The organism is Psychrobacter sp. NPDC077938 (assembly GCF_044542635.1).
GTDB lineage: Bacteria > Pseudomonadota > Gammaproteobacteria > Pseudomonadales > Moraxellaceae > Psychrobacter.
The window spans coordinates 1-115343 of the sequence record NZ_JBITUW010000004.1 but is presented as its reverse complement, the minus strand read 5'-3'; the positions used below and the strand labels follow the sequence as shown (position 1 = coordinate 115343).

The window sequence follows — 115343 nt, the reverse complement described above, 5'->3', positions numbered from 1 at the left end:
TCAAGACCAGCATCAAGGTTAATGACTACGCGGTTGCTATTGTTTGGGTTGTTCATAAGTTTGCCCTAAAAGTTATCACGATCAATTATTTGTTTATTGTTAATGGATTTATAGGTTGTCATCTGGCTACGAACGACATGATTCTTAATTTTGACCTATTTTAGCATAATTCAAGTCATGCTCAGCCCTTACCCTATTAGACTATCGTCAAAATTGATCTGTTTAAAAAATCACTCGATGATTTGAGAAAGTTTTGCTTAAGGTTTAGACACAAAATTCTGACCTGTTACTTGTCATACTTCGCCTACTCTACCAAGACTTATTCGATAAATACTTATTAGGAATCCGTTATGTCATTATTATCTAAGCAATATAAGAAAATTAGCAGCATAAGTGTGGCTGTTTTATTAACGACGACTATATTGGTGACGGGTTGCACTACGACGCAAGAGTTTAGACCGACTGCTAGCGTTATGGTTGGTGCTCAAACCTCTTTGTAACGCTATCTATCACTATGATTAGCATCTAATTCTTCTATTATTATTTTATATAAGTAGACCATACCATGCCATTGTCTTTACCTCTAGCAGCTGCGCCATTACGCGTTGCTTGTGCCTTAGCAGTAGCAACGTCACTTGCTGCATGTCAAACCAATACGATGCCTACTCACTCTGCAACTGCGATAAGCTCAATCACAACCGATAGCTTGGCTCAAAATATATCAAATGAAAATAAAACGAGCAAAGACACTCAGCCGTCTGAGTTGACAATGGACATGTCCGGTCGACATGAATATCAGTTAGAAAATGGTCTAAAAGTCGTCATAAAAGAAGACCACCGTGCCCCAGTCGCTATGACACAAATCTGGTACCGAGTGGGCTCGGCAGATGAGCCTCTTGATAAAGGTGGTATCTCTCACTTACTCGAGCACATGATGTTTAAGGGCACCACCAATGTTTCTAGTGATGATTATGAGCGGCTAATTGCTAAGTTTGGCGGCGTCAACAATGCCTTTACCAGCTATGACTATACCGGATACTATGAGCTATTCCCTGCCAATCGTATGCCGTTAGCGCTAGAGCTTGAAGCAGATCGCATGAAAAACCTTATATTCGATGACAAAGAATTTGCCAAAGAGCATCAAGTGGTTATGGAAGAGCGTCGCCAACGTACTGATGACAATCCGCTTGCCAAAGCGTATGAATCATTTCGTCTGCTAGCCTTACCTGACAGTCCAAAGGGTGAGTCTGTTATTGGGCCTATGAACGAGCTAGAATCGATTAAACTTTCAGATTTAAAGGACTGGTATAAGACATGGTATGCACCAAATAATGCAACGTTAGTCATCGTCGGCGACGTGCAACCACAGGAAGTACTCACTCAAGTCAAACGTTACTTCGGTGATTTAGAAAAAAGCAACCTACCCAAACGTACTTCTGTGACTCAAAAAGGCTTCCATGGTTATCAAAAAGTAGACTCTGAGCAAGCCGTACAAGTGCCCGTTCTACTGATGGGTTACAACGTGCCAAGCCTTGCCACAGCAGGTACCAACAATGAAAAACAAGCTTATGCCCTGTCACTTGCGCAAGATGTGCTCGATGGCGGCTTATCTGCACGCTTAGAGAGTCGACTAATACGTGAGCAAGGTCTTCTAACCACGGTTGGTACTTCTTACGACTTACTAGATCGCGGAGATGGGCTGTTTTTGATTCAAGCAACACCTCGTGAAGGCGTCAGCTTAGAGCAAGCACAACAAGCCATAACTTCGGAAATAGAAAAGCTAAAAACCGATCCTATTGCCAATGATGAAATCAGTCGCGCCAAGACCAATACGGTTACTGGTTTGATTTATGCGCAAGATAGCATGGAAGGACAGGCACGTATGATTGGCTCGTTACAATCTATCGGTCTAGATGACAGATTACTTGCTAAACTGCCAACTAAGCTCGATGGTATCAGTGTGGCTGATATTCAGGCTGCTAGTAAACAGTATTTGGTCAAGGACAACTTAACGGTGATGCATGTCGTGCCACCTAAAGACAATAAAACCTCAGCGAAATAGTAGCTGCCTATTATCAAACTTCTCATAGAAATGACCATAACACCGTATTCTTAATAAGAAGAAACTCATGATTCATAATAAATACGACTATCAAGTAAGACAAAAATCTTTTAAGACTGCTTCATCTTCTGTAAGCAGCACTATCGCATCTAAAAAGCGAACCTACCTCAGTGCTAGCGTAATTCTTGCTTTTAGCGTCTTGGCTACTACTGCTCAAGCTGATACAACAGCTGCTGAAGATTACCGCGCACCTGCTGCAGTCGATACAAGTGCACCAATTGCTGCCTTATCTAAGCTAACCAGCTTAGACGATGACAAACCTTTAAAAGTCACCGTACCGACCATTCAACAGTTTGAGACCAAGTCTGGCGTACCTGTTATGTTTGTACAAACGACCACCTTGCCAATCGTCGATGTGGATTTGCGTTTTAATGCTGGTAGCGCGCGTGATGGTAGTATCAAAAAGGATGGTTTTGGTATTGCTAATATGACAGCGACGATGCTCGAACAGGGCTCCAAAAGTCTAGATGAAAACGCATTTACACGTGCAGTGGAAACGTTGGGCATCAATCTAAGCAGTAGCGCCTATAAGGATATGTTTATCGTTTCACTGCGTAGCTTATCTGATGATAAGCATCTCCTGCCAGCCATTGATTTAATGACACAGATGGTAAGTGAGCCTACGTTTGACGAGCAAGTTCTAGCTCGCAATAAAGCAAGACTGTTGGTAGGCCTGCAGCAACAAAAACAAGATCCTAATAGCTTAGCAAGTATCGCTTTCAACGATGCTTTGTACGGTACTCACCCTTACGCGCATCCATCAGTCGGCACACTAGAAAGCGTTCCTACGATTGAAGAGCAACAACTGATAGACTTTAAAAACAAATATCTGGTAGCAGCAAACGCGTCTGTTGCTATGACCGGCAACCTGACATTAGAACAAGCCAAAAAACTGGCAGAAGATATCACTGCTAAATTACCTACTGGCCAAGCTGCCACTGACTTACCTGAGCCAAAACCGCTGACTAAAGCGCAGCACGTTCATATTCCATTTCCAAGCACTCAAACCACTGTCCTTATGGGACAGCTGGGTAGCAAACGAGCTACCGACCCAATAGCACAGCAGCAGCAGACCAACTTTGCTGTTGGAAACGAAGTCATGGCAGGCAGTGATTTTAATGCGCGGCTAATGACGGAGGTGAGACAAAATCTTGGCTATACTTATGGAATCTCGGGCTCAATGAATCCGATGCTCTCTCGAGGTCCCTACCAGATTGGTTTTTCGACACGTAATGACAAGGCGCGTGCGGCCATTGATGCAAGCTTAGCGGTTATCAACGAAACGCTGGACAAAGGTATCACTAATGATGAGATGCGCTTAACTACAGATAATCTGAAAAATAGCTTCCCGATGGGATTTGCGAGCAATGCTGGTATTAACGGCTTACTCGGAATGATGAACTTTTACCAATTACCGAATAATTATTTAGCTGACTATACCAATCGCATTGATCAAGTCACCCTTTCAGAGGTCAATCAAACCATGCGAGATACGCTAAAGCCTGATAACTTTTTGATAGTTACGGTTGGGCAAGAAGACCCTTGGAAAGACAAGAAAACTGTAAAGAAAACCAGTAAGAAATAAATCGCTAGGAAGCCATTTTAGAAATAAGCGTTATCAATCCAATGGACGTATTATGAGTGGTAAAGAATACTGCTTATAATATGTCCATTAATATTTGAACGGCTATAATCTTTAAATAAGAAGTAACATATTAGGAATGCTTAGTATTAAGAATACTTGGCATCAGAAATTTTTAGCGTAACATCATAGACAAAATGCTCAGGCTTATGGCTGGCCCCGTTATAGCTCAAACGGATAACGTGCTTATCATAAGACGTCACTTTATAATTACCATTAGCAAAATTATGTAGCGTCGGCACAATTAATAGCGCTTCTATTTGACGGTTATCTACTTTAACATTGAGGCGCTGACCTTCTCGCGGATATAAGAAATAATCACAGTAGTCATTTACCATGACCTCTGATATACGTTCAATAACCTGATTACCTGTTTCTTCTTGAATTAATTTTGGACAGACATCAGAGCGCTTAGAGGCCAAACGAGCATAAGAGTTCTTGATACTATCTTCTATCTCTTTAGAGCTTTGTATATGTCTATCAGCCTTATCCGTCACTATCATATTGTTTTCAGAGGACATCTCTGTACTACACGCACTAATCAGCAATACCGACATAAGTGCAGAAGTAAACAAAGCACCATACATATAGTTAGAGTGCAAAAAACTTTGTTTCTCGTTATTTAATTTATGATAGCTTTTCATTGTCGAGCGCTGATTTTTCATAGTTTTCGCTTAAAGTAAATTTGGTGGTTTTCTTTATAAGCCATGAAAATATAAAGGCGATTGATAACACATATTATTAAAGCATAGTTTTTAAAGACCAAACAAATTTTTAATGAACTCATGCGTCTAGCCTATAAATCCTACCAAATAATTACAAAATTATTATTTTTAGTAAACACCGGAATAGTATATATAAAAATGAATATATATCTAGCGTTATCTCGGCTAACTTTATATTTATTCGAACTTTCGATTCTTGACAAGTCAATTAATAACGGCAAGAAGAAGAACTACTAGCGTGATTGAATCCCCATTTGCGATAACCATCAGTATCTAAATGAATAGCCCCTGTCGCATATAATCCTAAGCCAAAGTTATAAGGCTGTCCTTGATACTGCCAAAACTGACATAATCCATCATGCATGGTACTCAAGCGCCATAAATTGTCTTCGTACTCAGGCACCCAGATATCCATAGCACTTGCATTCATATGCTTACTACCGTCTGCCCCGCCTGCACAGTCATTCAAACCTGGGTTACGATATACCGAACGTATCTCACTGCTGAGTGGTAAAATACCTTGGTTTTTCAACTCACTATAAAGGCGCAATGTTGGTACAATGTTAGACCATAACTCCTGAGGCGGCAATTGATACGGCTCATATCCGCATTTACTCCAACTACGGGCAGTCGTCAGCAGTTGAGACAATGGCGGTACATTCTGCGACCCGACTCTTGCACTGAGATAGCGTTCGTACTCTGCTACTTGTCTAGCACGATAGCTATTGCTATTTAACCACGCGTTAAAGTCCATATTCATAGAATCGTTATAAGCACCATTATAGGTGTTGTTTGCTGTACTATAAGTACCGCGTCTCACTACATTCACACGTTTGTTTTCTTCAATGGACAACCTAGCATCAATATCGAAATCACGCTGTTTTTGTACAATCAAGTTTTGCATACTGTCGCCATTTGATGCATTCGCACCACTCAACATGGTGACACCAGGACGCTGATTTGAGCTGTTAGTAGATGGCGTTATATACGCATTACTGTTATTGCTTGTACCACTACTTTGACGTATTTGAATACGGTGTTCACTATCGTCACTGATAATAACGGCATGAGCACCGACACTGCCAACACATAGGATAAGGGTGATAATAGGTTGGCAAATTTGCCTATACGCATGGGTTTTTGATTTTATCATTGCAAGAAACTACCGCTAAAAACGTTTTATCGATACTATCAAATTTTCAACAAGCAGGCTAAACTATCGCTTCTAATTTGAAGTCCAATATTGATAATTAACACTTATCCTTACAACTTTTATAATTGAGTGACTTTATTATTATTTGTGAATGATATAGCCATCGCATAATTGTATTAAAGTCGGTACTTTTTAGTACGATTCTCATCATTATTTACAATGAGATAATTTAGTTAGTACTTCCCTCCTACACCAATTGTTAGCCAAATTCTGCCTATGTCTTCTAACCCGCAATATCGTTTTTCACGTCAAAGCCATCATTTGGGTCAAGGTCATGCACCGACACTATGGCAACGTATTCATATCGACCCATGGCTAACTTTACTGTTATTGACGGTTTGTTGCATTGGTCTGACGATTCTATACAGCGCCGCCAGCCAAGATATTGGTATGGTCATTCGCCAAATGGTCAGCTATGGGGTGGCATTTGCTGTAATGTTTACCATGGCGCAGATACCGCCCAGTCTCTATCGTACTTTTACGCCCATATTTTATGTCTTAGGGCTTATATTATTGGTATTGGTAGATATTATCGGTGAAGTACGTATGGGTGCTCAGCGCTGGATCAATTTGCCTGGGTTCGGTAGTGTGCAGCCTTCAGAGTTTATGAAGCTGGGTATGCCAATGATGTGTGCTTGGTTTTTATCTAAGCGTGATTTGCCACCGTCAGCGTCTAGCATTGCTATTACCTTGGCATTAATCATTGTACCGGTGCTATTGATTGCTAAAGAGCCAGATCTTGGTACATCACTACTGGTCGCTGCTAGTGGCATATTTGTGCTTTTCTTAGCGGGCCTTTCATGGCGATTGATTTCTGCTGCTGTAATTTTAGCTGTACCATTTATTGCTTTTGCTTGGAACTTTTTACTCCACGACTATCAGCGTACACGGGTATTGACACTCCTTAATCCTGAAGCAGATGTACAAGGCGCTGGATGGAACATCATTCAATCGAAGACAGCCATTGGTTCTGGTGGTCTCACTGGAAAAGGCTATCTAGAAGGCACACAATCACACCTACATTTTCTGCCAGAAGGCCATACTGATTTTATTATTGCCGCCTTCTCCGAGGAGTTTGGTTTACTCGGTGTAATGCTACTGATGTTCATTTACTTCTGCCTTTTGTCACGCGCCCTATATATCGCTTTCACCCATCCTGACGTTTACAGCAGATTGTTGGCTGGTGCTATTGCTATGTCTTTCTTTGTTTATATATTCGTCAATGTCGGCATGGTTGGCGGTATTTTGCCTGTCGTAGGTGTTCCACTACCATTCATTAGTTATGGTGGTACGGCTATCGTGACTCTGATGGCAGGATTTGGCTTACTCATGTCTATCCATACACATAAATCTGGCTAACTGGGATAAGGTATTTTCTGTATAAATAATCTTTCGAGTAAGTCCTTGTAATAATTGTGGTAGTACCATTGAGATAAATTGTTTTGTACTACTAATGATTTGATAAAAGACAATGAGCCATAATGCGAAGAAGAGTTTTATTCTTAGCGCTATGGCTTTTTTATTTTAATGATCTTCATATAATTTATGTTCGTATAGATAATAATAGTTACAAATCTGAAATAATTGTTCGTTTTAGCGCCCATTATTTTTACTAGAAAATTGACGTAATTTCCGATATTAGTTAACCACCTATAAGTTCAGAAAGATTTTATTCCTTGTTTTTTACAAAAAATTGCGTTAACCTCGTTTTACTGTACTCTGATACATAACCCGTACATAGCTACTAATAAACTTTGCATTTAAATATATTTAGGTTGTAGCGTAGCCGTATAGTTAGCATCTTGTAGATTCCAGACTTTCAAATACACTACTTAATTAACGGTTTGATAACAAAGCGATACGCGATGTCCTCTGAACCTTTTATTAACGTAGCATTCTAAAGAAGTTTGTATATCACACATCATGTAAATACGACATATAGTGACATTGTCACTCAGTCCTGATTTTGGACTTTGTATTCAATGCTTATCGCTAACTATCATTTAAGCGTATCGTCAGTCACTTTAGCTCTATTTCTGCTGAACACTGATGATAATGAAATGAAAAATTACCATATATTAATATCTATAAGAGCCACGTATTAATCAATATGAAAACAATAGATTAATGCCATGCTCAATCTAAAATATTTAGAGTTAGGTTTTGATGTATAAGTTATAGAGGTATTTATGAACAAGCGTTTATCTGGTTTACTTACAATGTCAGCAATGTTATTTGCTGGCTCTGCAGTCGCTACCAATGCAAATGCTGTAGAAGCAAAGACCACACTTGCTATGATTTCGCAAGATAACGCCTCCCACATTGACCGTGTACTTGGTGAATTAAGCCGTCAACATGATGGTGCATCAAGTTTGGTAAAGTCAGCTCGTCAGCCGACTTCATTGGCACTTAGCAGCTCATTGTTAGCCAATGATACGACACAAGTCACCAATGATGAAGACGTACTAGAGCGCTTAACAGCTGTTGCCTCTAACTCTGTCAGCAAATTTAAGCAAACTGGCCTTGCGTCTTGGTATGGTCGTAAGTTTCATGGTCGCAAGACTGCTAGTGGCGAAACTTTTGATATGAACGGCTTAACTGCAGCGCATCGCTCATTACCATTGAACTGTTATGTCAAAGTTACTAACAAGACCAATGGCAAAAGTGTCGTGGTAAAAGTGAACGATCGTGGCCCATTCCATGGTAACCGTGTTTTAGATTTATCTTATGGTGCTGCTAAAAAACTCGGTATTACGAGTAAAGGCGTGGGTAACGTTGCTATTGAGCGTGTTGCAGGACCTTAATTTTATGTATCGGTTTTAGAGACCAATAATATTGCTAGCCCATATAGCAAAAAAAGCCTAACTAATAATTAGTTAGGCTTTTTTTATGGTTTATATTTATCGCTCTAGGCTAATAGTAGCGACTAAGCTACTCAAAACGAAGTACTATTAGTTCTATATACCTTATAACTCAAATGCGCTTTCGATAGCATCATCAAGTCGTTCAACAGCAATCACATTGATACCCTTAAACTGAGGCGCATCCTTAGCAGGTGCATTGGCCTTTGGAATGATGGCATGCTTAAACCCATGCTTCATCGCTTCCTTCAGGCGCTCTTGTCCATTAGGTACTGGGCGTATCTCGCCCGATAGACCAACTTCGCCGAATACGGCTAATGAAGATGGTAATGCTCTCTCTTTAATACTTGAAGCACAGGCCAACAGTACGGCCAAATCAGACCCTGTCTCTATGACTTTGACACCACCAACGACGTTGACATAGACATCTTGTCCACTGGTATGTATTCCGCCGTGACGATGCATCACTGCTAGTAACATGGATAAACGTTGGAAATCTAGACCCAACGCCATCCTTCTAGGCGAACCTTGTGAATCATCGACCAAGGCTTGCACTTCTACTAACAATGGCCTTGTACCTTCACGACTGACCATCACCACAGATCCAGCAACAGGTTTATCGTAACGACTTAAAAATATCGCTGATGGATTAGCGACTTCTTTGAGCCCCATATCAGTCATACCAAAGATGCCCAGTTCATTAACCGCACCAAAGCGATTCTTGACCGCACGAATCATACGAAAACGCGAGTCAGACTGGCCTTCAAAATAAAGTACGGTATCAACCATATGCTCCAATACTCGCGGACCTGCTAACGTACCTTCTTTGGTTACATGTCCTACTAAAAACAGCGCTGTCCCTGTTTGCTTAGCATAGCGAGTCAAAATCGCAGCAGACTCTCTAATCTGACTGACACCACCTGGTGCAGAGTTAATAGCGTCCGTATAGATAGTCTGAATAGAATCAATAATAGCAATGGCTGGCTGCTCTTGCGTTAATGCAGCACAGATAGTTTCTACGTTAGTTTCGGCCAGTACACGCAGTCTATCAGCAGGCAAGTCTAAACGTTTGGCTCGCATGGCCACCTGTGCAAGTGACTCTTCACCCGTCACGTATAACGCACTACCTGCTAGTGAATCAGCACGTGCCATATTTGTCGCTGTTTGCAGCAAGATCGTTGATTTACCAATACCTGGATCACCACCGATTAACACCACAGAACCTGCCACTAGTCCACCGCCGAGTACGCGATCGAACTCACTGATACCGGTTGGTAGGCGCGTGTCGAGCGTCACACTTACTGCATTAAGCGGCATGACAGCACTGTGAGTACCAGAGTAGTTACCAGCTGGCGCACTGGTACCACGAGTAGCAGCTCGTGCGTTATTGGGCTTCGCGGTGCTTTTATTGTGATGTGGCATGCTGACATTTGGGGCTTCAACCAAGCTATTCCATTCCCCGCAATCCGTACACTGCCCAGCCCATTTACCAAAATGCGCACCGCAATGCTGACAGACATAGCTGCTTTTATTTTTTGCCATAGCTTATAAGCCTTATTCAGAGGATCAATCGAGAATAATGAAGAAAGTATTGTCACGCTTTATAAGCGCTGATTCAAAAATATTTGTTATGATAAGTCAGCCATTGGTTTTGCAAGCTGTACTTGAAAGAGGATGATGTTAATTGTAGAGATATTAATTGTAGATATAAATAGTAACTGGCTTACAGGCTCTATATAGAATAGTGTTAACCAGATCTATTAGTTAATCAGAAAATACAAAACTGTTGGTATAAATTTTACGCAGCGTTTGGAAAGCAGAGTGCATAGAAAGTAAGGAAAATCCATACCAGCATAACTCTACTTTAACGGCACCTTTTTGTTTTGAGCGCACTATATAAAATAGAGTATGAGATAAGCAACTTAACGTTCTAACTTATACTTGGAAGTCTTTACCTAGATAAACAGATTTTACTAAATCATTTTCTAACACTTCAGCCGAAGTGCCTTCTGCAATGATAGCGCCTTCTGATACGATATAAGCCTTTTCGCAAATAGCTAATGTATCTCGAACATTATGATCAGTGATTAAAACACCAATGCCGCGATTTTTTAACGTCAAAATAACGTCTTTGATATCGCCGACAGAGATAGGATCTACCCCCGCAAAAGGTTCATCCAATAAGATAAACTTAGGATCAGCGGCCAATGCTCGCGCGATCTCACAGCGTCGACGCTCACCGCCTGACACGCTCATACCCTGAGACTTGCGCACATGTTCTAAATGGAACTCGCCAATCAACTTTTCAAGTTCTTGCTGCTGTTCAGCTTTACTTAATTCTGTGCGAGTCTGTAAAATAGCTAAGATATTGTCTTCAATAGATAATTTACGAAAGATTGATGCCTCTTGCGGTAGATAGCCGATACCTGCACGCGCTCGCTCGTGCATTGCGTATTTAGATAAATCCATTTTACCTAGCGTAACACGGCCTTTATCCATATTGACCAGTCCCACCACCATATAGAAGCTAGTCGTTTTACCAGCACCATTAGGCCCCAACAGTCCAACGACTTGACCCTGTTCGACAGAAAACGACACGTCTTTGACCACCCAACGCTTTCCATAGCGCTTGCCTAAATTCTGCATAGTCAATCGAGCGACAGGCGCCGTATTGGTGTTTGATGCCGATAGGTCTAGATTTTTATCATCGCTCATAACTTACTCTTACTTTCACAAAATTTAAGCATTGCTAAAGGCAGACTTATTTACTCATAGCCTGTTTATTTAGATTAACGTACGCCACTTTGGTTTGTACCATTGTTAGGCGGGAATACCAGTTCAACGCGCTGATTGCCACCAGCAGTCGCTTCAACATCACCTGCTTTTAGGCTATAACGGATAACATTACCAGCGAAGCTTGCACCATTTTGAACCAGTTTTGCATTGCCAGTTAGCGTAATAATCCCAGACACTGCGTTGTAGTCAATCTTATTAGCCTGCCCTTTTGCCAAGCCCTTTTCTTGCGTGACTACTTGCTGCATAGTCGCTGGACGGCCAGTTGCTACCGCTGAGTTAATGCTACGCTGCTGAGATAGATTGACCGTGATGTTATCGGCCGTCATCTTAAACGTACCTTGAGTAATAATGACATTACCTGCATAACTGGTCACGCCAGTACGCTCACTATAAGTGGCTTTATCCGCTAGTAATTTGATCTGCTGATTAGAATCTGATGGCAGTGCGTGACTATATAGCGGTAGCGCCAATAACATCACCATTGGCAGTGCGCGCAATTTGTGCAAGCAGAGTGATGATGCGCGTAAAGTAGGCAAAAATTTAAGTTTCATATAAATAACTCATTTCATAATAGGTGGTAGGATTTGCAAACTTTATGCTAGCTGCTATTTTTTAACACAGTAAATAAGAAAGACTTTGACTAAAATAATGCTTTATCTTGGCGTTCAGATGGAGAAAAGGCAACAGCAACTTGGCCAAATTCGTACTCACCCGTTTCAAGATTGGCAGTCATACTAGAGGCTTCAAATCGATTCATGCCTTGTTCGATTTTCACAGGCGCATCACTGTATACTTTGCCTGATTTCGTATTACCTTTTAGCGTACTACCAGTCACTTTTATCGGTTCGATATCAGGGGTACTCTTATTGCCTTCGCTCACCAGTGTAAATCCACCTGATAAACTAAGCTCCCCTGTCTGTTGACTAATGGCTGCACTTCCCGCTTGAATACGATAGCGTTGCTCTGCAGATGGCTCCCAATTCATGGTAATGCCTGACATTTCATCCTGATTGGTCTCAGGATTATGTGTCAAAGATTCAGCAGTAAGCTCGTATTCGGTTTCGCCTTGCTCATTGGTCTGTACGGCTTTAATATCGGTGGCTTCGTAATCGACATCTGTCGTTTCAATGTTGACTGGCGGCGTTACGTCGCCTTGCTGCTGAAAAAACCAACCCGCGATACCGGCAATAATTAAGGCTAATACAATTAAGAAACGTGTATTCACGACTGTTTATCCTGAGTTTGCGCCTCATCAAGCGTGTAATGCGCGATAAAGTCTTGATAATGTCCATGACCTTTTAAGATAAGATCACATATCTCGCGCACTGCACCAGTACCGCCAGCACGAGTCGTTACCATATCGCTACGCTTGATAACTTCAGCATGCGCATTAGGTACGGTTGCTGCAAATCCTACTGTTTGCATCGCCTTAATGTCTGGTAAATCATCGCCCATATAGGCACAGTCGGCAGCAGTAATATTCAAAGCAGGATCTAGAGACGATAGTAGCTCGTTTAGCGCAACAAGCTTATCATCACGGCCTTGCACCACATGTTTGACGCCCATTTCTGCTGCGCGCTTATTCACCATTGCACTACTACGACCGGTAATAATGGCTGTCAAAATACCGTAACGGGCTAAAGACTTAACACCCACACCATCCTGTACTGAGAACGCTTTGGTCTCAACACTATTGGCATCATAGATAATTTGACCATTGGATAAAATACCATCGACATCCATGACCAATAGTTTTACTTGTCCGGCTTTCTGTATCAAGTCCTGCATTATTTGTCTCTTTTTAATATTTATTTTCGAAGCGTTATTCTATATAGCTTAACTATTTCAACGGCAACTCACAAACCTTATTTGACCCCAGCTTGTAGCAAATCATGCACGGTAATAATAGCTTCTAAACGATCTTCATCATCGATAATCAATAACTGGCTAATACCACTTTCATTCATGACACTTAGCGCATCTGACGCACGAATCGTTTTACTGATATGGCGTGGATTGCTAACCATTACTTCATGCATTGGCGTTTGTAGGTCGATGCCTTTTTCTAACCCTCGGCGCAAGTCACCATCTGTGAATACCCCGACGACCTTATTGTCATCATCAGTCACTACTGTCATGCCCAATCGTCCGGCAGACATAGTAAACAAAGCTTGTTGCAATGGGGCTTGCTGATGAATCAAAGGCAAGTCTTCTGAGTTGGTATGCATCAAATCTTCAACACGCGTTAATAGCTGACGACCCAGGGCACCAGCAGGATGCGATAATGCAAAATCTTCAGAAGTAAAATTACGTGCATGTACTAAAGCAACCGCTAACGCATCTCCAAGCGCTAAAGTAGCCGTCGTACTGGAGGTAGGCGCTAGATTAAGTGGACAAGCCTCCTGCGACTGACCAAGCGTTAATACAATGTCAGCTGCTCGTGGCAACATACCGCGCTTATCACGACTGATACTGATGAGAGGGATATTTAGATGTTTGACAACTGGCAGTAGCATCTTGATTTCATCTGACTCACCTGAGTTTGAAATAGCAAGCAGCACATCACCCTTTACCAGCATACCCAAGTCGCCATGCCCTGCTTCACCAGGATGCATAAAAAAAGCAGGCGTACCAGTTGAGGCAAAGGTCGCTGCAATCTTGCGTCCAATTAGCCCTGACTTACCCATGCCCGTGACTACCACTCGACCCTTACAAGTCAAAATGATGTCACATGCTTGTGCAAATCTGTCGTCAATCTGCTCTGTTAGCAGTGCTAACGCAGATATCTCTGTGTTAATGGCCTCGATAGCAGTGGTAATAAATTGCTCATGGGTTAAGTTGTTTTTGGTATCACTCATGAATCCGCTCTATTTTTATAATGAATCAATACGCTATTTTACTACACTATGTTTCATATTAGTAATGGTCTACAAAATCTACACTAATATAGTGCTTTATACTGAATAAAGAGCTTGCTGCTATTTATACAAAAAAAACCCACTATTATCAGCAGGTTTTAAACGAATAAATCATGTCTTAATGTTTTTTCAGACAACAAGCTCGATTAATTCAATACGTTAGCTATTGCTATCATTAGAACCGTCGTTTGGCTTATCTTCAAAGCCTGCATTATCTGCCGTGGCATCAAACCCACGATCTTGGCCGAAGCCACCACGCTCAAACCCGCGCTCTTGACCTTGACCGAAACTACCTCGTTCAAAACCACGATCCTGACCTTGGCTAAAACCACCACGATTAAATCCACTACGACTCGATGCAAATCCGCGCTCTTCAAAGCCGCCAGCAGCAGGGTTGCTACCACGTTCAAAGCCACCGCCTTGATATCCAGTCGGTGCTGCGCTCTGAGGCTGAGCACTTGTACCTGTCGTTGTGCTACTACGTGGGTTACGTGCTGGCACGACTGTTGAAATGGCATGCTTATATACCATTTGGCTCACTGTGTTTTTTAAGAGAACGACATATTGATCAAATGATTCAATTTGGCCTTGTAATTTAATACCATTTACCAAAAAAATAGAGACAGGAATGCGGTCTTTGCGCAGCGAGTTCAAGAACGGATCTTGTAAAGTTTGTCCTTTTGACATGAAATCTCTCCTAAATATTATATAGTTATGTTTTGAGTGCCAATTATTTTAAGTGTTAATTTAATTATAATGGCTAAAAGGTAGATACAATAAGGTGTTTTCTTTATAAAACGTATCTAAATAAATATTCGTTGCTCTTAAGTGATTCCACTTTATCGCGAATACGTTATTATTGTAAATAATTAAGTAACTAGTTGTTTCGTTAATGATTTCTGCCTACAAAAGTTCATAAACCAGACAACATAACAGTGCTCAACGCACTGAGCTAAATTATAACAGCTATCTATGTCAATTTTTGAAACTAATTGTGTTAGCTATCATTGCGCCTTAAGACAAGTACTCTCGTGCTTCGGCCATGGTTTCAAACGTTTGTAATATCATACGACTGCTAGCATCAGTCCCACTCTCAGGTTCTGCTATGCCATTTGATGATGCGCTAGGCAATTGCATTACCTTTCTTAGCCATGTGTACTGACGTTTTGCTAGCTGCCTTGTAGCATATAATGCCTTATTTTGCATTTCCTGACAAGCAAGCGCCTTGGTCTCTTGGTTAGCCATGTTTGGTTGAGCAGCTGACTGAGCAACATTATCTGAGATTTCTTTTTCTCCGTTGACAGCTGTATGCTTTCCAAAAGCTTCATAAAATTGAGCTTTATCTAGATGAGTCTCATCAAATATCGGATGATCAATATGCACCAAGTATTCTAGTACTTGCCTGTAGCCTACACAGCGCATCGAAGGCATATTAGGCGTGAGCGGATACTTTTTTAGTAAGTCTATGACTTCAGTCACTAGCCCTTCATTCCACATGATATCTAGACGTTGTTCGATACGATTATGTAGCCATGGGCGATCTGGCATTACCGATAGCGCATGCCATTGCTGATTCGGATTATGTGCCAATGCTTGCTTTGGCTTGCGCTGCCAGTCACTTATTGGAATATTTGTTTGTAGATAAACTTCAACTGCTCGCGTGATACGCTGAGTATCAGTAGCATTCAAACGCTCATGACTTATAGGGTCTATACTCTCTAAATAATCATATAGAGCGCTAATACCTTTCTCTTGACGCCACTGCTCTACGCGCGCCCGTACGCTGTCATCGCTATCGGGCACAGGAGACAACCCATCGAGTAGCGCCATGTAATACATCATGGTGCCGCCTACTAATAATGGTATCTTGCCATTTCTATGACATTCGTCAATAAGACGGGCAACGTCACTGACAAACTCAGCCACGCTATAGCTTTGCATAGGATCAATGATATCGACCAAATGATGTGGATAACGCGCCAACTCAGCCGCTGTTGGCTTGGCTGTGCCAATGTTCATGTCACGATATATCAGCGCTGAGTCCACAGAAATTAATTCAAAACGACCTGTATCGTATAGCTCGTACGCCAGTGACGTCTTGCCGCTAGCAGTTGGTGCCATAAGACAAACCACGCTATTATCCGCCAGCTTGTGAGAGATGCTATCAGACGAATGTTGCATAAAGTGGCCTTTCATAATATATGGATAACTCAGATATCGATTGGTTTAATTGCTTTAAGATGTTGTAATTATTTTCAGATATTCAGGATAGCATTAGCTTTACTAAGTAGTGACTGTCTATCGCTTTAATAGCATTGTTCATAATTATTTCAGTAAGATCATTCACGAAAACCATTGAATCTTGCGCAGACATTTGCGCATTGACCGTTGTAAGTTGCTGATTAACCTCAGTAGCACTATTTGGCAATCTATCTTTTTTGAATACTTGCTGACTAGAGGTAAGTGATTCAAATAACTGGCTTAGTTTAAGCTGCCAGTCTTTAGCACTTATCAATACACACTGCCCTTGGTGATAAAATAATAGCCAAGGTAGACTTCTATCATCTGTGCTTGAGTCAATACCAACAGCTTCTAAATCGTTAATAATATCTAAGCAAATTAGTAAAGAGACAGAAGTAGCTGCTACAACGGAATAATGTGACGAGCTGTTGTTACTTTGGTCTGACCGCTCATTGATATGAGATTGCACTGACTCTTGCAATAAAGGATTATTTGAAGATGATTGGTTTGCAGTAGTCTGATAAGACTGTCTAGTAGATTCTACTTGATTATTCTGCCTTCGGTTATTGCTAGACTGACTACTCGAGATGGGTATTTCAGACAAACGACTTATAGGAACATCATTACTTGCCCGTTCCGCAGATTTGTATTGGCTGTCAGCGTCTATCGTAGGTATAAATGTAGACTCAGACCCAAACTTAGCTACATCAATCGTTTTCAACTGCGTACGAACTGTATGGCCTAAGTGCGCCATAATATTATTCAATGGACTGATTTTGATACGTTGTTTAGATGGATGTACATTGATATTCAACCATTGCGTTGGTAAATCAAAATACAGTGCATACCCCATACCTGCTAGCTGCGCACCTTGTGCCAGTTGACGTATCTGATTGCTAATCAATGCTTCTTTTACCAGTCTGCCATTTACATAAATCAGTTTGGGTAAGTCAGATTTGTCATGATGTAGCGGCCATAACCAACCACTAATCGCTGCCTGATTAACATTGCTATCATCGTACCATACAGACGACTGCACCAGACTCGACAAATCTATCGATATTGCTAATGCATTGTCTGTCAATGCCATACCCGTTGCTTGCTCCAACCGCGGCAGTGGCAAGCGACTGTTATTATTGTCATTGTTACCACTAATACTCGTAGCACTTGCAGATAATGATAGACGTTGCTTATTGTCATGAAAAAGTGTCAAAGCAACATCGGCACGCGCCAGTGCGACTTCTCGAACGATGGTTTCGATATGACCGAACTCAGTAGCAATAGATTTTAGGTTGCCACGGCGGGCAGGCACGTTAAAATACAAATCTTTTACGACAATCGTGGTACCGCGGTTATGGACAACTGGCAACAGTTTCGGTGTATCATCTAATACGCCAGCGACCTGTAATTGACGGCCAATACCACTCTCATCATGACTACTGGTTAAGGTCAAACGTGAGACAGCAGCCATCGCTGCTAACGCTTCACCGCGAAAACCCAATGTCGTAATACCATGCAAGTTAGCAACGTCAGCAACCTTACTGGTCGCATGTCGGGTAATGGCCATGATCATGTCATCAGGATGAATGCCGACCCCATTATCAACCACTTCAATCAGGCCCATACCGCCTTGAGTGATGCGCACTTCAATATTGGTCGCACCAGCATCGATGGCATTTTCAAGCAGCTCCTTGACCACTGCTGCTGGACGTGTCACCACCTCACCTGCTGCTAATTGATTGATTAGCAGCGGCGATAGTTTTTTAATACGGGTATTAGGATGATTATCTGGCATGGATAGATGTCATATTTTTGGAAAGTAGCGATTGGTGTAATTTAGATATCCGTTTAGATGATAAGTTGCGATAGATCTAAACCCTGCGCTTGACCTGCCTTTGACAACCTCAACTGCACTTGGCGAGCTTCAGTGTCGTTATCATCGCTTACACTTTGAGTCATATCGATGAATAACGTAGGCGGCGGAAGATAGCTATCAGCGCGGCTAGCCCATTCAATAATAACTAACGCTTCAGGCTCATCGAGATACTCGTCAAATCCAATAAAAGACAGTTCTTCTGGATCTTGCAGACGATATAAATCTGCATGATAAACTGGCTTGATCGAACCATCATTTCGTTGAATACTGTAGGGCTCAACCAAGGTATAAGTTGGACTTTTCACTGCACCTGTATGACCAAGCGCTTGTAACCAATAACGCGTTAGTGTCGTTTTACCAGCGCCCAAGTCACCTGCCAGCCACACGCTACCTGTCAGCGGCAGTGTCGCTAACTGCTCAGCCAATGATTGAGTGTCTTGCTCAGAATTGAGTATCAGAGTCTTTAAGTATTTGCTATTTTCTATAGATTGACTATCATACATCAGACTGAACCTGCTCTGTCTGTACCTGCATGGTTACAATTGGATTGGTAAAGCTTTCACCGCGTATCAGCTTGGCATATAGCTCAGAGTCAGTCCACTCAGCACGAACCTGCTCACTGAATTCAAAATCTTCTAGAACTAGTTTACCCATTTGATCGTTTGCAACATCGTCGGCAAAACACTGCGCATACCCTGTCGCCGTCTCGTGAGCAATTACTGAGTACACACTGACATCTGCTTCACCGTTTTGCATTTGTGTCTGACGTAGTATTTCTTGTGCCCAAAAAAATATCACTCGTGAAAACTGCTCTGCCGATGGCGAAACTGGTAGGCTGATCCAACGTGCGCTAAATTTCTTACACGCTGCGACATATTCAGGATCATCTTTGTTCCAAAAACAAATGGCATGATCAAAGCTATCAATAATGTCTTTGATGGAAGATTTTAGCAAACCAAAATCATAAACCATTTGCCCATGGTCTAAACGAGTGGCCTCAAGGATCAGCTCAATCTGATAGCTGTGGCCATGAATCGAGTGCTTACAACGCTCAGAACTACAGTTACGAACGATGTGAGCATTTTCAAATTTGAACAGTTTACGAATACGCATAATAATTTGACCAAAACAGTAAGCACTATGGTGCTAAATGTTAATAAATAAGAGTTTGCCGCGTTTATGAATCGGTTTATGGTTCATTATAGCAAATCGCCATGTATCCGTAAGTAAGCACTTATTAATACAATGATTGATTGAACGAATCAATTGATAGATTAGGACTAACCGTATTGGAGTTTCTCGTCATTCTGCGCAGAGAACACTTAGCGAAAACCATAAACGATTTGAATGATACTTGAATCGTAGACGAATTGTGCAAGCGCTATCTATTACTAAAGCTTAAGCCTATACTCTATTCAATAAACAGCTATGTTAGCTGTATTCACACTGTCTTGAATTCGCTTAACTTGGCGTAATGAGTAGTGTGCTGTAAAAAAGGAAACGATGATGAGCAAAGGTCAAGACAGCAAGAAGAACGTTAAGAAAAAGCCCCTTTTGACTGCTAAAGAAAAGAAAGCTGCCAAACAAGCCAAGAAAGACGACAACGGTAGCATCTTAGGCAAACATTAATAATAAATACATCAATATGCCAATCTGACCTAACCGTTTGATTGGTATTTTTTTGGTTCGTCATTGACTTTTAGCTAAGCACTGTCTTTAATTAAGCTTAGGTTTTTATTAAGCTCCGCGCGGCGCAAACATAATAATCGCCATTCCTAATAGTGCAACTATCGAACCCACTATGTCCCACATAGTTGGCCTTATACCATTGACCGTCCACAACCATAAAATCGCCATACATATATAAACACCACCATATGCAGCATAAACCCTGCCTGCAGCAGTCGGATGTAATGACAGCAGCCAAACAAATGCGACCAAACTCAGCGCACCAGGTATCAGTAGCCAGATTGACTTGCCTTCTCGCAGCCATAGATAAGGCAGATAACATCCTGTAATCTCAGCCAATGCAGTAAGCGCAAATAGCCCAACCGTCTTTAATTCTGTCAAAAATCACTACTCCTCGTCTAATACTCTTCTAACCCGATAAAACCAGTCAGGTATTGTACGGCATTCCCCAAAATAATCACTCTATCTCTGTCACCTCTTATAAAAGGCTATTTTGTCTAACATTACAGTCAAAATCACAGTAAAATCTATCATAACAAACAAACCTCTTAGATAACCATCTATCGAGGCCATACCGACATTGTCAATAGGAAGTTAGCATCATGATGCGTATTGGATTATTTTTATTAACCAACTTAGCAGTGATTGTGGTATTTAGCATTGTGTTTGGTATTTTATCGAGGTTTTTTGGAATCGGTGGTGTACATACTGCAGGCGGGCTTAATTATATTAGCCTTGCCATTATGTGTGGTATCTACGGTATGGTCGGCTCGATAGTGTCGCTATTTATATCAAAGTGGATGGCTAAAAGATCCACTGGTACGGTAGTCATAGAATCGCCATGCACCGCTACTGAGCAATGGTTAGTTGATACAGTCGCCAAACAAGCACGAGCCGTAAATATCGGTATGCCTGAGGTTGGTATTTTTAATAATTCGCAGCCAAATGCCTTTGCGACTGGTTGGAATAAAAATAAAGCACTGGTAGCGGTTTCGTCTGGTCTACTACAAAGTATGAATCAAGATGAAGTCGAAGCCGTATTGGCACATGAGATTGGCCATGTGGCGAACGGTGATATGGTAACCCTCGCCCTCATTCAAGGCGTGGTCAACGCGTTTGTGATGTTCTTTGCACGTATTGTTGGTAGTTTCGTTGACCGTACTGTGTTTAAAAATACCAGTGATCGTCCAGGTATTGGGTACTTTATCACCAGTATTATGATGGATATCTTGCTTGGGTTTTTGGCGTCTGCCATCGTGATGTGGTTCTCACGCTTACGTGAGTTTCGTGCGGATCAAATGGGCGCAAAACTTGCCAGCCGCGAAAAAATGATCAGTGCGCTTGACGCATTGCGTCCTTCTGCACAGCGACCAGATCAAATGCCTGAGAGTATGAAAGCGTTTGCGATCTCATCAGGACAAACTCAAGGCTTTAGTATTGCCAATCTATTCCGCTCACACCCTACGCTTGATGACCGTATTGCAGCGTTGAGAAATTATAATCCTAATGAAGCATAATAGAAAAATCTTCAAATATTGCAGACATAATCTTTAGATTGAATGGGATATTTATAAATTTTGGTTTAACACAGTCAAAATTGCGGTTTGAAGAATTTAGGTCTGATATAGTTGTTAGACTTAAATGGTACTTAGAACGTACCCTACTAAGTTGTATCACCAACTATTAAAAGGTATTTTTGATACGCTAATATCAACTCCTTCCATACCTTCATTCATTAATAGTTGCTCTATAGATTTTAAACATCTATGAGAATTAGGATTAGGGCCAATACAAATTTGTTTTATTATGTCTGGATACTCTTTAATTACAGGTAATACTAAAAACGGCACAATATGAGACTTTGATACTCGGTACTCAATATTTCTGGAAGGATTTCTAGAGACTAAGCGCCATTCTGACTCTTCATAGAAACTAGAATGCTTAATTAATGGTGCGCAGTCATTGATTTTTTCACATAGGTTACTTAACGCCTTTTCTGTTCTTAACTTACTTTCTCCACTTAGAACATTTTTACGTTGAGGAAAATCAAATTCTACTTTTTCTTTGGATGAAAGTTCATTGTACTCACTACGCATTAAAGCTCGCTTCGGAAATTGATTTAGGCATTCGTTAGTCGCATCCAGAATCATCTTTTTTTGATCTTCCTCATTATATATACACTGCTCTAGTTTGAAGCCGTTTTCTTCACAGTATTCTTTTAACAACTTTTGATCAAAACCTATTGAAACACCCGCACCTTGAGGGCAGTAACCTCGCCATTGGCTTAAGAGATCGTTCTTCTCACTGAAGCTAGATACAAACACCTTATGCTTAATCATATTTTCTAGAGAGTCTCTTATAACCCATCCAAATCCTGCAAGATAGTCATCTTCCATGTAAATATGACTTGAGTAATTCTTTGCAAAAGATAATGCATGGATGAACTCACTGGAATCGTTTAAAAACTCGCAATGACTGGCCCAAATAGATTTACCAGTAATCATACCAATCAAGCCCTGCAAACTAGTGTAGTGATAAAGAGTGCTCACTTTTATAGATTCTCCATAATAATATTAGAACAGATAAGAGTAGCCGTAGTCCGCCAAGCGCACCAAGAAAGCATATATAAACGTAATAGATAGTAACAAGAACGCGATGACACCGCTAGCCCTGGCAGTAGCTGCTAGGTTGTAAAGATTTGCCGAGTAAGGGTGGCCTAATAGCAGCAATCTGTCTCGATATTAGCTGCTGCCCTAGCAAATTGGTAGACAATAATGGTTAGCAGAACCCCTCCTACTTCTTCATCAAATTACAGTAAAAACCCAGACGTAAAAAAGCCTGTCTCTAGTAGACAGGCTTTTCTAAATCAAACTCGCTAATTAAATATCAAACTCAAGCGCTCTATCACCTTCGCTATCTTTGATACGCGTTGGCAGACCAATCTTATTTAATAGATTGATAAATGGCTTAGCATCTAGCTCTTCGACGTTGACCATCTTGCCTGCATCCCATTCGCCAGTCGCGACTAGTATCGCAGCAGCAACGGGTGGCACGCCTGCGGTATACGAGATACCTTGGCTACCAACTTCATTGTAAGCATCTTTATGATCTGAGACGTTATAGATAAACACTTCAGTCTCAACACCATTAATCTTGCCTTTAACTTTATCACCGATACAGGTCTTGCCTGTATAGTTCGGTGCAAGTGAGCTTGGATCTGGTAGTACTGCTTTAACGACTTTTAGTGGTACAACTTCTTGACCTTCAGCAGTCATTACTGGCTGCTCAGACAATAAACCTAAGCTCTGTAGGACAGTGAAGACATTGATGTAGTGCTCACCAAAGCCCATCCAAAAGCGAATGTTTGGTACATCTAGATTGGCTGACAATGAATGCACTTCATCATGACCGCTTAGATAGCTGTTTTGTACACCCACAACTGGCAAATCGTCCGTACGTTTGACTTCAAACATTTTGTTAGACTGCCACTTGCTGTCTTGCCAAGAGTAAACCGTACCGGTGAACTCACGGAAGTTAATCTCTGGGTCAAAGTTGGTCGCAAAGTATTTGCCATGGCTGCCCGCATTGATATCAATAATATCGATATCCGTCACAGATCCTGCATCCATCATGTCATAGCCAAGACGCGCGTAGGCATTGACCATACCGGGATCAAATCCTGCACCTAAAATGGCCGTAACATTGTTGTCTGCACAGCGCTCTTTACGTTGCCACTCATAGTTGTTGTACCACGGCGGTGTCTCACAAATCTTACGTGGATCTTCATGAATAGCCGTATCTATGTAGGCAGTACCTGTCTCAATGCAGGCTTCTAGTACGGTCATATTGATAAATGCCGAACCAACATTGATGACTATTTGTATTCCAGTGTCTTGTATCAGCTGCACGAGTGCTTGGCTATCCATCGCATCGACTTGATGCGTATGCAAGACCGCAGCCTGCTTAAAGCTGTCTTTTTCTTTTACACTTTGGGCGATGGCATCGCATTTGTCTTTTGTACGTGAGGCGATATGAATCTCACCCAGTACATCATTGTGCATCGCACATTTATGCGCGACCACTTGAGCGACACCGCCTGCTCCGATGATCAGTACGTCTTTTTTGTTGGGCTTAGCTTGTTGGTTTGTGTTCAATGAACAATCCTCCTTTGTGTCCCTGTCGATACCATTGATAGCGGCTATGCAAAACAGAAACGAGTGAATGATATGCGTGAATTAAAAAGGAAGACCGAGGAAAACCCACGCACCCGTCGGGCAAATAATACTCCATTATTTGCCCGACGCGATTATAACAATTTTTATTCCCTTATCGGTAAAAAATAATGTATCAATAGCAGATACCTTAAAATCACCCATTATTAAGACTAAGCCTTTGTTTTCTAATGTAGAAAAGTCTTGAAAATATCGCGTTAAGACAAGCTGGCTTTATAATCTTGATAATCAAACTCACGCTGGATATCGATACTGCCATCTAATCGGCGGATGACTATCGCTGGCATGTTGACACCATTGAACCAGTTTTTCTTAACCATCGTATAACCAGCAGCATTACCAAAGGCAATCTGATCGCCTATCTGAAGATTACTCGGTAATGCATATTCACCAAAGATATCACCTGCCAAACAAGAACGACCATAAATAATGGTATGGTCTGCCGATTCGGCATTTGCTTCAGACGGTGCAGCTTCTGCTGGATTACCAGTAGGTGCAATATTGATAGCAGTATTATTGATCGCAGCAATCGGTGCTGACTCACGATAAATCAGTAAATCAAGCATATGCGCTTCAATAGAAGCATCAACGACTGCTAGGTTTTTTTCGTTATGCATGGTATCTAGCACAGTAGTCACCAACGTACCTGCACCATGGATACTTGCCTCACCTGGCTCAAGATACACTTGCACGCCATAGTTTTCGCTAAAGGCTTTCAAACGTGCAGCTAGCTTCTCTAATGGATAATCAGGCGCGATAAAGTGGATACCGCCGCCTAAGCTTACCCACTCTAATTGCTCAAGGATATCGCCAAATCTGTTTTCAATATCTGCCAGACTTTCGCTAAAGGCTTCAAAACTGTCATTCTCGCAATTGTTGTGAATCATAACGCCAGTGATATCACCAAGTACCGCTGCGATTTTATCTTTATCATGCTCACCAAGACGGCTAAATGGACGGGCAGGATCAGCGATCAAAAAAGATGAGTTGCTGGTCTTTGGATTGAGTCGTAGACCTACGGGTATATTTTGCACGGCGGCTTGCGATTTAAAAGCGTTGAGCTGTGAGATTGAGTTAAAAATTATTTTATCCGCATAATTCAGTACTTCAGGGATTTCGTCTGCACTATAGGCGACGCTATAAGCATGCGTTTCTTTTTTATCTTGGCTACTGGCATCATCGTTATTACCAAAGGTCTCATAGCCCAATCTGACTTCGTTAAGTGAAGACGAAGTCGTACCATGAAGATAAGGCTGCATTACATCAAAAACACCCCATGTGGCAAAGCATTTTAGTGCTAACAATGCTTTTGCACCAGACAGCTCACATAGTCTTGCGATGATTTTCATATTGGCGACGATGGCCGCTTCATCAAGCACGTAGTAAGGCGTTAGTGGCAATGTCGCGTTGATAGAATTCTCTAGATTTTTTGCATTCATAATAGATTACCTAATAGACACTCTGCTGTTGCTATCTTGACAGACAGATATAAATATTTGCGCTATAGTAGACTAAATTCATCATAATTAGAATATCTTATGGCACTCTCAACCGATTATTCCACCTCAGCCAGTCGATCCCATTCATCACAATTGGATCCGAAAAACATAGATTTGACTTATCTAGATCCTGATGCGCGTGCCGTGTTGGATTTTTGGTTTGATAAAAACAATGAAGCTTACTGGTTTGAACGAAACGATCGTTTTGATAAGCAGATACAAGATAAGTTTGGCGACATTTGGCATGCAGCAAAGCAAGGCGAATGTGTCACTTGGCGTATCGCAGAGTCTTCATTAGATGGTAATAGCTCAATAACGGCATTGGCAGGACGCTTGGCAGAAATTATTGTGCTGGATCAGTTTTCACGCAATTTATGTCGCGGACAAGCAAGTGCATTTGCGCAAGACGGTATGGCGTTAGCACTCGCCCAAGAAGCCATTCAACAACCTTATTTTGATACTCTACCGATGCAATGGCGTAGGTTTATTATCATACCGTTTATGCACTCTGAATCGGCCATGATTCATAAGCGTTATCTACCGCTATTTGAACAATTAGATGATGCAAACACATTAGATTTTGAACATCGTCACAAACAAATCATCGATCAATTCGGGCGATACCCACATCGCAACGAGGTACTAAAGCGCGACTCAACCGAAGATGAAAAAAACTTTTTAAAACAGCCTAATTCATCGTTTTAGGCCACATTCCTAGTATTGCACGAAGATAATTAAAGTTATTACACAAAAAATTATCACATAAAAGGAAGGTCTGAATCATATCACTGGTTCAGACCTTATTTTTTACGACAAATATTTAGAGAGTATTAAATACTTGTTAGTAATTTACCTTACCAGTAGTAAACGTAAATGACTGCTGCTCTAATACTTTATCGTCAATCAAAATATCAAAGCTGACCTTATATTCGCTATTACCATAAAGTCCACAATTACCACCTTTATTACTACCTGATTCACAGCTCTTGAGCGCATCCGTTAATGGCAAAATAAATGCTTCATTCGCTGGCAATGCATAATTCGTACCTTTGTACGGATCATTGTCAGAATCAAGCAGTTGAATCGGCAAATCTATATTACGCTGCACATCTCGGAATTTAACGTTACTCACTTTAACTTTATCAGCGGATGGCATGTTGATATAAACCGGCTGTCCGATAGGATCAGTACGCAAATTGCGCCCAGAGCCTCTGACTGGATTTGGGGTTTCGTTATAAAGTGCAGTGACTGTCCCCGTCACATCTTGACATGGGTACGTAAAAACACCTTCAAGCGTTTTATTTGTCGTGGTTTTTGTTCCTGCAGCATTGCTTACCAAAACATAGCCTTTGTTGTTAGCAGCATTTTTACCACTAGGCGTATAGGTAACCATTCCTGTTCCTACTACGCCTGAGGTTGGCAACATTAAAGAGCGTAGATGATAAGGCGCTGACAACAACGACTTTGCCATAGAACTTGCCACGGCTTCTGTACTCAAAAAATTGCCTGCCGAACTGTAATAGACAGACTGGGCAATGTTTTCAGTGACACCATATTGAGAGTTGCCATAGTCTGCATTGATCAATCGATCTGCCATATCTAACCCACTGAAAAAAGGATTATTAGAACCTGTCACACTAGCAATATCACTGATTTCATTTTCAAAATGCGCGTTAAAGCTGGTCGGCGAGCTATTGGCAAATACATGTTTAATATAATTTGCGTGCTGAATAGCAATATCATCTAGTTCTGTATCAACGGATAGACCATTTAGACCACAACTAGTTCTTGCCAAACTAAACTGATTATTCGCACTTAATGCTGCTTGTACATTATTATCAGCTGACCCACTGCCATCAACGTTAGGAGTACCATCGCTTGGCTCGTCACCTTGTTCAGTTGGTGTCGCTATAATCGGAGCGGAAATAATAGGTTCCGACGTTGTTGGCTGGGCTGTTTCATCGTTTTGGGAATTGTCTGGTGTATTAGCAGATGTAGAACTGCTGTCAGAATCACCGCCTCCGCCGCAAGCGCTGAGAAATATGGTTAAAAATAGCACTGCCGCAAGATTTTTCTGAGAAGTATAAGAGGTCATCGCTCATCCTATAAAATAATAACCTGTTTGTGAAAAGCAATGAGAGTCAAAATCAGTTACAGGGTAGTTAGTGATTGATTTAACAGTGTTTTATTTCAATATAATGTCTATTGTATTACAAGTTATGAACTTTTGCTCATTATTTTGTAAAAAAACCTGCTACTCGCTGATCGCAAGTAACAGGTTTCTTTTTAGGACTATAAATCAACACTATGCTTAGGCTATTATTAAGGCAAAGATATCATCTATGCAGTACGATTCTTTTGTATCCGCTATACAGTCACTTGTTTATAATCACTGTATTTCTAGCGCTTTTCTCACTGGTGCAAAACTACGTCTATGCGTTGGCAAGACACCATATTTTTCGATTGCTTCGATGTGCGCGCGCGTTGGATATCCTTTGTGTTTGGCAATACTGTATTCCGGATATTGAGTATCGAGTGCATACATCGATTCATCACGACTTACTTTTGCCAATATACTGGCCGCTGCAATACTAGTATGGCGTGCATCGCCTTTTACCCATGCTTGACAATCAATCGCAGATGGCGCTACCTCTAACTTTTTAAAACTATCATAGTTCAAATCAGGGCAACGATTTCCATCAAATAGCGCTTCGATCTTTAATTGATTGAGCGACGTGTTTTTAACATTTCCAGTAGTCGAGAATGTTTCAAAAATCACTTCTAGCAATGATTCAGTACATAAGCGCATACCAAGCATCGTTGCTTGCAAGATGTTCACTTGGTCGATCACTGCTGCTGGTATATCAGCGATGATATAACCGATAGCATGCTGCTGAACCAATGGATAAAGGATATCGCGCTTTTTTTCACTCAGTTGTTTGGAGTCTGTCAGTATCGACAACGGCGTGTCTTTGAGCGGTTGTTCCTCAATCAATCCTGACCAAATCGCAGGTAATATTGCCGCGGCAATATTGACGCTGCCTAGTAATGGCCCACGTCCTGCTTCATCAACGCCGATTTGTAGTATTGACTGATCTGTCCCTTGGTTACCATAACTGAGATATTGAGTAAGCAACTCAGCGGTATTCAATTGCCCATATAAACGTATGGGCGCTGCTAACTGAATATATTGTCCTTTGACATCAATGTGCTCAATATTGATGTCAATTATTTGAACTGAGCTTTCTGTATGTTGGTTGATATGCATAATATTAGGAGGACTTTCTCGTTTAATTAGGATTGACGGTATTGGTATTTTGGATAAACCACTGTTCAATCACGCTGTTTGCAGGCTCATGGTTACTTTGCTGTTGTAGCGACTGCTTTGTCACTAGTAAGTCGTGTAATTGCTCGGCATAAGCGCGTGGTTGCAGCAATCGCATCACGGTGCGGCAAATATTATCACCGCTCGCTTGCTCTTGAATAAGCTCAGGTACGATTGGCGCATTAGCCAATATATTAGGCAATGCCACATATGGTACTTTTACCAGACGCTTGGCAATTTGGTAAGTCAGCTGATTTAATTGATAGACCACTACCATCGGCCGTTCAAGCAGCATTGCCTCCAGCGTTGCTGTCCCAGATGCTAGCATCACGATATCTGACGCCGCCATGGCATGTTGGCTAAATTCTGGCTGGGTATCATCGTAGACCACCACAATTGCTGCACGCAGCTGCTCTGAGCGTTGGTCGATTACCTCTTGCACGATATATTGATGGTTTTGATCGACCGTTGGAATAATAAAGCATAGCTTAGGATCTAATAGGATTAACTTTTGGATGCCATCAAGCATCAATGGCAGAATAGCTGTAATTTCACCGCGCCTAGAGCCTGGCATCACACAAATAAGCTGACTCACATCATCGAAGCGTTCGATGAAGAACTGCTGCAGCCCATCATTGTCCCAAACGAGCTCACTGCGACGTTGGTTGATTGGCGTATCGATCAGATTCTGATCAATGGTTCGTAGTAATGGATGGCCCACACAGATAGCCGGATGGTTATGTCGCTCATAAACTGGTAACTCAAACGGGAATAGGCATAGCACCAAATTGGTCGCCGCTTTAATATTATGGATACGCGACTCGCGCCACGCCCAAATAGAAGGACTAACGTACTGCACACAGAACACGCCTTGGGGCTTTAGTTTTTTGGATACTCGCAAATTAAAATCAGGCGCATCAATACCGACGAACCAATCAATACTGGCAGCCTTAAATGCGTTCAGTAGCTCGCGGCGCGCTTTAAGCAAATCTGGTAGCTGCGACATGACCTCAACCAGACCCATCACTGCCAAGCGCTCTAACGGGAAAATACTCTGTAGCCCTTGCGCTTGCATTTTCGTACCGCCTACGCCTACCCAGACAATATCATCACGTAGATTATTCATCTGCCGCATAAAATCTGCGCCTAAGCTGTCACCAGATACCTCACCTGCGACGATGCCTATCACTAGCGGTGTAGCATTTATATTTGCTACTTGATAATCCGTCTCGGCTTGATGAATGAGGTCAGTATGGTGATGAGACGTAGCAGAATCTGTCATGACAAGCTCTCGATATTAGGAATACACAAAATAAAATAAACCGTTATTATAAAATATAACGTAATAAATCAGCGATATGGCTTTATGAATAATATGAGTACTCATCCGTACTGTTTTAATGCCACAGTTTGGGCCACCCATCGCTAATGTTGCTATCATACTTGACGATGATACAAATAGCGAAATTCACGCATAAAATCTGAGCGTTATGCACCAAAAACTCAATCAACTCTTATTAATAGATAGAAAAACCAAATGCTAAACGTGCATTTAGAACATCAAATATCACGCTAAGTCTCTATAAGTATAACTAAGTTTTAGTTTTCTCATTCCAGTTATCAGTCAATTAACTGCTCGACTACCCTTGTCAACCAACACTTTTGTCCGCATAATGAATGTTCCTATAAATCAGCTAGACGATATATAACCATGACAACATCAGTTACCCATAATGCAGATATTGACGACGTGAATATTGAAAAATTTATTCCTTTGATTACCCCCGCCGAGCTAAAAGCCGAGCTGCCTCTGTCAGACGACGCGTATAACACCGTACTAAAAGGTCGTAATACTATTCAAGATATCTTGGATGGTAAAGACAAGCGTTTGTTTGTGGTCATTGGCCCTTGCTCTATTCACGATATCAAAGCCGCTCACGAATATGCCGATCGTTTAGCCGTATTGGCAAAAGAAATCGAAGACAGTGTATTTGTGGTCATGCGTGTTTATTTTGAAAAACCTCGTACGACGGTTGGCTGGAAAGGCATGATCAACGACCCTGACATGAATGACAGCTTTGATATAGAAAAAGGCTTGCGCACGGCTCGTAAATTGCTACTTGATCTGAATGAAAAGGGTCTACCTTGCGCGACTGAAGCACTTGATCCAAATACACCGCAGTACATACAAGATCTAATCAGCTGGTCAGCCATTGGTGCACGTACCACTGAGAGCCAAACGCATCGCGAAATGAGCTCTGGTTTATCATGCCCAGTTGGCTTTAAGAACGGTACTGATGGCGGCATGACAGTTGCTGTAAATGCCATGCAAGCGGTTAAAGAAGGTCATAGCTTCTTAGGTCTATCGTCAGATGGTAAAGTCTCTATCATCAAATCTAAAGGTAACCCTTACGCGCACGTGGTACTTCGCGGTGGTAACGGTAAACCTAACTATGATGAAACTGCGGTAGCCCAAGTTGAAAATGAGCTGGCAAAAGGTAAAACCAATAGCAAGATTATGATTGACTCAAGTCATGCTAACTCAGGTAAAGACCCTTACCTACAACCGATGGTTATCAAAAATGTTGCCGAACAAATTCAAAATGGCAATAAATCAATTATCGGTATGATGATTGAGAGTCACTTGAAAGGCGGCAATCAAAAATTGACTGCGGATTTAAGCCAGCTTGAGTACGGCAAATCGATCACCGATGGTTGCCTAGATTGGGATAGCACTGTCACAGCATTACGTGACTTACGTGATATGGTAAAAGATGTGCTACCAAATCGCTAATAGCTATCCGCGATAATTTATCGTCGAGCAAACAATAAAAAGCCCCTTTCGCACTGATGTGAAAGGGGCTTTTTACTTATAAAGATTCTATAAGAAACGCTCTATTCTAAAACTTAATTAGCAATGACCAACAGCGATACATGTTTCATTAATTGGTCATTGCTAACCCTATTCTAGAAATAGTATTTTCATAAAATTGATATTACACTTCGATACATGTTGCACTGCTCTCAATTAACTATTTGCAGCACCTAACACGCTCTCTAAGCTTTCAAGCACATGCTTAGATGAAACGTTCTTGCGCAAGTCTGTTAGTTGCTCATGCGCCATCTGACGACGTGGCTCAGCCAACGTATTCCAGCGAGCCAGTACTTGCAGTAAGCGCGATGCTAACACAGGGTTGGCATCATCTAATTTCTGAATCACGCCTGTATACATCTCTAGACCTTCTGTCGTCCATAATACCATTGGCTGCGAGCTAAAAGCACTGATGACCGAACGGACACGGTTAGGCGTATTCCAATCAAAGTCCGTGTGCGTCAGTAGCGACTTGACCATATCAGGCGTCACATCGTCAGCGGCAGCTTGGACACTGAACCACAAATCGACAACCAGATCATTTGCTTGGAAACGATCATAGAAGTCTGCTAAGTACTTATCTGCATCTACCAGCTGATGATTGACCATGGCCTTCAATGCACCAAAGCGCTCAGTCATACAGCTCGCATTGTCATACTGCTGCTGTGCCCAGTCTGCTGCATCATCTACATTCGCCGTCAATGCCATATCGAGTACGACATTACGCAGCGCACGAATGCCTCGAGCTTCAGCGCTATCCTCATAAGACTGCATTGGCAGATTATTGTACAGCTCAGCCCATTGGCCTTTTAACTTATCAGCCACTTGCTTGTATAGCCCATCACGCTGCTCTTTAACCAACACTGGATCGTAGTCTTTAGAAATAGCAGAAGCCAGCTCTTGCGCTGATGGAATATCAAGCAATCGTGCCGCTAGCATCGCATCATCAGCTGCTAAGACAGGCAGTGTCTGCGCTAATGCTTCTAGGTATACATCAGGGCTGCTCTTCGTACCTTGGCCTTGCAGTAAAATACGATTTACCAGCATTTGAGTAACTTGCCAGCGGTTAAATCCATTGGTTTCATGCTTAAGCAAAAATGCTAAGTCTGCATCTTGGTAGTCATAGTTGAGCTGTACTGGCGCGCTAAAATCACGTAGTAATGATACGACAGGCTCGCTCGCGACGTCCTCAAAGACAAACGTTTGCGTCGCTTCGTCAAGCAATAACATACGCTCAGCAACAATAGCGCCTGAGTCTTTGTCAAATAAGGCGGTTGCTACAGGTATCGGCAATGGTTTTGGTGCATCAAAACCTTTAACATGGCGTGTTTGCTGATTCAACGTAATGGTCAGCGTCTGTGCGGCGCTATCATAGGTTTGAGAACCCGATACCACTGGCGTACCTGGCTGACGATACCAATCAATAAAATTCTCGATTTTGTCATCAGTGATACTCAGCGCTGATAAAAAGTCCTCAACCGTTACCGCTTGTCCATCATAACGACGGAAATACTCATCTGTTCCTTTGCGGAAGTCATCTGGCCCTAACGTATTGGCAATCATACGCACAATTTCAGCGCCTTTCTCATAGACAGTCGTCGTATAAAAATTATTAATCTCCACAAAGCTCTCAGGACGTACTGGATGTGCTAATGGGCCTGCATCTTCGCTAAATTGATGGGCTCGCAAGGTCGCCACGTCATCAATACGCTGCACCGCACTTGACTGCTGATCTGCTGAAAATGACTGATCACGGTAAACGGTAAAGCCTTCTTTCAAGCACAGCTGAAACCAATCACGGCAAGTAATACGGTTACCTGTCCAGTTATGAAAATACTCATGAGCAATAATGGCTTTTACGCTGAAACTACGGGCATCGGTGGTCGTTTCAGGGCTAGATAACACACAAGCAGTGTTAAAAATATTCAAACCCTTATTTTCCATTGCACCCATATTGAATTGGCTGACCGCCACAATCATGTAACGATCTAGATCGTAGGCTCGTCCATAATTGACCTCATCCCACTTCATGGCATCTTTTAGGGCTTGCATACCGACATCGCATTTATCGATATCAGCAGACTTGGCATACAACTCAAGCAATACTTCTCGACCTTCGCTAGTCGTATAAGAATCTGTCAATACATCTAAATCGGCTACCACACAGGCAAATAGATAGCTTGGCTTATTGGTTGGATCGTGCCAGATGGCATAATGACGGTCTGGAGCGTCGGCCACTTCGCCTGCTTCGACTAAGTTACCATTGGCCAATAACGTCGGATAGCGCTTATCTGCTTCAAGTCGCGTGGTAAATATCGCTAGCACATCAGGGCGATCAGGATAAAAAGTAATCTTACGGAAACCTTCTGGCTCGCACTGAGTCACAAACATCGTGTCCTCACCGCTACCGGCCATATATAAGCCTTCAAGCGCCGTATTGGTCTGTGGGCAGATACGCACTTGAATATCTAAAGTAGCTCGCTCAGGAGCATTATGAATCGTCAGCTTACCCGCTTCCTGCTGATAATCCTCAGTGCTCAGTGCCTTACCATTCATCGTAATCGTTAGCAGCTCTAATGACTCACCAAATAAAACAATATCCCCTGCCGTTTGGCGTACCATCTCAAGCGTACTGTCTACCTGCGCGTAGTCTTCAAACAGTTTGATATCTAAATGTACTGTCTCGACATCAAAACTTGGTTTGATGTAGTCTTTTAGATTAATCTTGCTTGGCACATGGGGCGGCACATCTGGCATTTCAGGATTGATGATTTGTGCATCAGTTTCAGCAGTAGACATATGGTGTCCTATTATTATCGGTGGTTTGGTTATAAGGTAGTTTTACTAGGGATAAGTAATATAATAATGAGTAGTATCATTTCGCTATTTGCAAAAGGCACTAGTGTCAAGAAAGACTTTATCTTTAGGCTAACTAATCAGCTAAGCACATAGACAAGCTTTGCAATGATTAAGCTAACTTTTATACTAAATTGATTTTCTCATCAAGCTTATAGCTAGATTGACCTAAATCGCTAAATTTCAAGTATGTATAGTAAGATATCGTCGGTTCAAGATGATTTAAATATGAAACATACGTTATCAATTGGATAATGTCGTTGAAAATGATTTAATAGTCATACTGATGACCAATCATTTAACTAACGGCTTATTATATGACAAAAAATACGGTGAAACGCGCAGACATTACCCTACCTTTGCTTATAGAGTATGTTGACGCGCTACTACCCTCATTGACGGCTCAGACAGAACAGTCACCTGAGCATAACAAAGATAATAGTGAAGCATTATGGGTAACACATAACCATGCGGATTTATTGGCACTACAAGCACAACTTGACGATACTACATCTACTAATAAGAACACTGAAGCGAAGCTGAACGCACAAAAATTATCAACGTTATCAGATCTTGCTAAACAGCATGTACCTGATCGTTATGAGCTTGCTTGCTTTTGGCTGCCTACCTTGTCAGAAGAGCTGACTCAACACTATGTGCCGCTACTGATGCGCTACCGTGACCTGTATGCCGCGCATTTGCTTATTGCATTGGACAGCTCGATAGATTTGAAACCTTATGGCTTTACGCCATTTGATATATTGAGTGAGCCATCTCTAAATATTGATGATATTCAATCTATTACCTCATCAACCGTTACTGCGACGCTTTGGCAATTTAATCTATATGACTACAAACAACTACCAAATTGGCTCAATGCTGATTACTGGGCCAACCCTGAAAACTGGGGCAAGCACCGCTGGTAATACACTCAATTTTATCTATCGTAATTTACAGTAAAAATACTTACATAAATTAACATTTAGTATATTATAGATAGAGATTGCCTAAGTTTTATCGGAAGCAGTTTAAAAAAACAAATTTAATTAAAATTTTAGGAGCTCGTCATGTCAATCAGTTTTTCTAAGATCGCTGTTCTTGCTGTACTGTCAAGCGCCGTTGCATTAACCACCGGTTGTGCGACCAAGCGTTCTACCTCAGAAGTTGTCGTTGCCCCGCTAGGTATTCCAGGTGGACAAGTTGGCTACAATGGTGCGGTTATCGTTGATAACTCAAACGCTGTCATTACTGGCGCTGAGAATATTCAAGCAGTGGTCTACTTTGCCTTTGATAGCAGCGAAATTACTGCTCAATCAGCGCGCGTCCTTAACCAACACGTAAGCCTGCTAAATTCAAACCCAGCAGCGACTGTCGTTATCGCAGGTCACACTGATGAGCGCGGTAGCCGTGAATACAACATGGCACTAGGTGAGCGACGCGCACAAGCTGCCCGTAACTACCTTGCTGCTCAAGGTGTCACTGCAAACAACATCCGTGTCATTAGCTATGGCGAAGAGCGCCCTGCAGCAGCTGGTAACACTGAAGACGCGTATGCACAAAACCGTCGTGCTGAGCTGTCTTACTAAATTGTGATTTAGCGTTATTTATAGCGTTCGATAATTTAATAAAAGCCCAGCAATAGTATATTGCTGGGCTTTTGATATTTTTAGTAGGTTAATTAGATATAAACTATTTAAATATAGCTATTGTATGACTATCTATGTATCAAATACATAGCGTTCAGACTTACTCAATTCTATGATAATCGTTTTTGACGACTAGTAATATATGCTGACTTCTAAGCTTACCCAGATACAGTACACTCAACTCGACACCACGACATGGTGTGTGACGGCTCAAGTAAGCGAGTCAGTGAGTCATTTAGTCACTGAAAGCTTGTGGAAAAAATCATTATGGTTTTCATCATGTAATACGTCGTATGAAGACATTATCAAGTTTGATAGCCTAAATTGGTACTATCAGGTGGCGACAGCAGTGCCTAAACACTCAGTACCTGCTCTAGCACGTAAACAGCGTCAGCAGCAGCGACAAGGCGTCAGGCAACTATTGCAAGAGCTGCTTAAGAAGTTAGAAATAGATGACACCTTAGATGAGTCAAGCTTTCCCTATCGGCTCGTTAATAGTCAACATTACGTATGCTTTAGCCATACAGGAGCTAGTAGTTCAAAGCAAACTACAGAATCGAATCAGACAAATTTTACGCATTTACACAGCACAATAGCGGTTGTTATCAGTCGTCAGCGTCCTGCTGGTATCGATATAGAGACCAATAATATTGCATGGCATGTAGTCAAGCGTTTCTACTCAGAGAGCGAGTTAGCCATTTTACAGGAGCTATCTACAGATCAGCGAGAACGCACTGCCAAACTGTTATGGCAAATAAAAGAAAGCTTTATCAAAATTAACCAATACACATTGGCTCAAGGCTTAGGTATGGATTACTCTCACCTTATTCCTAGGTTAATTGAGAATGGTAAAGAGATTAACTCTGCCTCTGTACTCAATGATAGTGAGGATACGGATTACCAATCTGTTTATCGTATTGCCGTATTACAATCCCAACAGACTGTCATCGTTTTCTGAGCAAAGTTCAAACCCGAGTTTTAGAATATCTTTCACTACTTTATTTTAAGCACAAAAAAACGACCCCAAAAAGGATCGTTTTTTTATTTTCTACTAATGACAGTCTTTAAACTGTGATTAGATTAGAAACGGTAAGTTGCACCAACTTTAACAATTGGGAACCACTCTAACCAATCTTTATCTTCTAGCTCTTGCTCAGCAGCTTGTGCAGCAGCAGTTGCTTCAGGAGTATTACCTGAAGCAGTTACGTTAGCATCTGTTTTACCCATATAAGCTGCACCAACTTCACCAAATACACCGAAGTTATTTGTGATGTTTGGACGGAAGCCAACAGTAGCATAAGGAGCTAGCTTGTTACGATGCTCAATAGTACCTTGTAGAGTACCTACATCGTCTGCACTGTAATCAACGTCATTAATTCTGTAGTTATTATCCTCAGAGTTCGCACGTACATCGATATCATTATCAGGAACGATGATACCAGCACCCATTGTGAACCAGTTACCAGTAGGACGTAATTGTACGCCTAGGTATGGGTTGCTAAAATCAGTATCAACATCATAGTTTACGTCGTCTGCATCAAAGTCACCGCCGAAAAGGTCAGCAGCATCGCCACCTGCCCAACCAGCTTGCAGTTCAGTTTTCTCATTCACTGACCAACCAATGTTCGCACCATAACCTAGAGTACCAACTTCAGCACTAACAGATGCTGGGTTGATAGCTGTTTGGAACAAAGTTTTAGTACCACCAAGTACCGCACCAGTAGTGTTGCGTACTACACCAGCGTCAGCATTGTATGCATAAGCAGCAGGTTCTGCTTCATAGGCTACAGCAACTGGCTCAGCTTCATATGCAACTGCAGCGTTGTCATCAACAACGATAACTGGCTCAGCAGCTAATGCAGCAGTTGATGCTAGAACAGCAGCAGAGATTGCCGTCAATTTAATAAATTTCATAATTATTCTCCTAAAGTGTGAAATAAACCCGCCCATAAAAAACGATGATTGTGCTTTTGTTAAACCATCATTTTGTTGAGGTGATTAAAACAATTCTGACTTAAAAAGTCACCCCTACTGATGCTGTTTTTATTTGCCATTATGTAAAGATTGCATAGGTACTGTAATAATTGCTACACCAATCTGCAAAAATTCGCCTTTATGTTACATAACGTCCTTAAAGTAACTAAACAGCATAAACATGAGACTTTGCTTGCTTAATGTTTATGTAAGGGTATTGCAAAACATGTCCACATAATTATCTAGAACGCACTTTAAATCAATGACAGTTATATGGCTTAACCTTACGGAATAGTGTGGCTTGTTAGTTGACGTATCTATTGTTACTTATATAAGAGAATCTACGCTAACAAATAAAACGATATAAATGATCTCATATAACGCGACTAACGCTTGCCTCAAGCGAATATTATGCTAAATTAGTTGTTATAATAGATTTGTTATAGAACGTCAGTATTGTCACTATTTGTCTTATTTATGAAAACCTTGTGATGCTGCCTGCTCTATTTCTTTACTCCTAACGAGCCATATATATGCCTAAAGTATCGTCGATTACCCGTGTACTAGAAATCATCGAAGCAGTGTCCTATGCTTCAAAACCGCTTTCTCCACTCGAGCTTTCACAAGAGCTAGATATACCTAAACCAACCATTCATAGATTGATTCAAAACTTGGTTGATGATGGTTTTTTGACTGTTGATATTGGTGGCGGCATTATCCCTGGTAAGCGCGTACGCAATTTGAGCGTTGAGCTATGGCAACAACGACTGTTCTTTAACGAGCGACAGATGATTTTGCAAAAACTGGTTGATGAGCTAAAAGAAACTTGCGGTATTGGCATTCCCTATCATATGAATATGATCTATACCAACCGTGCTCAGACGACCTTGCCACTACAGATTTATCTTCCTGTCGGGGCAAAGTCACCTATGTGGTGTACAGCGACTGGCAAACTCTATCTAAGCCAACTATCTACAACTAGCCGTATGAAAATACTACAAGGGTTACCATTAGATAAGTTTACTAAGAATACGATTACTGATATCGATGCATTAAATGCCGAGCTTGATCGCATTGCTGATACTGGTATCGGCATCGACAATGAGGAGTTTATCTCTGAGATGGTCGCAGTCGCTGTACCTATCTTGGATAAAAAGCAACGCTATCTGGCTTCTCTCTATCTGCATGCGCCCACCATACGCGTCTCATTAGATGATTTGCTGACGCACATACCAAGACTGCAAGAAGCAGCACAAGACGTTCAGACTCTCGTCTACGATCTGCAAAGCTAACACAGTCTATTAGCCATAAAAAAGGTCTACGCTATGATTTTAGCGTAGACCTTTTTCTTTTCAGCAAATACATTCTCTTAATTAATGCCACCTACTAGTGATACTAAAAATTCGTAATACTAGTATGTCTAAGAATTAGCATGTCTAAGAAGGTTACATTCAAAAGAGACACAGTTAAGAGAGCCATGTTTAAGACAATAATGAGACATCATGACGTCCGATAATACTAGAAAAGTCTTTATCACCATTCTCTACAGTATGTGAGGCATATAATTCTGTTGCTTTGGCACCCATTGGTGTTTCTACTTCAGTGTCTTGAGCAGTCTGCATCGCAAGATTCAAATCTTTTTGCATCAATTTGCTCATAAAGCCGCCTTGATAGCCATTGCTAGAGGGCACATTTTCCATGACTTTTGGATAAGGGTTATAAACCTCTAGTGTCCAGTTACGCCCTGAGCTCTGTAGCATGATGTCTGATAGCACTTTGGGGTCTAAGCCGTTCTTGACGCCTAGATTAATTGCCTCTGCCGTGCCTGCCATTAAGATACCTAACAGCATATTATTACAGATTTTAGCCACTTGTCCTGCGCCGTGCTCACCCGCATGAAAGATGTTTTTTCCCATCACGGCAAGTATTGGCTCAGCCTTAGCAAAAGCGGCAGCATCGCCGCCGACGATAAAGGTCAAACTACCAGCAACTGCCCCACCTGTACCGCCAGAGACTGGTGCATCCAAGAAGTCTATCCCAAGCTTACTTGCCGCCTCTGCTACTGTTCTTGCATCAGCCGCCGCAATCGTACTACTGTCAATTACAAGCGTACCTTTTGGCAGTTCTGCAAGTAACCCATTAGATCCGCTATCGCCTAAATATACAGAATGTACATGCTGGCCTGCAGGTAACATACTAATCACGACTTGAGCATTACTTGCAGCGTCTTTAGGACTTTCTGCGACACTAGCCCCTGCTTGCTTCAAGCGCTTAGTAGCTGTCTCAGACAAATCAAAAACAGATAGCTCGTAACCTGCCTTTAATAAGTTCTCTGCCATTGGCGCACCCATATTACCAAGCCCAATGAAGGCGATATTTGGTTTAGAGTTATTATTATCCATCGTACTTGTATCCTTTGTACCCATCTCATCACTCCTTGATGATTTATGATGTAGCTATTGCTACATACTATTTAACAGTATTTATTAGTGAATTTTACTTATGTCCTACGTTATAAATTTCTTTTAGGCAGTTAGCGGACACTTTGACTGCCTAGTGCGTTATCACCCAGCCAATCGCCCAAAGGGTGCTCACTTGTCGCATAAGGATTGACAAAGTGCTGATCGATATACGCCTGCCCTTCTACACTCAGACAGTCTGCTAATGAACGCGACCATTTGGGATTTCTATCTTTATCAATCAATAGCGCCCGCACACCTTCTTTGAAATCAGGGTTGGCCGCACAATGTACTGCTACATTGGTTTCTAAATACAGGACTTGTTCGATCGATAGGTCAGCGACTTTGTGATACAGCGCATAGGTTAATGCTGCCGTTACCGGGCAACCATGACGATAAGTGGCGACTGCACGCTGCGTCCAGCTGTCTGCTGCAAAGTCTTGGTTTAGCTGTGCGAGCGCAGTATCGCTTTGTAACAGTGCATCGATATCAGCCAGACCACCGCTATTCATCAGTTGCTGGATAGGTTGCCAATATGTTGCAAGCTTACTATCAGGCAGTTCGGCTACTGGCAGCTCAGCAAGCGCACGACTGACAATACTATGTGCGCTATTATTATGACTCTTATCTGCACCGCTCGTGTTATCGACTGCCTGCCAGTCGCTCTGTTTGAGGCGCTGCATGACGGCATCATAGTCATGACTGGCAACAGCATGCTCTGCCAGATTGGCCAATAGCGCATCGTTGCCATTGCACATCGCTCCAGTTAAACCTAAGAACAAACCTGTTTTGGCGGGCATCCGCTGCAAAAACCAACTGCCAGAAGCATCAGGGAACAATCCAATCGTGACCTCAGGCATGGCAAAACGTGTGCGCTCAGTGACCAGACGATGACTACATCCTGCCATCAGCCCCATCCCTCCGCCCATGATGATGCCATCGCCCCAAAGTATTAATGGTTTCGGATAAAAATGCATTTGACGATAGAGACGATACTCGTGACTAAAAAACTCAGTGGCATACGGGTTTGGCATTGGTGCACTGGTAGACATGCTGTCATAGAGCTTACGAATATCGCCGCCCGCACAGAACGCTTTATCCCCTGCACCTTTTAATACAAGCGCTACCACTTGCTCGTCCGCTTGCCACTGCTCTAACTGCGCTGAGAGCAATTGACACATATCAACGCTGAGTGCATTAAGTGATTTGGGTGTATTAAGTGTCATTACACCAATCAAATGCCCGCAATCTGTCGGCTCAGTATTGAACAATACAGAGGCCTCTTGCTCGGTATTGTTCGAAGAGTTTTGGGTATCGTCGGTAGCTGCTGTCATAAAAGTGACCTACAAAGTTAAAAAGTTAAATAATGTCATGAGTGTTATGACCCAAGCATTTTAAGCAATGCTTATTTGTTTTGCCAATTGGGTTGACGCTTTTCTAAAAAGGCCTGTACCCCTTCACGCTGATCTTTGGTATCAAACAACTTCACGAACGCTTCACGCTCATGGATAAGATTTTGCGCAGGCGGAGTGTCTCTAGCCGCTTGAATGAGTTGCTTGGAATAACTGACAGCAACGGGTGATTGCTTTGCGACTTTTTTTGCTAAGTTTTGAGCGATTTGCAAACCATCACCTTTGGGCGCGACCTCTTCAACCAAACCAATACGCAATGCCGTATCTGCATCAACCCGCTCACCGCACAGTATCATGCGTTTGGCCCAACCTTCCCCTACTAGCATAGGCAAATTTTGTGTGCCGCCAGCACATGGCAACAATCCTACGCCTGTCTCTGGCAATGCCATCCGTGCGTGCGCTTCTGCAATACGGATATCACATGCGAGCGCACACTCAAGTCCGCCGCCCATCGCATAGCCATTGATAACTGCAATACTGACACCGCGATAGGCAGACAATGCTTCAAACGCCTCACCAAATGCAATCGCCATGCTGATGGCACGGCCTTTATCGCCGTCTGAGAAATTATTTAAATCTGCACCAGCTGAAAAGAACTTTTCGCCATCTCCATGCACGATTAATGCGTAAACATCATCGTTGGCATTGAGGTCGGTAATGAGCTGCTTAAGTGCATGTAGACTGTCCATCGTCCACGTATGTGCCGGTGGGTTATTCAACGTCAATGTTGCGGTATGGCCATCAATTGAGAGCTGTAGATTTGTATACTCTGTCATAAAACATCCTTGTTTCAGTAGATCCAGATAAATTAGCGCAGTTGACTTACCCCTTCATCTTGCAAGACCTGACGTGAAATAATCACTCGCATGATCTCATTGGTGCCTTCCAAGATTTGATGGACACGCAAGTCTCGCACATGGCGCTCAAGCGGATACTCATTTAGATAACCATAGCCGCCGTGCAACTGCAGAGCTTCATTGGCAACATCGAAACAAAGATCCGTAGATAAACGTTTTGCCATCGCGCAGTAGGTAGACGCTTGCCCATCGTTGTTATCGACTTTATCAGCTGCTAGATACAACATTTGCCGCGCGGCAATGGTCTGAGTCAACATATCAGCAAGTTTAAACTGTACCGATTGTAAGCTAGCAATCGGGCTACCAAATTGACTGCGCTCTTGCACGTAACTGGTTGCGGTCTCTAACGCCGCTTGTGCCGTACCTACCGCACAAATACCGATATTAATACGACCACCATCTAGTCCTTTCATCGCGATACGAAAGCCTTGGCCTTCCTCACCTATCAAGTTCTCTACTGGTACTTTGACATCTTTAAAGCTAATTGTCCGTGTCGGCTGTGCTTTCCAGCCCATTTTATGCTCGTTTTTGCCATATTCGATACCTGTACTATTGGCATCTACGACGAACGCTGACACGCCTTTTGGCCCTGCCGCGCCCGTACGCGCCATCACTACCAATACATCGGTTGAGCCTGCGCCAGAAATAAAGGTTTTTTCACCATTCAGTACATAATGATCGTCTTGCTTTTCCGCTTTGGTACGTAAGGAGGCTGCATCAGACCCTGCATTTGGTTCTGTTAGGCAATAGCTGCCAAGCCACTCACCACTGACCATATTGGGTAGATATTTTTTGCACAAAGTATCGCTGCCATATTCGCCAATCATCCATGCAGCCATGTTATGAATACTCATATACGCTGCTACAGCCGTATCGCCCCATGCAAGCTCTTCGAATACCATTGCTGAGTCAAGTCTTGGTAAGCCCAAGCCGTCATACTCTGGATTAGCATACAGTCCCAAAAAGCCAAGCTCACCAGATTTTTTAATTATATCGACTGGGAAATGCGAGTTGCGATCCCATTCAGCAGCATTTGGTTTGAGCTCTTTTTTCGCAAACTGACGAGCCGTTTGGCGAAAGGCGACTTGGTCATCGGTCAATGAAAAATCCATAGGGTCATCCTTGTTCTTATAGATCAAATAGAGGGCTTAAATCTCAGATAAACATTAATAAAAATACTAATAAAAAGGTTGGTCAGAGATTTTATAAGACATTAGCGCGACATGATAGCGGTATAACGATAATAAAATTGCGTTCAATATTACCGCAAGTCGCATTATCGTCATACCGAAAACACAAAATGTCATACTGATAAAACAATGAGCTGACGATTAAATTGAAATCGTTGTATTGACACCGCGGCTCGCTTCATCATCAAACCAACGTGCCGTCACTGTCTTCGTCTGAGTATAGAACTGTACGGCTTGCTTACCGTAAGGCCCCAAGTCACCAAGCTTACTGGCGCGTGAACCTGAGAATGAGAACATTGGTAATGGCACAGGAATTGGCAAGTTAATACCGATTTGACCAACTTGAATGTCTTGCTGGAATTTATGTGCAGCTGCGCCTGACTGAGTAAATATCGCCGTGCCATTGCCATGTGGATTGGCATTCAGTAGTGCAATCGCTTCATCTAAGCTGTTAGCACGCATGATACACAATACTGGCCCAAAAATTTCTTGCTGGTAAATCTGCATGTCGCTTGTGACATTATCAAAGATAGTCGGGCCAACGAAGTTACCTTTTTCAAACCCTTCAACGGTAATTCCGCGACCATCTAAAATTAAACTCGCACCTTCTTCTACCCCAGTACCAATCAAATGCTCGACACGGGCCTTTGCAGCAGGCGAAATCAATGGCCCCAAATCCTTGTCATTTTTACCTGCTGATACGACCAACTTTTCTGCTTTGGCTTTAATGTCATCAATCCACTCACCAGCTGCGCCTACTAGTACGACGACCGACAGCGCCATACAACGTTGACCCGCTGCACCAAATGCTGCGCCTGCTAGCTGATTGAGCGTTTGCTCTTTATTAGCATCAGGCAGGATAACGCCATGATTTTTGGCACCCATCATGCACTGTGCACGTTTACCTGACTGGCTTGCACGCTCATAGACATGTTTGCCTACATGAGTAGAACCGACGAAAGAAACCGCTTTGATATCTGGATGGTCGCAGATAGCATCGACGGTTGCTTTGCCGCCATGTACTACGTTTAGCACGCCTTCTGGTACACCCGCTTCAATCGCTAGCTCTACCAAACGCATCGTCACCATCGGATCCTGTTCAGACGGTTTTAGGATAAACGTATTACCTGTAGCAATCGCCATTGGGAACATCCATAGCGGAATCATCGCTGGGAAGTTAAACGGTGTGATACCGGCGCAAACGCCAAGTGGCTGCCAAATGCTATAAGTATCGACGCCTGACGCCACGTTTTCTACGAAGTCACCGATTTGCAGATTGGCAATACTAGCGGCATGTTCGACCACTTCTAGACCACGGAACACATCACCGCGCGCATCAGCAATCGTCTTGCCTTGCTCTGCGGTCAAGGTTTCTGCCAGCTCATCCATATGATCACGAATCAGAGATTGATACTTTAAAAAAATACGCGCACGCGTGGTAATTGGCGTTTTGCGCCATGTCTCAAACGCTGTCTGTGCGGCTGCGACAGCTTGGTTAATCTCATCATTGGTGGTTTGCGGAACTTTGGCAATGACTTCTTGCGTCGCTGGATCAGTGATATCAATCCATTCGTCGGTGTTTGATTGTACGAACTGACCATTGATAAGCTGTTGAACGTGGTGCATAAGATATCCTTATCTTTTTTGCGAGACTACCGTGTGACGGCACCTAGATATTTATTAGAAAAATAAAAGCGATGGGTATTTATCTATAAAACATTCATAAAAAATTGAATTTTAAAATGATTTATTTTGTATCGTTATTGACTATAACAATAAATCAATTTTACGGTCAAGCGCTTTATCGAAATTTTATCTAAGTTTATTTTACTGACGCGTGTTCTTATAAAGAATTACCTAGGGCGTGTCCTCATTTTAAAAATAGTGATAAAAATGAGATAAATGGCAGTCAAACAAGGAAAATAGCGCAGATAATATCGAGATATTAGTCAGCTATTTGACGCCGTTTGGCAAGATTTAGCCATTTTTAACCCATTTAGATGACTATCGATTGAATTGAGGACACGCCCTAAATAACAAACACAAAAAAGCCCATGATTACTCATGAGCTTTTATAAAATAAATCTATTTGTTATGTGAAATAACGATCATTGCTGACTTACAGATCGATACATTGCGTTAATCAATAATCCTTCATCGCTTGCTTGATCGCATCAATAGCGGTTGGATTATCAAGCGTTGACATATCTCCTGTCGGTTGGTTTTCCGCCAGAGCACGAATTGAGCGACGTAAGATTTTACCAGAGCGGGTTTTTGGCAGTGCCTGAGGGAAGTAGATAGCGGCTGGTCGCGCGATGCCGCCCAAAGATTTTACGACAGCGCCTATCACTTGCTGCTCGATACGGAAACGGTTTTCGGTGGTTTCAATTTGCGTTTGATCTTTTAGGACACAGAATGCAATAGGTAGCTCACCTTTTAACTCGTCTTGAATACCTACTACAGCACACTCTGCCATCTCTGGATGCGTACTGATGGCCTCCTCAATCTCTTGCGTGCCTATGCGATGTCCTGCGACGTTAATCACATCATCGGTACGCCCTAAGATGTAGAAATATCCTTCTTCATCTGTCACTGCATAGTCCGAGGTTGAGTACTGCTGACCATCAAACAGACCAAAGTAGCTGCTGATAAAGCGCTCGTCATTACGCCATACCGTGGTAAGGCAGCCAGGCGGTAGTGGCGCTTTAATTGCAAGCAATCCTTTTTCGCCAGCCTGACAAGGATCGCCTGTTTCCTCATTGATAACATGCGCCTCATAGCCATACATCGGGTAACCAGGTGACCCCTGCTTGTGCGGCTTATGATTGAACTTTGGCGTATGGCTCAAGATTGGCCAACCAGACTCTGTTTGCCAATAGTGATCTAAAATTGGCACGCCTAGATGCTGAGTCAACCAACTAGCCGTTGATTCATCAAGCGGTTCACCTGCCAAAAAGAACGACTTCACACTAGACACATCGTAGCGCGTCATCCAGCTTTCGTCTTGTTTTTTGAGCATACGCACGCCTGTGGGTGCAGTGAACAAAATATTAACTTTGTTAGCTTCGACGATACGCCACCAAATACCAGGGTTTGGCATATGCGGCAAGCCCTCATACATAATACTGGTCATACCTGCCAGTAACGGCGCATAGATCGTATAAGAATGCCCGACGGCCCAACCAATATCAGATATCGCCCAAAACGTCTCGCCAGCCTTGCCATCATAGACATAGTCTATCGACGTCGTCAGCGCGACTGCATGACCACCCGTATCACGCTGCACCCCTTTTGGTGTACCAGTAGTACCAGAAGTATAAAGCAAATAGGACGGGGTGTTTGACTCGAGCCAAACTGGCTCTACGACTGCATTTGCCTCACAGCTATGACGACGCTCAGTTGCATAATCGACATCGATGTCTTTTGTTTCAAATGGCAATATACCACGATTGACCACCAGCACATGCTCTGGTTTGACAGTCGCTTGCTCGACGCCTTGATTGACTAGGTTTTTATAATTGACGACCTTACCGCCGCGTAACCCTGCATCTACCGTAATGACCATTTTGGCTTCGGCATCATCCATACGGATAGCCAAGTTATGGGCGGCAAACCCACCAAATACGACTGAATGTACGGCACCAATACGCGCACACGCCAGCATGGCATAAGCCGCTTCCAATATCATTGGCATATAGATGATGACACGGTCACCCTTGCCAATACCGTGACGCTGTAGCACATCGGCAAAGTAATTAACTTCTTTATACAAGTCATTATAAGTCAGGCGGCGCTTGGTATAGTCTGTATAAAACTCGACGTTATTGCCGAGATCCTTAAACGAATCAACGACCGCTGGAAAGGTTTCTATCAATTCTTGATTAATCTCTGATGACACCCACACAAAGGCATCTTGCTCTGCACGGTCTGCCAGATGACGATCGACACAGTTATAACAAAGATTGGTCTCGCCGCCGACAAACCATTTGGCAAAAGGCAGATTACTGTCATCTAAAATTTGCTCAGGCTCTTTATGCCAATAGATACGCTTCGCCTGCTCAGCCCAAAACTGCTCTCGATCCGTAATAGACTCATGATAAATATCAGCGAAGTTTGGCGTGTCTGTCGCTTGGGTGGAAACTAGGGATTGGGAATGGTCGCTCATAGTAGCTGTCCTTAGCATAAACGAGAAATGAGGCAATAGTATTTTATAGTTAAGGCACTCAATAAGTTATAACGGTATTCACCTCGTGCAACGTAGCAACTAGCTAATACCAACTCTAAAATGCTTCAACTATAAAAAACCATGTCTTAATAAATACTGGTCATCCTTGCCAGAATTAAAAAACCGATACATATCGTATCGGTTTAAAATGTAGCAGAGCCTATCGGAAAGGTCAACTATTAAGCGTGTAATACGCGCTACATTTTGACGAATACAAATATTTAAAAATCTAACTGATACTAATCAAATCTCAGTTTGATTGGCATACATCTCACGCATGACTTTTTTGTCATGTTTACCAACGGAAGTTTTTGGTAGCTCATCAACGAATTTAAACTGGCTTGGCACACCATACTTAGGAATGATACCGCGCTCTACCGCTTTTTCTGCAATCGCTTTGATATCATCAGCACTAGTATCCTTAGCATCAGGCTTTAGCACCATCAAAGCCAACGGACGCTCGCCCCATTGCTTATCACGCACCCCAATCACTGACACATCGGCTACTGACGGATGTAGTGATAAAATAGTCTCAATCTCTAGTGATGAAATCCATTCACCACCTGATTTGATCACATCTTTTAAGCGATCGGTGATTTTGATATAGCCATCAGGACGTATGTAAGCGATATCTTGGGTATGCATATAGCCATTTTCCCATAACTCTTTGCCAGCGTCGTCGTTTTTAAGGTAACTTTGGGTCAACCAAGGTGCACGCAATACCAGCTCGCCTGTATTGTCTGGTCCAGTTCCTACTGACTTATTGCCTTCACCCCATACCTGAGCATCAACCATTAATACTGGTTTACCTGTCATACAACGACGGGCAATGTCTTCTTCCTCTGTCATTTCAGGCTCATCGAGACTAAATCCCGTTAAACTAATAAGCGGCGCTGTCTCAGACATACCATAGCCTGTATAGACCTCAATGCCTTGTGCCATGGCCGTTTTGGCTAGACCTTCGGTCAGTCTTGAACCACCAATAATCATTTTTAGACCATTAAAGCTAGCGTCGCGATCTTGTGCTTCTTTGAGTACCATTTGCAAAATCGTTGGTACACAATGGGTGATACTGACCTTTTCATTGATAATTAAGTCCATCAACGTATCAGGCGCATAGCGACCTGGATAGACTTGCTTTAGACCCACCATGGTTGCTGTAAACGGAAAACCCCATGCATGCACATGGAACATTGGCGTCATCGGCATATAGACGTCACCATAGCTCACGCCTTGCTTATCAGGCAGCATCCCCAAAGTTGCCGCTTCTGCTAGTGTATGTAGCACTAGCTGACGATGGCTAAAGAAAACCCCTTTTGGATCACCTGTCGTGCCTGACGTATAAAAGGTCGTCGCAATGGTATTTTCATCAAAATCTGGGAAATCAAATTCGCTATTAGCAGCTTTTAATAACGCTTCATATTCGCCTGTGACACGGCTTTGATTACTACCAAAGATACCTTCAGCAGTGACACCATTGTCATCTAGCCAGATAATATGCTCAATACTTGAATTTTCAAACTGATAGTCTTTAACCAATGGCGCAAACTCAGAATTGAGCATCAGCACTTTAGGCTTAGCATGGTTGATGGTATAGAGGATTTTTTCAGGTGATAGACGGATATTGACGGTCTGTAAAACGTACTCTGACATTGGCACGGCAAAATAAGACTCAAGATAGCGATGACTGTCCCAATCCATCACGGCAACCACATCACCCGCATCAAGCTTTAGGTCTGCCAATACATTGGCCAAGCGATTGATACGCTCAAACAGCTCTTTGTAAGTCAGGCGCTTTTTGTCCGCATACACGATCTCTTGATCTTGCGATACCGTTTTTGCACGGCTTAATAATTGCTTGACCAGTAATGGATAATCGTAGGCAGATGGTGCACTGTGGTAAATGTTTGACATAGATCTGACTTCCTTGTTTGTCGTACTTATAAGGGATAAATAATAATCAAGTTAATAGCAGCATAAAATCTACTGCGCTAACCATTTTAATTTTTATAATAACATCGTTATTGATAGTAAGAAAAAAGCGGCGCTGTGTAAAGCGGTCTTACATTAAGTATCATAAGATGGCTAACTAAACATATGCTACATCAGACAGCCAGTCACTTTGCCCGTACTGTAGTTTTAATCATTCCAAAACTGGCTATTAATAACGCCAGTACCTGCACAAACAATAACAACCATACGGTAAGAGACCACTGCCCTCGCGCATAAGCTATGCCACCCAGCCATGCCCCTAGCGTACCGCCTGTATAGTAGCCCATATAATATAGACCCGAAGCTAATGAACGACCCTTTTTCACATTGACCGCGATATAGCTGATAGTCGCTGACTGCGTAATAAACACACCTGAAGACATAATAGCCAGTCCTATGATCACCCCCCATAATGGCGTGACCAGAGTCAATAATACTCCGACTATAGATACGACGATAGCCACCCGTACTGTACGCGCTGAGCCAAACCGGCGTAGCAATGTCGTAGATAATGGCGTGATAATAACACCAAGCAAATATACTGCAAAAATATTGGCGAGCGCACCAGTACCAAGCGCATAAGGCTTATCGGCCAAATGTAAATTAATAAAAGTGAAGCAGCCTACAAGGGAAAACAGCACGCAAGCGCCAAGCAGACATGCTGTTACCACATAGCGATTGGTGACATGCTCACCCAGCGTCTGTATCGCTGAGCGAAAATTAGGATTGGCCACAAAGTGACGAGACGATGGTAGCATCTTGCCAACCCATATTGCCCCCAATAGCGTCATCGCCGTCATCACATAGTAGCCATGACGCCAGCCAATCAGCTCATGTAAATGCCCTAACAAGAACCGACCCATAAAGCCGCCAAGCACGCATCCTGACACATAAAAGGACATCAGCTCAGTCATCGCCCGTCCCTCAAACTCCTCACCGATATAGGCAATTGTCACCACCGTAATACCCGGTACAGACAATCCTTGCATAAAACGCCAAATGCCGACCCATTCAATGCTTGAGCTCTGGGCGATGAGCGCTGTTGGTATCGACAAAAACAATAAAGCGCCAACGATAAACGACTTGCGCCCGACTGCATCTGAGAGCATACCCAAAAATGGTGACATGATGGCAATTGCCAACACAGTAGCCCCAACGATCATACCAGCCTGCACTTCGGTCGCGGCAAAGTCCACCATCATGACCGGTAGCACCGCTTGGATAGAGTACACTTGCAAAAAAGCAAACATACCTATCAAACCAATTGTGAGCTTCAATATCCACGACGTTGAATGATTGGAGGGAGCTGGTGGCACAGCTGTTATATCTTGGATCTGATCTTTAGAATTATTCACAGGGGATCTGACTATATTGGTTATACCATGACTGTAAATAACAACCGTCACTGGCGTGGATGGTAGAGAGGAATAACGGTGATTTATGCTCAATGTATAAGCAAAATCACCGTTATTAAACGATAACTGCTCATCATAATGACAAGCAAATTATGGTAGCACATTCACTAATATACTCAGGTTTAAAAGTGTTATTAACGCTTGATAAATTCTTTATTTGGGTTCGAGATTATCGTAGAAAAACTTGACTAGAAGTCTTGTTTCGACTTGAGACGGTGAAGACAGTTTTCGACTCACGAGGTCAAGATCAACGTTACGTTTATCGCATATACAGGATAGTATGGTTAGATGCTATTGACGCATTTAACTGCTTTAACGATTGATAACAATGACAGTTAACAATCACTACCTACGTCTATCTTTTCTAACCTAGAGACGTGCACGACCACACAACCTTTTAAAATACAATTTACTATGACAAAAAATATGATGCTTCCAAAACTTATGATCGCAATGAGTACATTGGTTTTCTCTACGATGGCTGTAGCAGAAATAACTGTGTCCGAGACTAGCATTAAAGGTCTTAACCCAGTTGGATCATCACTCGACGCTACAAACTCACTAGCGGCAGTAGACTGTATAAAGGATGAGGCTATCACTGCTACTGAGCTCACAAAAACGCGTGATAACGGTCCGTTTTCTATCAGTACCAAGCATGTGAGTCGCCAATCTGCCAATGGCTTCGGTGGCGGTACCATACACTATCCAACGGATGCTACTAGCTGTGGTCTGCTAGGTGGTATCGCGGTAGTGCCAGGTTACGTGTCTTATGAGTCTTCTATCAAATGGTGGGGACCGCGTTTGGCCTCTTGGGGATTTGTCGTTATTACTATTAATACTAGCTCCATTTATAATAATCCAGATAGCCGTGCTGAACAATTGAGCGCGGCTCTCGATCATCTCATCGCTGATAAAACAGTGGGTCATATGATAGATCCAAATCGTTTGGGCGCGATTGGCTGGTCAATGGGCGGCGGCGGTGCGCTACGATTGGCAACTGAGCGCAGTACAGTGCAAGCCATCATTGCACAAACACCCTATCACGATACAAGCTATGGTGCGTTGGATACGCCTGCTCTATTCATCGCTTGTGAAAATGACCGTATCGCCCCTAATAAAAAATATACCAATACTTTTTATCAAAAAGCTGACGGTCCAAAAATGAAGGTCGAGATTAACAACGGCAGTCATTTCTGTGCCAGTCATCGTTTTAACGAGAAACTATTAAGTAAGCCTGCTATCGCATGGATGCAACGTTATATTAACGGCGATACCCGTTTCGATAAATTCTTATGTGGCAATGACAGCTACAAAGATGATCCTCGTATCTCAGCCTATGATTACGAAGACTGTTTATAAGCTATTTTTTAATATACTTACAAAAGGAAGAATAGCTTTCACTGCTGATGATGACATTTGAATAACAACTCTTTTTTATTTTTACACATTTACATTGCTTCTATCTTTTTTCTTACAGACATTACTGCCATAAAAATTAATAATCATATAGTCAATCCTCTATAAATTGGATACGGTGTCAGGCTCGCTTAGTCTACAAATTGTAGTACTTTCACTCGCCTTCCTTGTATCCAAATTATATTGAACCGACTATAGGGTGCTACAAACAAGTAAAACGATTGAATAAATGAACGATTAAGGAGCAATGTTGATGACTGATGAAATGTATGATTTGGGTGCAGGTTTCTGGAGTATTCGAGGCTCATTTATTAAAAATGGCATACTTGATATTGGTATTCAATGTGCGCTCATAAGACTATCATCAGAGCGATTTATCTTTTTGGATAGCTATACATTAACTAGTGATGTGCGTCAGCAAGTCATGGCATTGACCAATGACGGTCAAAATGTCGAAGCTGTCCTCAATGTTCATCCGTTTCATACAGTACACTGTGCTCAAATGGCCAAAGACTTTCCGCAAGCGGCGTTTTATGGGAGTAGCCGACATCCGAAACAAGTACCTGAAGTTAATTGGGCAGACGACTTAGTCGAAAGCGATACCGTTGCTGCGCGCTACCCTGAACTCAAATTTTCTATCCCTCAAGGCATTCATTACATCTCACCTGACGAGACGGTTCATGCTAGCTCATTATTGGTCTATCATCCTGCTAGCCAGAGCATTTATGTCGATGATACCTTTGAGATACCCCCTTCCAAGTTAATAAATGCCGTGCAGCCTAACCTAGGCTTACACCCTACTACCAAAAAGGCACTCAAAGATGAGCCAAACGCAGCTAAGCATTATTGTGATTGGGCAGTAGAGCTGGCACACGAGTGGCGTGATGGTCGTCATTTTTGCGGCGCACATTCAGGATTGGTGACATTTGAAGAGGGTCAATTTGAGACAGCACTTATCTCAGCGATTGATTTGGCTCGCCCTGAGCTTGAAAAAGCATAAAAGCGTGAACCTTTAGAAAATATATTATTAAAACAACTCGAAAAACAAAGTTTACAATGAAAAAGTAGCTTTGTTTTATTTACATATTTTATTTAATTAACTAGACTAGGAAAATTATAAATGACTGATCACATTCATGATTTAGGCGCAGGATTTTGGAACATACGCGGAACATTCCGTCTCGGTGGCGTGCTAAATATCGGCACTCAATGCTCGCTAGTCAAGCTATCATCAGGAAAATTTATCTTTTTGGACAGTTACGCCCTAACGGATGATGTTCGAGACGAGGTTATGGCACTCACTAACAATGGTCAAGATGTCGAAGCGGTGCTGAATGTACATCCTTTTCATACAGTCAGCTGTGCTCAGATGGCCAAAGACTTCCCGCAAGCCACGTTTTATGGCAGTAGCCGTCATCATAAAAAAGTACCAGAAATCAATTGGGCAGATGATTTGGTAGAAAGTGACGCAGTCGCTGCACGCTATCCTGAACTTAAGTTTTCAATGTCAGAGGGCATTTATTATATCTCGCCCAATGAGATGATCCATGCAGGTTCTTTATTGGCTTATCATCCTGCCAGTCAAAGCTTACACGTAGATGATACTTTTATGAGTCCACCAACGAAGCTATTAGAAGCTGTATTGCCTGAACTAATATTGCACCCTACGACCAAAAAAGCACTGAAGAACGAGCCAAACGCTGGTGCGCAATACTGCAACTGGGCGACTAAGTTGGCTCATGAATGGCGTGACGTTCGCAATTTCTGTGCTGCGCATTCTTATCTTGTTCAGTTCAAAGAAGGTGGGTTTGAGAAAGCACTGGTGAAAGCTATCAAGAAAGCACGTCCAAAACTAGAAAACGCCTAATTTCTCACACCTTAGACATATATTTTTTATAGATATAGAAACGGGTCGCTATTACTGTATTTACTAATGTAGCGACCCATTTTTTGAGCCAATAACTTTATAAAATATACGATTATTGAAACTTATTATCGAAATAGCAAAGTAGCCAGCTCATCTTCATTGTTCAGAATATCTGCCAATGTATAACGCTCAAGCACATTGACAAATGCGGTGAGTGCTTCAAAAAACACGCTTTTAAGCTGACAGGCTGGACTAATTACACAGCCTAGTGATTTATTCTTTTTTTCCTCAATAAATGTCACTGGCAAATCCGTCTGATGAGCGCCCTGCTCACTGTCATTATGAGACGCTGGTACGGCAAAGCACTCTACCAGATTAAAATCAGGCTCTATCTGTTTGATCAATACACCCAAATTAATATCTTTAGGCGCACGCGCCAAGCGTATACCACCGTTTTTGCCGCGCACACTTTCTATATAACCAAGCTGACCTAGCTGATGAATAATCTTGGTCAAATGACTTTTGGAAATACCATAGCTGTCAGCGATATCGCTAATATTAGCCAATAATGATGGATCTGGTCTCACGGCTAAATAAATCAATGAGCGTAGCGCGTAGTCACTATAGTTGGTCAATCGCATGTACTTGCACTCCTATTTTTATAAATTTTATATATTAAGCTAGGGTGTGTCATCAATTAGATTATGAGCATTAAAATAAGATAAATTCATGCTAAATAAGGAAAAGTTCGCAGTGAATATGAACATATTGACAAGAACTTTGACACAGTTTAGCGAAAATTTAGCCCTTTTAAGGCCATAAATTGCATCAATGTGCTAATTGATGACACGCCCTAGACAAAGTAAGTCGCATTTTTGGTAATAACATTTGGACATAGCATTTGTAAACAGTATCGTTAGCCCGCTTTAACCAAATAAGCCATCGGGCCGAGGACGTGCCAACATGGGCAGATAACTGATGCAAAATAGCACAAAACACGCAATCCAAGCACTTTGCGCCACCATAATCCACATTAGGTAATGACTCATATCTACTAGCGGTAATAGTACGCGGCTGATAAATACTAAGACCATCAAACCGTACATAACGCTTACCGTTTTTGGCGGTTGATGAATACTGCGACCTGTATGTCCCAGAGATACTCTAGTCATCATGGCTAACGTCATCATACCAACACCAGCAATCGCCAGTCCATGCATAGCGATGCTGTGCGGATAACCGAGCCAAGGCTGTAATGCGTATAGTAAAAAACTCAAACACATGCCTAAAAATGCGATGTAAAACGACCAAAGTAATGGCTTTTGCCAAATACCATGATGATACCACCCTATCATACGAACGATCTTAATCACTGCCACGCCAAGCGCGGTAACCGTCAGCAAATATTTATTTGGATAAAACACATCACTAATAAAAAAGGCGCAGAAAAATACTAAGCTTGCGATATCTTGTGTCTTACTACTATGTAGTTTAATGGGTTCTGACGTTTCCATATCTATACTGAGACCACGTTCGATAAAAAATGGCACTACGCGGCGGCCAATTGTCAGAACCAGCCCGATAATCAAATAGAACCCACTATAAATACCTATCTTGGTTGTGTTCATATCAGCATTGATAATTCCCCAATAGCAAAGTCCGTTGCCAAAGGTCAGCAGGGCCAGTTTTGCCAAGATACCCATTTGCTTGTATTGCTTAACTTGCCATACTGCTCGACATATCACATATGCCATCGAGGCGACAAATACTACATCAAAAAGGGCTGCTATATATAGCCACGATATACTATCACCTATGAGCGTTATGCCAAGTCCAAAACCTAACCAGCTCAGACGTGCCAGCAACCAACAGACAAAGATACCTAGCAGCTTATAACCATGCAGCATCATTACCCCTGTCCATGTTTTGACCGCGGTTAGCAAAAACCCTGCTACCACTGCCAAGGCATAACCATACACCATCTCATGGCCATGCCAGTATAACGGGTTCAAAACCTGTGCATCGATATCGGTGTGACCAGTAAACACAAACGCCCATAGCAGCATCGTTACTACGGCAAATAGCGCAGCAGCACTAAAAAATATGCGAAAGCTTAAATTAAGGATAGGATGCGGAGAGTTTGGTGGTTTGCTAGGTAGCTTGATAGATTGCATAGCCATCTTCCTAGAGAAATATAGATGGCTTTGATTATAACATTCATTTTAAATGAACTTTATTAATCTTTAGTCTAACTATCAAATATTTTACTCATCGAAGTGCTACGCTTGCGGAAATCTCTAAAATCAATCTCCCAATTATAAAAATAGAGAAATCAGGCTGGCTGTTCTTTAGCTATTATTTAGACATGACTTAGTCAATATCACTTACAATTGTAATGCCACAATGACTAACGATATGACCACTATCACCGTGACATACTGCCTAACTTTAAAATATGTGTGACTGATAATCTGCGCTCGATAAAGGCTATAATCAATAACCAACAGACCTATAAAACCAATCACTAATAGCCAAATAAAACTACTGGCTGATAAGATTAAAAACCCAAGCCAGAGACCAAGCGCAATGACATTGCTATACAGTGGGAGCCTAATAGCCCACTTATTGTCGTCAGCTAAATCTAAATGATTGCCCCAATGCGCGCCTGCCATAAATGATGCAATCACTAGCCCATAAACACTTAATATATCGACTACTGAACCAAGCATAGGCACGGTAACAACGTCTATCATCAGCAAAAATGTACAGGCGACAAACGGAATAGCACCTGCAAAAGTGAGATAAGGACTGGGCTTTTTCATTGTTTAAACCTATCTTATGATTAATCTAATAATAGCTGTCACCTGTTAAGTGGGAGTTTGCAACATACATTAATCGTTTTTTTGAGTGTTGCCTTGCCACTGACGGATAAACTCACCATTTGGATCATATTGCTGGGCTTGCTTGTCCAGATTAAACTGTCTGCATCCTCTTGGGTCAGCGCCGACGCCTGCCAGATATTGCCAATTGCCCCAATTACTGCCGACATCATAATCAACAAGATATTGCTCAAAGTAAGCTGCCCCGTAACGCCAATCAAGGCCTAGCTCATGGATAAAGCAACTGGCAACCAGTTGTCGTCCGCGATTCGACATATAACCTGTCGTGCGCAATTGGTTCATGCATGCGTTGACGATAGGATATTGTGTTGTACCACTCTTCCATTGCGCTAACAGACTCTCAATCAATTGAGTTGAAGGCGCGTGCTGAGCGATGCCTTTAAACCAAAACAACTTTTGCCGATGGGTGACAGCATACCAATAAAAATACTCACGCCACAGCAGCTCGAACCATATCCAGTAAGTAGAATCATTTGCGATGATATCGCGCTCATAGCGACGTAGACGATTTAATATTGTATTTACAGACAGCGAGCCGTTTGCCAGCCAAGCGGAGAACTTTGTGGAATGTGTCCAGTCATCAAGCGCGTTTCGTGTGATTTTATAAGTGCTGGGCGCATCGGAACAGAAATAAGTATCTAAGTGCTTCAGACCGTTTGACTCACCACCTGTAAAACTGGACGGCTGCTGCGATGGCTTATCAAGCTCTGCCTGATTAGACAACTGCGATTCAAAAAAGTATTCGTTCCTACTCTGCATATTGTCAGGCAATGGAGCAAGTGTTTCTGGCGTTGGATAAATAGCTATATCTTTTTCTGCATGCAGCAAATCATAGTCACTTTCGATTTGTTTACGAAATTGTGTAAAACTTTTGGGCAGGTTCTCTAGCGGTAACTCGTCAAATAAAGTTGTCGTTGTTTGAATATGCCACTGTATCTCTGGATATTTCGCCTGTAGAAGGTCATATACTTTGTTCTCATTATAATCTGCCGTCTGGCTGATGCAGATATCTGTCACCTGTTGCTGCGCTATTAGATCACTCAACTGAGTAAAGATGTCTAATGCTTCTTCGCCTTTCTGTAAATACAGCAACCTATTACCCCGCTGTATCAGTGACGCATTTAAATCAGCCAAGCTCTCATGCAAAAACTGCTGACGAGCTCGACCCATACTGTCGTAATAATAGGCATCGTAATGGTCTTTATCGTCTAATATATCTGTCAACGATGAGGCATAAACCAATAGTAGTTTACCATCAGTGGAGATTTTAGATGCTTTTAATAGAGTGGCATTGTCCGCCACCCTCAAGTCATTATGAAATAGCACCAATGTGACATTTCTGTTCGCTGAGTTATTCTCTGAGTTGTTTGCTACTTGATTTGACATACCCTATCCTTCTTGCTGTTTAGCGCTTATCTATTATTTTTAATATTTAGTCTTTAGTCTTGAAATATCATATACAGTGTAAAACATACTTAGCATTCAACTATGATGCGAGCCTAACACTTGTAAGGCAATGCGTTCAGCCCCAGAAACCACTTATAAGCATTGACTCTCATATGTCTGACTGCTTAAATGGCTTACCTCCAGGAGAACACCATGACTCAAAATAATACTACGACTGAAGAAAATAAATCAGATGAAAAGCGTAAACTTATCAATCGATTTTTGATGAGGTTGACAAAAGAGCAGCCTCAAATGTATTACGCAACGACCTCTGAGATATCACGAAGTATTCATACAATGATAAAAGAACACACCAATCGCTTGTCGGTAGAAGAGCAAGCACTGGTAAGACGGATGACGATGGAAGAGATTGAAGGGTTACTTGGTTTTCATGCCAGATAAGAAATTGACCAACTTCAAATACGTCATTCTCAGTAAGTTGCCAAATATCACACAAAAAAAGACCGCTATCAAAGCGGTCTTTTTTATTAGCTATTAGCATTCTATTTTAGGACAATTAGAATGGATATTCACGTGGCTCATTTTGCATTGAGATCCAATGTGTTCTAGTGAACTCTTCTAGTACCCACTCACCGTTAAAACGGCCGATACCTGAGTTTTTCTCACCACCGAATGGCGTATTGCTTTCATCATTGACCGAGATGTCATTGATATGGGTCATGCCAGCTCTGATACCACGAGCGAAGCGTAGACCTTTTTGCATATCAGCAGTGAACACCGCACTAGACAGACCATACATAGAATCATTGGCAATCGATAGTGCATCGTCTTCGTCTTTAGCACGGATGATACCGACCAGTGGTCCAAACACTTCATTGCGTGATAGATCCATTTCGCGAGTCACTTCGGTAAAGATGTGCGGCGGTACGACTTGGCCGTCGATCTCGCCACTGAGTATCATTTTTGCGCCTTCTTCCTGCGCTTTAGCGATTTTTTCTTTGAGCGATTTAACTTGTTTTTCGTTGATGATTGGTCCAACAGCGGTATCTTGCTTATTAGGATCACCGACGTTCAATGTTTTAACGTGTGCTAAGAAACGCTCTACGAAATCATCATATATCTCGTCTTCTACAATGACTCTGTTAATCGCGATACAGATTTGACCTTGATGTAAGAATTTACCAAAGGCAGCCGCTTTTACTGCTTGCTCAATGTCAGCATCTTTTAGTACCACAAATGGACTGTTACCACCTAGCTCAAGCGCCACTTGTTTGATGTATTCGCCGCCATTTGCCAACTCACCGATATGTTTGCCCACTGAGGTCGACCCTGTGAACGACACAAGGCTTGGCGCTTTGTGTTCAACGATTGCATCGCCTATCTCACTACCTGAGCCGACCACGACGTTCAATAGACCTTTTGGTAGACCCGCTTCTTCAAACACTTTGGCCAATAGCAAACCACCTGTCACTGGCGTATCGCTAGCAGGCTTGAGTACCACCGCGTTACCAAGCGCTAAGGCTGGCGCGATAGAGCGCTGAGTTAAATGTAGTGGGAAGTTCCATGGGCTAATAACAGCGACAACACCGATTGGCTCGCGATAAATGAAGTTTTCTTTGCCAGGAGTATTCGATGGACGAATCTCACCATGGACACGATTAGGGAATGTCGCTGCTTCAAGGGTAATCGCGCGCGTTGCACCGAACTCGACCATGGCTTTGATACGCGTACTGCCCGACTCTTTGATTAGCCAATCAACGATTTCTTCTTGGCGTTGATCGAGTATGTTTACGACTTTATACAACACTGCAGCACGCGCTGCTGGTGTCTGCTTGGCCCATGCTTCTTGAGCTTGGGTCGCCGCATTATAGGCTTCGTTCAACTGATCTTTGGTCGCTTGCTGGATCTCTACAAGCGTATCACCGTTATATGGGTTGGTATTGGTGTTGGTGCTATCGTCTTTACCGGTTTGCCATTCACCAGCGATGAACTGCAAATGAAAGTCACTATATGCACTCGTAGTATTGGTTGACATAATCATCCTTATTTTTAATTTGTTATGTTAAGTATTGGTTTGCGATTATTAAAATAAAATTATTAAGTCGGCGATATCTTAATGAGAAAATATCTGGCAAGTAGTAAGTCTGAAATCGTTACCAAGCTATCAATCAATAGTCATCAATTAAAAAAGCTCTAATGAAAAATGATCTTTAGCAATAAATACTAACGGTAACGGATAACAACAAAACCTACCTTGCTAGACGACTGGTCTAATGCTACCATAGCTACTAATAAAACGAGACTACTTTGTCAGTAAATATTGTTGATAAAACGTAACACATATAACTATATCCTATTACAATACGCCATCAACGTGACGCTCAAATGAACGCTAACTGTTTTAACTGACTATCTAATACATACGCTAATATAAGCAACTACCAAGGGAGACAATCCTGTTTATGTCTAATACAGACGCAACTACCCCAGATACCAAAGCTCATTTACTTGCCACTGGCTACCAATTAATTGCTAAAAAAGGTTTTACCGCTGTTGGTCTCAAGCAGATTTTAGATACAGCAGGTGTGCCAAAAGGTTCTTTTTACCACTACTTTGCTTCCAAAGAAGCCTTTGGTGAAGCCATTATTAATCATTACTTTAGTTTATATAAGACTCGGTTAGATGTCATCGATGCACAAGATGTCAGTGCGCAGCAAAAGCTATATGATTATTTTCAAAACTGGTATGACACGCAGCAGAACGGCTGTGACCATGAGAAATGCTTGGTAGTGAAGCTCAGCGCAGAGGTAGCCGATATGTCAGAAACCATGCGTAAGGCACTCGATACTGGCTATCAGCAGACGACCATGTGGCTTGCTGAGCAGATTAAGGCAGGCTGGGCAGACGGGTCAGTACCCCGTCTCGATAATATCTCGGCTGAGAGTATGGCCAAGCGTTGGTATTTTGCATGGCTTGGCGCAAGCTTAATTGCAAAGATTAGCCAAACCAATACCCCTTTAGCAGAAATTTGGCAGATGACCACGACCCAAATGGGACGCTGATAGTTAACCGTTCGGATTTCTAGCGACTGCATCTTTAGCACAAACATCATAAACATTAAGGCACATTGAATATTTACAACTCTCATAGATAGCAGCTGTCAGTACTATGCTTGAGTGTTCAGTGTGCTTTATTGCCTTCTCTTTTGTAAACAAATTTCTGAAAGACATCTGCATATGACTTAAACAGTTATACGAGATTTTTGTAAATATAACTAGACGACTGGTCTAATTGGTGTACAATGCGCACAAATATTAAGAATGAATGTCTATACGAGCATTGCTTATCATTCATTGATTGATATCAGACAATATCCCATGTCAAAACCATTTAATTGAACCGTTTTTATTAAAAACTTTTTATTACTAATTAGGAATCTTATGAATAACTTCCAATACTACAATCCAGTCCGTATCGTTTTTGGTGAAGGTCAAATCGAACAATTATCAGATCTAGTCCCTACTGATGCACGTGTCCTCATTACGTACGGTGGTGGTTCAGCTCAGCGTACTGGTACATTAGACGAAGTAAAAACTGCATTAGCGGCAAGCGGTAACCGTACTGTATTTGAATTTGGTGGCATCGAAGCTAACCCAGAATTCACCACGCTATTAAAAGCAGCCGACATGGTCAATGAGCACAACATCGACTTCTTATTAGCCGTTGGCGGTGGTTCAGTGATTGATGGCAGCAAATTTGTTGCATTGGTATCATCACTGACTGAAGAAAATGGCACTGTGTCACGTGAACAAGCATGGGATGCATTGACCAGCTATTGCAGAGACATCGATTCTGCGGTTGATTTGGGTGCGGTATTAACCATCCCAGCAACTGGTTCTGAGATGAACTCGGGCGGCGTTATCAACTATAGTGAACGTCAAGCAAAACTACCGTTTGGTAACCCACTTGCCTTCCCTAAATTCTCAATTCTAGATCCAATCAAAACACTTACCCTGCCTGAACGTCAGGTTATGAATGGTGTGGCTGATGCATTTGTTCATGTAATGGAACAATATCTGACTTACCCAGTAAACGCTAAAGTACAAGATGCCTTTGCTGAAAGCTTGCTTAAAATCCTTATCGATGAAGGTCTAGTTGTTAAGCAAGATCCAGAAAACCTAGAAACACGTAAAAACATTATGTGGACAGCAACCATGGCATTGAACGGTCTGATCGGTACTGGTGTACCACAAGATTGGACAACTCATATGGTTGGTCATGAGCTAACATCACTACACGCTATCGATCATGCACGTACGCTAACCATCGTATTGCCATCAGTTATGCGTGAGCTAAAAGAAAGCAAAAAAGAAAAACTGCTTCAGTATGCACGTAACGTATGGAACATTACCGATACTGACCTAGACGACGATGCGATCATCGAGACTGCTATTGTTTACACTGAAAACTTCTTCCGCGAGCTTGGCTTGCCAGTTAGCCTAGAAGACGTTGACTTGACGGAATCAGCGATTGATCCAATCATCAAGCAGCTTGAAGTGCATAACATGGTTAAGCTTGGTGAACATGGTACTAACGACTTAGAAGTATCACGTCGTATCTTGCAGCGCGCTGTAACTAGCAAAGCGTCTTAATAAGCGCTATAGCAAGAACTGTCAGAACAATTATAAGAAAAATCGCGACAGTAACAATAAGTACATATCGTTATGCTATTTATAGTAGTAGCTATTCCATGCTGAGTAGCTACTACACTTAATACCACTATAATAATGACAATTAATAAATATAAAGGATTCCTACAATGAGCTTCGACAAACAACAGAATCAACAAACAAACCGTCAAATCAAATTGGCTAGCCGTCCTAATGGCGTACCTACTGCTGACAACTTTGACATGGCAACTAGCGACATTCCTACGCCAAAAGATAACGAGATGCTACTACGCACGGTATATCTATCACTAGATCCATATATGCGTGGGCGTATGAGCGATGCAAAAAGCTATGCAGACCCGTTAGAAGTCGGTGACGTCATCATGGGTGGTACCGTAGCGCAAGTGGTCGAGTCAAATATTGATAGCTTCGCGGTAGGCGACTTAGTCGTATCAAACTCAGGCTGGCAGGACTACAGTGTCAGTGATGGCGAAGGCGTCCTGAAACTGGACAAAAACATGTCAAATCCTTCTTATGGTTTAGGCGTGTTAGGTATGCCAGGGTTCACGGGTTACATGGGTCTGACTGATATCGGTAAACCACAAAAAGGCGAAACTTTAGTCGTGGCAGCAGCAACTGGACCTGTCGGTGCCACTGTCGGTCAAGTGGGTAATCAACATGGCCTGCGAACTGTCGGTGTGGCAGGTGGTAAAGAGAAATGCGACTTTGCGGTCAATGAGCTTGGCTTCGATGTCTGTATCGATCACAAAGCCGATGACTTCGCTGAGCAATTAAAAGCAGCATGTCCAGATGGTATCGACATCTACTATGAAAACGTTGGCGGTAAAGTATTTGATGCGGTAATGCCATTACTTAACGACCACGCTCGTATTCCAGTATGTGGTCTGGTATCGCAGTACAACGCAACTGATTTACCGGATGGCAAAGATCGCCTAGGTATGCTGATGGGTCTTATCTTAAGTCAACGCCTAACTGTCAGAGGTTTCATTATCTTTGAAGAGTATGGCGACCACTTCCCCGAGTTCTTGGAAACCATGAGCAAATGGGTAGAGTCAGGCGAAGTAAAAACCAAAGAGCACATTACTGACGGTCTGGACAATGCCCCAGATGCATTTGTCAGTATGTTAAACGGTGATAACTTTGGTAAGACTGTAATCAAAGTATCTGACGTTAACTAGTTAAGCAGCTACTGACAGTTAGCAATCGTTGTGAATAACTACTTAACAACATAAATTGCTAATATCACTACTGACAGTTGCGCACAAAGCAGGAATAATGCTAACAGTCATTATTTGCATTTAGGCTAATTAAGTAAAAACGGCTAATGATGCAACGTAAAACTTATGACTGTTGGCTATATAGTTACTAACATATAAATAATAAACAAGGATAATTATGAACATTTTAATGGTACTAACTTCTCATGACCGTTTAGGCGATACTGGTAAGAAAACTGGTTTTTGGCTAGAAGAATTTGCTGCTCCTTACTACGCATTTCTTGACGCTGGCGTAAATGTAACTCTAGCTTCTCCAGCTGGCGGTCAGCCACCACTAGATCCTAGTAGTGACACAGAAGACACGCAAACTAAAGATACCACTCGTTTTAAAGACGACAAAGACGCTCAAGAACATTTGGCTAACACCAAAAAACTTGCTGATATGAACGCTGAAGATTTCGATTCAGTATTTTATCCTGGTGGTCATGGCCCATTGTGGGATTTGGCAGTAGATAAAAACTCTATCAATCTGATCGAGACTTTTGTTAAGCAAGACAAGCCTGTTGCTTTTGTTTGTCATTCTCCTGCAGCGCTCAAAAACGTTAAAGTCGATGGCGAGTATTTGGTAAAAGGCAAAACAGTGACTGGTTTTACTAACTCTGAAGAAGACGCAGTTGGCCTAACAGACGTAGTACCCTTCCTAGTAGAAGACGCATTGAAAGCCAATGGCGGTAACTACGAAAAAGCGGCTGATTGGGAATCATTTGTTGTTGAAGATGGTCTGCTAATCACAGGTCAAAATCCTGCATCATCAGAAGAAGCTGCTAAGCGCCTAATGGCAAAGCTGAAAGGTTAGTCAAATTCACTGCACAATAAGGTCGATACCATGATTCGCTTACATCATCTCAATCAATCACGCTCATTACGTACGCTATGGCTCTTAGAAGAGCTAGGCGTACCTTATGAAGTAGTCAGCCATCAGCGCGATGCCAAGACTCATTTAGCACCAGATTCTCTAAAGGCTATACATCCACTCGGTAAGTCTCCGGTTATCGAAATGGATGGACAGATTTATGCTGAGTCAGGTGCTATCACTGAGCTGTTGATTGAACGATTTGCGCCAGAGCGTCTGCGCCCTGCTACAGGAAGCTCAGACTATGGCTACTATCTACAGTGGATTGATTTTGCAGAAAGCTCGCTCATGTTGCCATTAATGCTTGAATTATTTACTAACAAAGCAGGCATCGATGACAATGAGTTTTTAAACGGCTACATCGAGACAGAAAAAACCAGACTGTTTAAGTATCTGGATGCCTCAGTTGAAGGTAAGTCGTTTATTGTAGGTGATAAACTGAGCGGTGCCGACTTTATGCTGTCATTCGATTTGATTATTCTTGCTAAGCGTCAGAAACTTGATGCCTATCCGCATATCAAACAGTATGCTGAAAAGTTGGCCAGTCTTGATAGCTATCAGCGTGCAATGCAGCTAGAAGCAAAATATGATGAATCAATTTAGTATTTGGTATTAATTGATATTATCTGTTAACTGATATGTCATATACTGACTGACCAATTTTTCGATACACAAAAACAGCTCTGTATAGAGCTGTTTTTTATGCATATAGCATTTTTTACTTGTTGCATCGTTTGTTTTAATGTTCGTCACATTGCATGAAATACTGCTATATCTTTATCCAACACAGCCAATGAGTTACGCGGTGATGACAAAAGCGCTATAGAAGTTATGATAAAATATGCCCTGCATTTCTTGGGTTGTCTTTCCAGTTTGACCAGCATTTATATCAACTACCCCGCTGTTTTTTTAAGCTATGAACATTCATCGTACTGACCTGATTTTGCGTCTGGAATCTGTTCTATGCCATTCTATTTCCTTATACAGATTATGGTACGTCCATGAGTAACGAATATCAGTTCAAGCCCCACGAACAACCGATAATGGTGGGCTCTCCTGCCAACCCTGATCATCCTGCACGCCGTAAATTATTTTACTTACTGATTGGAATTTTCGTTGGTCTCACTGCCAGTTTCCAAAACGGTCTGCTCGTCGCAAATCTTACTCAAATTCAAGGTCAACTGGGCTTAACGCCAGCTGAAGGTGGGTGGATATCTGTTAGCTATAATATGACCAATGCCTGTATCACCGTTCTGCTGTACAAAATTCGCCAACAATTTGGTATGTCACTTTTTAGCAAAATCACTCTGTTCTTTTTGTTGGCCGCCACGAGTTTACAGTGGCTAATCAGTAGTCACTTATTAGATACGCCTAATATAGGAATTGAGCCTTATTACCTAGAGATTGTCGCCAGGGGACTTAGTGGTATGGTGGCAAGTGGCATGACCATTTTAGGGTTATTCTACTGTTTGCAAGGCATGCCAACCGTCAAGCGGACCAGTGGCTTAATATTGGGTTTTGGCTTGGTGCAGTTTGGTATTCCATTATCACGAATCATCTCGCCCTATCTCGCCATCGACGGTCAGCTTGAAAACTTATTTTTATTTCAATTTGGCTTGGCACTGATTTGTTTTGGGCTGATTAATATATTGGAGCTACCACCAGGCAATACAGAAAAAGTATTTGAGAAACTCGATTTTTTAAGCTTTGCTTTTTTTGCGAGCGGTTTGGCGGCACTGGCTGTAATTTTGGTGCAAGGTAGGATTTTATGGTGGACGACGCCTTGGCTCGTCTATCCCCTAATGATTGCTATTGTTGGGATTGGCATCGCTCTATGGATTGAAACACATCGCAAAAACCCAATGTTACAAGTCCGCTGGATGCGTAGCCGCAATATTATTGCCTTTATGATTACCGGCGCTGTTATGCGAATTTTGCTATCTGAACAAAATGTCGGTGCTGCAGGCCTACTTGCTAATTTGGGTTATGGTAACGATCAGCTGGTTACTTTTTATGCTGTCATAATGGCTGCCAGTGTGCTGGCTTTGGTGATTAGTATTTTTAGTACCAATCCGATGGACTTGCGCCGTCCTGTTATTTTTGCAGTGGCATTGATTGCCTTAGGGTCTTGGATGGACGTTGGGGTCTCTATTAATTCTGCACCCTATATGTTTTATATTAGCCAGTTTTTGATTGCATTTGCCGCGGTATATTTCATGGGACCTTTGGTTTTCGAAGGATTCTTGCGTGCTATTGCCAGTGGCCCTGCTTATATCATTAGTTTTTCGGTTATCTTTGGTATTTCCCAAACGGTTGGCGGATTGGCAGGTGCAGCGGCTATTCAGGCATTTACGACCATTCGTACACAAGTGCATTATGCAGATATGGTCAGCTCACTGAACTTAGGTGATCCTACGTTCAGCGCTCAAATTTCCGGTACTCGTAGTGTATTGTCAAACCAAACGACGGACGCAGCGCAAGCGAATGTGGCTGCAATGAGTCAAGTGTTGCAAGGGATTCAACGCCAAGCAACTGTCTCAGCTTATAGCGATCTGTTCTTTTTGATGGCCAGTTTTGCTACTTTCGTTACGATCATTTTATTAATCAACTATTTTTATAACCGTTACCACAAGCGCAATCCACTTGCTAAAGAGCTTGCCGTTATTGCAAAAATGCGTGAGTCAAAATAACTCAGTTTATTCTATTAATAATGTTTCACCTTGTTCGTTTATAGCCAGTCTATTTTAATATTTATTAAAAGTTTAGGAGCACGTCATGAGCCAAGAAAAACCAAATGAGCTTAATCAAACACCTCAGACGTCCACTGGCGCTCCAGCAACAGACACACCTATAATGTCCAACATAGGTAAAGAAGAGTCTGCTACAACTTCTTCGCCATCAGTAACTAAGACAGCAGAAGGTGATGTAGAAAACAGTTCAGACAGCAATGAAACACCAATGCCGCCAAAAGAGCCAATCCCCGATACTACTGGTTGGTCGCCCAAGAAAAAATCCTATCTAAACTTAGGCTTATTAATTTTATTGATTGTCATTGGCGTGGCATTGATTTTGTATGCATGGAAGTTCCCACCATTTACCCCAACGGTACAGCAAACCAATAATGCTTTTGTCAAAGGTCAGACGACTATTATTAGCCCGCAGGTTTCTGGTTATGTCACCAAAGTAGCAGTGCAAGACTTCGCCAATGTAAAAGCGGGTGACTTACTCATAAAGATAGACGATCGAACGTTTCAGCAGCAGCTCGAACAAGCGCAAGCGAATACTGAGGTGGCGGTCACCAACCGCTCTACCAACGATCAAGACACACAAACCAGCCAAGCACAAATCGAAGCACGCAAAGCTGACTTATATAGTGCCAAAATCAACGTACAGAGCGCTCGTGAAGATGTAAACCGCTACCAAGGTTTGGATGCTATTGGTGCGGTATCAAAGGCGGAGGTGGCTCATATCAAGGCGCAGTTGGCTCAAGCACAAGCAGGTGTACAGCAAGCAGAAGCCAATTTACAGGCCGCCCAAGAAAACCGTGAAAAGACCAGTGGCAGTCGCTCATCGCTAGATGCAAATATCAAAAATGCTGAGGCAGGCGTCAAGCAAGCGCAAATCAATCTAGACAATACTATCATCACTGCGCCTGAATCTGGCCAGCTAAGCCAAGTCAGTGTCAAAGAAGGCCAATACGTCAGCGCTGGTACGCAGCTCATGTATATCGTACCAAAAGGCATTTGGATCATTGCAAACTTTAAGGAAACTCAAATAGCCAATATGGCAATCGGTGAGCCTGCGACCATTCATGTCGATGCGCTTGGTGGTGCCAAATTTACGGGGCACGTAAGTAATATCTCGCCAGCGACTGGTAGCGAGTTTAGTGCTGCTGCTGCCAACCCTGCGACAGGTAACTACATAAAAATCGCTCAACGTATTCCTGTACGCATCGACCTAGACCAGAACCAGCCTGAACTTGCACGATTACGTCCTGGCATGTCAGTCTCAGTGGATGTCGATACCAATATTAAATGAAAGGTTGAATAAAAAGTTAATTAAAAAATAATGCCAGATAAGGTAAATAGCTAACGTAAAAAAGCCACTCTAGATACCAGAAAAACTGGATTTAGAGTGGCTTTTTTAGTTTTGTATAATCTATAGCTTCAAACTACAGCAACTATGGTAATAAACGTTTGGTCGTCCAGCTTGTATTGCCTTCACTGTCATCGCCGCTACTCTGCGTATACACAATTCGGTCATGCATCCGATTGGCGCGACCTTGCCAAAACTCAATACTTTCAACCGTAATCTCATACCCACCCCAAAACTCTGGCGTTGGTACAGTAGTATTGTCAGGGTGCGCTGCTTGAAGCTGTTCAAACGTTTGCTCCATGATTTCACGATTGGCCACTTCACCACTTTGCGGTTGACTGACCCAAGCGCCTACTTGACTATCATGGGGACGCTTTTGGAAGTAAGCAGCCGATTTATCAGCAGCAATTTTAGCGATACTACCGCTGATACGGACTTGACGCTCTAACTCATGCCAGAAGAATAACGCTTCAGCGTTAGGGTTCTCTGCAATATCCTGCCCTTTTGCGCTTTCATAATTGGTATAAAAAACGATACCTGTCTCAGTAATCTCGCGTAATAACACAATACGAACGCTAGGCTTATTGTCTGCGCCACATGTCGCCAAACTCATTGCATAAGGCTCTTGCACCTTTTGCGCTAACGCCTCATTCATCCAAGCTTTAAAAAGCTCGAATGGTGACGTTGGTACTGACTGTTGGTCAAGCTCACCTTTCTCATATGAGAGGCGTTGGTCGGTAAAGTCCATGCTCATAGCAGTTCCTTATTTGAAAACTATAATGTTGTTGTCTCAAGTACTAGTCATTATCTTAAATACCAGTTGCTATCTTGAATACCACTTATTGCCTTAAATGCTATTAGCCTAGTACCGACTTTATAAGATCAGCTAAATCATTAGCCATTACATCGCACTCTATCTCATCATCTGACTCAACCATCACGCGAATCATAGGCTCTGTACCTGACTGACGTATCAGAAGACGACCACGACCCTCTAGCGTTGCCTGTGCTTTATCAAAAGCAGCAACCAACTCCTCATGTTTGAATGGGTCTTGCATTTGAGATAAGCGTACATTGACTAGCTTTTGCGGTAACACTTCAAAACCTTCAACAAGCTCACTTAGCGCACGCTCTCTGGCTTGCATGACTGCCAGTACTTGCAAACCAGCAATGATAGCGTCCCCTGTGCGACTTTTATCTAAGCATAAGATATGACCAGATGGCTCACCGCCCAATATCCAGCCATTAGCTTCTAAGTCCTGCATCACATAGCGATCACCCACCTTTGCGCGAGTAAATTGAATGTCTGCATCTTTTAGTGCCAGCTCTAACCCCATGTTGCTCATGAGCGTGCCGACAACACCTTCAGCTTTGGTTTTACCTTGGGTAGCAAGTACATATAAGATACCATCACCATCAACTAGCTTACCCGTCTCATCAACCATTACGATACGGTCACCATCACCATCTAGTGCAATACCGACATCTGCTTCATGCTCAAGCACGGCTTTTTGTAAGCTTTCAGGATGAGTAGAACCACATTCAGCATTGATATTGATACCGTCTGGCGTATTATTGATAGCAATCACGTTTGCCCCCAACTCGCGCATCACTCTAGGTGCTACGCTATAGCCCGCACCATTCGCACAATCCACTACTACCGTCAGATGACTAAGGTCGTACTGATAAGGGAAGCTGCCTTTGCAAAATTCAATATAGCGACCTTTCGCATCATCAATACGGTTGTTTTTGCCCAAATGTGCAGGATCAAGAATAGGCATTATGGCAACATCACTACCAACGTCGTTCATAATTGCCGTCAATTTATCATTGATTGCAGTTTGCATTTCATCACTTATCTTTTTGCCATCACCTGAGAAAAACTTGATGCCATTATCATAATAAGGGTTGTGCGAGGCTGAAATAACCACACCAGCATCTGCATTAAAGCTACGGGTTAAATGCGCAATCGCTGGGGTTGGCAATGGACCAAGCATATAAACATCAACACCTGCTGCATTAAAACCTGCTTGTAATGCTCCCTCTATCACATAGCCTGACAGACGCGTATCTTTACCAATCACCACACTTGGCTTACGCGTAGGATTTTCATTTTTTTCTATGAGAACAAGCCCAGTGACATAGCCTAGTTTTAAGATAAAGTCCGGTGTAATTGGCAATTCACCAAATTTTCCGCGAATTCCATCAGTGCCAAAATAGCTCATTATGTGTTCCTCAAGTCAAAAAAATAAAAGGCCAAGCGTATACGCAGGCAATACTATTGTTGTAATAATCTGTTTCTGTATTTTACAAAAAAAACAGCCAACAATAACATAGCATTGTTGGCTGTTTGTATCTTAAGCTCGCTGCAGCCTTACGTCTCAGCTAACACTAATACGATGTAAATCTACAAAAGTGAAGCGTCTTACGGAACGATCTAGTTTACTCGATAGTTCGGTGCTTCTTTAGTGATTTGCACATCATGCACATGTGACTCTTTCATACCCGCTGAGGTTACTTTGATAAACTGCGGATTGGTACGCATATCTTCAATCGTGGCAGAACCAGTATAACCCATTGATGAACGTAAGCCACCAACCAACTGATTAACGATACCCGCAACTGGTCCTTTATAAGGAACACGGCCTTCGATACCTTCTGGTACTAGCTTCTCTACGCCGTCTTTTGCATCTTGGAAGTAGCGGTCTGAAGAACCGTTTGATCCTGACATCGCACCCAAACTACCCATACCGCGATAAGCTTTATAGTAGCGACCTTGGAACAGCTCAACTTCACCTGGTGCTTCTTCAGTACCAGCCATGAGTGAACCAACCATGATGCACGATGCACCAGCAGCGATTGCTTTTGCCATGTCACCTGAATAACGAATACCACCGTCAGCAATCAATGGAATGCTGTCTTTTAAAGCACTAGCAACATTATCAATGGCTGAGATTTGTGGTACACCGATACCTGCAATAATACGCGTGGTACAGATAGAACCAGGGCCGATACCTACTTTTACTGCATCAGCACCTGCGTCACGTAAAGCAATTGCAGCTTCACCTGTTGCGATGTTGCCACCGATTACTTGTACATGCGGATAGTTTTTCTTGATCCAAGATACTTTATCGATCACGCCTTTTGAGTGACCATGCGCAGTATCAACGACGATAACGTCGACATCAGCGGCGATTAATGCTTCAACGCGTGCTTGCGTGTCTGCACCTGTACCAACAGCTGCGCCAACACGTAAGCGACCTTGCTCGTCTTTACACGCGTTTGGATTGTTTTCAGCTTTGGCAAAGTCATTAACAGTAATCAAACCACGTAGACGGAAGTTATCGTCAATAACGATGACTTTTTCGATTCGGTGCTCATGCAATAGTCTTTTTATATTCTCGTTGCTTTCACCTTCATGTACAGTTACTAGCTGCTCTTTAGGTGTCATAATCTGACTAACTGGCAACGATAAATTGGTCTCAAAACGCCAATCTCTATGAGTAACAATACCCACAACGTTATCTGTGCCTTTTTCGACCACAGGCACACCTGAGATATTGTTATCTTGCGTCAAACGTAGCAATTCACCGATCGTCATTTCTGGATGTACAGTGATAGGATCAACAACGGTACCCGCTTCAAATTTTTTGACACGGCGTACTTGGGTGGCCTGCTTTTCGATGTCCATGCTCTTATGCAAAATACCCATGCCACCAAGCTGTGCCATAGTGATAGCCATTTCAGACTCAGTCACAGTATCCATCGCCGCAGAGATTAGCGGAAGATTAAGTGTGATGTTTTTGGTCAAACGAGTAGACAGATCAGCAGTTTTTGGCAGAACTTCAGAATAGGCTGGTAATAATAAAACGTCATCAAAGGTTAAGGCTTCATCGACAATTCGCAACATACAGACCCCTAGTGGTGGTTATTTTGATGGGTAGGAGCTCAGGGTTAAGCGTATCAATCATTGCAGCTGCAAGCACAGTGCCGACTCATCGCCAACCACTCAGTTATCCTATAAAAATAACGCCACATTATAACAAATAAGCGCCTCGCTGACACACTATATTTGTCAGATTATTTTACACAAGTGCGTCTTTATCGATGTCAGTCATGTCTCAAACCATTAATAACTCGCTTTTAAAGCTACTCAAGTTCGCAAGGCCCCTCGCTATTCCCAATCTCTAGTCGCCTTTTGTTAACGTAAAACGCTCTGTAGGTAGATATTTGTTTTGCTGCGCATGCAAATAACCAAGCATTTGCTCCCGTATTTCACAGGCCAGCGTCCATGCTTCTATAGGCCCTACCGATGAAACAGCGCCGCGCAGCTGGATCGTATTCTCAGTCACATCAACCACATACATTTCGGGTTCCGTTTTATTATCCCAAAGCTTATTGTCCTTGACCATCGATATAAACGCCTCTCGGATAGCGTCGATATCTGCGCCATAATCGATATACAAAAACACAGGACAGGTCTGATGTACTTCCGTATGTGACCAATTCTCCACTCGTTCAGTGATTAGTTCGCGCATCGGCACGATCAAGCGACGCTCATCCCATGTTTTTAACACTGCATACGTGTAACGCAGGTCTTCCACCGTACTAAAATTACCATCCATTATCACACTATCACCAATCCGCACTGGCTGTGTCACCGCTACTTGCACACCAGCGATGATATTCCCTAATATTGGCTGTGCTGCAATACCGATAACCACACCTGCAATACCCGCTGAAGTCAGTAACGTCTTGCCAAGGCCTTCCATATTGGCAAATTCACTAAGACCTATCCAGAAGCTTCCCAAAATCATTACAAAAATAAAGACACGGCGAAATATCGATACATAGGTACGGCGGCGACGTTCTTTATCGAAATGCTCTGCAGCTAAATTCTCAATCTGCATGTCTTGATAGCGATTGGCAAAAAAGTTAATGATACGAATACCCAACCACATAGTACTAAATACCAGTCCAATCCAAATAAGTGGACGAGTAGATGAGGCGACTGCATCTAAATAAGGAAAACCACCAGAAACTAAGGTAAAAACCAGTGAAAAACTGATGGTAAAGGTTAGTGGTACTGTTAGTTTGTTAACCAAATCGGCGACACCATTAGTGCTGCCAACGTGCATGCTGTATTTTTCATCATCGATATAATGATTGATGATTTTTCCAGTACCTTTACTCAGTAGCCAACCCATACCCATGGTTAATAAAAAGAACAATATCAGCGCTGAGAATTCCCATAGCGCAATTCCAAAAAACTTTAGCTTTAACCAAGTAGGCAAATAACGCTCGAACTCAGCTGGATGATACTGTTCATAGAGATTATCGATATTGCCTACTGTCTGCGCCGAAAACACCCAGACAGGTGCTTCATCTCCTACTCGTACTCGCTGCAAATAGATAGGAACACGGCGCTCGCGATAGTCAACATAGCCAAGCTGAATAGAACGTCTAGCAATACCCATGACACTGCTATTATTACCAAGCGGTGGTTCAATTAAGCCATCAGGACGATCTGGCATATCGTCGAATACATAAAGCTCTTTTTCAGATAATAAGAAATCCAGTCGTTTTGTGAGATCAAGCGCACGGCTACGTTGACTTTTTTCATCAATCAAATTCATGTTTAGCGCGTAAGCGGCCAAATCATACTGCTGCTTCATTAACGCTGATTGAAAAAACTCTAAGGCTGCAAGCGGTGTTTCTAAATTAGGTGGCTCAGATAACGGCGGCAACCCAGCATTTAGCTTATCGAGTATATAGTAGCTCTCACTATATTCTCCGGTCAGTGCCGTATCACCTTGTAGCCTGCCTGCCTGCTCTACTGCGTTACGCTCAGTAGGATCAAAGATCTCTTCAGTGATACCAGAAATGCTGACACTCTCATCTTTAAGTGCATTGACTTGCTGGGCTGCATATTCAGAAAAACTATCAGGCTTACTAGGCGTTTGTTTTTCCGGCTCGCTCGTACTCTGTCCATTTTCATTAATTGCTGCGTAAACAGGTACATAGATCACACTTATAGCGGCAATGAAAAAGCCCAACAATACTTGCAGCACATGACTTTGAAAACGATTTTTCTCTACCTCTACTTGATGATTATCATCTGAGCGCAAAACGGCACAATGCTTGTCCATAGGGTTGTCTTTAAGAGTATTCATGTTTTCAAAGCCATCAGTCTACGAAAGGGAAGTATAAAAAATATATCGGTGCTGCTTTAACCTAATTCAGTAAGCAAAAAAAAGCCAGCCTAAAGCTGACTTAATTTATTACGAGATTTGTAGCTATTTACCCTATAAACGGCAAAAATTATTTTAAGCGCGGCGCCATGTGGTGCCAGCACGGCTATCTTCGAGCTCAATACCCGCCTCTTTTAGTTGCTCACGTATCTCATCAGCACGGGCAAAGTTTTTGTTGGCTTTAGACTCTGCACGTTCGATGATTAAATTATCAATAACCGCATCCGTTAGACCATCTTCTGCTTGATCACCGATCACTGCTTGCAAAAACTGCTGCACTGGCTGCTGTAAAATATTTAATACCTGAGCCAATGCTTTTAGTTGCTGGGCTAATTGCCATGCGGTATCGACGTCTTCCGCTTTAATGGCTTTGTTGATATCACGAGCCAATCCGAATAAGACGCTGATAGCCGTCGAGCTATTAAAGTCGTCATTCATCGCCTTGATGAAGTCTTGTCCAACCGCGCTATTATAAGCTTCAACCACTAAGTCTTCATTGATTACGATTGATTGTCCTTTTTGCTGCTCAGCCAATTTTAGTGCATTGTATAATCTGCTTAGGCTATTATGTGCTTCATCCAATGCGCTATCAGAGAAGTTAACTTGGCTACGATAATGGCTCGATAATAAGAAGAAACGCACCGTCTCAGGTAAGTACTTTGCCATGACATCGCGAATGGTAAAAAAGTTACCTAATGATTTAGACATCTTTTCGCCATCGACATTGATAAAACCAACATGCATCCAGTTACGAGCATACTCGCAACCAGTCGCTGCCTCAGACTGCGCGATTTCGTTTTCATGATGCGGGAACTGTAAGTCATGACCACCGCCATGAATATCAAAGGTACTACCTAAGCACTTAGTTGACATCGCTGAACATTCAATATGCCAGCCTGGACGCCCTTGACCCCATGGTGATGCCCACTGCGGCTCGTCAGGTTTTGCAGATTTCCATAGTACAAAGTCAAATGGATTACGTTTATCATTCTCAACTTCGACTCGCGAACCTGCTTGCATATCGTCCAGATTACGCTTAGATAATTTGCCATAACCGTCAAAGCTATCAACAGCATAGTAGACGTCACCGTTGTCGCCTGCATACGCATAGTTGCCAGTGACTAGCGTCTCAATCATATCCTGCATGTCATCGATATGATCAGTCGCACGTGGCTCAGCATTTGGCATCTCACAACCAAGGGCAGTCGCGTCTTCATGCATTGCCTCAATGAAACGCTGCGTCAATGTACCAATCTCTTCACCGTTTTCAGCGGCACGAGCAATGATTTTATCATCGATATCAGTGATATTACGTACATAGTTCACGTCATAACCCAAACGTGCCAACCAACGAACGGCCATATCAAAACCGACCATCACTCGCGCATGACCAATATGACAATAGTCATAAACGGTCATGCCGCACACATACATACCAACCTGCCCTGCTTTGAGTGGTACAAACTGACGCTTGCTGCCAGTCAATGAATCGTAAATGGCAAGTTGGGAAATCGCATCTGCAAGTGGTGTGGTCATAGTAAAAAAGCCTTGTAACGTAAATAAAATAGAGAAATGGAAAATCTCAGCCGCCGTGTATGAATAAGCCATACCAACGACTGTAACTATAAATCAAGAAAATAAAAAATTCAGACCAAAAATGTCGTGATATAAAACGTAACCCATTATCTTAGCGAAAACAGGCGTAAAATACTACAATGAGCGTGCAACTAACGCTATTCAATCATAAAAACCGTTAAGGATGTAAAGATGGGCAATCGCTTAAGCAAAATATACACACGTACTGGAGATGACGGCAGCACTGGTATGGCTGATGGCAGCCGCCTTAGCAAAGCGGACGATCTATTTAGCGTCATGGGTGACATCGACGAGCTCAACTCGCATATTGGCTTGGTACGTGCGCAACTAAAGCACAATAAAGGGCAATCTATAGAGAAAGAGTTCTCTGAAGCCTTGGTCATCATTCAGCACCTGTTATTCAATATAGGCGGCGAGCTTGCTATGCCAGAGTATGAAGGAGTTAATGCCACTCATATTGAATGGTTAGAGCAGCAAATAGATATGATGAATGCCACATTGCCACCGTTAAAAGATTTTATTCTGCCGACAGGTTCTATATTGGTCAGTCAGTTACACGTGGCGCGTAGTGTATGTCGCCGCGCTGAACGTCAAGCTGTGATATTGCAACAGCAGCGTCCACAAGCGATTCGTCGTACTGCCGTCAGCTTTATAAACCGCTTATCTGATTGGTTGTTTGTCGCTGCACGCTTCTGTACAGACCCAGAAAAAGTCTCTGAGGTGTTGTGGGACAGTCAAGCATTGAAAACGTTCACTGACAGTCAATAATACAAACTAAGTATTTGACAATAAATACTTAAACACAAAAAACCCCGCGACACGATTGTTGCGGGGTTTTTATTATTCAGCGATAGCAATTCGCTCTACTGGATATCGCTATCTCTTATTACAATGGTAAATTAATAAGTCGCGCTGTTATCTTCAATGATGACCATATCGATGGTTTCATCTTTAGGTACGGCTTTTGGTGTGGCTGGCTTGCTAGGCTCGACAGCAGCTGCTTGGGTGTTTGCAGTCGAACTGCTCTGACTTTCAGCAGGTTTATTAATGGTTGGCGGCGGCGTAGGTTCAGTTGGACGAATTGGCTCAACTGGCGTTACGGTTCTTGGCTGACGGATTGGCGCTGTTTGAGCCGTATCGTTGTTCTGCGTTGCACGGCGCTCAGCAGCACGTTGGGCGCGTTGCTCATCCATTGCAGTTTTAAAGACAGAACCTGCCATCACATCTGCAACAACAGTAATCAAAGCAGGCTGACCTGCAATACGCGTACGCACTTGACCGCCTTGAGTACCGACGATGTAAGTGAACGCGTCGTCAACGAGCATATTGTTATTGATACGGATATTGTCTTGCGCTAAACGCGATTGTAGACTTGGCTGATTATTGGCTGCTTGTACCTGACTGGCTTGATACAAGTCTTCACTTGGTAGCGTCATGCTGACACTTGCTTGACAAGTGGTCATGCCGTTCTCATTGGCTTGTTGCAAGATAGCAGCGTTTTGGACATCAATGACAACGCCATTGGTTTTTTCGCTAACCACACCATTGGCTAAACTGATTTCAGCATCATTTGCATAGTTGGCAGCCAATGACTGTGCTTGTTGATTGAGCGTATTTTTTAGAGCTGACTTAAGGCGATCTTGCACCATAGGATCATCACAGCTGATCGCAGGTGCAACGCTATTTTCAGCATCGACAGTCTCTTGTTCTGTTAGCTCTGCCTGCTCAGTAGTGTCTTCTTTATCTGAGCGATCACAGCCTGCAAGCGCTAAACCACATACCAATCCAATCCCAGCAACTTTATGCCACTTGCTCAAACTTATATTTGCTACGCTCATACTAACTCTACTCCCAATTTACAGGTTCGTACCGCCACTGACTGACAGTGTTCAACATTCAAATGCAACGCTAGCTGCTACAGATATGAAAACCACATCATTATACGGTGTTTAAATCAAATGGTCATTAGTGTAGCCCATGGATATACAAATAGTGCCCCTCATTGTGAAAAAAACCTGCGTTTGGTTGCAAAAACATAACAAACATTGGCAGATTTGGACTCTAAGAAGTCATATTTAAAAAAGTACGGATTGCATCGCAGTTTTCGTTAGACGCCGTTGATATGACGCTATATGATTGGGCATAAAAATCATCGATGATTGGTGCATATGATAAATTTTAGAGATACGTTATTACTAGGTCATCGAGGCGCACGCGGTGAGGCGTTAGAAAATACCTTTTCAGGCTTTCAATACTCTCAAAACCTCAAGTCAAGAGGCTTAGCAGGCGTAGAGTTTGATATACAACTAAACGCTGACGGTCACTTAATCGTATTCCATGATGACGATCTAGAGCGTATGTGCGGGCGACAATCACGCATTGATCAGTTGAAACTGACAGAAATCCAATGCCAGTTGCAGTTTGGCCAACCTATTATGACATTGGCAAGCATAGCGCCTGCGCTCAGTGGGTTTAACGTTATTGAACTTGAGATTAAGACGCATAGCCGTACCAACTATACAGTATTGATTGCAGCGCTTCGGCAGGCATTTATTAATACATCCCTTGCCAACTTACCAGTTGTATTGACGAGCTTCGATGTCGAGTTACACAACCGTTTGCAACGTCACAGACTATTATCTCATATGCCTCGCGGCTTGCTTATTCGTACGCCAGAAGCGTTGGCAAGCGCGACCAATACCGCATTGCAACTCGGCTGTATTCAACTGGGCATTCATTATCCGCTTTTGACCCAAGCTGTCATCAAGCATAGCCACCGTTATGGATTACCAGTAAGTGCTTGGACGGTTAATGATATTCCCACCATTGAGCAGCTCATCAAATGGCAGACCGATGTCATCATTACGGATTTTCCAAGTCATTTGCTGTTACCTTAACCAAGTTATCCGTACTTTTTTGATATTTAATCATTTTTTCGATAAACGCATTCTTTCCTACATATCTACCCTCCTTGTTACACTTCTCCTTCATGTCTGATAAGTCACTCGTATTTTTGACCAATACATTCTATAATCCATACAAGTTATTGTTATTTAGCAATATTTTTATAGTGTATAAGTGTTCACTTTACACGCTTTTTAAGGTACTATGGTGGCTTAAATTAATACCGTTAGGGATATTATATGATTGCAAAAAAAGCACTTGGCTTACCGCTTAAAGGCTTACGTTTCGCTATCAAATCTGGTGACACGCTTGTAAAGACCGCCAGCACTCAAGTAACGCGTTTTAAGACTCGTTTTGATGAGAAAAAAGCGCAAATGGCGCTTGATGAGCAGCCTGTTGCAAAACGCAATTATGCTAAAGCTTCTGAGCAAGCGGATCTTTCTGCGCAAGAGCAAAGCATTGATATGCGCGAGTTTGAATTTACCAAAGCACCGATCAACTGGATTCCGGCGACTATTTTGGTAGCGACGCCGATTGCTGCTGCTATCATTACGCCATGGTACTTGTTCACTCATGAAGTGAGCGCACCTGTTTGGGGTGTATTTGGTGCCTTTATGGTATGGACTGGTATCAGCATTACGGCAGGTTACCATCGTCTAATGGCGCATCGTGCTTACAAAGCGCATCCAATTGTCAGAAACTTTTTATTGCTTGGTTCTACCCTAGCGGTACAGGGTTCTGCGTTTGATTGGGTTTCTGGTCACCGTACTCATCATCGTCATGTAGATGATCGTTTGGATGATCCGTATTCAGCACAGCGTGGATTCTGGTTCAGTCATATTGGCTGGATGCTACGTAACTACCCTAGCGGCAAGTTCGACTACAAAAACATTCCTGATTTGACTAAAGATAGAGTCTTACAGATTCAGCATAAATACTACGGTCTATGGGTAGTTGCCATGAACGTTGGTATGGTTGCCGCTATCGGTTGGTTGCTTGGTGATGTTTGGGGTACGTTGGTTATCGCAGGCCTACTACGTTTGGTATTGACGCATCACTTTACGTTCTTTATCAACTCGTTCTGCCACATGTTTGGTACACGTCCTTATACGGATACCAATAGTGCTCGTGATAACTTCTTCTTGGCTATCTTTACGTGGGGTGAGGGTTATCATAACTACCATCACTTCTTCCAATACGACTATCGTAATGGCGTGAAATGGTGGCAATATGACCCAACCAAATGGTTAATTGCTGGTTTATCAAAACTTGGTTTGACTTCTGAGCTGCGTACTGTTGATGATACGACTATCAAACATGCAGAAGTACAAATGCAGTTTAAGAAGGCTCAGCAGCAAATCGATACAGCAGCAGTAAGCGGCATTGATCTTCCTCATGCGATGAAGAGCTTCCAAGACCGTATTAAGTTTGAATATGATGCCTTTACGCAGACTGTTGAAGAATGGCAAGCGCTAAAAGCAAAAACTATCGAGCTTAAGAAAACAGAGTTTGCTGATCGTTTGCATGAAGTTGATGATAAGTTAAAGCACGATTATGCCAAAATTGAACAAAAAATCCTTGAGCATAACAGCAATCTAAAAACCGCTTTCCGCTCTATCGGCGCGAACGAAAAAGCTGCTTAATTAATCTCTGATTAGTTTTATAATTTTGAAGCTTCTCCATCCCCCTATCCGTCCTAGATAGGGGGATTTTTTTGCTTATAATTTATCGCTTATGTCACTACAGCTACTTCTAACGACCTTATTATCATAATAAATGGTCAAATACATTGACTGAGCCATTGCCAGATTCAACCTACAAGCAATAACAATCTCGTTCATCACATTCAATTACTTAAAGACAGATAATTTTATTTTTTGGTCAGATATTACAAGAGATGGACAGAGTGCAACGATGCCATATGAGAGCTATGCTATAGTGACATTCTCACTTTTATATTTTAATGGAAACGGCCTGTATGCGTTATCAAAACACTTACGTCAACCTAGACACGCGCCTTTATCATGAGCAGCCACCGACGCCACTAGACAATCCTCGTGTCGGTCACTTCAACACTCAAGTTGCTCAGCAGTTAGGCTGGACAAACGACGAGGACCTGATGACTAATTGGGTTGAGATATTAGGTGGTCAATACGTACCAGCTGAATTTAAACCACTATCGATGGCCTACGCTGGTCACCAGTTTGGACAATGGGCTGGGCAATTGGGCGACGGACGCGGTTTATTGATGGCGCAGGTACTCGATATTGATGGACAGCCACAAGACTTGCATCTTAAAGGTGCTGGCTTGACGCCCTATTCACGCATGGGTGATGGACGAGCAGTCTTACGTAGTACTATTCGCGAATACCTGTGCGGTCATGCATTGACGAAGCTTGGCATCCCCTCATCTAACGCTTTGGGGTTTGTGGTATCGGATACGAGAGTGCGCCGTGAGCGTATTGAAGCAGGTGCAGCGTTGATGCGTGTGGCTGACAGTCATATTCGTTTAGGTCATGTCGAATGGATTGCCAGCTTTGCCCCTGATGTACTGGGTGAGTTCACTGACCATATGATTGACACTTATTATCCAGAGTGCCGCGATAGCGAAACACCTGTCTTAGCTTTCTTGACCGCAGTGGTTGAGCGTACGGCGCGTATGATTGCTGATTGGCAATTGATTGGCTTCGCTCACGGTGTCATGAACACAGATAACTTATCTATCACAGGCAGTACTTTGGACTTCGGGCCGTTTGGCTTTATGGAGCGCTTCAATCCTGCATGGATTAATAATCACTCAGACCATACGGGTCGCTACGCTTATCAGAATCAGCCTGCTATCGGGCATTGGAACCTAAACGTTTGGCTGCCACACTTTATGCGCCTAGAAGGCGTCACTCGTGAGACCCTTTCTGATTGCTTAGCGCCTTACGAAGCAACCTTTATGCAGCACTATCAGCAAGGTCTGTGCCGTAAGCTTGGCTTACCGCATCAAAGAGAAAGTCTCAGCTTGGCTTTTGAATGGTTGACGCTATTAGAAGACAACTTGCTCGACTATACCAATAGCTTCCGCGCCCTACTCGGTTTGGTCGCACCAGCAGATCATCCTTATGAACAAAAACTACTGGCTACTATGACCACTGAATTAAGCAGTAATGCACAGCAAGTATGGCAAGACTGGTCAACACGTTATCTTGCAAGCATCGAGCAGCTGCCACTTGAGCAGGCAGTTGATGACATGCAGACCAACAATCCTGTTTATGTCCTTCGTAATAGCATGGCGCAGCGTGCGATTACTGCCGCAGAGCAAGGTCAGTTTGAAGAAGTTGATCGCGTGTTTCGATTATTAGCCAATCCTTATAGCGTGCAAGATATCGCTAATGATTTAGATAGCAGTGCGCCTGCGCCTGATACACCGCAGATGCCTATTAGTTGCTCGTCTTAGTAGCTGCTCATCTTAGTAGTGGCTCGTCTTAGCACCTTTCAATTCTGTAATATTTTGAAACATTATGAAATTAAGGTTGATATCTAGCTGCATTTTTTGGCATTATCAACGAGATAAATAACGAATATCATTTTATTATATTATTCGCACAATTCACCGTTGTTGACTAGGCAGTGAATTGGCAATAATGCTAGAATGAATATTTCAGCTAGTTTGCTTTTTTGACCTGATCTTTGATCGTCGACCATGATTCTGATGGTCGTGAGTCGTTTAACGTTTTTATACCTTCCAATTATTATCATTCAATGATTTTTGGAGGGTCAGACGTTGTTTTTTATCACCATTTAATTTATTCCAATTTATTCCAACCATGGCAATTATTATGAATGACGATACCACTTCGAATACGGATAACCTCAGTACAGAAAAAGAGCAGTTTGAACAAGCTGCCTTACATTACCATGAGTTTCCACGCCCAGGTAAAATTTCGGTAACCCCTACTAAGCAGCTAGCCAACCAACGTGATTTAGCACTCGCCTACTCTCCAGGCGTTGCTGTACCTTGTCTTGAGATCCAAAGAGATCCAAAACTTGCGTCCAAATACACGGCACGTAACAACCTAGTTGGTGTTATCACTAACGGTACTGCTGTATTGGGTCTGGGTAATATCGGTCCATTGGCATCGAAGCCAGTCATGGAAGGTAAAGGCGTTCTATTTAAGAAGTTCGCAGGTATCGACGTTTTTGATATTGAAATTGCTCAAAATGATCCAGATAAGTTCATCGAAGCGGTTGCCTCGCTTGAGCCTACCTTTGGTGGTATCAACTTAGAAGACATCAAAGCCCCAGAATGTTTCAAAATCGAGCGCGTACTACGTGAGCGCATGAACATTCCTGTGTTCCATGATGATCAACATGGTACGTCAATCATCGTTGCTGCAGCCATGCTAAATGCTTTGTTGATTACTGGCAAAAAAATCGAAGAGATTAAAATTGTTTGTTCAGGCGCAGGCGCAGCAGCTATTTCTTGCCTAGATATCATTTGCGCACTTGGCGTTAATAAGAACAATATTATTGTTTCAGACTCACGCGGTATCATCAGTACTAGCCGTGAAAACCTTGATGAAACCAAACAGCGCTATGCTCGTGATATCACGGCTACTTCTATCGAAGAAGTCATGGACGATGTCGATATGTTCCTAGGCCTATCAATGCCCGGTACACTATCAGAAGATATGGTTCGCCGTATGGCAAAAGACCCTATCGTCTTTGCACTTGCCAACCCAACACCTGAAATCATGCCAGAATTGGCCCATGCGGTACGTCCAGACGTCATCATGGCAACGGGTCGTTCAGACTATCCAAACCAAGTAAACAACGCGCTATGCTTCCCGTATATCTTCCGCGGTGCATTGGATGTTGGTGCAACCACTGTTAACGAAGAGATGAAAGTTGCCTGCGTAAAAGCAATCGCTGCGATGGCACACGTTGAAGCTACTCCAACTACTAGCGCTAGAAACATCGAAAAGATGCAGAGCTTTGGTCGTGACTACTTAATTCCAGGCCCTCTAGAGCCAAATCTAATCATTGAAATCGCATCAGCTGTGGCCAAAGCAGCGATGGATTCAGGCGTTGCCACGCTACCGATCGATGACATGCAAGCCTATCGTCAGCGTCTGTCTGAGTTTGTTTATAACTCTGCGTTTGTGATGAAGCCAATCTTTGCTCGTGCTAAAGCCGATCCAAAACGTATTGTGTACTGTGAAGGTGAAGACAACAACATCTTGCTTGCTGTGCAAGTCGTCGTTGATGAGAAGCTAGCACAACCTATCTTGGTTGGTCGTCCTTCAGTTATCGAAGCCAATATCAAAAAGCTAGGCCTACGTCTAAAAGCTGGCGAGAACATTACCATCGTCAACGTTGATGACGATCCTCGCTACAAAGACTACTGGCAGGGCTACTACGAGAAGAACAAACGCCGCGGTGTAAGCATTGAGCTTGCTCGTCGTGATGTTCGCCGTAAGACGACTTTGATTGGTTCTTTGCTGGTCGAAAACGGTGCAGCAGATGGCATGGTATGTGGTACATTTGGCCATTACCAATTGCATCTAAAATACGTTGAAAGTGTCATTGGCAAAAAGCAAGGTATGAATGATTTCTATGCGATGAATGCGGTACTCATGCAAGATCGTAATATCTTTATCGCTGATACTTATGTCCATGAAGACCCAACAGCTGAGCAATTGGCTGAAATGACTGTCTTGGCAACAGATCAATTACGTCGCTTTGGTATCACGCCACGCGTCGCGCTAGTGTCTCATTCTAACTTTGGTGCTTCAGATCGTGCCAGCGCTGTCAAAATGCGTAAGGTTCATGAGCTATTGACCAATATGAACGTCGACTTTGAATTTGAAGGCGAAATGCAAGGTGATGCCGCGCTTAACGAAAATATTCGTCTAAACGATATGCCATCAAGCCCGTTAAAAGGTGCAGCGAACTTACTTATCTTGCCAACCCTTGATGCATCAAACATCGCTTTCAACCTGCTTAAAACAGCGACTGGCAGTGCTTCTATTGGCCCTATCTTATTGGGTACCAATAAGCCAGTCCACATTTTGACGCCATCAGCGACAGCACGTGGTATCGTCAACATGACTGCATTGACCGTTACTGAAGCGCAAGATCTAGAAAACGAGAAGTAATCGCACGTCATACACTGTATGAATATGTGGTTCAAAAGGGCTCTGTCATCCATTGACAGAGCCCTTCTGCTATACTAAAACCAGTCAATGCAACTTATAAAGCATTGGCTGTTTTTTTGATTTATAAAAATTGAGCTAGCGATATAAAACTCAATAATAATAAGAGGCTTCTATGCAAATTTACCTTGTGGGCGGCGCTGTACGCGATCGACTGCTTAAGCGTCCTATCAAGGACAAGGACTTTGTCGTCGTTGGCGCTACTGTTGAAGAGATGATTGATGCAGGGTTTCAACAAGTGGGCGCTGACTTTCCTGTGTTTTTGCATCCGACCAGTCATGAAGAATATGCATTGGCACGCACAGAGCGCAAGCAAGGCTCAGGCTACAAAGGTTTTAGCGTACATACCAGCCCTGATGTTAGTCTAGAAGATGATTTGCGCCGTCGTGATTTAACCATCAACGCGATGGCAATTGAGGTTACCAGCTTAACTGACGACACCCCTATTGACGGACAGGTCATCGACTACTATGGCGGACTACAAGACTTAGAAAGCAAGACATTACGTCATGTGTCTAATGCTTTTAATGAAGACCCATTACGTGTACTTCGAACAGTGCGTTTCTATAGTCGTTACTACGATTTAGGGTTTACCATCGCGGATGACACTTTAACGCTGATGCGTCAATTGGTCGATATAGGAGAGCTGGCTCATTTAAGCGCCGAACGTATTTGGCAGGAATCGAGCCGTGCGACTATGCAACTATCACCGCAAGTCTATTGGCAAAAACTGTTTGAAATTGGTGCGCTCATAGAGTATTTCGCGCCATTGCATCATGCTTGGGACAATATCCAAATAAGAGAAACAGCGCAGACAGCATTATATTTTGCAGGCCAAATGCGTCTAAACTTGTCACAGCGTTGGGCGCTACTAATGACTAGCCTGTCTTCATCATTATTTAATAGCGAAAACTCTGAGTCTACGTTTAACGTATCAACCGCTATAAAAAATATTAACGCTATCGGTAATAAAGCTAAAGTCCCAAAAACACATACTCAGTTCGCAACTTTATTCGCTCAGCAAGCTGAAAAACTAAGCACAATAAACAGTCTAAATGCGGCTGAAAAAATCGATCTAATCCAAGCCTGCGGTGCGCATAAGGAGCCTGATAAGCTCTCTCAATTGCTCGTGTGCAGTCATGTGTTACAGCTAGCAACACAGCATCGCCAAATGATGCTAGCACTAGATAGCTTTCACGCTGTCGGCATGACTGACATTGCGCCAGACCTGAAAGGCCCCGCTATTGGTGCAGCCTTACGCCAGAGCAGGATTGAACACTTGCAAGCGCAAGAGTGATATAGACAAGCACACTAGAGAAAAAAGTAGTATTGCTATGAACCAAGAACTTAATGCCTGCCAAACAGAAAATATGAATAACCAAGCGCCAGTGATGCTTGTGACAGGTAGTGCTAGGCGTATTGGGGCGGCTATTGTTAAAGCGGCTCATAGGCAAGGTTACCGCGTCATTATTCATTGTCATCGTAGTGTACAAGACGCTAATAACTTAGCTGACCATCTGAACGACGTCCGTGCTAATAGTGCAAAAGTTATCGTTGCTGATTTAACGATAGTCAACGATGGGGCGGCTTTAGACAGCTTTGTTAAAAATATCGTAGAGGCGTTTGGCCAGCTTGATGTACTGGTGCATAATGCGTCGCGGTTTTATCCTAGTCCACTCGGTAGTATTAATCATGCACAGTGGGATGAGTTGCTTTTGACCAATGCCAAGGCCCCTTTATTACTAAGCCAAGCCCTACTACCTTATCTAAAGCAGCAACAAGGCTGTATTATCAGTTTGTTGGACATACACGCGCATGATAGACCGTTTAACAACTATACCGTCTACAATATGGCAAAGGCTGCGCATCGAATGATGGTACAGTCGCTAGCGCTAGAAATGGCACCTCAAGTAAGGGTCAACGGGGTTGCTCCTGGAGTCAACATTTTACCTGACCCTACTAGCGACCAAGCTATTAATAACGAGCAACAACGAAGTATCATCGATGCTATTCCTATGCGGCGTATAGGCCAACCTGATGAGATTGCTCATAGCGTACTGTATCTTGTGCAGGCAAATTATGTCACAGGAGAGATCATCACCGTGGATGGAGGTCGTAGTCTAACCATAGCTGGTGGTCACCTGTAATACGGAAATATGGCTCAATAAAAAATATCTTGATTACTGCCTATCTTTTACTTGAAAAATTAAAAAAATCAGGTATCATTGTGCGTCTAACGTTAGGGCCCATAGCTCAGTTGGTTAGAGCAGAGGACTCATAATCCTTTGGTCGTAGGTTCAAGTCCTACTGGGCCCACCATATATTAAATCAGGCTTGTTCGCAGCGATGCGGCAAGCCTTTTTTTATGCAATTTTAGAAATATTATGAACAGTGCAGCGAATAATAATTGGTATTTAGCCAAAAGCAATTATCTAAAATATAGACATAAAAAAAACCCTTCACGCTAAATTTACATAGCCTGAAGGGTTTTTTTATGTGTGGCGCTTTTTAGTAATCAACGGTATAGCTTAAGCCATAAGTCGTTCCTGATGCAGGTAAGCGGTTTAAATCACCAAATGTGGTTTGATGATAGACCGTTAGATAGTCTTTATTAAGCAAGTTATAAACGCCATAATCTACTCGGCCGACTGGCATATTTACTTGCCCTAATACATCAAGGGTCATATAACCAGTGACAGGTAAGGCACTAGAGTCAGGGTCTTGTTGTTGGTCTTTAAAGGCTTTATCATCACCGCCGATTGCCAATGCTTGCAGGCGAATATTGCTGCCTTCATCGAAGTTATACTGAGCAAATGCCGTACCTTTTAGCGGTGTTAGACGTACTGCATCGAGCTCTAGCCAATCGCCATCTTTGTCATACTGACCACGAGTGTACGCCACACTACCGCCTACTTGCCATTTATCACTGATATCATGACTAAGCGACCCTTCTACCCCATATACACGCTCATCGGTATCGACAACTTCTACGGTATAGCTGTCAGTAAAGCGCACAACTTTATCTGATTCGTTATAAAAACCACTCAAGCGTGCTGCTGTATCGCCATGTTTGCCTTGCCAGCCAAACTCGTAGTTATTGATCGCGATCGGTTGTACGTTGTCTGAGTTGACCACAAACCCTGCACGCACATCACGCAGCGCACGCTGGATATCCGCTGTGGTAAACCCTTGTGAAAAATTAGCAAATATTTGATCATTTGGGGTTAATTGATAGCTAGTACCGAGATTGAACAAGGTTTTGTCGTGATCTGTGCTGCCTTTTTCTACGTCGCCTGCTTGATAGTCAATGCCATAAGCTGCACTTGTTCCACTGATAGCAGAACTATTAAAATACTCTTCAAGCAGTTGCTCATAGATGGGCGTAAAGGTATCAGTCTCTGACTTTAGATTTTGATAACGCACACCAGCACTGGTATGCCACTTGTCAGTTATATCTACATCTGCATTGACAAAAGCGCCCCATTTATCGATGGTGGTATCTGGTCCACCATTATAGGTAAGTCCATTGGTTTGGGCGCTTAAGCCATTACTAGCAAGAAACGTATTTAGGTCTTGACCGTAGTAAGTTTGCTCACTGTTTTCGCGTTCGAAATCAGCACCGTAGCTAAGTAGAGTCTTTTTGCCTGCGACTTCCGTCTCGGTTTGCATGGCGGCACGTAAGCCCATTACTTCGATATCAGCTTCTGATTGAGTGACAAATGTTGCAGCACTTGCCAGTTTCTTCAGTGTGGCTGTATCAGTTAGACCATTGTCTTGCCATACTTCAGTCGCTTGGTCTCCTGCAGTTTTACCAGAAGGGTAAAAACGGCCTTTCTCATCTCGGTAGTAACCCGTCAAGCTTAAGCTAGACCCTGAGCCTACAAAATCATCGTCGCTATAGCTCAAATTTACTGAGCTTTTTTCGGTATATGGCTCATTTTCTACGTTGGCACCATCGATAGCTTTTAAGGAAGGTTTTGCGCCAAATAACACTGCCAAACCATCACCATAATCTGGGCCGTAGTCGGTGTCTTGTTCATCTTTGTAGTAAGTCACTGCAAGATCAAGACGTTGGCTGTCAGTGAGCTCTACACCCAAGCTACCATTCACACTTAGCGATTCGGTATCTTGTTGGTCCGTTTGGTTGACATCTGGGCTGATTCGATTGCCTTTGCTATCAAACTTGCCGCCTTTATTATCATAATCAACATCTAGGCGACCATACACTCGCTCGCCGCCATATCCTAAGGTTTGCCCTACGTGATAACCCAATGAGTCTGACTCAAAATTACGACTGCTACTGACACCAACTCTAGTCTGTCTGATAGGTCCATACCCTACCAAAGATTTGGTCACAAGGTTAATCAGGCCACCTGCTGCACCAGCACCGTAGATACTGGTGGCACCTGAGAGCACCTCTACCCGCTCAAGCTGCGCAGGATCGATACTATTGAGCTCGCGTGAAAGACTACGTGAACTGCTTAAAGGCACACCATTCAACAAGAACTGTACAGGGCGTCCGTGCATGGTCGTACCGTAGTTACTGGTTGAGCCGCTGCTGGCACCCAGACTCGGTATCAATTGTGCCAAGATATCACCAGTGGTACGGTCACCCGTTGCCTGCATCTGAATCTCGTTTTCAGTAATTACTTGGGTGACTGCTGGCATCTCGCTAATTTTCTGTGCCAGCGCCGTGCCCGTTCTGGCTTTAGCAGTGACATTGATAGTGTCTAAAGTCACATTGGGAGTCTCATCAGACACAGTACTTGAAGCCAGTTCCGCTGAGGTCTGTGCATCTAATACGGCATCCGCTTCATTGACATTGTTTTGTGCATATAATTGCTGACTAATACAAAGGGTAAGAACAGATAGAGCAACTTGATGATGGCTTTTCATAATGATTTCACTTAGGTTATTTCACTTAGTTGGATAAATAAACAGTGATATGAGTAATATTTAGCTAATAATACAGTGTGTACTAACTTTGTGAATTGTATTGTAAATGATAATCGTTTTTATTTCTATATGTATTTATACTTTGGTAGTAAGCGTTTATTTGTACTGTTTTCAGATATGGTTGACTATTTGAACTCTGATAATTTCATTAATCACTGAATAGTTTATTTAGCTCGTTGTTACGATAAGCCTCAAAAAACATCTGAAACTTTACCTCATCCTCTTTATGCTTTTTTTGGCAATCTGATAATAGCTGCTGTGCTATATCAACAGACAATATAAATACGCCGTCATTATCCATAATAGCGATATCGCCTGAACGAATCGTCGTAGTCTGTTTACCAAAGCGATAGACAATATCGGATGCTAACCTTCCTTGTGCCTGTTTGCTTTTGGACGTAGTCACAGCACTGATGCCTTGTGAAAATACAGGAAAGCCCAGCTGCTGAATTTGGAACGAATCAGTCGCCTGCCCAATGACAATGACCGCGGACAGCTTTTCATAAATAGCCGCGCAAGTTCGCAGTGATCCCCAACATGCTTTGACACCCAATACCTGAGCATCAATACATAACACATCATTGGGCGCTGCTTGAATCAATGCTTGGTTGATCACATCCGTGTTGTCAGAGGTTAGTTGCACCGTCAACACTCGGCCGACTATAGTAGCCGGGCATGGATTCAGTGCTTTGATATCTGGTAAATACCCCTCTTCCGTCAGATGACCTATGGTTGAGGTACCTATCTCTTTATAACTGTCTATAAGGTCGTGAATATCGATGTCATTCATTATGTTCTCATTATGGTATTTCATAATTTTAACCACTGTTCTTGACACGCTTGAACGGATTGATCGTTTTACTTTCTCCAGCGGGCATACTGCCATGAGGGTCAGAACCACGGGCAATCACCGGCAATAGCAATGTTTTATGCGGATAATGTGAAGTGTTCAATAGCTCATCACGAAGTACCTGACGTTGATCATCATCAAAATTGATAGTTACTAAGGATTCCTCGATACTTATCATTGCCTTGTGCCACAGCGTATCTTCATTAATATGATAGTGCTCAACCAATGACTCGATAATCGCTCGAAGATTAACCAGTAACCCTAGCGACTGTAGATAAAATATCAGCGCTTGCGGCGCCTCTCGATATAGACGGTTTTTAAAATCTGGCGGGCTCAGATATTCAGGATCTAATATGTGATGACGTGCCAGCCATGGTAGATAAATACGTACGGAATCATGGTCACGTAATAACAGACTGGTAAAATGATTGTCTTTTAATACGATAACAATATTTTGCCCGTGCATCTCAGGCGCAAACCCTAGGCGTAAGCATCGCAGCATCGTACCCAAAAACACATCACAAAGATTTTTAAAACACGCTATGACAGCGGGTTTTTTATTCTGTGGCGAGCCTTCTTGAAAGCTGTCTTGAGCACTGTTTTGGCTACTATGCTGTGTGCTATTCTGAACAATCCCGTCAAAAATGTGATGGCTAACACCTTGTTTGTAGACCAACATACCCAAGCTTGCCATCGGTAATAGTCGAATCGTATCGTCACACAGATCTGCTGGTAGTTGGCGTAGCATCGCGCCTAGATGCGTGGGTTTTTCTTGATAGAAATAAGGGTTAATAGCGCTTTTATCATGCAAATGAGACGGAGACATATAACCCCACCATAGGCGCTCATCCCACAACCGTAGCTGTGCTAATAGTACCGGGTCTAACGTTCTTGCCTGCATCAATATGGCTTGGTTTTTTTCACCATTGATCAACTTGAGAGCTGGTAAGTAGCGCTTTGAGTTCAATGCGTATACACCTATAGGCAGCTTAATGCTATTGGGCGTATCCGTATCAATCAACATACTGCGCATGGATGAGCTGGCATAAGTGATAAGCGCATCAAATTTGAGGGCGATAACTGTGCCACTGGCAAGATCGTCGGCATATATGTCATCAACTACATGAATCATTTGCCAAGGATGTACGGGCATCGCAATATGGGTATCTGCAATACCTTTATCGTCTAGCTCTCGCATCAAACTCTGCTGCTGCGTAGTGTCCAAAAGATAAGTCGCTGGATTTTGCGTTGCTGTGTTTTTAACATGCTCTGCCACCATGATATGGCTATTGGCAATGGCGACCCATACCAGCTTGATAGGCTGATTAAACTCTGCCATATAACGTTTGTATTCTATTTCCGTAAATCCTAACTTACCTTTTGCCAGTGGATGAAACGGACGATCCATGAGTGATGCCCACTGCTCCGCCGCAATCAAGGTTTGATGCCAATGCGCATACTGACAAACTGCCGTTGTGATGTTTGCCAGCGATGACTGTTGCTGAGCTATAAAAGAAGCCTCTAAGCTCTCTTTTAGCTTTAAGACACCGATATCAGATAAGCTGGCACCATCCATCATTGATAAAAAGATGTCTAACAATTGCTGTGCTGAGCTTACTGGCTCTAGCAAAACGTTATCTACATGACGCTTGCTATTAAGGTTATGTATGACAGGCAGACAGGATTTAGACAATCGCCACGGTGACGCATAAGCAGGCTCTACCAATAGTAATAACTGCCTCTCTTGGTCAACCTGCATCACCATTAACGTGTTGTCTTGGTCAAAAAAATCTTGATACTGCTGTGGCAGTGACTCTAAAAGTAGTGATTCTAAAAACTGATGCGCGTCTTGAGCTTGAGTCGTCTGATAGTTTTCTAAATACTCAGCGATGGTTGTCACTTGAATAAGGTGCTCATCCACCCACTGCTCTAATAAGAAACACTCTACTAAATGACTAATCAGCGACCATTGAATAGCCTCGACATCTGGCTCAGGGTTTGCATCAAGGTGGTTTTTTGGTACATAAATTTGCACAGGAAATAAGGTATGCATCGTCTTACCCCTGACTTTTAAACAGTGGGTTATTGATGTATTTAATCGGGAATGCTTTATCTCCGAATAATCGGCGCTTAGCCAGTGACTCAATGCGAGTTTGTTCAGCGAATACATCAAACAAGTCGAACCGTACTTGATGCTCTGGATGAGAGGTTTGATAGTCGGTCACGCAGTCAGCAACCTGTTGCCAAAACGCCATTTCAGAATAGTGATAATGCGTCTGCATAAAAATCGCAATATCTGACAACGCCACAAAGAATAAGCAAGCAACCGTCATGTCCCGAATGCCATCGGTATCTTCGGTCTCGATGAATGAGCCTCTATTTAAGGCAGCATGAGCAGGCGGCAAGCTATAAAAGTCTGGACGTAAGTGTTGTTGAGTCAAATGCGCGGGTGAATAACGAACCCCGTCATGCAAGTCTTTTAATAATATCTTGATGGGATAGCCATCTTCATGTACCAAGACGATGTTTTGCGCATGGCACTCTAGTGCCACACCATAACCAAATAAGATATGTAGTAAAGGGGTGACAGTAACCTTAATCAACTGCGCAATCCATGTCTCTACGCCATATTTATCAAGCCAAGGTGTTATCAGATGCGAGCCATCAGCATTGATATAACTGACACCATTGAGCGGGAATGCTGTTTGCCCTTTTGATAGATGCTGACTGACGTTTTCTCGCCAAATCGCAGCCAGCCCGCCATACATATTTGGATGCTGATAGCCACGTGTGCGTAACGCCTCATGGTCTAAACTAACGCCAACGGTCTCACCTAAAAATGCAATGGGTAATGCTTGGGCCGTCTTGTCGTCTGCAATCAGTTGATTCAACCAAGTGGTGACAACTGCCGCATTCATCACAGTATGCTTTGCTAGTATTCGCGTGCTTGAGGTATTAATCAAATGCATACTCAGCTTTAAGTAGGCTTTATCATTAATAGTGTCATTGTTACCATTGTCATCGCTATTACCAAGCATCGTCAATGAGCGAATAGACTGCTGAGCGCGGTACTGATGACCTGCACTACCTAAGTAGATAACTTCTTGCGTGGCAAGCAATGGCTGTAACGCTTGAATCAAGGTGTTTTGCCATTGCCAAGGATGCGCAGGTATAAGGCAATAATTATTAGCCGTCTCGTCTACTTCATGACTAGCTGTACCTTCGTCTTGCTTATTTGTGATTGTAAGTACTTCTGTGAGTTTGGCATTGAGTGCAGAAAACTCATCCGCACCTACATAATCTTTCACCCATTCATTGATATCGATGTCAGTAGTGGTATTGCTCACTAGTAGCTGTTTTTTGACCGCTAACCACACCACACCGATGTTTTGATCAAACTCTGGGCCATAGTCATAGTTATCTTGCAAATCAAAACCAATACGAGACTTAAAACACGGATGATAAGGATGACCTGCCGTCAAATAGCCTTCGAGTTGCTCATAAGTGAGCATATCAATAGGCATAGGTATATTAGAAGCCAGTATCTGAGATTGTGTTTCGTTCACTAAGGTGTGACGCAGCTCTTTGATAAAGCTGTCTTTTAGCTCCGCACCCTCAATATTAAGCAAGATATCACTGATTACATGCTCAAGAATGGCATCTTGGGCAACACCGTTAACCACTCGCTGTACATTCAGCTCATTCAAACGAATGATGTCAAAACTGTAATGAATATAGCCTTGCGCGGTATAACTAACATCATCACTTGCTTGTATGACAAAATTCAGCAGAGTCTCACTATCAGCACTATTAGCGGTGTTCGCACTTTCAGATTCAAAATCAATAATATTTTCATATAGTAATGCTTGTAGCAATTGCTTGATCACCCGTTGCTCAGCGCGTGCCATGATTTTAGAATCAATAGGTGCTTGCCACGGTTTGGTCGCATAAGTGACGTCAGTACTATGATTGCCATTACTGTTTTTGGTAGGGTTTACTAGATGATTGGGCATAGATATAAGCTTCCTGTCTGAAAATTGAATCAAATAAAATTATGAATTTAGATACATTTAAAGCGAATGATAATTATTTACGTTAGCAAGTTAAAGTAAACCCCGATACGGGGTATTTTTTATGAGGATCGTGGTAATTTGCACGCTGAAGGGATTGTGAATAATAAAATCACCGCGATGACCACCAGTATTTCTTGGATCGCGCTTGCCATGCCGTCACTACTACCTGCTGCCAATAACTGCGCACTTCGACTGCCTATATAAAGGGTAGACAGCGTGATAAATATAGTAGAGATGATGCGGCGACTGATATTATTAAGGGCGGCTCCCTCAGTGACCGCGTCTTTGGGTAAGCTGCTAAATCCTACTGTTGTGGTTGGCAGATACGCCAAACCTACCCCAATACCTCGTACACTCATAATTAGCATTAATAGCCAAAGCGTAGGCTGATACAAGCACCATGCCAGCATCAAGGTAGACAGTGCACTAATCGCAATTCCTACGATGCCAATACCTCTGGCACCTTGCTTATCTACCATCTTGCCAGCGTAATGGGTGGTGACACTGGCTACAAGCGTCGCGACCATCAGGACAATGCCTGTCCATAAAGCACTCTCGCCCATCACATCTTGGATCAACACGGGTAATAGTAAGAGACACAGCATCAAACCGACTGTTTGAGTAATGCTAATGATATTACTGTGCAAATAGGTTTTATTGTTAAATAAGCGCACGTTTAATAATGGATATTTCTGCCGCCGCTCATATGCCCACCAAGCCATCGCGGACAGTAAAAATCCGACAGACAATAAACCTAAAGTGGCTATCTTTAATAAGCCATCACTGCTTAGTAGCCGGCCAGTGAAGTCTATCTTCAGCGTGCTCAGCCAAACCATCATCGCAAGCAGCCAAATAAGCAAACTGACAAACCCGATGGTATCGAAAGGGCTTTTTTTATCATGTGAGCGTATGTCAGGTATCAATCGCCACACCAACGCCATGACCGCTGCACTGAGTGGCAAGGTAATGGCAAACAGTGTCCACCACGCAAACTGCTCAACCAAGTAAGCACCGACCAAAGGGCCAAACGCCAACGACATCATAATAACAATGCCCCATAGTGCCATTACTCTACCGTGCTGCTGCTGCGGATAAATCTGATATAGCATACCAATAGACAGCGGGATAATCAGACCGCCACTCAGTCCTTGTATGGCTCTGGCAAAGATGACAAAGCTCATGCTAGACGCCAGCATGCCAATGACTGAGCCCAGCATAAATCCAAAAATTGCCGCCAAATAAACATGCTTAAACGGAAACTTTTTGTTTAAGTAGCCGCTTAGCATCAACCCCACACTCATGGCCAATACATAAGCATTTAGCACCCAGCCGCCCATCACGATATCGACATCAAACACCGACATAAAGACAGGAATCGCTGGATTAAGTGCACTATTACTAAAGCTGACCACTGTACCGCCGAGTAATAGTGTCAGTAATACCTGCTGTACTTGCTTATCGGTCAAGCTATTACTACTACTATTCGAGGCTTCGTTTATAGGAGACTCATTTGTAGATGCCTTATTTATAGGGGCTTTATTTATAGGGGCGTTGCTCATTAAGCAGTGGCACCATAGAAATTGAGATAACCTCTAGATTCTAGAAACTCATCGCGATTGCAAAAATATAATGAGGCGGTTTTTTCTGGCATCTCAATCAGACGTTGTACTCTATAAGCGAAGCTATCAGCAATCCATTGATACACCTCAACCTTACTATCCGGCTCGACCACGATTTTTTTGGCCTCAGTATGCTCAAATATAAACTTGCTGATCATCATACCTGTTGGCTTTAGATAGCCTTTGCCAACCACCGCTGGATCACCAAGCAAAATATGCCAGCCCATGTCCGTCTCTTTGGCTTTGTAATAATGAGATAACCGGTCACGAGCCGTCTCATAAATCTCTGTATAACCAATCGGCTTATCATCACAAATTATAAGGTAGAGACGCTGATGGTCATCGGCCAGCATTTTTTCAAAATGGGTTTTTAGCTGCGGCATCGGGAGATGTAGCTGCCACTGATCGACCACATGCTCAGCATGCATCCATTTATACAGCAATGGCATATCATCTGGGTAGCTGACAGGTCTCAACGCAAACGTCTTTTGATAAGCTTCAATGCTAAAGGTATCGGGTAGGTTTTGGGTGATAGTCGGCATGACTTGCTCCTAGTTATTATTTTGTTAGATGATTAATATTCTCTAATATCGTTTCTATTAAATATGAGTCTTATAAAGCACTACGCGCCAAAATTTTGAAAAACTTTCAAGGCGTCAGTGTCGTAAGTCTGCTCACCTGTTAACTGATTGACGATACACCCTGCACGATAAGCACCCAGCCCCAAGTCTGGTGCGCCAACGCCATGGGTATGCACCTCTTGGTTTTGTACAAAAATCTTGCCATCAGTCGCATTATCTTTTTGATCCGTTAGCACATACTTCAATGCATAGTCTCGATCAATGATTGGCTGCTCAAACTCATCATGTGCGATGCTAGGCAGTATCGTGTTTAAACACTCAGGTAGACCGTAACGATAGCCTGTACCAGCAATCACACAATCATACTCAGCAGTAAAATCTTGATTCTGTTCACGCTGTCTACCTACCAGTTTTATGGTGTCTGTCGGATCTGGCATTTCTAGCATTGTTGTCAGCGTTGCCTCAACCACTTCACAGTTAGACAGCAACGTCGAATGCAGATCTTGATTGGTAATACTGCGTTCATAAAGACGGTGGTAAATATCGCGTATGGTCTCAAAGCCCATGCCTTTATAGAGCAGGTCTTGCTTGGCAGTGACTTGTGGCTTGGTTGCTGAGTCTAAATCATAAAAGTAATCTGTATAAGCCGGGCTAAAATGCTCTAAGCCTAATGGGGAATACTCCATGGGGAAAAACCCTGCCGAGCGAGTCATCCAATCTAGCTGAAACTTAGGGTCGTCATTAGCACTATCATCGCCATCAAACTGCTGATCAAACAGCGTTCGATATACCTCTGCTGAGGACTGCCCAGATCCCAATACCAATATTTTGGTCAGCTTGTTGTCTGTCTTGGTGCTATTCAGATCAAGGCTACTAGCATTATTGAGGCTATCCAAATCAAAATTGTCTGCAAAATGGGCGGTGTGCATACAGCGGTTAGGCGCTTGTTTGGCAACATTTTGCAACGATGGTGGTAGCGTGGCCTGTGTGCCCGTTCCTATGACTAAATTTTTAGCATGATAGGTGTTTTGTGTGCCTTGCTCACAGACTGTCACTACAAATCCATCATTACTGTCGTCAAACGTTACGTCTATCACTGGCGCATCAAAATTCAGACTATCTAGCTGCTCTGCTACCCATTGGCAATAGTGGTTGTACTCTTTACGATAAATTTTAAATTCTTCTAAAAAGTAAAACTTGAGCAATCGGTGCTGAGTATGCAAATAATTCAAAAAAGAATACGGACTGGTTGGGTCTATCAATGTCACCAAGTCTGCCATAAAAGGCACTTGCAGTGTGGTGTTTGGCAATATCATGCCTTTATGCCAATTAAACTCAGCCTTTTGCTCAAAAAATTTGGCGGTTACGTCGGTCTTTGTCAGTAATGCCGCCAAACTTAAATTAAACGGCCCTACGCCAATACCAATAATATCTAACACGGTCGCCCCTTAGTGATTTGGTAGTAGTGATTTGATAGTCACGTTAATTCTGCTGCTAATTCTTGTTGAATCCTAACTTTTATCGTGTGCTTATCTTCGCTGTCTCAATATGACGTGCTACGTCATCATAGGGTTTGGGATATCGACATAAATAGACTGGGTTTCGACAGGTGCGGTTAGCTCATCGAGCGCATAGAGTCTGGTGAGTAGATTGCCCTTGAACGGCAATGTAGGACTACGCAACAACAAGTCAAATAACGAACGATGCGGGTATTGCTGCTCTAATGCTATTAAGCATTCTTTAAACGTCATGATTAATGCTTCCTCACTCACAAGCTGAGTACGAGCAATAGCAGTAATAAGACCAAATATACTGTTGCCAACTAAATAATAGGCAAAGCGTGAGTCGGCAAAGTCTTCTGGAATGACACACTCTCCTTCGCTAATAAGCTCGGGATAAGCATCAATGAGCGGCGTGGCGTACTCTGCAATATAGCCAAACCCTTGATTGTCTCTGGCCCAAAATTTAGTAGGATAGCCGTCTGTTAGCTCAATCAGACTGTTTTGCTGATGTACCTCAAACCCAATACCATGCTGATAGTACATATGAATAAGCGGTATAAAACCAACTTGCAAATAAGTGTCAAACCACTGGATAGCCACCTGTTCTAAAGGTTCATCTGTCTGTTTATGGATAGACTTAAACAGTGTCTCTAAACGGTTAGTGAGACGAGTTGGATGGTCTTGGCTTAAGCTGGCAAGATTGGTGACTTGCGTATCCTCTGTAAAAGGGTTGTCACGTAAGATGCAAATAGTCTCATCAATGATTTTGCCGTCGACACGTAAGGCAATCCAAGCAGGATCATTCAATACCGCAATCGTAGGGTACTCGGTTTTGAGCTGAGTACCATAGTCGCTACGCCAGATTCGGCAGGCATGCATACCACGTTTGCATTCTTTGGGCAGGTTAATCCGCACCGAATTGGTAATCGCCACAGACAACGACAGTTTAAACATCCAAGGCGCATCAAAGGCAGCCAGTGTGCGTACTGATGTCGTTGGATGTAGATACCAACCGAGCTCACCCAAGTCAAACAATTGGCCTTGTTCTAGCAGCTTTTGATACCATGGCTGCTGCTGCAAAAACCTTGCTTGCCAAGGGTGCAATGGCAACAGCTTATAGTCTGGATGCTCATCGACAAGTTGCTGCTGATAGCCACTCATATCAGCTTGTAGCTTTGATTTGAGCGCTGTGGTAATACTCTCGCCATCTACGAATTCTTCTGTAATGCAGCTGGGATGCACTAGCCAATAATGCAGCTGGGTTTTGCTACTGGTCTCGGGCGCATACTTCGCCCATTCGGCACCATAAAAACCAGCACGGCCTTTGGGTGTAGGGTGCATGGCATGACCGTAAATAAGGTTTTGTTCGGTCTGAATAAAGTCTTGCTGATAGTCAACGATGTCATCAATCTCATCATTGCGATGCTCTAAAATAATCTGCAGCCCCTCATAACTCTCAATCCAGCGCTTTAACACACCATTGGCATCTAGCGTCGCTTTGTCTTTATAACGATGCACGATGTCTTCAATAATCAAAGACGCTAGGCTCATAGCAGAGGATTTTATCCATCGGCTGTTTTGCAAAGGGTCGTCCAGTTGCGTGTCTAATGTTGAGTCTGATCGTATGCTGACCTGCTTATTCAATATAAGCGGCGTGCCTGCCAAACGGTGCTGACCCAATTGGCTCACTCTATCGACAGGTACGACCATTACCGTGTTCGAAGGCAATAGCATTAGCACTAATAAAGGCTTATTTTGTGAGGCCTGCTTCTGTATATCATCTTGCTGCTCTACGGCAATAATATCGCCGCGCCCAGTTTCAAAACAGTAAGCATTGATTAGATTTTGTAGTGTGAGACGATCAAGCGTTTTATGCTGCATCATGTTATTTCTTCCCATCAACGTTCAGGTTGTCAGAATTAAGTTGGTTAAAACCAGCAATAGCCATCTGCTCAATGATGTCTGCAATATCATTGATTTGGGTACTGGGATTTAGAATGGTGAATTTAAGGCAAAGGCGCTGCTCAAACTGGGTGGTAGCCACATTGGCGATATTGTTGACCAATAATGCTTGTGCAATGTGGCGATTGAGCTGTGCGAGTTGCTCATCAGATAGCGTGGTATCTTTGGGTGTAAAGTAAAACAAAACACTGCTAATAATAGGCTCATGTACCAGTACAAAATTTTCATTTGCATCAATCAGCTGTGCCGCCTGCTTGGCAGTATCCAGACAGTTATCAATCAAGGTTGCATAATCATCCGTCCCTAGCAAGTCCAGCGCCATCCACAGTTTTAATGCATCGAATCGGCGTGTGGTCTGTAAAGAATAGGTCACCAAGTTTGGAATGTTTTCCTGTTCGTCATCAGCCGAGTTTAAATACTCACTATGATGGCGAATGCTCTCGAAATTTCGATTGTCTCGTAAGAGAAAAGCACCACAGCTAATCGGCAAGAAGAAATGTTTGTGAAAGTCCAAGGTGATAGAGTCAGCCTGATTCAGCCCCTCAATCAAGTGTCGGTAGCGCTTTGACAATAGCAATGCCCCGCCCCATGCTGCATCGACATGTAGCCATATCTGTGCATCACGGCAAATTTTTCCGATAGACATTAGAGGATCAATAGCACCCAAGTCGGTGGTGCCAGCAGTTGCGATGATGGCCATCACATTGTCAGCACCCAGCTTATCTATCTGATGTTGTAAGTCAGACATCAGCATGGCACCTGATGTATCAGTCGCTACTTTAATGACAGATTTTTGACCTAGACCTAGTAGCGCCGCATTTTTTTCAATAGAAAAGTGCGCTTGGTCTGAGCATAGAATACTGCCGCTAGACTGACCCACCAGGCCGTCCTTTTGCACATCAACGCCCTTAGCCTTATAGAATTGATTGCGTGCCAGCAGTAGACCCATCAGATTACTTTGCGTACCACCACTGGTAAAGACGCCACCAGCGTTATGGCCTGTCTGTTCATCAAAGAGAGCACCAGAGATGTCATCGAACCCACAACGTTCACATAACCAATGAATGAGATTTTTTTCGATATAGGTCGCGGCTGGGCTTTGGTTCCATGAGTCCATACTTTGGTTAGTAGCCGCGATAATCATCTCAGCAATCTGACCAATAACCAGTGTGGGTGGATGCAAGTGCGCTAAGCAATTCGCATTGGCCGTCGACACACAACTGGGTAAAAACTTGTTTTGCATATCAGCGAGTATCGTGTCGATGTCTCGGCCTTGCTCACGGATGCTAAAGGTATTAGTCGCTTGCACTTGTTGCAGCGTGCCGCCCAAATACACGTTATTGTCGTCTAGCCACTGTTTGATGACAGCGCTGGTTTTTTGCATATGCGTGACATATTGTTCACTGGTTTGCTGGTTTAATAAATGCAAAATGTCCTCACCCGTCCTATTCCACGATTGTATAAATCGAAAATAAGTGACTTATTATTAGAGTCGTTATTAGAGTCGTTATCAGAGTTTTTTTATAAATGTGTGAATCATGCTAAGGCGCTGGCAATACTATTGATTGTCTTCTAGCGCCATATCAAGCCTTTGCAAGACTTGCTGCAGCTCATCTTTGGTTATATTGAGGGGCGGCAATAATCGTAGTACTGTGCCACCGCGCCCGCCCTTTTCAATCACCAAACCATGTTTAAAACACGCTTGTTGGATTTTGGCAGCCATATCACTATCTGCTGGATAGCTACCGTCATTTTGCTTAGGTAGGCTGGGATTGACGATTTCTATACCAATCATAAGACCACGCCCTCTGACTTGGCCAATTTGTGGATAGCGCTGTTGGCGTATTTTTAGCTGCGACATGAACCATGCACCTATTTCTAAAACATAATCAGCAACGTTATTGTCTTTTAAGTAATTGAGGGTGGCAAGGCCAGTCGCCATGGCCAATTGATTGCCTCTAAACGTGCCAGAATGATTGCCCGATTGCCATACATCGTATTGTTTTTTGATACCTAATACCGCGAGTGGCAGACCACCACCGATTGCTTTTGACATCACAATCATGTCGGGATCAATATCCGCATATTGATAGGCGAACCAACGTCCTGTGCGGCAAAACCCTGTTTGCACTTCATCGATAATCAGCATGATGCCTAGCTCTTTTGTCACTCGGCGCACATGCTTCAGCCACTCTATTGGCGCAGGATTGACACCGCCTTCCCCTTGTATGACTTCCAAAATGACCGCGGCTGGTTTCACCACGCCACTCTCTACATCTTTTAGGAAGTTTTCAAAATAGCGCATATGGGCGTGGATGCTTTGCTCAAAAGGCAAGCCAAACGCGCAGCGATACATATTGGGATAAGGCAAGAACTGTACCGAGCTCATCAGACCTTCGATGCCTTGTTTAGGTGCCAAGTTTCCTGTCACCGCCAGCGCGCCATGCGTCATGCCATGATAGCCACCGCTAAAGCTAACCACACCTGAACGACCAGTGACTTGTTTGGCCAGTTTGATAGCGGCTTCTACCGCATCAGCACCCGTCGGGCCACAAAACTGCAAGCAATACTCATCGCTATTGGTTGCAAGCAGTTTATACATGAACTCGCTGAATTTATCTTTTAACGGTGTGGTGATATCCAATGTATGCATCGGTAGATTGCTGTCTAATAGCGCTTTGATGCTTTCTATGACTACGGGATGATTGTGCCCAAGTGCCAGCGTGCCAGCACCTGATAGGCAATCGATATACTCATTACCTTCCACATCGGTAATCCACGCCCCTTTGGCTGATTGAATCGCAAAGGGCAGCTTACGTGGATAACTACGAACCTTCGATTCAAATTTTTCTTGACGATTTAAGTAGCATTCGTTATCACGTGATTCGTCTAATAAGATCGTGTCCATAGCTTCAGCCTTGTTATTGTCAGTAGTTTTGGATAAATATTCAAAATTAAGTTGTGACGCTTACTTCTTAAAAGATTGCTCATTTATATTGAATGATAATGTAAATGATAATCATTATTAATTAGGCGTAGTATCTACTACCAACAACTGACTGTCAACCCAGTTTGCAAATTTTCTGTTGATAAAAATAACAAAGATAGCAGCTAGCGTGAATCCAAGAACGACAAATCAAGAGCTATTAATTAGGAACAATGCAGGCTACTACAAACTGTCGACTAATTAATGACACACAGCTACCTAACACAGATAGTTCTGGACTATCTATGTTCACTTATATCGTTGATTAATAGCTATCTAAAGACAGCAACTACCTACTTGCCGAGGCTGGCACCTTACGAATGAGCCATAAGAAGTAGCCACCACCGATAATCGCCGCAATCGTACCAGCAGGCAGTTCATAAGGGAAAATAACATAACGGCCAATCCAATCCGCTATCACCATCACCCCTGCCCCTAAAAGTGCAGCTAGTGGCAATTGCCGTTCAAGCTTCACAGCTCCCAGCGAGGTAGCTAAGTGAGGCACCATTAAACCAATAAAGCTCAATGGTCCAACGGCAAGCGTACTGGCCGTACTAAGCGCTGCCACCAATACCAACAACGACAAAGTCACTGGCGTAACTGCCACACCTAGATTACGCGCCACACCTGTGCCTAAGCCAAGGACACGCAAGGGTTTTATCAGCAGTAGACTGAGTACAAATAAGATAGCGGCAATACCAATGAGATACCATACCGTACTAGGCTGGGCGCTATAAGTTGTCCCTGACAGCCAGCTGAGCATCGCCTCCAGACGCGGATCTCCTGAGAGCTTGACCATATGCATCACCCCATCCATCATGGCGGCAATACCTATGCCCACTAACAGTAAATAACCTGAGCTGACCCTGCGTGCCAGCCAAATAATCAATAGCAACACGGCCATCGCCCCTGACAGTCCTGAAACCAGCAACGTCCCTGCTCCCGCAGATAGCCCTAAACTTGGCAGTAATAAAAACCCCAAAATAACCCCAAGTGCGGCGCCTGAACTGACACCTAACACCTCAGGACTGGCCATGGGGTTACGCGTTAAGGTTTGCAGTAGCACACCGGCCACTGCCAACATCAAGCCTGTCGCTGCAGCACTCAAACTGCGAGGTAAGCGGTACTGCTGAGTGAGCGCCCAGTCCGTACTGAGCCCCCACCCATTGATGTCTTGTACAAAAAGACAAGCCAGCATGATGATAGCGAGCACACCAACGCCCCATCGCCAAAAGGCAATGGATGTATGCTTACCCGCAAGCATCGGTGTCACTGTCTCTATCCGCGCGCGGCGCTGACGCAAAATCAGCCAAATAATCAGCGGCGCACCCAAGATACCTGTCATGGCACCAGCTGGAATTTGCATATCGAGTATTGGCTCAAGCAGTAACGCGACATTACTGGTCAACAACAACAGCAGCGCCCCCAACCCAAAGGCAATGGCCAAACGCTTACCAATAGCAGAAATACCTAGCGCATTGACCAAACTTGCCGCACCAAGACCAATAAAACCAATTAAACCAACTTCACTAATCACTAAAGCGGTCACAACGGCTACCACCAATACAACAAGTGCACGAATCCCATTAATAGGCACACCCAGACGTTTTGCTTGGGTGTCATCTAGACTCATAAGCGTTAATGGTTTCAATAATGGCAGACATACGACCGCCATCAAAATAGCAGTGATGACTAGCGCTATACTGGTATGCCAGCTGTTTTGTGCCAAAAACCCAGCCGCCCACGACAGCATTCCATTACTACGCTCAGCAAAAAATAGCACTAGTACATTGGCTACTGCGGCCAGCAAAATATTGACAACCAAACCGGCCAATATCAAAATCAATGGATTAAATCGACTGGGTGCTGATAAGGCAAAAACTAGACCCATACTAATGATAGCCCCTACAAAGGCCACGTAAATTCCGCCATAAATAGCTAAGCTTGGCAAAAATAACGTGACGATGAGCATGGCCAACTGTGCACCCACGCCCACCCCTAGCGTCGTATCTGATGCTAATGGGTTTTTTACCAATTGCTGTAATAAAATACTGACCACGCCTAATAGCCCGCCAGCCAACAACGCCACCACGCTGGTCGCCACTAGATGCAGCTGTATCGCCATACTGGCAATATCTAATTGCGAGCTTGGTATAAGCAAGTCACTGACTGGGCGCGTCCACTGTTGATCTAACAGAGCCCAACTACTCCATAACGACAATGCCGCTAATCCGATGATCATGGTCCATAGTCGCCAAGACAAATTGGCAAATAAAGAAGTCTGTGGTTTGTGTTGGTTCGGTGGCTGATTCAGTGGTGATGACTGTTTCAATGATTGCGACGATGATAACGTTGATGAGGGTTTTGGAACTGTTGCTGCTTGAGAAGCTAATGTCATCGTATGAGCACTGTCGTTATGAGAACTGTCGGTGTGGTTATTGATAGGGTTGTTGTTAGTATCTGCATTGGCGCTCATAGTACTTCCCCGCCTTTTAATGAAACTTCTGACAAGTTGTTTGCTAGGCTAACCAATGATGACATCCCACCATAAATCCATACTGGTGGTAGCTCGCCCACACAGCGGGTATTGCCATAACCTAGACGCTGCCAAATCAAGCTGTCATCAATTTCAGCTCGAGTAATTGGGCTCAGCGGGTCGATAATTAATAAACAAGTCTCATCATCTAATTGCGCCAAATCTCCCATTCGTATCGGCACAAACCCCCACTGATTGCCCTTGCCCAATACCACAAGCTCTCTATTCATCTGCTCTAACGCAGGCTGAAATAAGCTATTTGCCACATACATACGCATGTTATTAGCATCCGTAAACTGTACCACTGCAAATTTCTTGGCTTTTGGATAACGCTGTTGGAATTGCTGACTGGCCAGCTGTATGTCTTTCTGACTTTGTACAATATAGTCTTCAGCCATCTTCGGGTTATCGATCAGCATGCCAAGCTCCCGCGTCGGTTCCGTATAGTCAGCCCAGGTTGCCGTCTCTCCTTTTGCCGCAGACATCACAGATTCTGCAGGGACATCGCCGTATAAATTGCGTGCATGCTCATAGAAATAATTATCTATGACCATATCGACAGGCAGTTGGGCGATTAGCTCAGCGTTGGGCTGATAGCGTATGCCCAAGTCTGTTATCGATGTTGGTAGTTTGGGGCTTCCCACCCATCTGTCCCAAACCCTGACATCACCTGTCGCAATTGGTGCATGCCCCATCGCTGTCAAAGTCGCTGCATTACCCCAGTCAGGAGACACGATATTCATCCTATCGCTATGACTGTTTTCTGCTTCTGAGGTAGCGGTTGTCCGACTATTACAAGCGGTCAATACCAAACACAATGCGAGGGCGAACCATTTCAATGTTGTCATTACTGATACTGGCGTAACTAGTAGATATTTCGATAATTTATCTGTATAAAAAACGGGAGGCATAAAAGCGTATCTTTGTAGGCAAATTAGAAAGAAGGAGCAGAAACCAGACGTTAAGCGACTGCGACAGGCTGTCCAGTAATAGGATGACTGAGCAGCTGCATATCGACATTAAAGATATCGTGTAGCACGGTAGGTTGCATGGTACTGGCGATATCGCCGTTGTGACATATTTGGCCATTTTTCAGTGCGATGACTCGATCGGCATATTGCGCTGCCAAATTAATATCATGGATAATAATTACCACGCTTAAGCCTTGCTCATCCACCAAACGACGAATGAGCTGAATGACCTCGATTTGATAATGCATATCAAGCGCAGCAAGTGGTTCATCGAGTAATAAGTAACGGGTATCCTGTGCCAAACACATCGCGAGCCACGCACGAGCGCGCTCACCACCAGATAGCGTGGCAGTAATTCGATCAGCAAACGCTTCGGTTTTAGTCACTTTTAATGCTTGCGCGACTTTGTCTTTATCTATTTGAGTTGGCTTTTGCAGCCATTTTTGATGAGGATAGCGCCCTAGCATGACCAGCTCACGCACCGTGAATCCAGCAGCTTCTGGCAATTGCTGCGGCAGATATGCCATTTGCCGCGCTAACTCCTTACTGCCGTAGTCATTGATACTGTGCTCATCTAATGTGACATTGCCGCTACTACTTGCCATCTCACCCGCTAGCGCTTTGATCAAGGTCGACTTGCCAGACCCATTATGCCCAACCAAAGCCACCAGTTGATTGGTATCAATTTCACAAGTCACGTTGTCTAATAGAGTATTTCCTTGACGGCTGATAGTCAGCTGGTTTGCACGTAGCATATAAGCACTCATTGTTGATAAAAATAATATGTCATAAAAATGATGGTTCATCGGTCATCAGCTATAGACCAATTTTTGACGATCAAACCACAATAAAAATTGATTTTACTCGTAAATGATAACAAAAACAATTATCATTAACTATAAACTCATTCACTTTAATTTCAACGCTCTGTTGATTGCGAGTATTTATATGACTAATCTTCTTTTAGCTACTACAGAAAACACCGATAACCAAAACAGCCAATACACTCCCCTAAACGACCCTGAAATAGCAGGTGTGGTCGCTCATATTAATGAGGAGCACCTCGACGAACTGCTTGGATTTTTGAGTGTGTTTACTTCATTATCTACCGCCGAATTGGATCTGGTCGATGCCCAAATAACTGATATTTATGCTGAAGGTATTGCTATACAGACTTGTCCAAAAGGCGTAGAGAATCAATCAACTGCCGCTCAAAATAGTTCACTCTATAACCAGACTTTCTTTATTGCTTTTGCTGCACCTATCTCCCAGCTTGATGACTTGCAAGCCCAATATATCTTGCTAAAACAAAGAGCAGATAAAAAGCTAGGCAAAAAAACAATCAAACTGACCAAGCAAGTATTTGAGGTACAAAATAGCTATAGAATCAGCAAAAATATGCTGCGCCTTGAATTGAGCATGCCTTCATTAAGCGATGTTGAAGGCGCAAAAAGCTCGACGTCAGTACCTACCAACGAAGCGGGTTACGCGTACTTGTTTGATTTAGAACACAATGCAATGACCAACGCATTGATTACTGACAGCACTGATGGCAATAAAGCTGGTGACTATAAAACTAATGATAGCGAGAAGCAAAACGTACGCCCTGCTCGTCCTCACTGCTATTACACTTTAAGAAAAGCATGGCAAGCTGATGATGAGATACGAGCATGGGTCGATGTTTTTTTGCATGGGGATACACCGGGCGGCAACTGGGCAACAGCACTACAAGCAGGCGAGACCGTTGTCACAAAACGAGAGTTTCCAGAAAAGGTAGAGCACTTACGAGACGGTCAAGCGGTACTGATTGTCGATGAGACATCAATGCCAACGGCAGCACGACTGCTAGAGCTATGGAATAACCCTACACCACCATTAGTCGTTTGTGTGACGCAAGATGCAGGCGATCAAAGTTATTTTGATAATGTAAAAATGCGCAGTGGCCTTGATTGCGATACTGAAAGCCGCGAGGATAACCACTTTACCGTACTGCCTATAGTAACCAATCAACCAAACTCGGGAGCAGAGTTAGCCACGCTAATTGACAGTAAATTAGGCGATTATTTGACTGACAATCCTCTACAGATTGATAAAGTCTGGGGAGCGCTAGAAGCGAATACTGCCAAAGCATTGCGTCCATTGCTGAAAGATCGACTTGGGCTAAGTCGTATTGATGTTGTGGTAAAAGTCTACTGGCGTCACGATTAGTTTGCACAAAAAACGCTCCCTTTTGGGAGCGTTTTTTTACGATTCAACTATTACTTTTAGATAATATTGTCATCTATAGCGGTTTGAATGTATAGGCTCGCCGTATTACCACTATCTTGGTACAAATCATAACCTGCCTGATCAGAAGTAGCTGCCTTAGTCATATCAGATACATTAACAGTATCAACGCTATCGCCCTTGATGAACAGCTGATTATTGCCATCAGTTATGTCAACAACATCACTGAGACTTATACTGAGCGTTTGAGCAGTGTCGTTAGTCAAATCAATAGTTTCAAAATTAACAACTTCACTCATGTCAGTATTAGCAACAACATTTATGTCGTTAATTACTAATGTATCATTGTCTAAACTGCCATCCGAGTTTTCACCACCATCGATTGAGACATCATTTCTATCAAATATCAAAATATCATTGCCATCACTGCCTGATAAGATATCCGCGCCGCTCAGGCCAACTAAAGTATCATCTCCTGCGCCACCACTTAGGGTTTCGGCTTGATTAGTCCCTACTAAGTAGTCATTATCTGCCGTACCACGCGGGGCAATGTCATCCATTGAGTCGGGGCTTTGCGGTGTCGCATACTCATTGTAGTTCAACGTAACCGTTGAGCTGGCTGTATCACCATCTGAATCTGTATATTCAAATTTAAAGACATCAATATCATCTACACCAGCTATAACAATATCTGCTATATTTTTAACTGGATTGAATTTATAACTACCATCAGCATAACCAACGAACACACCATAGTCAGTTTGGAATTCATAGTTAGTCGCGTCGCCATCTGTATCAATAATTTCAATTGTTGTGTCACTATCAGTGGTTGATACGCCTGACCAAATAATACCAGTACCAGTCGAATTGAGATAATCAACAGCATCGCCACCAACAGCTACTTTACCTTCAACAACGATATTATTATCCAATTCAGGTAATGGGTTTAAAGGTGTTAACTTACCAATGACATCATAAATGTTTTCTTGACCTTCTTCACTATTAACGACAAAGGTACTTTCATCATCTAAAGCAGGATCATAATCAGAACCATCTAAAACAAGATCGGTATCCACTATCCCATCGCCATTAGTATCGACTCTATCTATAACCCCATCACCATCAGTATCTTCAGCTCGCTGACCAGTTGTACTATAGACAATATAGTCAAGCCTACCGTCACCATTACTATCAATAGCATCGTTGATGTTATCACCATCGAAATCAATACCGTCAGATCCACCATTCTTATTAGAGTCAATATAAGCAATATCACCGTTTCCAAGAATAGTGTATCTGAAGCCTGTTGTTAGATTAGCTACAAACTGTGCATCTCCTTTATCTCCTAAGATACCGTTACCATTTAAATCATAAATATTCCCAGTTTGATTAGTAAACGCATTAGTTGAAAATAATTTTCCTACAGCAGAATATAGAGACTCATCAATTTTTCCATCACCATCGTTATCAATACCATCATAGCCTTGATATACCTTCAAGAAGTCTTTGTTTTTGTCCGAGTCAATGGTAGAGCTCGCATCCTGATTGACGAGTGTCACATCAAGCATGTACTGCTGACCAGCAATATCTACAATTTGAGAGGCATTCGGTATCACAATAAAGTCACTTTGAACAAAAGTATCCGAGTAAGTAGCAGAATCTATACCATAAGTAGCACTCGTAAAATTATTAGGAGTTTCATTATGCTGTAACAAATAATCCACATTGACTGATTCAGAGTTGCCATTAACATCAACTATGAAGTCGATGTTTAAGTTTGTCTCAAGTAACGTACCACCGTCTCCGAAGATGCCAAAGTTAATATGTGAAAAATCACCTAAATCAAGGTTAGTCTCAAACTCAATCTCTTCACCATTACCTTGATAAGCAGTATTTTCATAAGTCGTGTATCCTGCAGGAGAGCTATCAGCATCTCCTGGTCTACCCCAATAAATACCTTCATCCAGGGCGTCTATATAAGTGTTTCCATCTGGTGCTGTATAAGTCGCATCTTGTTCCGCAGACAGCGTACCTGTAGCCCCATAATCACGACTAGGTACCGTAGTGCCAGGGTTACTAGCTGCAGGATTGTTTGCTACCAGATAGTTTTGACCATCTGTATTGGTCGGTTGGGTAAATAATGTCTCAGTAAAACCCGTTTGTAAGCCACTAATAGTAATAGTCTCTTGCTGTACATCAATGTTCCAAACCACTGGCTGAGGCGCAGGAGAATCATCTTCGATGATGGCCAACAACTCGTCAGATGTGGCTAATGGATTTGTAGCAGAAGAATCTTCGTATACTTCAATACCAAAATCAACCGACAGAATACCTTCAATATCATCACCTTGAGTATGATCTACAGGTGCGCCCAACGTGACATTGTATCCAAATTGATAGCCATCAGTAATTGCTTCTTTATTACCGTTTAGACTTATGGTTAGTACATTCTGAGTTTGAGAGGCACCCAAGCTATCAATATATTCATACTCACCAACAATATCACCTGTACTTGAATCAATTCTGAAAACAACAGGATTGCCTTGACTAGTAATACCATTATCAACAGTTGGTAATACAAATTTCACAACCGCATTTGAAAGGTCAGTGTCTGTATCAGTTACTCGAATCCAGTTACCATCTGTATCAGTTACTGAATCAGTGGTATCAAGCGTTGAGTCTGGATTGCTATCTGGATTTCCTCCTTCTAACCCTTCTTCAGAAACACGCCCTGGCGGCTCAACTTCAATTCTAGTTAACTGGTCGTAGTCAATAGTAACAGTTGCTTCGTTAGACAATAGACCAGTTGTATCTTCAACTGTGTAACTGATTGGCGTTGGGTTATCGGTAAAGCCGGCTTCTGGTGTGAAGGTGATGTCGCCTGTGGCAGCATCAACACTCCATTCGCCTTCGCCTGCCACAACAACCGATTTGCCGTCAGCGGCGATGGTGCCACCTGCTGGTGAGGCGGTGATGATGACCATCGTTGGGTCTAGATCGCCTTCTACATCTGTATCGTTACCGACCACAGCAACAGTAATAGCATCGCCAAGCACTTGGTCTAACTTTTCATCATCCACTGCTACTGGCGCTGTTTGTGGATAGTCAATGGTAATAGTAGATTCATTAGAAGTTAAACCAGTACTATCGCTAACCGTATAGCTGATTGGCGTTGGGTCACCAGTAAAACCTGCTTCTGGGGTAAAGGTGATATCACCTGTTACTAAGTCAACACTCCAAGATCCTTCACCTGGTACGCCAACCGATTTACCGTCAGCGGCAATAGTACCACCCGCTGGTGATTGGGTGATGATGACAGTCGATGGAAGAATATCTCCATCAAAATCAAAATCATTACTCAATACCTCAATGTTAACCAATTGACCAGAAACACCGATTTCGCTGTCATCGATAGTGACTGGTGCTGTTGGTGGATAGTCCACAATAACGGTTGCCTCATTAGAGATCAGGCCCGTGCTATCGCTAACCGTGTAGCTGATTGGCGTTGGGTCCGCGGTGAAGCCTGCGACTGGGGTAAAGGTGATGGCCCCTGTTACAGGGTCAACAACCCATGTGCCTTCGCC

General features: G+C 42.9%; 85 protein-coding genes, 1 tRNA gene and 2 pseudogenes. 33 read left to right on the top strand and 55 right to left on the bottom strand.

The window, feature by feature from the left end; all coding sequences use genetic code 11:
• Positions 1-350 precede the first annotated feature (350 nt).
• From ACIGBM_RS08405 to ACIGBM_RS08395, 3 genes are all read left to right on the top strand, one after another.
• Entirely contained in the window at positions 351-500 is a 150-nt protein-coding gene (locus tag ACIGBM_RS08405) for a hypothetical protein (protein ID WP_397477428.1), read from the top strand.
• Positions 501-565: 65 nt separating this feature from the next.
• Positions 566-2062: a M16 family metallopeptidase gene (locus tag ACIGBM_RS08400; protein ID WP_397477427.1), complete on the top strand. Its 1497-nt coding sequence runs from the start codon at positions 566-568 to the stop codon at positions 2060-2062.
• A 67-nt stretch (positions 2063-2129) separates the two neighbouring features.
• Positions 2130-3707 carry a M16 family metallopeptidase gene (locus ACIGBM_RS08395; protein WP_397477426.1) on the top strand — a complete coding sequence of 526 codons (1578 nt, stop codon included), beginning with the start codon at positions 2130-2132 and terminating at the stop codon, positions 3705-3707.
• 146 nt (positions 3708-3853) lie between these two features.
• Here the strand turns inward: ACIGBM_RS08395 and ACIGBM_RS08390 are convergent, their stop codons facing one another.
• Together ACIGBM_RS08390 and ACIGBM_RS08385 are read right to left on the bottom strand one after the other, a co-directional pair.
• Complete coding sequence (locus tag ACIGBM_RS08390; protein ID WP_397477425.1) at positions 3854-4429, bottom strand: hypothetical protein; 576 nt, start codon at positions 4427-4429, stop codon at positions 3854-3856.
• 268 nt (positions 4430-4697) lie between these two features.
• Positions 4698-5642 carry a D-Ala-D-Ala carboxypeptidase family metallohydrolase gene (locus ACIGBM_RS08385; protein ID WP_397477424.1) on the bottom strand — a complete coding sequence of 315 codons (945 nt, stop codon included), beginning with the start codon at positions 5640-5642 and terminating at the stop codon, positions 4698-4700.
• Between the two features lie 276 nt (positions 5643-5918).
• On the opposite strand from ACIGBM_RS08385, the gene rodA reads away from it, so the two are divergent.
• Both rodA and ACIGBM_RS08375 read left to right on the top strand, forming a co-directional pair.
• A complete protein-coding gene (gene rodA / locus ACIGBM_RS08380) occupies positions 5919-7061 on the top strand; it encodes a rod shape-determining protein RodA (RefSeq protein WP_057760433.1) in 1143 nt (380 codons plus the stop codon).
• Positions 7062-8164: 1103 nt separating this feature from the next.
• Positions 8165-8506: pseudogene (locus ACIGBM_RS08375) on the top strand (septal ring lytic transglycosylase RlpA family protein); the annotation flags it as partial.
• Positions 8507-8668: 162 nt separating this feature from the next.
• On the opposite strand, the gene radA reads toward ACIGBM_RS08375, so the two are convergent.
• From radA to ACIGBM_RS08320, 11 genes are all read right to left on the bottom strand, one after another.
• On the bottom strand, positions 8669-10105 hold the full coding sequence (gene radA, locus ACIGBM_RS08370) for a DNA repair protein RadA (protein WP_102094543.1): 1437 nt from the start codon (positions 10103-10105) through the stop codon (positions 8669-8671).
• Positions 10106-10498: 393 nt separating this feature from the next.
• Positions 10499-11209, bottom strand: a complete 711-nt coding sequence (gene lptB / locus ACIGBM_RS08365; RefSeq protein WP_379544987.1) for an LPS export ABC transporter ATP-binding protein — start codon at positions 11207-11209, stop codon at positions 10499-10501.
• 143 nt (positions 11210-11352) lie between these two features.
• Complete coding sequence (lptA, locus tag ACIGBM_RS08360; protein WP_057760441.1) at positions 11353-11910, bottom strand: lipopolysaccharide transport periplasmic protein LptA; 558 nt, start codon at positions 11908-11910, stop codon at positions 11353-11355.
• 89 nt (positions 11911-11999) lie between these two features.
• Positions 12000-12584, bottom strand: a complete 585-nt coding sequence (gene lptC, locus ACIGBM_RS08355; protein WP_397477423.1) for an LPS export ABC transporter periplasmic protein LptC — start codon at positions 12582-12584, stop codon at positions 12000-12002.
• Entirely contained in the window at positions 12581-13147 is a 567-nt protein-coding gene (locus ACIGBM_RS08350; RefSeq protein WP_397477422.1) for a KdsC family phosphatase, read from the bottom strand. The genes lptC and ACIGBM_RS08350 overlap by 4 nt, the downstream gene beginning before the upstream one ends.
• A 77-nt stretch (positions 13148-13224) precedes the next feature.
• Positions 13225-14217 carry an SIS domain-containing protein gene (locus ACIGBM_RS08345; protein WP_397477421.1) on the bottom strand — a complete coding sequence of 331 codons (993 nt, stop codon included), beginning with the start codon at positions 14215-14217 and terminating at the stop codon, positions 13225-13227.
• A gap of 219 nt (positions 14218-14436) precedes the next feature.
• On the bottom strand, positions 14437-14964 hold the full coding sequence (gene hfq / locus ACIGBM_RS08340) for an RNA chaperone Hfq (RefSeq protein WP_397477420.1): 528 nt from the start codon (positions 14962-14964) through the stop codon (positions 14437-14439).
• Positions 14965-15291: 327 nt separating this feature from the next.
• The gene (gene miaA, locus ACIGBM_RS08335) at positions 15292-16458 is read right to left on the bottom strand and encodes a tRNA (adenosine(37)-N6)-dimethylallyltransferase MiaA (protein WP_397477419.1); all 1167 of its coding nucleotides are present in this window, start codon (positions 16456-16458) and stop codon (positions 15292-15294) included.
• A gap of 82 nt (positions 16459-16540) precedes the next feature.
• Positions 16541-18313, bottom strand: a complete 1773-nt coding sequence (mutL, locus tag ACIGBM_RS08330; RefSeq protein WP_397477418.1) for a DNA mismatch repair endonuclease MutL — start codon at positions 18311-18313, stop codon at positions 16541-16543.
• 53 nt (positions 18314-18366) lie between these two features.
• Positions 18367-18897 (bottom strand): tRNA (adenosine(37)-N6)-threonylcarbamoyltransferase complex ATPase subunit type 1 TsaE, encoded by a 531-nt coding sequence (tsaE, locus tag ACIGBM_RS08325; protein ID WP_397477417.1) that lies wholly within the window; start codon positions 18895-18897, stop codon positions 18367-18369.
• Positions 18890-19507 (bottom strand): 6-pyruvoyl trahydropterin synthase family protein, encoded by a 618-nt coding sequence (locus tag ACIGBM_RS08320; RefSeq protein WP_397477416.1) that lies wholly within the window; start codon positions 19505-19507, stop codon positions 18890-18892. Before ACIGBM_RS08320 ends, tsaE begins: the two co-directional genes overlap by 8 nt.
• Positions 19508-19900: 393 nt before the next feature.
• On the opposite strand from ACIGBM_RS08320, the gene ACIGBM_RS08315 reads away from it, so the two are divergent.
• On the top strand, positions 19901-20023 hold the full coding sequence (locus ACIGBM_RS08315) for a hypothetical protein (protein ID WP_021815223.1): 123 nt from the start codon (positions 19901-19903) through the stop codon (positions 20021-20023).
• A gap of 108 nt (positions 20024-20131) precedes the next feature.
• On the opposite strand, the gene ACIGBM_RS08310 is transcribed toward ACIGBM_RS08315, so the two are convergent.
• Entirely contained in the window at positions 20132-20464 is a 333-nt protein-coding gene (locus tag ACIGBM_RS08310) for a YnfA family protein (RefSeq protein WP_397477415.1), read from the bottom strand.
• A gap of 221 nt (positions 20465-20685) precedes the next feature.
• On the opposite strand from ACIGBM_RS08310, the gene htpX reads away from it, so the two are divergent.
• On the top strand, positions 20686-21600 hold the full coding sequence (gene htpX, locus ACIGBM_RS08305; RefSeq protein WP_397477414.1) for a protease HtpX: 915 nt from the start codon (positions 20686-20688) through the stop codon (positions 21598-21600).
• Positions 21601-21756: 156 nt separating this feature from the next.
• Here the strand turns inward: htpX and ACIGBM_RS08300 are convergent, their stop codons facing one another.
• The 3 genes from ACIGBM_RS08300 to ACIGBM_RS08290 form a co-directional block, all read right to left on the bottom strand.
• Positions 21757-22587, bottom strand: coding sequence for a DUF2971 domain-containing protein (locus ACIGBM_RS08300; RefSeq protein WP_397477413.1), 831 nt, complete (start codon positions 22585-22587; stop codon positions 21757-21759).
• A 375-nt stretch (positions 22588-22962) separates the two neighbouring features.
• Positions 22963-24237 carry a saccharopine dehydrogenase family protein gene (locus ACIGBM_RS08295; RefSeq protein ID WP_102091503.1) on the bottom strand — a complete coding sequence of 425 codons (1275 nt, stop codon included), beginning with the start codon at positions 24235-24237 and terminating at the stop codon, positions 22963-22965.
• A 275-nt stretch (positions 24238-24512) separates the two neighbouring features.
• Complete coding sequence (locus ACIGBM_RS08290; protein WP_397477412.1) at positions 24513-25754, bottom strand: carboxynorspermidine decarboxylase; 1242 nt, start codon at positions 25752-25754, stop codon at positions 24513-24515.
• Between the two features lie 99 nt (positions 25755-25853).
• On the opposite strand from ACIGBM_RS08290, the gene ACIGBM_RS08285 reads away from it, so the two are divergent.
• Positions 25854-26519: a DUF924 family protein gene (locus ACIGBM_RS08285; protein ID WP_397477411.1), complete on the top strand. Its 666-nt coding sequence runs from the start codon at positions 25854-25856 to the stop codon at positions 26517-26519.
• 136 nt (positions 26520-26655) lie between these two features.
• Here the strand turns inward: ACIGBM_RS08285 and ACIGBM_RS08280 are convergent, their stop codons facing one another.
• The 3 genes from ACIGBM_RS08280 to lpxB all read right to left on the bottom strand — a co-directional run bounded on the left by ACIGBM_RS08280 (position 26656) and on the right by lpxB (position 30421).
• Positions 26656-27909, bottom strand: coding sequence for a CAP domain-containing protein (locus ACIGBM_RS08280; protein ID WP_397477410.1), 1254 nt, complete (start codon positions 27907-27909; stop codon positions 26656-26658).
• A gap of 294 nt (positions 27910-28203) precedes the next feature.
• Positions 28204-29082, bottom strand: coding sequence for a ribonuclease HII (locus ACIGBM_RS08275; protein WP_397477409.1), 879 nt, complete (start codon positions 29080-29082; stop codon positions 28204-28206).
• Between the two features lie 22 nt (positions 29083-29104).
• On the bottom strand, positions 29105-30421 hold the full coding sequence (gene lpxB, locus ACIGBM_RS08270; protein ID WP_397477408.1) for a lipid-A-disaccharide synthase: 1317 nt from the start codon (positions 30419-30421) through the stop codon (positions 29105-29107).
• 429 nt (positions 30422-30850) lie between these two features.
• Here lpxB and ACIGBM_RS08265 point away from each other — a divergent pair, with 429 nt between their 5' ends.
• Positions 30851-31933, top strand: a complete 1083-nt coding sequence (locus ACIGBM_RS08265; RefSeq protein ID WP_102078467.1) for a 3-deoxy-7-phosphoheptulonate synthase — start codon at positions 30851-30853, stop codon at positions 31931-31933.
• Between the two features lie 234 nt (positions 31934-32167).
• On the opposite strand, the gene pepN is transcribed toward ACIGBM_RS08265, so the two are convergent.
• Entirely contained in the window at positions 32168-34768 is a 2601-nt protein-coding gene (gene pepN / locus ACIGBM_RS08260; protein ID WP_397477560.1) for an aminopeptidase N, read from the bottom strand.
• A gap of 416 nt (positions 34769-35184) precedes the next feature.
• Between pepN and ACIGBM_RS08255 the strand changes: the two genes are divergently transcribed.
• From ACIGBM_RS08255 to ACIGBM_RS08245, 3 genes are all read left to right on the top strand, one after another.
• Positions 35185-35793, top strand: coding sequence for a DUF6231 family protein (locus ACIGBM_RS08255; RefSeq protein ID WP_397477407.1), 609 nt, complete (start codon positions 35185-35187; stop codon positions 35791-35793).
• Between the two features lie 141 nt (positions 35794-35934).
• Entirely contained in the window at positions 35935-36453 is a 519-nt protein-coding gene (gene pal / locus ACIGBM_RS08250; RefSeq protein ID WP_397477406.1) for a peptidoglycan-associated lipoprotein Pal, read from the top strand.
• 202 nt (positions 36454-36655) lie between these two features.
• Positions 36656-37471, top strand: a complete 816-nt coding sequence (locus ACIGBM_RS08245) for a 4'-phosphopantetheinyl transferase family protein (protein WP_397477405.1) — start codon at positions 36656-36658, stop codon at positions 37469-37471.
• A 122-nt stretch (positions 37472-37593) separates the two neighbouring features.
• Here ACIGBM_RS08245 and ACIGBM_RS08240 read toward each other — a convergent pair whose 3' ends face one another.
• Positions 37594-38427 carry a hypothetical protein gene (locus ACIGBM_RS08240; protein WP_397477404.1) on the bottom strand — a complete coding sequence of 278 codons (834 nt, stop codon included), beginning with the start codon at positions 38425-38427 and terminating at the stop codon, positions 37594-37596.
• 593 nt (positions 38428-39020) lie between these two features.
• Here ACIGBM_RS08240 and ACIGBM_RS08235 point away from each other — a divergent pair.
• On the top strand, positions 39021-39779 hold the full coding sequence (locus tag ACIGBM_RS08235) for an IclR family transcriptional regulator (RefSeq protein WP_397477403.1): 759 nt from the start codon (positions 39021-39023) through the stop codon (positions 39777-39779).
• A gap of 189 nt (positions 39780-39968) precedes the next feature.
• Here ACIGBM_RS08235 and mmsB read toward each other — a convergent pair.
• The 8 genes and pseudogenes from mmsB to ACIGBM_RS08195 form a co-directional block, all read right to left on the bottom strand.
• Positions 39969-40922 (bottom strand): annotated as a pseudogene (mmsB, locus tag ACIGBM_RS08230) (3-hydroxyisobutyrate dehydrogenase); the annotation flags it as partial.
• A gap of 98 nt (positions 40923-41020) precedes the next feature.
• Positions 41021-42280, bottom strand: a complete 1260-nt coding sequence (locus ACIGBM_RS08225) for an enoyl-CoA hydratase/isomerase family protein (protein WP_397477402.1) — start codon at positions 42278-42280, stop codon at positions 41021-41023.
• Positions 42281-42351: 71 nt separating this feature from the next.
• Positions 42352-43134: an enoyl-CoA hydratase gene (locus tag ACIGBM_RS08220; RefSeq protein WP_397477401.1), complete on the bottom strand. Its 783-nt coding sequence runs from the start codon at positions 43132-43134 to the stop codon at positions 42352-42354.
• 32 nt (positions 43135-43166) lie between these two features.
• Positions 43167-44327 (bottom strand): acyl-CoA dehydrogenase family protein, encoded by a 1161-nt coding sequence (locus tag ACIGBM_RS08215; RefSeq protein WP_397477400.1) that lies wholly within the window; start codon positions 44325-44327, stop codon positions 43167-43169.
• Positions 44328-44546: 219 nt separating this feature from the next.
• Positions 44547-46031, bottom strand: coding sequence for a CoA-acylating methylmalonate-semialdehyde dehydrogenase (locus ACIGBM_RS08210; protein WP_397477399.1), 1485 nt, complete (start codon positions 46029-46031; stop codon positions 44547-44549).
• Between the two features lie 517 nt (positions 46032-46548).
• Positions 46549-48570: a propionate--CoA ligase gene (locus ACIGBM_RS08205; RefSeq protein WP_397477398.1), complete on the bottom strand. Its 2022-nt coding sequence runs from the start codon at positions 48568-48570 to the stop codon at positions 46549-46551.
• A gap of 303 nt (positions 48571-48873) precedes the next feature.
• Entirely contained in the window at positions 48874-50544 is a 1671-nt protein-coding gene (locus tag ACIGBM_RS08200; protein WP_397477397.1) for a fatty acid--CoA ligase, read from the bottom strand.
• A gap of 203 nt (positions 50545-50747) precedes the next feature.
• The gene (locus tag ACIGBM_RS08195) at positions 50748-51938 is read right to left on the bottom strand and encodes an MFS transporter (protein WP_397477559.1); all 1191 of its coding nucleotides are present in this window, start codon (positions 51936-51938) and stop codon (positions 50748-50750) included.
• A gap of 525 nt (positions 51939-52463) precedes the next feature.
• Here ACIGBM_RS08195 and ACIGBM_RS08190 point away from each other — a divergent pair.
• The 3 genes from ACIGBM_RS08190 (at position 52464) to ACIGBM_RS08180 (ending at position 55320) form a co-directional block, all read left to right on the top strand.
• On the top strand, positions 52464-53396 hold the full coding sequence (locus ACIGBM_RS08190) for a dienelactone hydrolase family protein (protein WP_397477396.1): 933 nt from the start codon (positions 52464-52466) through the stop codon (positions 53394-53396).
• Between the two features lie 310 nt (positions 53397-53706).
• Positions 53707-54453, top strand: coding sequence for a hypothetical protein (locus ACIGBM_RS08185; RefSeq protein WP_397477395.1), 747 nt, complete (start codon positions 53707-53709; stop codon positions 54451-54453).
• Between the two features lie 120 nt (positions 54454-54573).
• Complete coding sequence (locus ACIGBM_RS08180) at positions 54574-55320, top strand: hypothetical protein (RefSeq protein WP_397477394.1); 747 nt, start codon at positions 54574-54576, stop codon at positions 55318-55320.
• Positions 55321-55445: 125 nt separating this feature from the next.
• Here the strand turns inward: ACIGBM_RS08180 and ACIGBM_RS08175 are convergent, their stop codons facing one another.
• The 4 genes from ACIGBM_RS08175 to ACIGBM_RS08160 form a co-directional block, all read right to left on the bottom strand.
• Positions 55446-55961, bottom strand: a complete 516-nt coding sequence (locus tag ACIGBM_RS08175; protein WP_397477393.1) for an Rrf2 family transcriptional regulator — start codon at positions 55959-55961, stop codon at positions 55446-55448.
• A 285-nt stretch (positions 55962-56246) separates the two neighbouring features.
• Positions 56247-57494, bottom strand: a complete 1248-nt coding sequence (locus tag ACIGBM_RS08170; protein ID WP_397477392.1) for an NnrS family protein — start codon at positions 57492-57494, stop codon at positions 56247-56249.
• A gap of 210 nt (positions 57495-57704) precedes the next feature.
• Positions 57705-58142 (bottom strand): DUF3429 domain-containing protein, encoded by a 438-nt coding sequence (locus tag ACIGBM_RS08165; RefSeq protein WP_397477391.1) that lies wholly within the window; start codon positions 58140-58142, stop codon positions 57705-57707.
• A gap of 69 nt (positions 58143-58211) precedes the next feature.
• On the bottom strand, positions 58212-59606 hold the full coding sequence (locus ACIGBM_RS08160; RefSeq protein ID WP_397477390.1) for a DASH family cryptochrome: 1395 nt from the start codon (positions 59604-59606) through the stop codon (positions 58212-58214).
• Positions 59607-59819: 213 nt separating this feature from the next.
• On the opposite strand from ACIGBM_RS08160, the gene ACIGBM_RS08155 reads away from it, so the two are divergent.
• Positions 59820-60068 carry a hypothetical protein gene (locus ACIGBM_RS08155; protein WP_057760515.1) on the top strand — a complete coding sequence of 83 codons (249 nt, stop codon included), beginning with the start codon at positions 59820-59822 and terminating at the stop codon, positions 60066-60068.
• Between the two features lie 115 nt (positions 60069-60183).
• Here ACIGBM_RS08155 and ACIGBM_RS08150 read toward each other — a convergent pair whose 3' ends face one another.
• Positions 60184-61662, bottom strand: a complete 1479-nt coding sequence (locus ACIGBM_RS08150; RefSeq protein ID WP_397477389.1) for an aldehyde dehydrogenase family protein — start codon at positions 61660-61662, stop codon at positions 60184-60186.
• 427 nt (positions 61663-62089) lie between these two features.
• Between ACIGBM_RS08150 and ACIGBM_RS08145 the strand changes: the two genes are divergently transcribed.
• The 7 genes from ACIGBM_RS08145 (at position 62090) to ACIGBM_RS08115 (ending at position 70486) form a co-directional block, all read left to right on the top strand.
• Complete coding sequence (locus ACIGBM_RS08145) at positions 62090-62689, top strand: TetR family transcriptional regulator (RefSeq protein WP_397477388.1); 600 nt, start codon at positions 62090-62092, stop codon at positions 62687-62689.
• A gap of 378 nt (positions 62690-63067) precedes the next feature.
• Complete coding sequence (locus tag ACIGBM_RS08140; RefSeq protein WP_397477387.1) at positions 63068-64279, top strand: iron-containing alcohol dehydrogenase; 1212 nt, start codon at positions 63068-63070, stop codon at positions 64277-64279.
• 167 nt (positions 64280-64446) lie between these two features.
• Entirely contained in the window at positions 64447-65496 is a 1050-nt protein-coding gene (locus ACIGBM_RS08135) for an NADP-dependent oxidoreductase (protein WP_397477386.1), read from the top strand.
• Between the two features lie 217 nt (positions 65497-65713).
• Positions 65714-66391, top strand: a complete 678-nt coding sequence (locus ACIGBM_RS08130; RefSeq protein WP_057760524.1) for a type 1 glutamine amidotransferase domain-containing protein — start codon at positions 65714-65716, stop codon at positions 66389-66391.
• A 30-nt stretch (positions 66392-66421) separates the two neighbouring features.
• Complete coding sequence (locus ACIGBM_RS08125) at positions 66422-67051, top strand: glutathione S-transferase family protein (RefSeq protein WP_397477385.1); 630 nt, start codon at positions 66422-66424, stop codon at positions 67049-67051.
• 398 nt (positions 67052-67449) lie between these two features.
• Positions 67450-69138, top strand: a complete 1689-nt coding sequence (locus ACIGBM_RS08120) for an MFS transporter (RefSeq protein ID WP_397477384.1) — start codon at positions 67450-67452, stop codon at positions 69136-69138.
• 85 nt (positions 69139-69223) lie between these two features.
• Positions 69224-70486, top strand: a complete 1263-nt coding sequence (locus ACIGBM_RS08115) for an HlyD family secretion protein (protein ID WP_397477383.1) — start codon at positions 69224-69226, stop codon at positions 70484-70486.
• Between the two features lie 142 nt (positions 70487-70628).
• On the opposite strand, the gene pdxH is transcribed toward ACIGBM_RS08115, so the two are convergent.
• The 5 genes from pdxH to cysS form a co-directional block, all read right to left on the bottom strand.
• The gene (gene pdxH, locus ACIGBM_RS08110) at positions 70629-71291 is read right to left on the bottom strand and encodes a pyridoxamine 5'-phosphate oxidase (protein ID WP_296206775.1); all 663 of its coding nucleotides are present in this window, start codon (positions 71289-71291) and stop codon (positions 70629-70631) included.
• Between the two features lie 109 nt (positions 71292-71400).
• The gene (gene glmM, locus ACIGBM_RS08105) at positions 71401-72768 is read right to left on the bottom strand and encodes a phosphoglucosamine mutase (RefSeq protein ID WP_296206749.1); all 1368 of its coding nucleotides are present in this window, start codon (positions 72766-72768) and stop codon (positions 71401-71403) included.
• 212 nt (positions 72769-72980) lie between these two features.
• Positions 72981-74453, bottom strand: a complete 1473-nt coding sequence (gene guaB / locus ACIGBM_RS08100) for an IMP dehydrogenase (RefSeq protein WP_057760534.1) — start codon at positions 74451-74453, stop codon at positions 72981-72983.
• A 277-nt stretch (positions 74454-74730) separates the two neighbouring features.
• Complete coding sequence (locus ACIGBM_RS08095) at positions 74731-76716, bottom strand: mechanosensitive ion channel family protein (RefSeq protein ID WP_397477382.1); 1986 nt, start codon at positions 76714-76716, stop codon at positions 74731-74733.
• A gap of 153 nt (positions 76717-76869) precedes the next feature.
• Complete coding sequence (gene cysS, locus ACIGBM_RS08090) at positions 76870-78330, bottom strand: cysteine--tRNA ligase (RefSeq protein WP_397477381.1); 1461 nt, start codon at positions 78328-78330, stop codon at positions 76870-76872.
• A gap of 231 nt (positions 78331-78561) precedes the next feature.
• Here cysS and ACIGBM_RS08085 point away from each other — a divergent pair, with 231 nt between their 5' ends.
• On the top strand, positions 78562-79158 hold the full coding sequence (locus tag ACIGBM_RS08085) for a cob(I)yrinic acid a,c-diamide adenosyltransferase (protein ID WP_179798902.1): 597 nt from the start codon (positions 78562-78564) through the stop codon (positions 79156-79158).
• Between the two features lie 131 nt (positions 79159-79289).
• On the opposite strand, the gene ACIGBM_RS08080 is transcribed toward ACIGBM_RS08085, so the two are convergent.
• Positions 79290-80228: a hypothetical protein gene (locus ACIGBM_RS08080; RefSeq protein WP_397477380.1), complete on the bottom strand. Its 939-nt coding sequence runs from the start codon at positions 80226-80228 to the stop codon at positions 79290-79292.
• Positions 80229-80558: 330 nt separating this feature from the next.
• Between ACIGBM_RS08080 and ACIGBM_RS08075 the strand changes: the two genes are divergently transcribed.
• The 7 genes from ACIGBM_RS08075 to ACIGBM_RS08045 all read left to right on the top strand — a co-directional run bounded on the left by ACIGBM_RS08075 (position 80559) and on the right by ACIGBM_RS08045 (position 89816).
• Positions 80559-81287, top strand: a complete 729-nt coding sequence (locus ACIGBM_RS08075) for a glycerophosphodiester phosphodiesterase (protein WP_397477379.1) — start codon at positions 80559-80561, stop codon at positions 81285-81287.
• Between the two features lie 471 nt (positions 81288-81758).
• Positions 81759-82937 carry a fatty acid desaturase gene (locus ACIGBM_RS08070; protein ID WP_201568041.1) on the top strand — a complete coding sequence of 393 codons (1179 nt, stop codon included), beginning with the start codon at positions 81759-81761 and terminating at the stop codon, positions 82935-82937.
• A gap of 335 nt (positions 82938-83272) precedes the next feature.
• On the top strand, positions 83273-84739 hold the full coding sequence (locus ACIGBM_RS08065; RefSeq protein ID WP_397477378.1) for a YdiU family protein: 1467 nt from the start codon (positions 83273-83275) through the stop codon (positions 84737-84739).
• Between the two features lie 382 nt (positions 84740-85121).
• A complete protein-coding gene (locus tag ACIGBM_RS08060) occupies positions 85122-87440 on the top strand; it encodes an NADP-dependent malic enzyme (RefSeq protein WP_160021186.1) in 2319 nt (772 codons plus the stop codon).
• A gap of 172 nt (positions 87441-87612) precedes the next feature.
• Positions 87613-88794, top strand: coding sequence for a tRNA nucleotidyltransferase (locus ACIGBM_RS08055; protein ID WP_397477377.1), 1182 nt, complete (start codon positions 87613-87615; stop codon positions 88792-88794).
• Positions 88795-88831: 37 nt separating this feature from the next.
• The gene (locus ACIGBM_RS08050; protein ID WP_397477376.1) at positions 88832-89644 is read left to right on the top strand and encodes a pteridine reductase; all 813 of its coding nucleotides are present in this window, start codon (positions 88832-88834) and stop codon (positions 89642-89644) included.
• Between the two features lie 95 nt (positions 89645-89739).
• Positions 89740-89816, top strand: a tRNA-Ile gene (locus ACIGBM_RS08045).
• Between the two features lie 189 nt (positions 89817-90005).
• Here the strand turns inward: ACIGBM_RS08045 and ACIGBM_RS08040 are convergent.
• The 13 genes from ACIGBM_RS08040 to ACIGBM_RS07980 all read right to left on the bottom strand — a co-directional run bounded on the left by ACIGBM_RS08040 (position 90006) and on the right by ACIGBM_RS07980 (position 110288).
• A complete protein-coding gene (locus ACIGBM_RS08040) occupies positions 90006-92393 on the bottom strand; it encodes a TonB-dependent receptor (protein ID WP_397477375.1) in 2388 nt (795 codons plus the stop codon).
• Positions 92394-92601: 208 nt separating this feature from the next.
• Positions 92602-93243 carry an RraA family protein gene (locus tag ACIGBM_RS08035; RefSeq protein WP_397477374.1) on the bottom strand — a complete coding sequence of 214 codons (642 nt, stop codon included), beginning with the start codon at positions 93241-93243 and terminating at the stop codon, positions 92602-92604.
• 28 nt (positions 93244-93271) lie between these two features.
• On the bottom strand, positions 93272-95356 hold the full coding sequence (locus tag ACIGBM_RS08030; protein WP_379544549.1) for an IucA/IucC family protein: 2085 nt from the start codon (positions 95354-95356) through the stop codon (positions 93272-93274).
• A 4-nt stretch (positions 95357-95360) separates the two neighbouring features.
• Positions 95361-97316 carry an IucA/IucC family protein gene (locus ACIGBM_RS08025; RefSeq protein ID WP_379544550.1) on the bottom strand — a complete coding sequence of 652 codons (1956 nt, stop codon included), beginning with the start codon at positions 97314-97316 and terminating at the stop codon, positions 95361-95363.
• 119 nt (positions 97317-97435) lie between these two features.
• The gene (locus ACIGBM_RS08020) at positions 97436-98935 is read right to left on the bottom strand and encodes an MFS transporter (protein ID WP_379544551.1); all 1500 of its coding nucleotides are present in this window, start codon (positions 98933-98935) and stop codon (positions 97436-97438) included.
• Entirely contained in the window at positions 98935-99537 is a 603-nt protein-coding gene (locus ACIGBM_RS08015; RefSeq protein ID WP_379544552.1) for a GNAT family N-acetyltransferase, read from the bottom strand. The genes ACIGBM_RS08020 and ACIGBM_RS08015 overlap by 1 nt, the downstream gene beginning before the upstream one ends.
• 80 nt (positions 99538-99617) lie before the next feature.
• Positions 99618-101015, bottom strand: a complete 1398-nt coding sequence (locus ACIGBM_RS08010; RefSeq protein ID WP_397477373.1) for a lysine N(6)-hydroxylase/L-ornithine N(5)-oxygenase family protein — start codon at positions 101013-101015, stop codon at positions 99618-99620.
• A gap of 117 nt (positions 101016-101132) precedes the next feature.
• Positions 101133-102962, bottom strand: coding sequence for an IucA/IucC family protein (locus ACIGBM_RS08005; RefSeq protein ID WP_397477372.1), 1830 nt, complete (start codon positions 102960-102962; stop codon positions 101133-101135).
• A 1-nt stretch (position 102963) separates the two neighbouring features.
• Positions 102964-104469, bottom strand: coding sequence for a pyridoxal phosphate-dependent decarboxylase family protein (locus ACIGBM_RS08000; RefSeq protein ID WP_397477371.1), 1506 nt, complete (start codon positions 104467-104469; stop codon positions 102964-102966).
• 129 nt (positions 104470-104598) lie between these two features.
• Positions 104599-105948 (bottom strand): diaminobutyrate--2-oxoglutarate transaminase family protein, encoded by a 1350-nt coding sequence (locus ACIGBM_RS07995; RefSeq protein ID WP_397477370.1) that lies wholly within the window; start codon positions 105946-105948, stop codon positions 104599-104601.
• A 367-nt stretch (positions 105949-106315) separates the two neighbouring features.
• Complete coding sequence (gene fhuB, locus ACIGBM_RS07990) at positions 106316-108502, bottom strand: Fe(3+)-hydroxamate ABC transporter permease FhuB (RefSeq protein WP_397477369.1); 2187 nt, start codon at positions 108500-108502, stop codon at positions 106316-106318.
• Positions 108499-109410, bottom strand: coding sequence for an ABC transporter substrate-binding protein (locus tag ACIGBM_RS07985; RefSeq protein ID WP_397477368.1), 912 nt, complete (start codon positions 109408-109410; stop codon positions 108499-108501). Before ACIGBM_RS07985 ends, fhuB begins: the two co-directional genes overlap by 4 nt.
• A 113-nt stretch (positions 109411-109523) precedes the next feature.
• Entirely contained in the window at positions 109524-110288 is a 765-nt protein-coding gene (locus ACIGBM_RS07980) for an ABC transporter ATP-binding protein (protein ID WP_379544559.1), read from the bottom strand.
• Between the two features lie 193 nt (positions 110289-110481).
• On the opposite strand from ACIGBM_RS07980, the gene ACIGBM_RS07975 reads away from it, so the two are divergent.
• On the top strand, positions 110482-111741 hold the full coding sequence (locus ACIGBM_RS07975; protein ID WP_397477367.1) for an SIP domain-containing protein: 1260 nt from the start codon (positions 110482-110484) through the stop codon (positions 111739-111741).
• Between the two features lie 56 nt (positions 111742-111797).
• On the opposite strand, the gene ACIGBM_RS07970 is transcribed toward ACIGBM_RS07975, so the two are convergent.
• On the bottom strand, positions 111798-115343 hold a 3546-nt coding region (locus ACIGBM_RS07970), incomplete at its 5' end, for an Ig-like domain-containing protein (RefSeq protein WP_397477366.1).

Bases quoted from the DNA above. Each gene is read 5' to 3' on its own strand.
- miaA (WP_397477419.1), bottom strand. From the start codon at position 16,458: ATGCAACATTCGTCTGATAGCATCTCTCACAAGCTGGCGGATAATAGC.
- ACIGBM_RS07995 (WP_397477370.1), bottom strand. From the start codon at position 105,948: ATGGACACGATCTTATTAGACGAATCACGTGATAACGAATGCTACTTA.
- ACIGBM_RS08160 (WP_397477390.1), bottom strand. From the start codon at position 59,606: ATGTCAAATCAAGTAGCAAACAACTCAGAGAATAACTCAGCGAACAGA.
- glmM (WP_296206749.1), bottom strand. From the start codon at position 72,768: ATGAGCTATTTTGGCACTGATGGAATTCGCGGAAAATTTGGTGAATTG.
- ACIGBM_RS08265 (WP_102078467.1), top strand. From the start codon at position 30,851: ATGACAACATCAGTTACCCATAATGCAGATATTGACGACGTGAATATT.
- ACIGBM_RS08275 (WP_397477409.1), bottom strand. From the start codon at position 29,082: ATGCATATCAACCAACATACAGAAAGCTCAGTTCAAATAATTGACATC.
- ACIGBM_RS08020 (WP_379544551.1), bottom strand. From the start codon at position 98,935: ATGAGCAACGCCCCTATAAATAAAGCCCCTATAAATAAGGCATCTACA.
- ACIGBM_RS08300 (WP_397477413.1), bottom strand. From the start codon at position 22,587: ATGATTACTGGTAAATCTATTTGGGCCAGTCATTGCGAGTTTTTAAAC.
- ACIGBM_RS08220 (WP_397477401.1), bottom strand. From the start codon at position 43,134: ATGACAGAGTATACAAATCTACAGCTCTCAATTGATGGCCATACCGCA.
- hfq (WP_397477420.1), bottom strand. From the start codon at position 14,964: ATGTCAAAAGGACAAACTTTACAAGATCCGTTCTTGAACTCGCTGCGC.
- guaB (WP_057760534.1), bottom strand. From the start codon at position 74,453: ATGTTGCGAATTGTCGATGAAGCCTTAACCTTTGATGACGTTTTATTA.
- ACIGBM_RS08145 (WP_397477388.1), top strand. From the start codon at position 62,090: ATGTCTAATACAGACGCAACTACCCCAGATACCAAAGCTCATTTACTT.
- lpxB (WP_397477408.1), bottom strand. From the start codon at position 30,421: ATGACAGATTCTGCTACGTCTCATCACCATACTGACCTCATTCATCAA.
- ACIGBM_RS08290 (WP_397477412.1), bottom strand. From the start codon at position 25,754: ATGAATGCAAAAAATCTAGAGAATTCTATCAACGCGACATTGCCACTA.
- ACIGBM_RS08240 (WP_397477404.1), bottom strand. From the start codon at position 38,427: ATGAAATTTATTAAATTGACGGCAATCTCTGCTGCTGTTCTAGCATCA.
- ACIGBM_RS08225 (WP_397477402.1), bottom strand. From the start codon at position 42,280: ATGACAGCAGCTACCGACGATACCCAAAACTCTTCGAACAATACCGAG.
- ACIGBM_RS08125 (WP_397477385.1), top strand. From the start codon at position 66,422: ATGATTCGCTTACATCATCTCAATCAATCACGCTCATTACGTACGCTA.
- ACIGBM_RS08050 (WP_397477376.1), top strand. From the start codon at position 88,832: ATGAACCAAGAACTTAATGCCTGCCAAACAGAAAATATGAATAACCAA.
- ACIGBM_RS08060 (WP_160021186.1), top strand. From the start codon at position 85,122: ATGAATGACGATACCACTTCGAATACGGATAACCTCAGTACAGAAAAA.
- ACIGBM_RS08150 (WP_397477389.1), bottom strand. From the start codon at position 61,662: ATGTCAACCAATACTACGAGTGCATATAGTGACTTTCATTTGCAGTTC.
- mutL (WP_397477418.1), bottom strand. From the start codon at position 18,313: ATGCCAGATAATCATCCTAATACCCGTATTAAAAAACTATCGCCGCTG.
- ACIGBM_RS08400 (WP_397477427.1), top strand. From the start codon at position 566: ATGCCATTGTCTTTACCTCTAGCAGCTGCGCCATTACGCGTTGCTTGT.
- ACIGBM_RS08115 (WP_397477383.1), top strand. From the start codon at position 69,224: ATGAGCCAAGAAAAACCAAATGAGCTTAATCAAACACCTCAGACGTCC.
- ACIGBM_RS08405 (WP_397477428.1), top strand. From the start codon at position 351: ATGTCATTATTATCTAAGCAATATAAGAAAATTAGCAGCATAAGTGTG.
- ACIGBM_RS08285 (WP_397477411.1), top strand. From the start codon at position 25,854: ATGGCACTCTCAACCGATTATTCCACCTCAGCCAGTCGATCCCATTCA.
- ACIGBM_RS08255 (WP_397477407.1), top strand. From the start codon at position 35,185: ATGACAAAAAATACGGTGAAACGCGCAGACATTACCCTACCTTTGCTT.
- rodA (WP_057760433.1), top strand. From the start codon at position 5,919: ATGTCTTCTAACCCGCAATATCGTTTTTCACGTCAAAGCCATCATTTG.
- ACIGBM_RS08030 (WP_379544549.1), bottom strand. From the start codon at position 95,356: ATGCATACCTTATTTCCTGTGCAAATTTATGTACCAAAAAACCACCTT.
- ACIGBM_RS08130 (WP_057760524.1), top strand. From the start codon at position 65,714: ATGAACATTTTAATGGTACTAACTTCTCATGACCGTTTAGGCGATACT.
- ACIGBM_RS08345 (WP_397477421.1), bottom strand. From the start codon at position 14,217: ATGAGTGATACCAAAAACAACTTAACCCATGAGCAATTTATTACCACT.
- ACIGBM_RS08245 (WP_397477405.1), top strand. From the start codon at position 36,656: ATGCTGACTTCTAAGCTTACCCAGATACAGTACACTCAACTCGACACC.
- ACIGBM_RS08395 (WP_397477426.1), top strand. From the start codon at position 2,130: ATGATTCATAATAAATACGACTATCAAGTAAGACAAAAATCTTTTAAG.
- ACIGBM_RS08385 (WP_397477424.1), bottom strand. From the start codon at position 5,642: ATGATAAAATCAAAAACCCATGCGTATAGGCAAATTTGCCAACCTATT.
- ACIGBM_RS08040 (WP_397477375.1), bottom strand. From the start codon at position 92,393: ATGAAAAGCCATCATCAAGTTGCTCTATCTGTTCTTACCCTTTGTATT.
- radA (WP_102094543.1), bottom strand. From the start codon at position 10,105: ATGGCAAAAAATAAAAGCAGCTATGTCTGTCAGCATTGCGGTGCGCAT.
- ACIGBM_RS08170 (WP_397477392.1), bottom strand. From the start codon at position 57,494: ATGCAATCTATCAAGCTACCTAGCAAACCACCAAACTCTCCGCATCCT.
- ACIGBM_RS08015 (WP_379544552.1), bottom strand. From the start codon at position 99,537: ATGCCGACTATCACCCAAAACCTACCCGATACCTTTAGCATTGAAGCT.
- ACIGBM_RS08135 (WP_397477386.1), top strand. From the start codon at position 64,447: ATGAGCTTCGACAAACAACAGAATCAACAAACAAACCGTCAAATCAAA.
- lptB (WP_379544987.1), bottom strand. From the start codon at position 11,209: ATGCAGAATTTAGGCAAGCGCTATGGAAAGCGTTGGGTGGTCAAAGAC.
- ACIGBM_RS08320 (WP_397477416.1), bottom strand. From the start codon at position 19,507: ATGCGTATTCGTAAACTGTTCAAATTTGAAAATGCTCACATCGTTCGT.
- cysS (WP_397477381.1), bottom strand. From the start codon at position 78,330: ATGACCACACCACTTGCAGATGCGATTTCCCAACTTGCCATTTACGAT.
- ACIGBM_RS08210 (WP_397477399.1), bottom strand. From the start codon at position 46,031: ATGCACCACGTTCAACAGCTTATCAATGGTCAGTTCGTACAATCAAAC.
- ACIGBM_RS08120 (WP_397477384.1), top strand. From the start codon at position 67,450: ATGAGTAACGAATATCAGTTCAAGCCCCACGAACAACCGATAATGGTG.
- ACIGBM_RS08185 (WP_397477395.1), top strand. From the start codon at position 53,707: ATGACTGATGAAATGTATGATTTGGGTGCAGGTTTCTGGAGTATTCGA.
- ACIGBM_RS08350 (WP_397477422.1), bottom strand. From the start codon at position 13,147: ATGCAGGACTTGATACAGAAAGCCGGACAAGTAAAACTATTGGTCATG.
- ACIGBM_RS08085 (WP_179798902.1), top strand. From the start codon at position 78,562: ATGGGCAATCGCTTAAGCAAAATATACACACGTACTGGAGATGACGGC.
- ACIGBM_RS08215 (WP_397477400.1), bottom strand. From the start codon at position 44,327: ATGGATTTTTCATTGACCGATGACCAAGTCGCCTTTCGCCAAACGGCT.
- pdxH (WP_296206775.1), bottom strand. From the start codon at position 71,291: ATGGACTTTACCGACCAACGCCTCTCATATGAGAAAGGTGAGCTTGAC.
- ACIGBM_RS08095 (WP_397477382.1), bottom strand. From the start codon at position 76,716: ATGAATACTCTTAAAGACAACCCTATGGACAAGCATTGTGCCGTTTTG.
- ACIGBM_RS07980 (WP_379544559.1), bottom strand. From the start codon at position 110,288: ATGCTACGTGCAAACCAGCTGACTATCAGCCGTCAAGGAAATACTCTA.
- ACIGBM_RS08175 (WP_397477393.1), bottom strand. From the start codon at position 55,961: ATGCGATTGACCAACTATAGTGACTACGCGCTACGCTCATTGATTTAT.
- ACIGBM_RS08390 (WP_397477425.1), bottom strand. From the start codon at position 4,429: ATGAAAAATCAGCGCTCGACAATGAAAAGCTATCATAAATTAAATAAC.
- ACIGBM_RS08180 (WP_397477394.1), top strand. From the start codon at position 54,574: ATGACTGATCACATTCATGATTTAGGCGCAGGATTTTGGAACATACGC.
- pepN (WP_397477560.1), bottom strand. From the start codon at position 34,768: ATGCCAGATGTGCCGCCCCATGTGCCAAGCAAGATTAATCTAAAAGAC.
- ACIGBM_RS08080 (WP_397477380.1), bottom strand. From the start codon at position 80,228: ATGAGCGTAGCAAATATAAGTTTGAGCAAGTGGCATAAAGTTGCTGGG.
- pal (WP_397477406.1), top strand. From the start codon at position 35,935: ATGTCAATCAGTTTTTCTAAGATCGCTGTTCTTGCTGTACTGTCAAGC.
- ACIGBM_RS08205 (WP_397477398.1), bottom strand. From the start codon at position 48,570: ATGAGCGACCATTCCCAATCCCTAGTTTCCACCCAAGCGACAGACACG.
- ACIGBM_RS07975 (WP_397477367.1), top strand. From the start codon at position 110,482: ATGACTAATCTTCTTTTAGCTACTACAGAAAACACCGATAACCAAAAC.
- ACIGBM_RS08165 (WP_397477391.1), bottom strand. From the start codon at position 58,142: ATGAAAAAGCCCAGTCCTTATCTCACTTTTGCAGGTGCTATTCCGTTT.
- ACIGBM_RS08075 (WP_397477379.1), top strand. From the start codon at position 80,559: ATGATAAATTTTAGAGATACGTTATTACTAGGTCATCGAGGCGCACGC.
- tsaE (WP_397477417.1), bottom strand. From the start codon at position 18,897: ATGTATGATAGTCAATCTATAGAAAATAGCAAATACTTAAAGACTCTG.
- ACIGBM_RS08235 (WP_397477403.1), top strand. From the start codon at position 39,021: ATGCCTAAAGTATCGTCGATTACCCGTGTACTAGAAATCATCGAAGCA.
- ACIGBM_RS08055 (WP_397477377.1), top strand. From the start codon at position 87,613: ATGCAAATTTACCTTGTGGGCGGCGCTGTACGCGATCGACTGCTTAAG.
- ACIGBM_RS08025 (WP_379544550.1), bottom strand. From the start codon at position 97,316: ATGCCCAATCATCTAGTAAACCCTACCAAAAACAGTAATGGCAATCAT.
- ACIGBM_RS08315 (WP_021815223.1), top strand. From the start codon at position 19,901: ATGAGCAAAGGTCAAGACAGCAAGAAGAACGTTAAGAAAAAGCCCCTT.
- ACIGBM_RS08190 (WP_397477396.1), top strand. From the start codon at position 52,464: ATGATGCTTCCAAAACTTATGATCGCAATGAGTACATTGGTTTTCTCT.
- ACIGBM_RS08140 (WP_397477387.1), top strand. From the start codon at position 63,068: ATGAATAACTTCCAATACTACAATCCAGTCCGTATCGTTTTTGGTGAA.
- ACIGBM_RS08005 (WP_397477372.1), bottom strand. From the start codon at position 102,962: ATGATGCAGCATAAAACGCTTGATCGTCTCACACTACAAAATCTAATC.
- lptA (WP_057760441.1), bottom strand. From the start codon at position 11,910: ATGAAACTTAAATTTTTGCCTACTTTACGCGCATCATCACTCTGCTTG.
- ACIGBM_RS08070 (WP_201568041.1), top strand. From the start codon at position 81,759: ATGCGCGAGTTTGAATTTACCAAAGCACCGATCAACTGGATTCCGGCG.
- htpX (WP_397477414.1), top strand. From the start codon at position 20,686: ATGATGCGTATTGGATTATTTTTATTAACCAACTTAGCAGTGATTGTG.
- ACIGBM_RS08200 (WP_397477397.1), bottom strand. From the start codon at position 50,544: ATGTCAAACATTTACCACAGTGCACCATCTGCCTACGATTATCCATTA.
- ACIGBM_RS07985 (WP_397477368.1), bottom strand. From the start codon at position 109,410: ATGACAACATTGAAATGGTTCGCCCTCGCATTGTGTTTGGTATTGACC.
- ACIGBM_RS08155 (WP_057760515.1), top strand. From the start codon at position 59,820: ATGACTCAAAATAATACTACGACTGAAGAAAATAAATCAGATGAAAAG.
- fhuB (WP_397477369.1), bottom strand. From the start codon at position 108,502: ATGAGCGCCAATGCAGATACTAACAACAACCCTATCAATAACCACACC.
- ACIGBM_RS08065 (WP_397477378.1), top strand. From the start codon at position 83,273: ATGCGTTATCAAAACACTTACGTCAACCTAGACACGCGCCTTTATCAT.
- ACIGBM_RS08035 (WP_397477374.1), bottom strand. From the start codon at position 93,243: ATGAATGACATCGATATTCACGACCTTATAGACAGTTATAAAGAGATA.
- ACIGBM_RS08280 (WP_397477410.1), bottom strand. From the start codon at position 27,909: ATGACCTCTTATACTTCTCAGAAAAATCTTGCGGCAGTGCTATTTTTA.